At 64.2% G+C, this 111004-nt stretch carries 103 protein-coding genes, 3 tRNA genes and 1 riboswitch (2 of these 107 running past the window's edge); of the genes, 52 read left to right on the forward strand and 54 right to left on the reverse strand.

All coding sequences use genetic code 11. From position 1 onward, the window contains the following. The 10 genes from J9885_RS02285 to J9885_RS02330 all read left to right on the forward strand — a co-directional run. On the forward strand, positions 1-133 hold the 3' end of the coding sequence (locus tag J9885_RS02285; protein WP_210547962.1) for an NAD(P)H-hydrate dehydratase. The gene continues 1370 nt to the left of window position 1, outside the view; 133 of the gene's 1503 nt are visible here — the last part of the coding sequence; the start codon falls outside the window, past its left edge; the stop codon is at positions 131-133. Positions 134-150: 17 nt separating this feature from the next. Continuing rightward, positions 151-624 (forward strand): tRNA (adenosine(37)-N6)-threonylcarbamoyltransferase complex ATPase subunit type 1 TsaE, encoded by a 474-nt coding sequence (gene tsaE, locus J9885_RS02290; RefSeq protein WP_043758231.1) that lies wholly within the window; start codon positions 151-153, stop codon positions 622-624. Further along, positions 615-2174 carry an N-acetylmuramoyl-L-alanine amidase gene (locus J9885_RS02295; protein WP_210547963.1) on the forward strand — a complete coding sequence of 520 codons (1560 nt, stop codon included), beginning with the start codon at positions 615-617 and terminating at the stop codon, positions 2172-2174. The genes tsaE and J9885_RS02295 overlap by 10 nt, the downstream gene beginning before the upstream one ends. A gap of 208 nt (positions 2175-2382) precedes the next feature. Continuing rightward, complete coding sequence (gene mutL / locus J9885_RS02300; RefSeq protein WP_210547964.1) at positions 2383-4287, forward strand: DNA mismatch repair endonuclease MutL; 1905 nt, start codon at positions 2383-2385, stop codon at positions 4285-4287. 93 nt (positions 4288-4380) lie between these two features. Further along, positions 4381-5298 (forward strand): tRNA (adenosine(37)-N6)-dimethylallyltransferase MiaA, encoded by a 918-nt coding sequence (gene miaA, locus J9885_RS02305; protein ID WP_210548884.1) that lies wholly within the window; start codon positions 4381-4383, stop codon positions 5296-5298. 72 nt (positions 5299-5370) lie between these two features. Continuing rightward, positions 5371-5634: an RNA chaperone Hfq gene (hfq, locus tag J9885_RS02310; protein WP_005304228.1), complete on the forward strand. Its 264-nt coding sequence runs from the start codon at positions 5371-5373 to the stop codon at positions 5632-5634. A gap of 63 nt (positions 5635-5697) precedes the next feature. Continuing rightward, positions 5698-6984: a ribosome rescue GTPase HflX gene (gene hflX, locus J9885_RS02315; protein ID WP_043758245.1), complete on the forward strand. Its 1287-nt coding sequence runs from the start codon at positions 5698-5700 to the stop codon at positions 6982-6984. Positions 6985-7076: 92 nt separating this feature from the next. Continuing rightward, complete coding sequence (hflK, locus tag J9885_RS02320) at positions 7077-8228, forward strand: FtsH protease activity modulator HflK (protein WP_043758246.1); 1152 nt, start codon at positions 7077-7079, stop codon at positions 8226-8228. Positions 8229-8231: 3 nt separating this feature from the next. Continuing rightward, positions 8232-9116: a protease modulator HflC gene (gene hflC / locus J9885_RS02325; protein ID WP_043758249.1), complete on the forward strand. Its 885-nt coding sequence runs from the start codon at positions 8232-8234 to the stop codon at positions 9114-9116. A gap of 77 nt (positions 9117-9193) precedes the next feature. Further along, entirely contained in the window at positions 9194-9382 is a 189-nt protein-coding gene (locus tag J9885_RS02330) for a DUF2065 family protein (RefSeq protein ID WP_134696409.1), read from the forward strand. Between the two features lie 67 nt (positions 9383-9449). Here the strand turns inward: J9885_RS02330 and ispB are convergent, their stop codons facing one another. Further along, entirely contained in the window at positions 9450-10421 is a 972-nt protein-coding gene (gene ispB, locus J9885_RS02335) for an octaprenyl diphosphate synthase (protein WP_210547965.1), read from the reverse strand. 242 nt (positions 10422-10663) lie between these two features. On the opposite strand from ispB, the gene rplU reads away from it, so the two are divergent. From rplU to J9885_RS02355, 4 genes are all read left to right on the forward strand, one after another. Then, a complete protein-coding gene (gene rplU, locus J9885_RS02340; protein WP_005304210.1) occupies positions 10664-10975 on the forward strand; it encodes a 50S ribosomal protein L21 in 312 nt (103 codons plus the stop codon). 17 nt (positions 10976-10992) lie between these two features. Beyond that, a complete protein-coding gene (gene rpmA / locus J9885_RS02345) occupies positions 10993-11250 on the forward strand; it encodes a 50S ribosomal protein L27 (RefSeq protein WP_010673199.1) in 258 nt (85 codons plus the stop codon). Between the two features lie 189 nt (positions 11251-11439). Then, the gene (cgtA, locus tag J9885_RS02350; RefSeq protein WP_210547966.1) at positions 11440-12642 is read left to right on the forward strand and encodes an Obg family GTPase CgtA; all 1203 of its coding nucleotides are present in this window, start codon (positions 11440-11442) and stop codon (positions 12640-12642) included. A 366-nt stretch (positions 12643-13008) separates the two neighbouring features. Beyond that, positions 13009-14379, forward strand: a complete 1371-nt coding sequence (locus J9885_RS02355) for a YjiH family protein (protein ID WP_043758260.1) — start codon at positions 13009-13011, stop codon at positions 14377-14379. Between the two features lie 66 nt (positions 14380-14445). On the opposite strand, the gene J9885_RS02360 is transcribed toward J9885_RS02355, so the two are convergent. Then, positions 14446-17328, reverse strand: a complete 2883-nt coding sequence (locus J9885_RS02360) for an HD domain-containing phosphohydrolase (RefSeq protein WP_210547967.1) — start codon at positions 17326-17328, stop codon at positions 14446-14448. Between the two features lie 253 nt (positions 17329-17581). Between J9885_RS02360 and J9885_RS02365 the strand changes: the two genes are divergently transcribed. Next, positions 17582-18571, forward strand: a complete 990-nt coding sequence (locus J9885_RS02365) for a luciferase-like monooxygenase (protein WP_134695496.1) — start codon at positions 17582-17584, stop codon at positions 18569-18571. Between the two features lie 248 nt (positions 18572-18819). Beyond that, entirely contained in the window at positions 18820-19305 is a 486-nt protein-coding gene (locus J9885_RS02370) for a 2TM domain-containing protein (RefSeq protein WP_134695495.1), read from the forward strand. A gap of 151 nt (positions 19306-19456) precedes the next feature. On the opposite strand, the gene J9885_RS02375 is transcribed toward J9885_RS02370, so the two are convergent. Genes J9885_RS02375 through lptD form a run of 6 tightly spaced genes read right to left on the reverse strand, consistent with a single transcriptional unit; the run spans position 19457 to position 26204 of the window. Then, a complete protein-coding gene (locus J9885_RS02375; protein ID WP_043758281.1) occupies positions 19457-20278 on the reverse strand; it encodes a symmetrical bis(5'-nucleosyl)-tetraphosphatase in 822 nt (273 codons plus the stop codon). 6 nt (positions 20279-20284) lie between these two features. Then, positions 20285-20647 carry a Co2+/Mg2+ efflux protein ApaG gene (apaG, locus tag J9885_RS02380; RefSeq protein ID WP_043758284.1) on the reverse strand — a complete coding sequence of 121 codons (363 nt, stop codon included), beginning with the start codon at positions 20645-20647 and terminating at the stop codon, positions 20285-20287. A gap of 4 nt (positions 20648-20651) precedes the next feature. Next, complete coding sequence (gene rsmA, locus J9885_RS02385; protein WP_210547968.1) at positions 20652-21464, reverse strand: 16S rRNA (adenine(1518)-N(6)/adenine(1519)-N(6))-dimethyltransferase RsmA; 813 nt, start codon at positions 21462-21464, stop codon at positions 20652-20654. Further along, the gene (pdxA, locus tag J9885_RS02390) at positions 21454-22449 is read right to left on the reverse strand and encodes a 4-hydroxythreonine-4-phosphate dehydrogenase PdxA (protein WP_210547969.1); all 996 of its coding nucleotides are present in this window, start codon (positions 22447-22449) and stop codon (positions 21454-21456) included. Before pdxA ends, rsmA begins: the two co-directional genes overlap by 11 nt. Further along, the gene (gene surA, locus J9885_RS02395; protein WP_210547970.1) at positions 22449-23741 is read right to left on the reverse strand and encodes a peptidylprolyl isomerase SurA; all 1293 of its coding nucleotides are present in this window, start codon (positions 23739-23741) and stop codon (positions 22449-22451) included. The genes pdxA and surA overlap by 1 nt, the downstream gene beginning before the upstream one ends. 30 nt (positions 23742-23771) lie before the next feature. After that, positions 23772-26204 carry an LPS assembly protein LptD gene (gene lptD / locus J9885_RS02400; RefSeq protein WP_210547971.1) on the reverse strand — a complete coding sequence of 811 codons (2433 nt, stop codon included), beginning with the start codon at positions 26202-26204 and terminating at the stop codon, positions 23772-23774. 174 nt (positions 26205-26378) lie between these two features. Between lptD and J9885_RS02405 the strand changes: the two genes are divergently transcribed. From J9885_RS02405 to djlA, 3 genes are read left to right on the forward strand one after another with little or no spacing between them, the layout of a single operon-like run. Further along, complete coding sequence (locus tag J9885_RS02405) at positions 26379-27407, forward strand: phosphotransferase (protein WP_210547972.1); 1029 nt, start codon at positions 26379-26381, stop codon at positions 27405-27407. Further along, positions 27404-28072 carry an N-acetylmuramate alpha-1-phosphate uridylyltransferase MurU gene (gene murU, locus J9885_RS02410; protein ID WP_210547973.1) on the forward strand — a complete coding sequence of 223 codons (669 nt, stop codon included), beginning with the start codon at positions 27404-27406 and terminating at the stop codon, positions 28070-28072. Before J9885_RS02405 ends, murU begins: the two co-directional genes overlap by 4 nt. A gap of 19 nt (positions 28073-28091) precedes the next feature. Continuing rightward, positions 28092-28907, forward strand: coding sequence for a co-chaperone DjlA (djlA, locus tag J9885_RS02415; RefSeq protein ID WP_043758302.1), 816 nt, complete (start codon positions 28092-28094; stop codon positions 28905-28907). A gap of 64 nt (positions 28908-28971) precedes the next feature. Here djlA and J9885_RS02420 read toward each other — a convergent pair whose 3' ends face one another. The 5 genes from J9885_RS02420 to J9885_RS02440 form a co-directional block, all read right to left on the reverse strand. Beyond that, positions 28972-30327 (reverse strand): NCS2 family permease, encoded by a 1356-nt coding sequence (locus tag J9885_RS02420; RefSeq protein WP_043758306.1) that lies wholly within the window; start codon positions 30325-30327, stop codon positions 28972-28974. Positions 30328-30582: 255 nt separating this feature from the next. Continuing rightward, positions 30583-30912, reverse strand: coding sequence for a hypothetical protein (locus J9885_RS02425; RefSeq protein ID WP_210547974.1), 330 nt, complete (start codon positions 30910-30912; stop codon positions 30583-30585). 209 nt (positions 30913-31121) lie between these two features. After that, the gene (gene ettA / locus J9885_RS02430) at positions 31122-32789 is read right to left on the reverse strand and encodes an energy-dependent translational throttle protein EttA (RefSeq protein ID WP_043758312.1); all 1668 of its coding nucleotides are present in this window, start codon (positions 32787-32789) and stop codon (positions 31122-31124) included. A 277-nt stretch (positions 32790-33066) separates the two neighbouring features. Beyond that, positions 33067-33909, reverse strand: coding sequence for a lytic transglycosylase domain-containing protein (locus J9885_RS02435; RefSeq protein ID WP_210547975.1), 843 nt, complete (start codon positions 33907-33909; stop codon positions 33067-33069). 38 nt (positions 33910-33947) lie between these two features. Next, complete coding sequence (locus J9885_RS02440; protein ID WP_210547976.1) at positions 33948-34148, reverse strand: hypothetical protein; 201 nt, start codon at positions 34146-34148, stop codon at positions 33948-33950. 106 nt (positions 34149-34254) lie between these two features. Between J9885_RS02440 and J9885_RS02445 the strand changes: the two genes are divergently transcribed. Genes J9885_RS02445 through J9885_RS02455 form a run of 3 tightly spaced genes read left to right on the forward strand, consistent with a single transcriptional unit; the run spans position 34255 to position 37038 of the window. Further along, positions 34255-34995: a glycosyltransferase family 2 protein gene (locus J9885_RS02445; protein WP_210547977.1), complete on the forward strand. Its 741-nt coding sequence runs from the start codon at positions 34255-34257 to the stop codon at positions 34993-34995. Continuing rightward, on the forward strand, positions 34995-35360 hold the full coding sequence (locus tag J9885_RS02450; RefSeq protein ID WP_043758321.1) for a lipid-A-disaccharide synthase N-terminal domain-containing protein: 366 nt from the start codon (positions 34995-34997) through the stop codon (positions 35358-35360). The genes J9885_RS02445 and J9885_RS02450 overlap by 1 nt, the downstream gene beginning before the upstream one ends. Next, on the forward strand, positions 35347-37038 hold the full coding sequence (locus J9885_RS02455; RefSeq protein ID WP_210547978.1) for a glycosyltransferase family 39 protein: 1692 nt from the start codon (positions 35347-35349) through the stop codon (positions 37036-37038). Before J9885_RS02450 ends, J9885_RS02455 begins: the two co-directional genes overlap by 14 nt. A 187-nt stretch (positions 37039-37225) precedes the next feature. On the opposite strand, the gene J9885_RS02460 is transcribed toward J9885_RS02455, so the two are convergent. Both J9885_RS02460 and J9885_RS02465 read right to left on the reverse strand, forming a co-directional pair. Further along, positions 37226-38236, reverse strand: a complete 1011-nt coding sequence (locus J9885_RS02460) for an NAD-dependent epimerase (RefSeq protein WP_210547979.1) — start codon at positions 38234-38236, stop codon at positions 37226-37228. Continuing rightward, positions 38233-39594 (reverse strand): UDP-glucose/GDP-mannose dehydrogenase family protein, encoded by a 1362-nt coding sequence (locus J9885_RS02465; RefSeq protein ID WP_210547980.1) that lies wholly within the window; start codon positions 39592-39594, stop codon positions 38233-38235. The genes J9885_RS02460 and J9885_RS02465 overlap by 4 nt, the downstream gene beginning before the upstream one ends. A gap of 317 nt (positions 39595-39911) precedes the next feature. Here J9885_RS02465 and J9885_RS02470 point away from each other — a divergent pair, with 317 nt between their 5' ends. Beyond that, positions 39912-40520 carry a YitT family protein gene (locus J9885_RS02470; RefSeq protein WP_134695483.1) on the forward strand — a complete coding sequence of 203 codons (609 nt, stop codon included), beginning with the start codon at positions 39912-39914 and terminating at the stop codon, positions 40518-40520. Between the two features lie 140 nt (positions 40521-40660). Here the strand turns inward: J9885_RS02470 and J9885_RS02475 are convergent, their stop codons facing one another. Genes J9885_RS02475 through J9885_RS02485 form a run of 3 tightly spaced genes read right to left on the reverse strand, consistent with a single transcriptional unit; the run spans position 40661 to position 43341 of the window. Further along, on the reverse strand, positions 40661-41452 hold the full coding sequence (locus J9885_RS02475) for a heme ABC transporter ATP-binding protein (RefSeq protein ID WP_210547981.1): 792 nt from the start codon (positions 41450-41452) through the stop codon (positions 40661-40663). A gap of 15 nt (positions 41453-41467) precedes the next feature. Next, positions 41468-42499, reverse strand: a complete 1032-nt coding sequence (locus J9885_RS02480) for an iron ABC transporter permease (protein ID WP_043758335.1) — start codon at positions 42497-42499, stop codon at positions 41468-41470. Then, entirely contained in the window at positions 42496-43341 is an 846-nt protein-coding gene (locus J9885_RS02485; protein ID WP_210547982.1) for an ABC transporter substrate-binding protein, read from the reverse strand. Before J9885_RS02485 ends, J9885_RS02480 begins: the two co-directional genes overlap by 4 nt. Positions 43342-43509: 168 nt before the next feature. On the opposite strand from J9885_RS02485, the gene hutX reads away from it, so the two are divergent. Continuing rightward, positions 43510-44022 (forward strand): heme utilization cystosolic carrier protein HutX, encoded by a 513-nt coding sequence (gene hutX / locus J9885_RS02490; protein WP_210547983.1) that lies wholly within the window; start codon positions 43510-43512, stop codon positions 44020-44022. Next, positions 44019-44576, forward strand: coding sequence for a heme utilization protein HutZ (gene hutZ, locus J9885_RS02495; RefSeq protein WP_210547984.1), 558 nt, complete (start codon positions 44019-44021; stop codon positions 44574-44576). Before hutX ends, hutZ begins: the two co-directional genes overlap by 4 nt. 66 nt (positions 44577-44642) lie before the next feature. On the opposite strand, the gene J9885_RS02500 is transcribed toward hutZ, so the two are convergent. From J9885_RS02500 to J9885_RS02510, 3 genes are read right to left on the reverse strand one after another with little or no spacing between them, the layout of a single operon-like run. Further along, positions 44643-45050 carry a hypothetical protein gene (locus J9885_RS02500; RefSeq protein WP_210547985.1) on the reverse strand — a complete coding sequence of 136 codons (408 nt, stop codon included), beginning with the start codon at positions 45048-45050 and terminating at the stop codon, positions 44643-44645. A gap of 42 nt (positions 45051-45092) precedes the next feature. Continuing rightward, positions 45093-45641: a cysteine hydrolase family protein gene (locus J9885_RS02505; RefSeq protein ID WP_210547986.1), complete on the reverse strand. Its 549-nt coding sequence runs from the start codon at positions 45639-45641 to the stop codon at positions 45093-45095. Between the two features lie 21 nt (positions 45642-45662). Further along, on the reverse strand, positions 45663-46628 hold the full coding sequence (locus J9885_RS02510) for a ChaN family lipoprotein (protein WP_210547987.1): 966 nt from the start codon (positions 46626-46628) through the stop codon (positions 45663-45665). A 187-nt stretch (positions 46629-46815) separates the two neighbouring features. On the opposite strand from J9885_RS02510, the gene J9885_RS02515 reads away from it, so the two are divergent. The 4 genes from J9885_RS02515 to J9885_RS02530 all read left to right on the forward strand — a co-directional run bounded on the left by J9885_RS02515 (position 46816) and on the right by J9885_RS02530 (position 56841). Beyond that, positions 46816-48909 (forward strand): TonB-dependent hemoglobin/transferrin/lactoferrin family receptor, encoded by a 2094-nt coding sequence (locus J9885_RS02515; RefSeq protein WP_210547988.1) that lies wholly within the window; start codon positions 46816-46818, stop codon positions 48907-48909. Between the two features lie 260 nt (positions 48910-49169). Next, positions 49170-50324, forward strand: a complete 1155-nt coding sequence (locus tag J9885_RS02520; RefSeq protein WP_210547989.1) for a 3-phenylpropionate MFS transporter — start codon at positions 49170-49172, stop codon at positions 50322-50324. 54 nt (positions 50325-50378) lie between these two features. After that, positions 50379-53840 carry a PAS domain-containing hybrid sensor histidine kinase/response regulator gene (locus J9885_RS02525; RefSeq protein ID WP_210547990.1) on the forward strand — a complete coding sequence of 1154 codons (3462 nt, stop codon included), beginning with the start codon at positions 50379-50381 and terminating at the stop codon, positions 53838-53840. Positions 53841-54042: 202 nt separating this feature from the next. After that, positions 54043-54130: riboswitch (cyclic di-GMP riboswitch) on the forward strand. Between the two features lie 110 nt (positions 54131-54240). Further along, on the forward strand, positions 54241-56841 hold the full coding sequence (locus J9885_RS02530) for a glycosyl hydrolase family 18 protein (RefSeq protein ID WP_210547991.1): 2601 nt from the start codon (positions 54241-54243) through the stop codon (positions 56839-56841). A gap of 145 nt (positions 56842-56986) precedes the next feature. Here the strand turns inward: J9885_RS02530 and J9885_RS02535 are convergent, their stop codons facing one another. Next, complete coding sequence (locus J9885_RS02535; RefSeq protein ID WP_210547992.1) at positions 56987-57787, reverse strand: putative RNA methyltransferase; 801 nt, start codon at positions 57785-57787, stop codon at positions 56987-56989. 126 nt (positions 57788-57913) lie between these two features. Further along, positions 57914-58552 (reverse strand): cAMP-activated global transcriptional regulator CRP, encoded by a 639-nt coding sequence (gene crp / locus J9885_RS02540; protein ID WP_042074976.1) that lies wholly within the window; start codon positions 58550-58552, stop codon positions 57914-57916. A 371-nt stretch (positions 58553-58923) separates the two neighbouring features. Here crp and J9885_RS02545 point away from each other — a divergent pair, with 371 nt between their 5' ends. Then, entirely contained in the window at positions 58924-59328 is a 405-nt protein-coding gene (locus tag J9885_RS02545) for an OsmC family protein (protein ID WP_210547993.1), read from the forward strand. Between the two features lie 48 nt (positions 59329-59376). Continuing rightward, complete coding sequence (locus tag J9885_RS02550) at positions 59377-59676, forward strand: hypothetical protein (protein WP_043758367.1); 300 nt, start codon at positions 59377-59379, stop codon at positions 59674-59676. A gap of 69 nt (positions 59677-59745) precedes the next feature. Here the strand turns inward: J9885_RS02550 and J9885_RS02555 are convergent, their stop codons facing one another. The 3 genes from J9885_RS02555 to J9885_RS02565 form a co-directional block, all read right to left on the reverse strand. Next, positions 59746-60279: a DUF4136 domain-containing protein gene (locus J9885_RS02555; RefSeq protein WP_134695470.1), complete on the reverse strand. Its 534-nt coding sequence runs from the start codon at positions 60277-60279 to the stop codon at positions 59746-59748. 15 nt (positions 60280-60294) lie between these two features. Then, positions 60295-61164: a phosphoribulokinase gene (locus J9885_RS02560; RefSeq protein ID WP_043758373.1), complete on the reverse strand. Its 870-nt coding sequence runs from the start codon at positions 61162-61164 to the stop codon at positions 60295-60297. A 236-nt stretch (positions 61165-61400) separates the two neighbouring features. Further along, on the reverse strand, positions 61401-61646 hold the full coding sequence (locus tag J9885_RS02565; protein WP_134695469.1) for a YheU family protein: 246 nt from the start codon (positions 61644-61646) through the stop codon (positions 61401-61403). Positions 61647-61735: 89 nt separating this feature from the next. Between J9885_RS02565 and J9885_RS02570 the strand changes: the two genes are divergently transcribed. After that, positions 61736-62887 carry a GGDEF domain-containing protein gene (locus J9885_RS02570; RefSeq protein ID WP_210547994.1) on the forward strand — a complete coding sequence of 384 codons (1152 nt, stop codon included), beginning with the start codon at positions 61736-61738 and terminating at the stop codon, positions 62885-62887. On the opposite strand, the gene J9885_RS02575 is transcribed toward J9885_RS02570, so the two are convergent. From J9885_RS02575 to J9885_RS02585, 3 genes are all read right to left on the reverse strand, one after another. Continuing rightward, the gene (locus J9885_RS02575; protein ID WP_210547995.1) at positions 62869-63852 is read right to left on the reverse strand and encodes a hydrolase; all 984 of its coding nucleotides are present in this window, start codon (positions 63850-63852) and stop codon (positions 62869-62871) included. The genes J9885_RS02570 and J9885_RS02575 overlap by 19 nt on opposite strands. 60 nt (positions 63853-63912) lie before the next feature. Continuing rightward, positions 63913-64812 (reverse strand): chemotaxis protein CheV, encoded by a 900-nt coding sequence (locus tag J9885_RS02580; protein ID WP_210547996.1) that lies wholly within the window; start codon positions 64810-64812, stop codon positions 63913-63915. Positions 64813-64951: 139 nt separating this feature from the next. After that, complete coding sequence (locus J9885_RS02585; RefSeq protein WP_210547997.1) at positions 64952-65638, reverse strand: hypothetical protein; 687 nt, start codon at positions 65636-65638, stop codon at positions 64952-64954. 39 nt (positions 65639-65677) lie between these two features. On the opposite strand from J9885_RS02585, the gene J9885_RS02590 reads away from it, so the two are divergent. Next, a complete protein-coding gene (locus tag J9885_RS02590) occupies positions 65678-65884 on the forward strand; it encodes a YheV family putative zinc ribbon protein (RefSeq protein WP_033130616.1) in 207 nt (68 codons plus the stop codon). Between the two features lie 206 nt (positions 65885-66090). Then, on the forward strand, positions 66091-66723 hold the full coding sequence (locus J9885_RS02595) for a peptidylprolyl isomerase (RefSeq protein WP_043758389.1): 633 nt from the start codon (positions 66091-66093) through the stop codon (positions 66721-66723). A gap of 60 nt (positions 66724-66783) precedes the next feature. Here the strand turns inward: J9885_RS02595 and J9885_RS02600 are convergent, their stop codons facing one another. Together J9885_RS02600 and J9885_RS02605 are read right to left on the reverse strand one after the other, a co-directional pair. Then, positions 66784-66999, reverse strand: a complete 216-nt coding sequence (locus J9885_RS02600; protein ID WP_043758392.1) for a SlyX family protein — start codon at positions 66997-66999, stop codon at positions 66784-66786. Between the two features lie 14 nt (positions 67000-67013). After that, entirely contained in the window at positions 67014-67982 is a 969-nt protein-coding gene (locus tag J9885_RS02605) for a PQQ-binding-like beta-propeller repeat protein (protein ID WP_210547998.1), read from the reverse strand. 119 nt (positions 67983-68101) lie between these two features. Here J9885_RS02605 and fkpA point away from each other — a divergent pair, with 119 nt between their 5' ends. Beyond that, complete coding sequence (fkpA, locus tag J9885_RS02610) at positions 68102-68905, forward strand: FKBP-type peptidyl-prolyl cis-trans isomerase (protein ID WP_043758586.1); 804 nt, start codon at positions 68102-68104, stop codon at positions 68903-68905. Positions 68906-69052: 147 nt separating this feature from the next. Continuing rightward, positions 69053-70468, forward strand: coding sequence for a sigma-54 dependent transcriptional regulator (locus tag J9885_RS02615; protein WP_043758396.1), 1416 nt, complete (start codon positions 69053-69055; stop codon positions 70466-70468). Positions 70469-70558: 90 nt separating this feature from the next. On the opposite strand, the gene J9885_RS02620 is transcribed toward J9885_RS02615, so the two are convergent. The 3 genes from J9885_RS02620 to J9885_RS02630 all read right to left on the reverse strand — a co-directional run bounded on the left by J9885_RS02620 (position 70559) and on the right by J9885_RS02630 (position 72325). Further along, positions 70559-71425 carry a tetratricopeptide repeat protein gene (locus J9885_RS02620; protein ID WP_210547999.1) on the reverse strand — a complete coding sequence of 289 codons (867 nt, stop codon included), beginning with the start codon at positions 71423-71425 and terminating at the stop codon, positions 70559-70561. A gap of 108 nt (positions 71426-71533) precedes the next feature. Beyond that, the gene (locus tag J9885_RS02625; RefSeq protein ID WP_043758401.1) at positions 71534-71869 is read right to left on the reverse strand and encodes a hypothetical protein; all 336 of its coding nucleotides are present in this window, start codon (positions 71867-71869) and stop codon (positions 71534-71536) included. Positions 71870-71986: 117 nt separating this feature from the next. Further along, positions 71987-72325, reverse strand: a complete 339-nt coding sequence (locus J9885_RS02630) for a DUF2956 domain-containing protein (protein WP_210548000.1) — start codon at positions 72323-72325, stop codon at positions 71987-71989. 248 nt (positions 72326-72573) lie between these two features. Between J9885_RS02630 and ushA the strand changes: the two genes are divergently transcribed. Continuing rightward, positions 72574-74304, forward strand: coding sequence for a bifunctional UDP-sugar hydrolase/5'-nucleotidase UshA (gene ushA / locus J9885_RS02635; RefSeq protein WP_210548001.1), 1731 nt, complete (start codon positions 72574-72576; stop codon positions 74302-74304). 330 nt (positions 74305-74634) lie between these two features. Here ushA and J9885_RS02640 read toward each other — a convergent pair whose 3' ends face one another. After that, the gene (locus J9885_RS02640) at positions 74635-75489 is read right to left on the reverse strand and encodes a Tim44-like domain-containing protein (protein ID WP_043758408.1); all 855 of its coding nucleotides are present in this window, start codon (positions 75487-75489) and stop codon (positions 74635-74637) included. A gap of 425 nt (positions 75490-75914) precedes the next feature. Here J9885_RS02640 and dnaB point away from each other — a divergent pair, with 425 nt between their 5' ends. Together dnaB and alr are read left to right on the forward strand one after the other, a co-directional pair. Next, a complete protein-coding gene (dnaB, locus tag J9885_RS02645) occupies positions 75915-77309 on the forward strand; it encodes a replicative DNA helicase (RefSeq protein ID WP_039040054.1) in 1395 nt (464 codons plus the stop codon). A 198-nt stretch (positions 77310-77507) separates the two neighbouring features. Continuing rightward, entirely contained in the window at positions 77508-78581 is a 1074-nt protein-coding gene (gene alr, locus J9885_RS02650) for an alanine racemase (protein WP_210548002.1), read from the forward strand. 152 nt (positions 78582-78733) lie between these two features. Here the strand turns inward: alr and putA are convergent, their stop codons facing one another. After that, positions 78734-82684 carry a trifunctional transcriptional regulator/proline dehydrogenase/L-glutamate gamma-semialdehyde dehydrogenase gene (gene putA, locus J9885_RS02655; RefSeq protein WP_210548003.1) on the reverse strand — a complete coding sequence of 1317 codons (3951 nt, stop codon included), beginning with the start codon at positions 82682-82684 and terminating at the stop codon, positions 78734-78736. 358 nt (positions 82685-83042) lie between these two features. On the opposite strand from putA, the gene J9885_RS02660 reads away from it, so the two are divergent. Continuing rightward, on the forward strand, positions 83043-84365 hold the full coding sequence (locus J9885_RS02660) for an MFS transporter (RefSeq protein ID WP_210548004.1): 1323 nt from the start codon (positions 83043-83045) through the stop codon (positions 84363-84365). Positions 84366-84470: 105 nt separating this feature from the next. Next, entirely contained in the window at positions 84471-84908 is a 438-nt protein-coding gene (locus J9885_RS02665) for a VOC family protein (RefSeq protein WP_043758420.1), read from the forward strand. Positions 84909-84970: 62 nt separating this feature from the next. Here the strand turns inward: J9885_RS02665 and fumC are convergent, their stop codons facing one another. Further along, the gene (gene fumC / locus J9885_RS02670; protein WP_210548005.1) at positions 84971-86374 is read right to left on the reverse strand and encodes a class II fumarate hydratase; all 1404 of its coding nucleotides are present in this window, start codon (positions 86372-86374) and stop codon (positions 84971-84973) included. A gap of 122 nt (positions 86375-86496) precedes the next feature. Between fumC and J9885_RS02675 the strand changes: the two genes are divergently transcribed. From J9885_RS02675 to J9885_RS02685, 3 genes are read left to right on the forward strand one after another with little or no spacing between them, the layout of a single operon-like run. Continuing rightward, positions 86497-86925: a MarR family transcriptional regulator gene (locus J9885_RS02675; RefSeq protein ID WP_043758426.1), complete on the forward strand. Its 429-nt coding sequence runs from the start codon at positions 86497-86499 to the stop codon at positions 86923-86925. Positions 86926-86962: 37 nt separating this feature from the next. Then, positions 86963-88030: an HlyD family secretion protein gene (locus tag J9885_RS02680; RefSeq protein ID WP_210548006.1), complete on the forward strand. Its 1068-nt coding sequence runs from the start codon at positions 86963-86965 to the stop codon at positions 88028-88030. Position 88031: 1 nt separating this feature from the next. Beyond that, positions 88032-89567, forward strand: a complete 1536-nt coding sequence (locus J9885_RS02685) for a DHA2 family efflux MFS transporter permease subunit (protein WP_043758433.1) — start codon at positions 88032-88034, stop codon at positions 89565-89567. Between the two features lie 70 nt (positions 89568-89637). Here the strand turns inward: J9885_RS02685 and pepE are convergent, their stop codons facing one another. The 5 genes from pepE to J9885_RS02710 all read right to left on the reverse strand — a co-directional run bounded on the left by pepE (position 89638) and on the right by J9885_RS02710 (position 96567). Beyond that, complete coding sequence (gene pepE / locus J9885_RS02690; RefSeq protein WP_210548007.1) at positions 89638-90387, reverse strand: dipeptidase PepE; 750 nt, start codon at positions 90385-90387, stop codon at positions 89638-89640. A 223-nt stretch (positions 90388-90610) separates the two neighbouring features. Beyond that, positions 90611-92419, reverse strand: a complete 1809-nt coding sequence (locus J9885_RS02695; protein WP_134695455.1) for a carbon starvation protein A — start codon at positions 92417-92419, stop codon at positions 90611-90613. A gap of 212 nt (positions 92420-92631) precedes the next feature. After that, on the reverse strand, positions 92632-93369 hold the full coding sequence (gene btsR / locus J9885_RS02700) for a two-component system response regulator BtsR (RefSeq protein WP_134695454.1): 738 nt from the start codon (positions 93367-93369) through the stop codon (positions 92632-92634). After that, the gene (locus J9885_RS02705) at positions 93363-95057 is read right to left on the reverse strand and encodes a sensor histidine kinase (protein ID WP_210548008.1); all 1695 of its coding nucleotides are present in this window, start codon (positions 95055-95057) and stop codon (positions 93363-93365) included. Before J9885_RS02705 ends, btsR begins: the two co-directional genes overlap by 7 nt. Positions 95058-95202: 145 nt before the next feature. Further along, the gene (locus J9885_RS02710) at positions 95203-96567 is read right to left on the reverse strand and encodes an endonuclease/exonuclease/phosphatase family protein (RefSeq protein WP_210548009.1); all 1365 of its coding nucleotides are present in this window, start codon (positions 96565-96567) and stop codon (positions 95203-95205) included. Positions 96568-96789: 222 nt separating this feature from the next. Between J9885_RS02710 and J9885_RS02715 the strand changes: the two genes are divergently transcribed. Continuing rightward, entirely contained in the window at positions 96790-97686 is an 897-nt protein-coding gene (locus J9885_RS02715) for a patatin family protein (RefSeq protein WP_210548010.1), read from the forward strand. On the opposite strand, the gene J9885_RS02720 is transcribed toward J9885_RS02715, so the two are convergent. The 5 genes from J9885_RS02720 to J9885_RS02740 form a co-directional block, all read right to left on the reverse strand. After that, entirely contained in the window at positions 97640-97927 is a 288-nt protein-coding gene (locus tag J9885_RS02720) for a hypothetical protein (protein WP_210548011.1), read from the reverse strand. The genes J9885_RS02715 and J9885_RS02720 overlap by 47 nt on opposite strands. Positions 97928-98062: 135 nt before the next feature. Then, a tRNA-Tyr gene (locus tag J9885_RS02725) sits at positions 98063-98147 on the reverse strand. 30 nt (positions 98148-98177) lie between these two features. After that, a tRNA-Tyr gene (locus J9885_RS02730) sits at positions 98178-98262 on the reverse strand. A 32-nt stretch (positions 98263-98294) separates the two neighbouring features. After that, a tRNA-Tyr gene (locus J9885_RS02735) sits at positions 98295-98379 on the reverse strand. 257 nt (positions 98380-98636) lie between these two features. Further along, positions 98637-99725 (reverse strand): ketoacyl-ACP synthase III, encoded by a 1089-nt coding sequence (locus tag J9885_RS02740; RefSeq protein WP_134695450.1) that lies wholly within the window; start codon positions 99723-99725, stop codon positions 98637-98639. A gap of 199 nt (positions 99726-99924) precedes the next feature. Here J9885_RS02740 and J9885_RS02745 point away from each other — a divergent pair, with 199 nt between their 5' ends. The 6 genes from J9885_RS02745 (at position 99925) to J9885_RS02770 (ending at position 105117) form a co-directional block, all read left to right on the forward strand. Continuing rightward, positions 99925-100878, forward strand: a complete 954-nt coding sequence (locus J9885_RS02745; RefSeq protein WP_210548012.1) for a LysR family transcriptional regulator — start codon at positions 99925-99927, stop codon at positions 100876-100878. Positions 100879-101005: 127 nt separating this feature from the next. Next, positions 101006-101617 (forward strand): LysE family translocator, encoded by a 612-nt coding sequence (locus J9885_RS02750; protein ID WP_043758450.1) that lies wholly within the window; start codon positions 101006-101008, stop codon positions 101615-101617. Positions 101618-101746: 129 nt separating this feature from the next. Beyond that, positions 101747-103624: a U32 family peptidase gene (locus J9885_RS02755; RefSeq protein ID WP_210548013.1), complete on the forward strand. Its 1878-nt coding sequence runs from the start codon at positions 101747-101749 to the stop codon at positions 103622-103624. 103 nt (positions 103625-103727) lie between these two features. After that, the gene (locus J9885_RS02760) at positions 103728-104057 is read left to right on the forward strand and encodes a DHCW motif cupin fold protein (RefSeq protein WP_210548014.1); all 330 of its coding nucleotides are present in this window, start codon (positions 103728-103730) and stop codon (positions 104055-104057) included. Between the two features lie 30 nt (positions 104058-104087). After that, a complete protein-coding gene (locus J9885_RS02765) occupies positions 104088-104345 on the forward strand; it encodes a DUF1272 domain-containing protein (RefSeq protein ID WP_210548015.1) in 258 nt (85 codons plus the stop codon). Positions 104346-104451: 106 nt separating this feature from the next. Next, a complete protein-coding gene (locus J9885_RS02770) occupies positions 104452-105117 on the forward strand; it encodes a class I SAM-dependent methyltransferase (protein ID WP_210548016.1) in 666 nt (221 codons plus the stop codon). Here J9885_RS02770 and J9885_RS02775 read toward each other — a convergent pair. Further along, entirely contained in the window at positions 105114-105605 is a 492-nt protein-coding gene (locus J9885_RS02775) for a DUF2938 domain-containing protein (protein WP_210548017.1), read from the reverse strand. The two genes, J9885_RS02770 and J9885_RS02775, sit on opposite strands and share 4 nt — an antisense overlap. Positions 105606-105678: 73 nt before the next feature. Between J9885_RS02775 and J9885_RS02780 the strand changes: the two genes are divergently transcribed. Beyond that, a complete protein-coding gene (locus tag J9885_RS02780; RefSeq protein ID WP_210548018.1) occupies positions 105679-106092 on the forward strand; it encodes a helix-turn-helix domain-containing protein in 414 nt (137 codons plus the stop codon). 29 nt (positions 106093-106121) lie between these two features. Here J9885_RS02780 and J9885_RS02785 read toward each other — a convergent pair whose 3' ends face one another. From J9885_RS02785 to J9885_RS02810, 6 genes are all read right to left on the reverse strand, one after another. Then, positions 106122-106598, reverse strand: coding sequence for a methylated-DNA--[protein]-cysteine S-methyltransferase (locus tag J9885_RS02785; protein ID WP_210548019.1), 477 nt, complete (start codon positions 106596-106598; stop codon positions 106122-106124). Continuing rightward, the gene (locus tag J9885_RS02790) at positions 106595-108103 is read right to left on the reverse strand and encodes an AlkA N-terminal domain-containing protein (RefSeq protein ID WP_210548020.1); all 1509 of its coding nucleotides are present in this window, start codon (positions 108101-108103) and stop codon (positions 106595-106597) included. Before J9885_RS02790 ends, J9885_RS02785 begins: the two co-directional genes overlap by 4 nt. Before the next feature lie 139 nt (positions 108104-108242). Next, positions 108243-109721: a carboxypeptidase M32 gene (locus J9885_RS02795; protein WP_210548021.1), complete on the reverse strand. Its 1479-nt coding sequence runs from the start codon at positions 109719-109721 to the stop codon at positions 108243-108245. Between the two features lie 106 nt (positions 109722-109827). Beyond that, entirely contained in the window at positions 109828-110409 is a 582-nt protein-coding gene (smrA, locus tag J9885_RS02800) for a DNA endonuclease SmrA (RefSeq protein ID WP_043758470.1), read from the reverse strand. A 151-nt stretch (positions 110410-110560) separates the two neighbouring features. Then, positions 110561-110710, reverse strand: coding sequence for a DUF3149 domain-containing protein (locus J9885_RS02805; RefSeq protein WP_010673287.1), 150 nt, complete (start codon positions 110708-110710; stop codon positions 110561-110563). 156 nt (positions 110711-110866) lie between these two features. Continuing rightward, positions 110867-111004, reverse strand: partial view of a TraB/GumN family protein gene (locus tag J9885_RS02810; protein WP_210548022.1) — the end only. Its footprint extends 750 nt past the window's final position; 138 of the gene's 888 nt are visible here — the last part of the coding sequence; its start codon lies beyond the right edge, outside the window; its stop codon occupies positions 110867-110869.

Consider the following 111004-nt stretch of genomic DNA (forward strand, 5'->3'; position numbering starts at 1 on the left):
CGGGACAGCCGCCCGACTGGGGGCCGTCATCCACGGGGAGGCTGCCGATCTGGCCGCCGCCGAGGGAGAGAGGGGCATGCTGGCATCGGATCTGCTGCCCTGGATCCGTCGTCTGGTCAATCCGACACAGTAACTAGTAACAAGAAGAACATGGCAAAAACGTTGATGATGACACTGCCGGACGAGGCAGCAACCGTGGCTCTGGGTGGCCGTCTGGCGCAGGCGTGCCAGCAGGCGACCACCGTCTTTCTGCACGGTGCCCTCGGGGCCGGCAAAACCACCCTGACCCGCGGCTGGGTGCAAGGGCTCGGCCATCAAGGCAAGGTTAAGAGTCCGACCTATACCCTGGTCGAGCCTTATGAACTGGCACAGTGGCAGGTCTATCACTTCGATCTCTATCGACTGGCTGACCCGGAAGAGCTGGAGTTCATGGGTATCCGCGACTATTTCGGCGCCGATACCCTCTGCCTGGTGGAGTGGCCGGAGAAAGGGGAAGGCTGGTTGCCCGCCCCGGATCTCGAGATCACCCTGACATATGTAAACGAGCAGCGCGAGGCCCTGATCGCGGCCCGCACTGCTATCGGCGAAGCCATTCTGGAACGGTTATCATCTCAGTGCGCGTGATCCTTGTCTTTCTTCTCTCCCTGATGGCCCTGCCTGCCTGGGCGAATCAGCTCAAGAGTGTGCGGGTGTGGCCATCCCCGGACAACACCCGGGTGGTGCTCGACATGAGCAGCGCCCCCAATTTCAATTACTTCACCCTGACCGGCCCGAATCGCCTGGTGATCGATCTCAAGGGGGCCAGCAATGCCGCTAACTTGACGCGTATCGAGAACAAGAGCGAGCTGGTGCGCAAGATCCGCGAGAGCACACCGCTGGAGAAGGGCAGCCTGCGCCTGGTGCTGGATCTCGACTCCGCCATCAAGCCTGTGGTCTTCCCGCTGGCGCCGGCGGGCCCCTACGGTCACCGGTTGGTGATCGATCTGCCCTATGAAGAGAAGGGGAGCGCCTCGGCCCAGCCCGCGCCCGTCGGGGGACAGGGCAAGGCCGTTGTCATCGCCATCGATCCGGGCCACGGGGGGGAAGACCCCGGTTCCATCGGCCCGCGCCGTACCTATGAGAAGCGGGTGACCCTGTCGGTGTCGCAGAAGCTGGCCGCCCTCATCGACCGCGAGCCCGGCATGCGTGCCGTGCTGACCCGTCGTGGCGACTACTTCGTCGACCTGAACAAGCGATCCGAGATTGCCCGCAAGGCCAAGGCGGATCTGTTGGTATCGGTCCACGCCGACAGCTTCCACAACTCGACACCCCGGGGCGCGTCCGTCTGGGTGCTGTCGACCAACCGCGCCAACCGCGAGATGGGCAGCTGGCTCGAGAAGCAGGAGAAGCAGGGGGAGCTGCTGGGCGGGGTCGGCAAGGTATTGGCCGAATCCGATCCCAACCCCTATCTGGCGCAGACCTTCCTCGATCTCTCCATGGACAAGTCCAGGGCCGAAGGCTATGAGGTGAGCCGCCAGATCCTGCGCTCCATGGGCCGGGTGGCCCGGTTGCACAAGAAGGCCCCCGAGCACGCCAGCCTGGCAGTGCTGAAGGCGCCGGACATCCCCTCCGTGCTGGTGGAGACGGGCTTTATCTCCAACCATGCGGAAGAGAAGCTGCTGGCCACTGCCAGCTATCAGGATCAGCTGGCCCGCGCCATCTTCGAGGGGATCCGCACCTATTACCGCAGCCACCCGACCAAGGGGCCCGTGCTGACCGGCAAGGGGCAGGTCGCCTCCACACAGGCGACTAGCCGCCCGGCGCCCGCGAGCAAGCCGGTGGCCGCCAGCAAACCGGCCGCGCAGCCAGCACAGCAGGTTGTCACCAACCGGATGCCAGCGACCGAGCCGTATCGCGTCGGCGATAGCGGTGCCCCGGTCAGCAGCGTGGGCAGCGCCTCCGGCGCCGGGGTGATCAAACCCTACAAGGTGGCGGCCAAGGAGCCGAGCGCGCCGGCCGCCAGCAGCCAGAGCAACGACAAGAGCAAGATGATCCGCCACGTGGTCACCCGGGGCCAGAGCCTCTCCCGCCTCGCGGAGAAGCACGGCGTGAGCCAGGCGCGGCTGGTGGAGATCAACAAGCTCAAGTCACGGGACATCCAGATAGGGCAGGTGCTCTACATCCCGCAGAAATAGCGCTGGATGAGCGCCGCGCCCGTCAGTGCCAGCAGCATGAGGGCGCGGCACCTCTTAAGTCATGAACGCCACGGGTTTCCCCAGGCTTCATCTCGGGAGCGGGTAATGCCGCTCCCCATAGTGCCGCCGAACCTGGTCCACCAGCTTGTTGCGGGAGATGGCCGGACAAAGGAACCCGCTTCCCCAGATCCACGCTCAGGAGTCAGCGATGCCGATCCGTATATTGCCTCCTATCCTGGCCAACCAGATCGCCGCCGGCGAGGTGGTGGAGCGGCCTTCGTCCGTGGTGAAGGAGCTGGTGGAAAACAGCCTGGATGCGGGCGCCGACCGGGTGGAAATCGACATCGACAAGGGCGGGGCCAAGCTCATCCGCATCCGTGACAACGGCTGCGGCGTCGCCAGGGATGAACTGGTGCTGGCGCTGTCGCGCCATGCCACCTCCAAGGTCGCGACCCTGGACGATCTGGAGGGGATCAACAGCCTCGGCTTTCGCGGGGAGGCGCTTGCCTCCATCAGCTCGGTCTCCCGACTGACCTTCACCTCCCGCACGGCGGAGCAGGCCGAAGCCTGGCAGGCCCAGGCCGAGGGGCGCGAGATGAGCGTCACCATCAAGCCGGCGGCCCACCCGGTGGGCACGACGGTGGAGGTGGTGGACCTCTTCTTCAATACCCCGGCGCGGCGCAAGTTCATGCGCAGCGAAAAGACCGAGTTTGCCCACATCGACGAGCTGGTGCGGCGCATCGCGCTCTCCCGCTTCGATGCCACCCTGATCCTGCGCCACAACGGCAAGGTGGTGCGCCAATACAAGGCCGCCAACACGGTGGCCGAGCAGGAGCGTCGCCTCGCCGCCGTCTGTGGCTCCCCCTTCATGCACCACGCCCTGGCGGTATCGAGCGAGCACAGCGACGTGCGGCTGTGGGGCTGGCTGGCAACCCCGGAAGGAGCCAGGCCGCAGAACGATCTGCAATACACTTATGTGAATGGCCGCATGATGCGCGACAAGCTCATCAATCACGCCATCCGCCAGGCCTATGACGAGCTGCTGCCCGCCGATCGCTTCGCGGCCTATGTACTCTACATCGAGCTGGATCCGCGCCAGGTGGATGTGAATGTCCACCCGGCCAAGCACGAAGTGCGTTTCCATCAGGCGCGCCTCATCCACGACTTCATCTTCCAGGCGCTCTTTACCGCCCTGCGCCGGGAAGGCGTTACCCGGGAGGCGCCGCTGGCCGAGACCCTGGTCGAGCTGCCGGGCAGCCCGGAGGTCACTTACCCCGGTCAGGCGCCGCGTACCGAGTGGTACGGTGCCGAACATAGTTATCGGGCCCCCGCCCAGACGAGAGAGGGGGGCGCCGTACGAGAAGGGGCCGGGCGCGGGGGCAACTACCAGCCCCCCGAGTCCCCGAGCCGGGCAGCGATGCGTGGCATGGGCGCCCTGCTCACCACCTTGCCCGAAGTGACGCCGGCAGCGTCGCTGGCCGAGGCGCCAGAGCGCTTCGCGAGCACCGCGCCAGGCACCACGCCGAGCACCGCCCCGAGCGGGCGAATCGGGGAGTGGCGTGCCCTGACCCTGGTGGAGCAGGCCTATCTGGTGCTGGAGCGCAGCGGCCAGCTGGCGCTGCTCTCCCTGGTGCGGGCGGAGCGCCTGCTGCTGCGCCGCTGGCTGCTGGACGCCTGGGGCCAGGGGCTGGCGGCCCAGCCCTTGCTGCTGCCGGTCTCTTTCAAGCTGCCGAAAAACCTGGTCGCCCTGGTGGAAGAGCGGGAGCGCCTGCTCAAACGCATGGGGCTGGAGTTGAAAAGCGGCGGGCGCGACACCATGATCCTGACTCGGGTACCGGCCCTGCTGCGCCAGACCGATCTGGCCCGCCTCTTACCCGAATTGCTGCAGCTGGTCGAGAGCGGATCTGACAGTGATGTGGATGCGCAGGCTGGGATACTATGCCAATGGCTGGTGGAACAGGGCATAAGTGCCGATAAAATATACGATTTTGCCACGGCAAACCGATTGCTGACGGAACTAGTTGCCGATTTCAGTGACCAACTGGCAGACGCGCGCCTGGTGCGCCCGCTGCCGCTGGCCAGCGTGCTGGCCGAGTTCGCCGATGGCAAGTGAGGGGGATGCCCCCTCTTGAACCCATAAACCAGTTTTTTGCAGGTGCGCCGCCAGGGTGGCGACCATGCAAGGGGAGTTTTTCACGTGGCTGACTTGCCGACTGCAATTTTTCTGATGGGGCCCACGGCCTCCGGCAAGACGGATCTCGCCATCGAACTGTGCCAGGCACTGACCTGCGACATCATCAGCGTGGATTCCGCGCTCATCTATCGCGGCATGGACATCGGCACCGCCAAGCCGACGCCGGCCGAGCTGGCGCAGGCGCCGCACCGGTTGATCGACATCCTGGATCCCGCCATGAGCTATTCGGCGGCGGATTTTTGCAAGGATGCGCTGCGCGAGATGAAGGAGATCGCCGACCGTGGCCGTATTCCGCTGCTGGTGGGCGGCACCATGCTCTATTTCAAGGCGCTGCTGGAGGGGCTCTCCCCGCTGCCTTCCGCCGACCCCGCCATTCGTGCCGGCATTGAAGAGGAGGCGGCGCGCCTTGGCTGGCAGGCGTTGCACGACGAGCTGGTGCGCATCGACCCGGTAGCCGGCGCCCGCATACACCCCAATGACCCGCAGCGGCTCAGCCGGGCGCTCGAGGTCTACCGCATCAGCGGCAAGACCCTCACCGAGCTGACCCGGGTGCAGGGGGAGGGGCTGCCCTACCGTGTGCTGCAGTTTGCCATCGCCCCTCAGGATCGCGCCGTGCTGCACCAGCGTATCGAGCAGCGCTTCGACAAGATGCTGGGAAGCGGCTTCGAGCAGGAGGTCAGGGCGCTTTACGAGCGGGGGGATCTCACCCCGGAACTTCCTTCCATTCGCTGCGTGGGATACCGCCAAATGTGGGACTACCTGGCGGGGGAAGTGGAGTATGATGAGATGCGTTATCGTGGAATTGTTGCCACCCGCCAGTTGGCCAAGCGTCAGATGACCTGGTTGCGCGGTTGGTCTGATGTGACCTGGTTGGAATCTGGTGAGTCTGGCAATCTGGCCAGGGTCGTCGCCCGAGCCGGTGCGGCTTGACACTCCTGTATAATCAGGTTGTTATATTGAATATCCGGTGTTTAAAAACAACAAACTATAAGGAAAAGAAAGATGGCTAAGGGGCAATCTCTCCAAGACCCGTTTTTGAATGCGCTGCGCCGTGAGCGGATTCCTGTTTCTATCTATTTGGTGAACGGCATCAAACTGCAGGGTCAGATCGAATCGTTTGACCAGTTTGTCATTCTGCTGAAGAACACCGTGAGCCAGATGGTCTACAAGCACGCCATTTCCACCGTGGTGCCGGCCCGTGCCGTCAACCATCATCAGCACGCCCAGGGTGCTGCCGGTGAAGAGCAGGGTGAAGCCGAGGCGTGATATCCCGCGGCGAGCCCACTCGCCAACACAGATCCATCATGATACCTGTCAAGGAGCAAGCGCTTGTTTGACCGTTACGAAGCTGGTGAACAGGCCGTTCTGGTACATGTCAACTTCAGCGATGAGGGTGAGCGGGAGGATCTGGACGAGCTCAAGATGTTGGTGAGCTCGGCCGGGGTCAATGCACTGGGGGTGATCACCACCAGTCGCAGCGCGCCCAGCGCCAAGTTTTTTGTCGGTAGCGGCAAGGCGGAAGAGATCGCGTCCCAGGTCCAGATGCTGGATGCGGACGTGGTCATCTTCAACCATGCCCTGACCCCCGCCCAGGAGCGCAACCTGGAGCGTCTGTTCCAGTGCCGGGTGGTGGACAGGACTGGCCTCATCCTCGATATCTTCGCCCAGCGCGCCCGTACTCACGAAGGCAAGTTGCAGGTCGAACTGGCCCAGTTGCGCCATCTTTCCACTCGCCTGGTGCGAGGCTGGACCCACCTTGAACGTCAGAAGGGGGGGATCGGCCTGCGCGGCCCGGGTGAAACCCAGCTTGAAACCGACCGACGTTTGCTACGTGAACGCATCAAGGCGATTCTGCGCCGGCTCGACAAGGTGGCCAAGCAGCGGGAGCAGGGGCGCCGTGCCCGCAACCGCAACGAGGTGCCGACCGTTTCCCTGGTGGGTTACACCAACGCCGGAAAATCCACTTTGTTCAACCAACTTACAGATGCCAGCGTGTATGCTGCCGACCAGTTGTTCGCAACCCTGGACCCTACCCTGCGAAAATTGGTGATCCAGGATGTGGGTGATGTGATCCTGGCGGACACAGTTGGATTTATTCGGCACTTGCCCCATGATCTGGTCGCGGCCTTCAAGGCGACGCTGCAGGAGACCCGCGAAGCGGATCTGCTGCTGCACGTAGTGGACTGTGCCGATGAACAGATGCAGGAGAATATCGACTCGGTCCAGCAAGTCCTGGCCGAGATCGAGGCGGACGACCGCCCCCAGCTGATGATCTGCAACAAGATCGACAAGCTGAGCGATCGTCCTGCCGGCCTGGAGCGTGACGAGGCGGGTCGCCCGGTGCGAGTCTGGCTGTCGGCCCAGACCGGCGAAGGCAGCGAATACCTTTTCCTGGCCCTGACCGAACTGCTGGCCGGTTCCATGGTCCATCACACCCTGCAGTTGCCGCCGTCGGCCGCCAGATTGCGCAGTGCGCTCTATCGGCTGAAGGGCATCGAGCAGGAAGGTTTCAGCGAGGAGGGGGATTTCGTCCTGGAAGTCCGCCTGCAACTGGCCGACTGGAACCGCCTCATGAAACAAGAAGGTGAGAGTTTACAACGCTTTATCAGGCATTGATTCGTCGATGACGATGAATGTTTACAGGTTTCATCGACGAGAGATGGCCCGATAGAGATGATATCCATCCGCATGTATTAATGGAGACGCTGATGGCTTGGAATGAGCCTGGTAACAATGGCAAAGACCGTGACCCCTGGGGGAACAACGGCAAGAATCAGGGCCCCCCTGATCTGGACGAGATGCTGCGCAAGGTGAGCCGTCGTTTCGGCGGTCTGCTCGGTGGTGGCAAATCCGGTGGTGGTGACGTGGGCAAGTTTGGCCTCTCCATCGCCCTGGTGGTGGCCGTGGTGGTGTGGGTCGTCAGTGGCTTCTACACCATTCGCGAAGCCGAGCGGGGCGTGGTGCTGCGCTTTGGCGAGTACTCCCACAACGTGGATCCGGGCCTGCGCTGGAAGCCGACCTTCATCGATCGGGTGATCCCGGTGGATGTGGAGTCCGTGCGCTCCCTGCCGGCCTCCGGTTTCATGCTGACCCAGGACGAGAACGTGGTACGGGTCGAGATGGACGTGCAGTATCGCGTGGTCGATCCCGAGCAGTACCTGTTCAGCGTGACCAATGCCGACGAGAGCCTGAGCCAGGCGACCGACAGCGCCCTGCGCTATGTGGTGGGTCACACCAAGATGGACGACGTGCTGACCACGGGTCGTGAGAAGGTGCGCCAGGAGACCTGGCAGGTGATCGACAGCATCATCGAGCCCTACCACATGGGTCTGCAGATCGTGGACGTCAACTTCCTGCCGGCTCGTCCGCCGGAAGAGGTGAAGGACGCCTTCGATGACGCCATCTCCGCTCAGGAAGATGAACAGCGCTTCATTCGTGAGGCGGAAGCCTATGCCCGTGAAGTGGAGCCCAAGGCCCGCGGCCAGGTCAAGCGCCTGGAGCAGGAAGCCGAAGCCTACAAGTCCCAGATCGTGCTGAAGGCCAAGGGTGAGGTCGCCCGCTTCAACGAGCTGCTGCCCCAGTATCAGGCTGCCCCGGAGCTGACCCGCGATCGTATCTACCTGGAAACCATGGAAGAGCTCTATCAGCAGGCCAACAAGGTCCTGGTGGACATGCCGGCTGGCAACAACAGCATGATCTACCTGCCGCTGGACAAGCTCTCCGGCAAGGCGAATGCCGTGCAACCGGCGCGTCCTGCGAGCACCCCTGCCGTCGAGCCGGCCCAGCCGTCCAACGAAGGGGCCAATTCCACACCGACCCCGCTGCGTGGCGGTGATCGTTTCAGCACAGGGAGAAACTGATAGATGAAGAAGATAGCTATTGGTGTCATCGCTGTGGCCGCCATGGTCTGCTTCTCTTCCGTCTTCATCGTCGATGAAGGCCAGAAGGGGATCGTGGTGCAGTTTGGCAAGGTGAAGCGGGTGGATTCCGGTGAGCCGCGTCTGTATGAGCCGGGCCTGCACTTCAAGGTGCCGCTCATCGACCAGGTGCGCAAGATGGATGCCCGTATCCAGACCCTGGAAGGCCAGGCGGATCGTTTCGTCACCTCCGAGAAGAAAGACCTCATCATCGACTCCTACGTGAAGTGGAAGATCGAGGACTTCTCCAAGTACTACCTGGCGACCGGTGGTGGCAACAAGATCCAGGCCGAAGACCTGCTCAAGCGCAAGATCAACAACGGCCTGCGTTCCGAGATCGGTAACCGCACCATCAAGGACATCGTCTCCGGCGAGCGCAGCACCGTGATGGAAGATGCCCTGATGAAGATGGCGCGCTCCTCCGAGCTCGGCATCAAGGTGGTGGATGTGCGGATCAAGCAGATCAACCTGCCGGTGGAAGTCTCCAGCTCCATCTATCAGCGGATGCGTGCCGAGCGGACCGCTGTGGCCCGTGAGCACCGCTCCCAGGGTCGCGAGCAGGCCGAAATCCTGCGCGCCGACATCGACCGCAAGGTGACCGTCATGATCGCCGATGCCGAGAGTAACGCCCGCCAGCTGCGCGGTGAAGGGGATGCCGAAGCCGCCAGGATCTACGCCGACAGCTACAAGAAGGACCCCGAGTTCTTCAGCTTCGTGCGCAGCATGGAGGCCTACCGCAAGAGCTTCGCCAGTGGCAATGACCTCATGGTCCTGAAGCCGGACAGCGAGTTCTTCCGCTACCTCAAGTCTCCTAACGGGGACAAGCAGTAAACACCGAATGGTGATAGCAAAGGGCCTGAGCATTCAGGCCCTTTTCCATTGTGAGGCATTTCTTGTGAGGAGAGGGGATGCTGACATCCATCCTGATGGGGTTGGGGTTGCTGCTGCTATTCGAGGGACTGGGTCCCTTGCTGGCCCCCAAGGCCTGGCAGCAGATGCTGCGGATGCTGAGCGATCAGCCACCTGAACAGCTGCGCCGCATCGGCGGCTGCCTGGTGGTGGCGGGGGCTGTCATCCTCTGGGCACTCGGCCACTAGCCACCCCGGCGATAGAGAATGAAAAAAGAGGCCAATGGCCTCTTTTTAGTGGATTCGGAAATTCGACTCAGGCGCTACGCTGTACTGCCATGTGGGCCAGGGTTTCCAGTGCCTGCTTGTGCTGGGAGTCCGGCAGGATGGCGAGGGCGGCAATGGCCTTGTCGGCCTCTTCCCGGGCCCGCTGGCGAGAGTATTCGAGGGCACCGGTACGGTCGAGGATGGCCAGGATGCGTTCCAGGTGATCCATGCCGTTGCGGTGCTCGATGGCGTCGCGTACCAGCTGGCGCTCTTCCGGTGTACCCACTTCCATGGCGCGCAAGAGCGGCAGGGTGGGCTTGCCCTCGGCCAGATCGTCGCCCACGTTCTTGCCCATCTCGTCGCTCTGGGAGCAGTAGTCCATGACGTCGTCGATGATCTGGAAGGCGGTGCCGAGATACTTGCCGTAGTCGGTCATGGCCTGTTCGACGGGGGGGGGCTGATGGGTCAGCACGGCGGCGAGGCGAGTCGCGGCTTCGAACAGCTTGGCGGTCTTGCAGTAGATGACCGTCATGTAGCTCTCTTCCGTGGTATCCGGGTCGTTGCAGTTCATCAGCTGCAACACTTCCCCTTCTGCGATGGTGTTGGTGGCATCGGAGAGGATCTCCATCACCTTCAGGTTGGAGAGCTCGCTCATCATCTGGAAGGAGCGGCTGTAGAGGTAGTCACCCACCAGAACGCTGGCAGCGTTGCCGAACAGGGCGTTGGCGGTTTCCCGGCCACGACGCAGGTCAGATTCATCGACCACGTCGTCGTGCAGCAGGGTGGAGGTGTGAATGAATTCGATGATGGCGGCCAGCTTCAGGTGATCTTCACCCTCGTAGCCCAGGGCGCGCGCCGCCATCACGGTCAGCATGGGGCGCATCCGTTTGCCACCGGCACTGACAATATAGAAACCCAGCTGGTTGATCAGGCTGACATCGGACTGGAGTCTTGCCAGGATCAGTTCATTGACCGCCGTCATGTCGGCGGCACAGAGCGCACGGATAGTCTGTTGGTCCATAAGTCTCGTAACGTGACGGCAGCATTTACTGCGTTTTTAGCAATGGCGGGGATTCTACACGATTTCACAATGGGTTACAGTTAAGCGTTTATTCACGGCGAGGGATATGCGCACAAAATAAACTTTTTGCTAAATTGGCCTTGCCTCGGCAAATCGTTCTGCGTAGAATGCCCGCCCATTGTTATAGGTTTTTGCGCGTGTCTGGCCTTGAGCAAAAGACACGCCTTTACGGAGTTAATCAAATGTACGCGGTATTCCAAAGCGGCGGAAAACAACACCGTGTGGCCGAAGGTCAAATCGTTCGTCTGGAAAAGCTGAACGTTGAGACTGGCGCTACCATCGACTTCAACGAAGTACTGATGGTTGCTGCAGGCGACACTTTCAAAGTAGGTGCTCCTTTCGTTGAAGGTGGCAAGGTTGTGGCTGAAGTTGTGGCTCACGGCCGTGGCGAGAAAGTGACTATCGTCAAGTTCCGTCGTCGTAAGCACCACCGTAAGCAAGCGGGCCACCGTCAGTGGTTCACTGAAGTCAAAATCACTGGCATCAGCGCTTAATTAGAGGAGTCCGATAGATGGCACACAAAAAAGCTGGCGGTTCATCCCGCAACGGTCGCGATTCTGAAGCTAAACGCCTGGGCGTGAAGCGTTTCGGCGGCGAAACAGTTCTGGCTGGCAGCATCATCGTTCGTCAGCGCGGCACCAAGTTCCACGCTGGTGAGAACGTTGGTCTGGGCAAGGACCACACTCTGTTCGCTACCGCGAACGGTAAAGTGCAGTTCGAAGTTAAAGGTCCGCAGAATCGTAAGTACGTCAGCATCGTTGCTGAGTAATTACGGACCGCAAGGATCCGAAGCCCCGCCCACCTGGCGGGGCTTTTGTTTTTCTGATGAGTTTGACGAAAAAACGGCACGCGGATGAGCTGGCGCAGGCAGGCTCAATCGGCCAGATGCGTCTCGCCCGAAGGGGCCCGTATCACTATAATTGCGTATCGGTTTTTCGAATTAAGGTGACGGTTACCTATGAAGTTTGTTGATGAAGTCCAGATTCGAGTCGATGCCGGTGACGGTGGTAACGGTTGTGTGAGCTTCCGCCGCGAGAAGTACATCCCGAACGGTGGCCCGGACGGCGGTGACGGCGGCGACGGCGGCGACGTGTATCTGGTTGCCGATGAAAACCTGAACACCCTGATCGACTACCGCTTCGAGCGTTTCCATGCCGCCGAACGTGGCGAGAATGGCCAGAGCGCCAACTGTACCGGCCGCCGTGGCAAGGACAAGATCCTGCGCGTGCCAGTCGGTACCCGTGCCAGCGACGAAGACACCGGCGAGCTGCTGGGGGATCTGACCAGCCACGATCAGAAGCTGCTGGTCGCCAAGGGCGGCTTCCACGGCCTTGGCAACACCCGCTTCAAGAGCTCCGTCAACCGGGCCCCACGCCAGAAGAGCAACGGTACCCCGGGTGAGGTGCGAACCCTGAAGCTGGAGCTGCTGCTGCTGGCGGACGTCGGCATGCTGGGTCTGCCCAACGCGGGCAAGTCCACCTTCATCCGCGCCGTCTCCGCCGCCCGTCCCAAGGTCGCCGACTACCCCTTCACTACCCTGGTGCCGAACCTCGGCGTGGTGCGTGGCGAGAACTCCCGTTCCTTCGTCATTGCCGACATCCCGGGTCTGATCGAAGGGGCTGCCGAGGGGGCCGGTCTGGGGATCCGCTTCCTCAAGCACCTGGAGCGTTGCCGCGTTCTGATCCACCTGGTGGACATCTGCCCGGTAGATGGCTCCGATCCGGCTGAAAATGCCGTGACTATAGTCCGGGAGCTGGAGAAATACAGCCCGGAGCTCGCGAGCAAGCCGCGCTGGCTGGTGTTCAACAAGATGGACCTGATCCTGGAAGAGGAAGCGGACGAGGTGATGGAGCGCGTCAAGGCCGCCCTGAACCACGAGGGCCCGGTCTACGCCATCACCGCCATCAGCAAGGAAGGCACCAAGAAGGTGTGCTACGACATCCTGGATCTGCTGGACACCATGCCCCGTCAGCTGGATGCCGATGCCAAGGCCGCCATCGAGAAGGTGGAGTTCAAGTGGGACGACTACCACAAGAACCAGCTGGCCCAGGCCGAGGCGGAGGCCCTGGCGGCGTCCAAGGCTTTCGACGATGGCCTGGACGATGATGACTGGGACGACGAGGATGACGACGGCGTCGAAGTCATCTACGTCCGCGATTGAGTATCGCCTCAGTGACGAAACCGGAGCCCCGAGAGGCTCCGGTTTTTTTATGGGAGGATCGACGGGATCACCCTATAGATATATTTTTCATCTCTCTTATTGCCTGCCTGCGGCTGCAGATTATACTGCGCTCCTGAACTTAACCTCCTTGAAACATTATGCTAACCAATAAAAATGAATTGATATGCATGACTGTTTTGGTTTGTTCTTATGGATGGTTTGCCTGATAAAATATTTATGCTTGAGATAATGTATAAAAAGCTTGTTTGTGCACTTTTTTACGTTATTCTTGCGCCCGCTTGCCGGGTGAGAGCATGGATATGCAGGTGGCCTGGCTGAAGGAAAAGTCACATTTAAGGTTTTATCATGTTGGAAAAGACCCTGGAGGCACCGGCGATCCGTACTCGCCGCAACGTGCTGATGTTTTTGATCCCGTCGCTGATCGGGATCCTGCTGTTCATGACCCCGGTCCTCTACGACGGCAATGTCACCATCCCAGTCGCCGTGCTGGCGAAGCTGGTGCAGACGGTGTTTGCCGATCATCTGGTTGCCATGGTCAGCGCCATCATCACCACCACCATGCTGATGACCCTGGTCGCCTGGCTGTTCAAGCCGGCCATCCTGGTGCGTCGCCCCTTCCTGAACAGCCTGTTCAACGTCTCCCCCTTCTGGGCCTGCGTGCGGGTGTTGGGCGGGATCTTCGTGCTGCTGACCTTCTTCGAGGTTGGCCCCGAGGTGCTGCGTTCCGGCGCGACCGGCGGCCTGGTGCTGCACGATCTGCTGCCGGTGCTGTTCTCGGTATTCATCTTCGCCGGCTTGCTGCTGCCGCTGTTGCTCGACTTCGGTCTGCTGGAGTTTGTCGGCACCATGATGACCCGCATCATGCGCCCCGTGTTCCGCCTGCCGGGCCGTTCTGCGGTGGACTGCTTCGCCTCCTGGCTCGGGGATGGTAGCGTTGGTATTCTGCTCACCAGCAAACAGTACGAAGGCAAGTTCTATACCCAGCGGGAAGCCGCCGTCATCGGTACCACCTTCTCCGCGGTCTCCATCACCTTCTGTCTGGTGGTGATCTCCCAGGTGAAGCTGGAACACATGTTCGTGCCCTTCTACCTGACCGTCTGCCTGGCTGGCGTGGTGGCCGCTATCGTGGTGCCGCGCCTGCCGCCGCTCTCCTGGAAGAAGGATGTCTACAGCGACGGTACGCCCCTGTGCCGCAAGCAGGAGGCGATCCCCCATGAGCACAGCGTGCTGAGCTATGGCTATCAGCGAGCCCTGGCCAAGGCCGACGGCATGACCGACATGGGCGCCGTGGCGCGGGAAGGGGTGAAGAACGCCCTGGACATGATTTTCGGGGTACTGCCCGTTGTGATGGCCATCGGCACCTGTGCCCTGATGCTGGCCGAACACACCCCGGTGTTCAACTGGTTGGGGGCGCCTTTCGTTCCCCTGCTGGAGCTGCTGCAACTGCCGGAGGCGGAAGCCGCATCCAAGACCATCATGGTGGGTTTCGCCGATATGTTCATCCCGGCGGTGCTGGCCTCGACCATAGAGAGCGATATCACCCGCTTCGTGATCGCCGCCATGTCGGTGACCCAGCTTATCTACATGTCGGAAGTGGGCGCCTTGCTGCTGGGCAGCAAGATCCCGGTCAAGCTGTGGGAGCTGTTCATCATCTTCCTGCTGCGCACCCTGATCACCTTGCCGGTGATCGCCGGTGTGGCCCATCTGCTGTTCTAAGAGGCAGTACTTTAAGAAAAAACGGTCAACCCAGGTTGACCGTTTTTTTATGGGCGGCGGTGAAGGCTAGTGCGCCTCTGCCAGCAGGGACTGGCAGGCCGTCTCGTCGAGCTGCTCGGGGGCGAGGAAACGCCTGGCATAGTCGCGCCAGACGCCGCTTTCGATGAAGAGGGCGAACAGGGTCGGGTCTATGTGCTGCTCCTCTACCATTTTCTGCATGATGCCCAGGGACTGGGAGACAGTCTTGCCCGACTTGTAGGGGCGATCGCTCGCGGTCAGCGCCTCGAAGATGTCGGCGATGGCCATGATGCGGGCGGGAATGCTCATCTGCCCCCCCTGCAGCTGGCGTGGATAGCCGGTGCCATCCATCCGCTCGTGATGACCCCCGGCTATTTCGGGCACCTTGCTAAGGTGGCGGGGGAAGGGGAGGCGCTCCAGCATGCGGATGGTCTGGATGATGTGCTCGTTGATCTTGTAGCGCTCCTCCTCGGTAAGGGTGCCGCGGCCGATGGCGAGGTTGTAGTGCTCCCCCCGGTTGTAGAGGTGGGTGGGCACCCTGACCTTGAAGCCCCAGGGGTTGTTGCGGGCGAGGTTGTCCTGGTCCGGGCGGGGAATGAGGTGAACCGGCTTGTCGGCGAGCAGCTGCTCGCGGCAGGGCAGGGGGGAGGGGCCTGGATGGCGCTTTCTCTCCTCCTGGCTGATGCCGAGGCGATCGTCCAGGGTGCGTAGCCAGCTACGTTTGGCGATGGCATCCAGCCTGGCCAGCTTCTCCGGCGCCATCCACTCGCCTCCCAGGTTGCACTCGGCCACGAAGGCAAACTCCTCATCCAGGGTTTGCCAGTGGGATGCCAGCGCCTCCTCGGCCGCCTGCCGCTCCGAGGCCGGCAGTCTGGCCGCCAGCGCCTCGATGTGGGCATCGCGCTTGAGCACCTCGAAACGGGTGCGGATCTCGTGGATCCGGTCGTAGATGGTCTCCAGCTTGGTGGCCTTGTCGACCACGAACTCCGGGGTGGTCACCTTGCCGCAGTCGTGCAGCCAGCTCGCGATGTGAATGGCCTCCCACTCCTCGTCGTTGAGGTTAAAGTCCCTGAAGGGCCCCTGCTGCTGTGCACAGGCCGCCTCCGTCAACATTTTGGTCAGTTCGGGGACGCGCTGGCAGTGGCCGCCGGTGTAAGGGCTCTTGGCGTCGATGGCGCCTGCGATGAGCTCGATGAAGGCCTCCAGCAGCTGTTTCTGCTCTTCCAGCAGGCGCTGGTTTTCGATGGCGGAGGCGGACATGCCCGCCAGCGCCTCGATGAGGCTGATGCGTGAAACCAGCTCCCGGGGGGAGCAGTCCGGCAACACCAGCAGCAGGCTGCCGATCAGCTCCTGGCGGTGGTTGTGCAGGGGTTCGACCAGCAGCTGGCAAGGGCCGGGGAAGGGGCCCCAGCCCACGAGGCAGCGGTTCCACTGCTCCTCATCGAGGCGGAGGCTGAGACGCTCCGTGTGATAGAGGCCGGCGAGCAGGGTATCCTGCCAGATCACCTGTTCGCAGGGCAGCGGTTGCCCCTGCCAGATGGCCTGAACGGCCTGCATCTGCTTCTTCTGCGCCAGGTAGAGGGCGCCTCCTTCCGCCTGGGCCGCGGACACGGTTTCATGGAGGATGCGGCTCAGCAGAGAATCGAAGCGGTGTTCGGCCGTCAGTGCCCGTCCCATGCTCATGAGGTTGCCCAGGGTCAGCCGCATGCTGGACATGGCGCGGGCGAGATCGTCTATCTCCCGGATGGCCGAGCCGGGCTCCTTGCTCTGGCCAAAGTCGAATTGCTGGATCCGCTCGGCCTCTGCGGTCAGAGCCAGCAAGGGGGTGGCCGTCCGTCTGGCCACCAGCCAGATGACGGGCAGCAGCAGGAGCAGGCCGGCGAATGCCCAGGCCAGGTTGTGCAGGGCATCCTGGCGAGCCGGGGCGGTGAGCACCTTCGCCGGAACCAGCAGGGCGAGATAGAAGGGGGAGCCTTCCCCGAGGGAGGAGAGGTTGATCAGCCAGTCCTCCCCCTTGTCGGTGCTCAGGGTCAGCTCGGAGGGGTTGTGCAGCAGAGTGGGCTGGCTCGCCATCTCTTGCTGCAGCAGGGCCAGGACGGGATGCCTGAGGGCTGTCAGCATGGGCAGGCGGCTCAGCTGGTCGAAGCTCGGCAACTGTTTCGGGTCCGTGGCCAACAGGGTGCCGGCCTCGTCGAACAGCACCAGCTGGCTGTGGCTGGGAAGGGGCAGCTCGCCGATGAGGGAGGAGAGCCCCTCTACACCGGCATCCAGCCCGATCACTGCCCGGCGGTCATCGCTCTCCACCGCCAGGGTCATGCCAGGCTCCCGGGTGGTGAAGAAGAGGTAGGGGTGGGTCACTATGATGCCGGTATTCCAGCGTGCCTGCTTGTACCAGCCGCGATCGCGGGGATCGAAGCGGTACTCCGGCATGGGGCGTCGCTCCAGCAGCCGCTGGCGCTGATCAAAATAGAGAAATTCCCCCCGACCCTGACTCAGGCTCTGGACCAGCAAACGGCTCTCGGCGGGCGGATTGTCCAGCGCCCCTTTCGCCCGTTCGGTCAGCTTGCGCACCAGGAAGAAATCACCATTGTCATAACCCACATAGATGGCGCCATAGCTGCTGCTGTTGGCCAGCACTTCAGCCAGCTGGGGCAGAAAGGCGAGTCGTGCCTCCAGGTCCGGCATGGCAGAGAGCTGACCGCTTCGCAAGAGGCTCAGTGACATGCGCGCGGGGCGCTGGTTCAGCGTGATGGCCAGCGCCAGCTGCTCCCGATAGTGCTGGAAACTCTGTCGTTCGTGCGCCAGCCCCTGTTGCATGCCCTGCTGGAACTGCAGGAGGATGAGGGCCCCTCCCAACACGGAGAAGAGCAGGATGAAGAGGGTGGCAATGTGTACGTAGAAGGGTTTGCGGCTGAGTTGTGTGCTTGTCATGGACGGGTCCTTGTCCTCCGGCGATCGCGGTCATGATCGCCTATCAGTGTGCTCGCTTAATGACAAAAAGCATAGGGCCTGACGGGATGGAATGAGGCCTTAGTGACCTCTTTCGCAGCGCATAGTGAATGCGTACCGACGAGTGGACCGCTCGGGAACGTCTTGCCAGCCTGCTCCGGTCACGTGATTCATTCAGATATCTCGTGCTACATTGCTGCACTGGCAAATGCCCTGTGAATCAAAGGAGTGTCCCATGTCTGTCGTTCCCTATTCCGTACTGGATCTGGTGCCCGTTCCCGAGGGCTCATGGCCGGCCGAGTCGTTTCGCCGCTCTCTGGACCTGGCCCGGCATGCGGAACGCTGGGGGTACCACCGCTACTGGCTGGCGGAACATCACAACATGCCGGGGATCGCCAGTGCCGCCACCTCGGTGCTCATCGGCCATCTGGCGGGGGGCACCTCCACCCTGCGGATCGGTGCCGGTGGCATCATGTTGCCGAACCATTCGCCGCTGGTGATTGCCGAGCAGTTCGGCACGCTAAGCTCCCTTTACCCGGATCGCATCGATCTCGGCCTCGGCCGCGCTCCCGGGAGCGATCAGCGCACCATGCAGGCGCTGCGCCGGCAGCGCAGTGGCGAGGTGGACGATTTCCCGGCGGATGTGCGCGAGCTGATGGGCTACTTCGGGGACGAGATCGGCGCCGTCCAGGCGGTACCTGGCCAGGGGCTGCACGTCCCCATCTGGCTGCTGGGCTCCAGTCTCTACAGTGCCCAGCTGGCGGCAGCCATGGGGCTGCCGTTCGGCTTTGCCTCCCATTTTGCCCCCGGTCTGTTGCTCCAGGCGCTGGAGCTTTACCGCACCCAGTATCGCCCCTCGGTTCGCTGGCCCAAGCCCTATGCAGTGGTCTGCGTCAACCTGATCGCCGCCGACAGCGAACGGGAGGCCCGCTTCCAGTTCACCACGGTACAGCAGCAGTTCCTACGCCTCTACCGAGGGGATGCCGGCAAGCTGCCGCTGCCGGTGCAGGCGCTGGGGGAGGAGTGGTCCCCCCGGGAACTGATGGCGATGGAGCAGACCCTGGCCCGCTCCCTGGTGGGGGATCCGGAGCGGGTACGCCACGGTCTCAAGGCACTGCTGGCGGAAACCGGGGCTGACGAACTGATGTTCAACGGGCCCATCGTGGATCATCAGGCCAGGCTGCGCTCCTTCGAGATCGGCGCCGAGCTGATGCAGGGGCTGTAGACCAGCCCTTTGGACCAGTTTCGTTCCCATGCCGGGTCGCCCGGCTGGATGCTCGGCCGGATCCGCTTTGCGGCGAGACCCCGCATGGCGGGCCTGGCCCTGTCTGGTTTCATGGACGAAAGATCGGCTGTGCACAATCCTAATTGTCTGATTTTAAAAGTAAGTCAGGTAAGTGTCGGCCCTCTGTCGTGTCTCTCGTTCGGCTCTGTCCCTATGCTGGTCCTGTCAATCACCACAAGGAGCACAAGATGATCGTCAGGAAGTTGAGATTGCAACGGGGATGGTCCCAGGAACAGCTGGCGACCCTGACTGGCCTGAGCGTTCGCACCATCCAGCGGATAGAGCAGGGACAGTCACCCGGACTGGAATCCCTCAAGGCCCTGGCCGCCGTCTTCGAGCTCGATGTGACCCAACTGCAGGAGAGCGAGATGAGAGGAAACGAAGTGGACGGTCGGGAAGCTGTGTCAGTGGCGCGGGATGAGCGGGAGGCGATGAAGTTCGTGGAGGGGTTGCGGGGCTTCTATGGCCACCTCATCAGCTATGTGCTGGTGATAGGGGGGCTGTTCGTCATCAACTACCTGAGCAATCCGGACTACATCTGGGCCTGGTGGCCCATGCTGGGGTGGGGGCTGGGACTGGCTTCCCACGCCATCAATCTGTTCCAGCCGTTCAGGCTGTTCGGCCCGGAGTGGGAGCGGCGCCAGATTGAGAAGCGGCTGGGGCGCAGGCTATAGCCTTGTGGGGTGTGATAACAAGACGGGCCCGGTGATGCCGGGCCCGTCTTGTTTTTTTCTCCCCTGACTGGTGTTTGCTGCCTGGCAAAGGCTAGGCGGGAGTCCTCTGACTGTGCCGGAGCGTCAGGCCCAGCAAACTGGACCCAGATCCTTACTTGGCATAGACAGGGCAGGGCGTCGCTATCAGGGCGTCGTCCTCGTAGCGCCACAGGGTGAGGCTGTTGCCCCAGACGCAGCCGGTATCCAGCCCTTTGATGTCGTCCTTGCCGGTCTTGCCCATCAGTGCCGCCCAGTGGCCAAACACCAGGATGGGGTCATCCACATGGTGCTCGCGCTGCTCGAACCAGGGGCGCAGGCCCGGGGTCGATTCGGTGGGGCCCTTCTTGCATTTGAAGTCGAGCCGGCCATCGAAGTAGCAAAAGCGCATGCGGGTGAAGCTGTTGATGATGTAGCGGTAGCGCTCTATCCCCAGCAGACCCTCGTCCCAGCTGTCTGGCTGGTCCCCGTACATGTTGTGCAGCAGCCAGCTGTACTGATCCCCGCGCAGCAGGGTCTCCACTTCCCGCGCACAGCTGCGAGCGGTGTGGGCATCCCAGGCGGGGGAGAGACCGGCGTGGATCATCATGATGGGGAGATCGGGGTGCTCAGCCAGCAGCGGCCGGTGACGCAGCCACTCCAGCAGCTCGTCCCGATCCGGTGCTTCCATCAGCTCCTGCAGCTTGTCCTTCTTCTTGAGGGGCGCGACCCCGTGGGCCACGGCTAACAGGTGCAGGTCGTGGTTGCCGAGCACGGTCACGGCCTGTTGTCCCAGTGACTTGACGAAGCGCAGGGTGTTGAGAGAGTCCGGGCCGCGGGCGACGAGATCACCGCACAGCCAGAGCACGTCGTTATCGAAGTCGAACTCGGCAAGATCCAGCAGGCGGCGCAAGTCGTCGTAGCAGCCCTGGATATCGCCGACGAAACAGTTCGCCATGAAACCTCAGTTGATAATGTTTGGAATGGCCAGTGTGAAGGGGGCGATGGGCGCCTCGAATTGCTGGCCAGATTCATCTTGCAGGATGTAGCTGCCTTCCATCACGCCGAGCGGCGTGGCGAGCGGCACGCCGCTCTGGTAGGTGAAGGTCTCGCCTGGGGCGATCAGGGGTTGTTCACCGACGACCCCGGGCCCTTCCACTTCCTGCATCTTGCCATTGGCGTCCGTGATGAGCCAGCGTCGATGCAGCAGCTGCACCGTGCCCGGACCCAGGTTCTCTATCTCGATGCGATAGAGAAAATGGTAAGGGTCTGCGGTCCCTGCCACATAGCTGGGGTGGGGGCGGACCAGGATCCGGGCTTTCGTCATGGGATCAGGCCTGCTGCTGATCGGCCAGCCAGTTGGCGATCGTGACGAACTGCTCGAGGGAGAGGTTCTCCGGTCGCAGGTTGCCATCGATGCCAAGCTCGGTCAGCTGGGCGTCTGTGATGAAGTTGGCGAAGCTGTTGCGGATGGTCTTGCGACGCTGGCCGAAGCCCTCGGTGCAGACCCGGTTCAGGCAGCGGATATCCTTCGCGACTATGGTCGGGTTCTTGTGCGGCACCAGCCGCACCACGGCGGAGTCCACCTTGGGTGCCGGCTTGAAGGCGCCAGGGCCCACTTCCAGCACCGGGATCACCTGGCAGTAGTACTGGGTCATCACGCTCAGGCGGCCATAGGCCTTGCTGCCCGGACCGGCGGCCAGACGCAGTACCACCTCTTTTTGCAGCATGAAGTGCATGTCTTCGACCCGATCGGCGAACTCGCACAGGTGGAAGATGAGCGGGGTGGAGATGTTGTAGGGCAGGTTGCCGAAGATACGAAGCGGCCCCTTGCCTTCCCCCATCAGGGTGCTGAAGTCGAAGCGCATGGCATCGGCCTCGATGACGGTCAGCTTGTCTTTAAGAGTGGGGTGATCGCGCAGGCGTGCGGCGAGATCCCGGTCCAGCTCGACCACGGTCATCTTGTCCATCTGGGCGGCGACCGGTTCGGTCAGCGCCGCCAGACCCGGCCCGATCTCCACCAGGTTCTGACCTGGCTGGGGGTTGATGGCGGCCACTATCTGGTCGATCACATAACGGTCGTGCAAGAAGTTCTGACCGAAACGCTTACGGGCCGTGTGGCCCATGTGCACCTTACTGCTCATATCTTTTTTTCTCTACCATCTGGATGGCGTGGTTGATCGCGGTGATCAGGCTGCCGGGATCGGCCAGGCCCTTGCCTGCCAGATCCAGCGCGGTGCCGTGATCCACCGAAGTACGGATGAATGGAAGTCCGAGGGTGATGTTGACCGAGTTGCCAAAGCCCTTGTACTTGAGCACGGGCAGCCCCTGGTCGTGGTACATGGCGAGTACCGCATCCGCATCCTTGAGGTATTTGTCCTGGAACAGGGTATCGGCCGGCAGGGGGCCGACGAGATCGATCCCCTCCTGGCGCAGAGCGGCCAGAGCGGGTTCGATCACCTCGATCTCTTCACGACCGAGGTGCCCCCCTTCCCCGGCGTGGGGGTTGAGGCCGCAGACGTAAATCCGGGGCTGTTCGATGCCGAACTTGCGCTTGAGATCCGCATCCAGGATGCGGATCACCTTGCCAAGGCGCTCCTCTGTGATGGCCTTGGCCACATAGGCCAGCGGGATGTGGGTGGTCGCAAGCGCCACCCGCAGCCCTTCGGTGGCCAGCAGCATCACCACGTCGGCGGTGTCGGACTGCTGGGCGAAGAACTCGGTGTGGCCGCTGAACGACACGCCCGCCTGGTTGATGATCCCCTTGTGCACCGGCCCGGTCACCACGGCGGCAAACTCGCCGCTCAGGTTGCCGTCGCAGGCGCGCTGCAGGGTGGCCAGCACATAGGCGCCGTTGCCTTCGTCGAGCATGCCCGGCACAGCAGGGGCGCCAAGGGGCACGGTGCAGATGCTCAGGGTCCCCGCCCGCTGGGGGCGGGCAGGGGCCGTGGCGTCGTAGGGTTCCAGCTCGACAGACAGCCCCAGCAGGGCTGCCCGCTCTTGCAACAGGGCGGGATCGGCGATCACCACCAGTTGATGGGGCCAGTCCCGCTGGGCGATGTGCAGCACCAGATCCGGACCTATGCCCGCCGGCTCACCCGGGGTGATGGCAAGACGATGACAGCTCATCAGTTCGGTTCGATCTGGATGTAGGCTTCGTCGCGCAGCTCATCCAGCCAGGACTGGGACTCTTCGGCGAAGCGGCGGTTGAAGATGAGCTGGTAGGCTCGCTGCTCCTGGGCCTTGCCGGTGGCATCCTGGCTGCGGCGATCCTCCAGCTGGACGATGTGCCAGCCGTGAGTGGTGCGGAAGGGTTCGCTGATCTGGCCAGGTTGCAGGCGGCCCACCATGTCGCGGAACTCCGGCACGTAGACGTTAGGATCAGACCAGCCCAGCTCGCCGCCCTGTACCGCGGAGCCCGGATCCTCGGAGTACTTCTCCGCCATGCTGGCGAAGCTCGCCTTGCCGCTCTTGATCTCGTGCAGGATGCCGTCCAGGGTGCTCTTGGCCTTCTCCTCGCTCAGGATGATGGAGGGCTTGATCAGGATGTGACGGGCCTTCACCTCGGTCTGCATCACCTGCTGCTGACCCTTGGTGTCGAAGATCTTGACGATGTGCAGGCCGGCGCCGGAGCGCAGCGGGCCGACGATGTCGCCTTTCTTGGCGCCCTGTACCGCTTCGGCCATCAGGGTGGGCATCTCCTGCGGGCTCATCCAGCCCCAGTCACCCCCTTCCAGGGCCTTGGGACCGTTACTCTCGGCGATGGCCAGCTTGCGGAAATCCGCCCCCTCTTTCAGGGCGGCGAGGATGCGTTCGATCTTGGCCTTGGCGGCGTTGAGCTGTTCGGCATTCGGGTTGTCCGGCAGGGCAACCTGGATGTGGCCGATATGGAACTCAGTCTGCTGCTGGCCCTGCTTGCTCAGCGCCTCGACCACCTGCTTGACCTCCTGATCGGAGATGTTGATGCGGCGACGCACCTGGCTGCGGCGGACTTCGTTCATCAGGATCTCGCGACGCACCTCTTCCCGGTACTGGGCATAGGTCAGCCCTTCCCGATCCAGCTGGGCACGCAGCTGCTCCAGGGTCATCTTGTTGTCAGCGGCGATGCTCTGGATGGCCTGCTCCAGCTGGGTGTCACTGATCTTGAGCCCCTGGCGCTCCGCCAGTTGCAGCTGCAGGCTCTCCTGGATCAGGCGGTCCAGCGCCTGCTTGCGCAGGGTGACGTCATCGGGCAGGGATTGGCCACTCTCCTGGGCGGATGCCTTCACCTTCTGTACCAGGGCTTCCTGCTGACTGGCCAGCACCACGTCCTTGTTGACCACGGCCAGCACCTTGTCCATCAGCTCGGGGGCGGCGAAGGCGCCCTGGCTCATGACACCGAACAGGCCTGCGGTCAGCAGGGAAATCAACGTCTTCTTCATATCCATCTCTCAAGGCGTTTGCCAGACCGGTTATTGGTCTCGCAGGTTAAACGGACGAATGTAAGGCAGTGCTTCGGTGTCCAGGGAGGTGCCCTTGGCGCCGGTACCCACGCTACCCAATCCTTTCATTTCAAATTGAATGCCGAAACTGCGCTCCGAAGTCGGCTCCAGATTCACGTTATCCGGTGTGTTGACCCACTCCAGGTTGAAGTTGATGCTCCAGCAGCAGGAGTCGTACTTCAGGCCCACCTTGCGGTCCACTTTGACGTTCTGGTTGAGCTCCTGATAGTAACCCCCGTAGAGGTGCCACTGGTCGTTCAGGGGCGTGGTCAGCAGCAGGCCGATCTGGTTGAGATCCGTGACCTGTCCCTTATTGTCGAGGTCGTAGTTGGCATCCCGCACGAAGCGGTGGTTCAGCTGGCTGATCAGTTTCTCGTGGCGGTACTCCAGGGCGCTATTGGCTGAGCTTATCTGGCGTTGTTCCACGTCATACTGTGCCCCGGCATGGGCGTACCACTGCTCGTTGATCTTGGCGTCCCCCTCGAACGACAGGGGCGAGCGGGTATTGGTGCTCAGCTCGTCGCTGCTGTAGAGCTTGACCCTGGGGGCCACGAAGTCGAAGGCTTGGGCAACGGCCAGCCGGATTCGTTCATCCCCGGCCGGATCATAAATGCGGGTCGTGACGCCCAGGGAGAGGCGATTGGAGTCGCTGATCCGGTCCAGACCGGCGTAGCGGCGATCGCTGAACAGGCTGTAGTAGTCCTGGCGCATGGTGGTGGAGTCGTAGACCCCGATGTTGTCCTGATCCTTGTAGGGGATGTAGAGGTACTGGAACTCCGGCTCCAGGGTCTGGTTGGCGCCCTCGCCAAACCACTGCTGATCACGCTCGAAGGTCATGCCCCCCTTGAGACGGAAAGAGGGCAGCACCCGGGTGATGGTGCCTTCTTCCAGCGTGACATCCCCCCCGCCTACCGGGGTGAAGCGGCTGGTGAAGGTGCTGCTCATGTTGTCCGGTACCGTCTGATCGTAACGGGTGTACATCAGCTTGTACTGGCTGTCGAGGAAGTAACCGGCTTCGTCGATGAGCGGGATGGTCAGGGTGGGCGCCGTGTGGAAGCGGGTCCCGGTGTAGGCCTCCCCCTTGTTCTGCGCGATGGCCTGATCGTTGTTGTAGCCGAAGTTGGTCAGTTCGGTGTTCCAGGCCAGATCGTACCAGCTCCCCTGCTGGTAGTAGTTGTGGTTGATGCGCGGCATCAGCTCGTGGGGCTGCTGGGCGCTGGCCAGCAGGATCTGGTAGGTGCGCACCTCGGCATCGAGGTTCCAGTTCTGCTGGTAGTAGCCGGCCTTGAGGGACTGTTGCAGCTGGTTGTCGACCTGGGTCCCCACCTTGGGGGAGAAGTCGTTGAAGTAGTTGTAGTCCTGATCCCGCACCTTGGTGTAGTCCACCGACACTCGCAAGGCATTGTCCTGGAACATGGAAGTATGGCGGGCGCTCAGCAGGTAGCGGTGGCCGTCGGAGAGGTGGTCGTTGAGGCTGTCCGTCTCGTCGTACTGCTTGTCGTTCGCCAGGTTCTCGAAGTAGAGGCTCCCCACGTGGGCCGGATCCGGCATGTAGCGGAACTCGACCTGCTCCATCAGGCCCCGTCTGTCCATGAAACGGGAGGTGATGGTGGCATCGTAGTTGGGCGCTATGTTCCAGTAGAAGGGCTGGGTGATGTCCATGCCGTTCTTGGAGCTCTGGGTATAACCCGGGTAGAGCAGGCCCGTCTTGCGCTCGTCCTTGATGGGGAAGTTGATGTAGGGGAAATAGAAGACCGGATAGTCATAGAGCCAGAGGCTGGCGTTCCAGGCTTCCCCGAACACCTCGGACTGGTCGATGTCGATGCTGCCGGCCTTCAGGGTCCAGACCTCCTGACCCGGCGGGCAGGTGGTGTACTGGGCCCCTTCCAGGGTGATGTTCTGGTTGTTGTTGGTCATGGTCACCTTCTCGGCAAAGCCGCGCACCGGTGAGCCGTGAACCTGATACTTGCCCTCTTCCAGCTCGGAGTTCTTGGTGTCCAGGTTGGACTTGAGGGTCTTGTCGCTGGTGACCGTGATCTGGCCATCGTTGTAGTAGATGTTGCCGATGGCGATGACGTCCCGGCTCTTCTGATCGAGCTGGGCGTAGTCGGAGTCGAACTTGCGCACCCCCTGACGAACCTTGACGTCGCCCTCGTAGACGGCGGTGCCGCCCTGCTTGGCCTCCAGGCGATCGGCATCCACCTCGACGGGCAGGGCATTGGCATCCTGGCCCGAGCTGGGTTTCTCTATCTTGGGCACATAGTCATAGCAGAGGCTGTCGAGGATCCCGGTGGCGGGCGGTGCGTTGAGTGGCGCAGCCTGAACCATGAGCGGACTCACGGCAGGAACAAGGCTGATGGTCAGGGCGATGGGACAGGAGTATCCCAGTGTCCATTTTGTCATGTGAAAGGCTCGCGCAATCCGTAGTAAAAACGGTTAGTTCAGGGCATGCATTTTATGTCAGGATCCATCGAGTTGACATTGCATGTCATTGCTTTATGTTAGCCGGCAATGATAAAGCATTATTGCGGCCAGGGCTAACAGCCAAGTGCTGCTTTCCAATTTGGTTCCCGACTCATGCACGATCGCGCTTCCCTGCTTTTGCAATGGGCACGCCGGATTTCCGGTGATGCCAACCTTCCGTTGACCCTCATTTCCGGTGACGCCAGTTTCCGCCGTTACTTCCGCGGTGGCGGTCTGGTGTGGGTGGATGCTAATCCTAAAACCGAAAAAAATCATGAGTTCGTTCGCAATGCGGCGGCACTGCATGGGGTGGGGTTGAAGGCGCCCGAGGTCAGGGGGGTGGACTACGATCACGGACTGCTGGCGGTGACCGATCTGGGGGATACCCAACTTATTAGCTGCCTGAACGCAGACAATGTGCTGGCCTGGTATGGCAAGGCCATCGCCCTGTTGCCCCGTCTCGGCGCTGTTGAACTGGAGCTTGAGCCTTTTGATGCCGCCTTCATGGCCAGGGAAAACGCCATCTTCCCCGAGTGGCTGCTGGGGCAGCACCTGCAGCTGACCCTGAGCGCCGAGGAAGAGCAACTGCTGGCGGAGACCTTCGCCTGCCTCACCGCGAACAACCTGGCCCAGCCCCAGGGGGTGATGCACCGGGACTTCCATAGCCGCAACCTCATGGTGTGCGGTGGGCAGACCCCGGGCGAGAGCGAGCTCGCCATCATCGACTTCCAGGATATGGTCATCGGCCCTCTGAGCTATGACCTGGTCTCCCTCCTGAAAGACTGTTACGTGCGCTGGCCCGACGAGGTGATCGAGCAGGGCATGCGCCAGGGCTTCGAGACCCTGCACCAGGCGGGGCTGCTCGGCGGGCTCGACTATGCCGCGTTTCGTCGCGCAGCAGACCTCACCGGCATGCAGCGTCACCTCAAGGCGGCGGGGATCTTCACCCGCCTCTGGCATCGGGACGGCAAGTCCGGCTACCTCAAAGACATTCCACGCACCCTCGACTATGTGGTCGATGTCTGTCGCACCCATGGCGAGAGCTATCCCGTGCTGGTCCGCTTCGGTGCCTGGCTGGAGCAGGTGGTGCTGCCGGGTCTGACCCGGGTGGCCGAGGCTCGTGCCGACGGAGCGGCATCATGAAGGCGATGATCCTGGCCGCCGGCCGCGGCGAGCGGATGCGCCCTCTTACCGACAGTCTGCCCAAGCCGCTGCTGGCGGTGGGAGGCAAACCCCTCATCGTGCACCATATCGAGAAGCTCAAACGCGCCGGCATAAGCGAGCTGGTCATCAACCATGCCTGGCTTGGCCACAAGCTGGTGGAGGCCCTCGGCGATGGCAGCGCGTTCGGGGTGTCTATCCGCTGGTCGGCAGAGGAGAGCGCGCTGGAGACCGCAGGCGGCATCGTGCAGGCGCTGCCCCTGCTCGGCAGCGACCCCTTCCTGGTGATCAACGGCGACACCTGGATCGATGCTGACTATGCCTCCCTGGTAAGTCAGCCCCTGGGGGGGGATCTGGTCCACCTCTGGCTGGTGCCCAATCCCCCCCAGCATCCCAATGGGGACTTCTCCTTGCAAGCCGGCCGGGTGCAGGATGCCCCGGCCCTGACCTTCAGCGGCGTAGGTCTCTACCACCCCGCCGCCTTTGCCGATCTGCCCTCGGGCGCCCGCAAACTGGCGCCCCTGCTGCGGGACTGGATGGCGCAGGGCAGAGTCGGCGGCAGCCTGCTCGCCGGCGAATGGCGGGACATCGGCACCGTGGAGCGGCTGCACGCGCTGGACGAGCAGCTGCTCGCCGGCACTCATTAACATCACGAGGTCTTGAACCATGCGTATTTGGGGTAAGGTGCTTGGCGCCTTCTTCGGTTTTCTGCTCGGCAACATCTTCGGGGCCCTGCTGGGTCTGTGGATAGGTCACCGCTTCGATCGGGGCATGGGCATGTCCTTCCGCCGTGCCCCCAGCCAGCAGCAACAGGCGGTCTTTTTCCACGCCACCTTCGCCGTCATGGGCCACATCGCCAAGGCGAGCGGGCAGGTCACCGAACACGAGATCCGGGTGGCGTCCAACCTGATGGACAGGATGCGCCTCTCCGGTGAGCAGCGCGTGCGCGCCCAGGAGTCGTTCCGTCAGGGCAAGGAGAGCGACTTCCCGCTGCGCGAAACCCTGGCGGAGTTTCGCCAGGCCAGCCAGGGGCAGCGGGACATTCTGCGCTTCTTCCTGGAGGTCCAGCTACAGGCCGCCTTTGCCGATGGCAAGGTGGAGGCCAACGAGCGCGCCATCCTGCAGACCATCGCCGACGAGCTGGGGTTCAGCCGTATCGAGCTGGCGCGGATCCTGGCGATGGCCGAGGCCCAGATGAACTTCTTCCACCGCCAGCAGCAGGGCGGTGGGCAGGGGCAGCAATACCGGCAGGAGCCGCCCTCCCGGGATCGTCTCAAGGATGCCTATCAGCTGCTCGGGGTGAGCGAGAGCGACAGCGATCAGGAGATCAAGCGCGCCTATCGCAAGGAGATGAGCAAGCATCACCCGGACAAGCTGGCCGCCAAGGGGTTGCCGCCGGAGATGATGGAGATGGCCAAGGAGAAGGCCCAGGAGATCCAGCAGGCCTGGGAGTGGATCCGCGAGGCTCGCGGCATCCGCTGAGCGGCGATGCCAGACATGAAAAAAGCCCGTCGATGACGGGCTTTTTTGTGGGTGCAAGCGAGGGTTAGTGGCTGTCGACCCAGACAAACTTGAGCACGAACAGCAGGGCCACCACCAGCACGCAGGGGTTGATCTCGCGCCAGCGGCCGGTGCCCGCCTTCATCACGCAGTAGGAGATGAAGCCCACGGCGATCCCCTCGGTGATGGAGAAGCTGAACGGCATCATGACGGCGGTCATGAAGGCCGGCACCGCCTCGGTCAGGTCTTCCCACTTCACCCGGGTCAGCTCGGAGCACATCAGCACGCCCACGTAGATAAGGGCGCCCGCGGCGGCGTAGGCCGGCACCATGGCGGCGACCGGGGAGAAGAAGATGGCCAGCAGGAACAGCACGCCGACCACGATGGCGGTCAGGCCGGTGCGACCGCCCACGGCGACGCCGGAGCTGCTCTCGATATACGCCGTCACGGAGGAGGTGCCCATAAAGGCACCGCCGACGGAGCTTACGCTGTCAACCACCAGGGCCTGTTTCATGCGCGGGAAGTGACCCCTGTCATCGGCCAGCTTGGCGCGGTTGGTGACCCCGATCAGGGTGCCGGAAGAGTCGAACAGGTTGACAAGCATAAAGGAGAAGATGATCCCCGCCAGGCTGATGTCGAGCGACCCCATCAGATCCAACTGGCCGAATACCGGCTCGACGCTGGGGGGCATGGAGACGAAGCCCTTGAAGGTGACATCCCCGAACAGGAAGCCCAGCCCTGTGGTGACCACCATGGAGATGAGCACGGCGGAGTGCACCCCACGGGCGGAGAAGATGCAGATCAGGAAGAAGCCCAGCAGCCCCAGCAGGCAGGGCAGGGAGGTGAGGTTGCCCACGGTCACCATGGTCGCGGGGCTCGCGACGACGATGCCGGCGTTGTGCAGGCCGAGCAGGGCGATGAGCAGGCCGATGCCGGCGGTGATGCCGACCCGCAGGGTGAGCGGGATGTTGGCGATGAGCCAGTAGCGCACCCGCAGCAGGGTGAGGATCAGCAGGCCCAGGGCGCCCCAGAAGATGGTGCCCATGCCGACCTGCCAGGAGTAGCCCATGCCAGCCACCACCACGAAGGCGAAGAAGGCGTTGAGGCCCATGGCGGGCGCCAGGGCGATGGGCAGGTTGGCCAGGAGACCCATCAGGATGCTGCCGATGCCAGCGATGAGGCAGGTGGTGACGAACACGGCCTGGGTGTCCATGCCCGCAGCAGAGAGGATCTGCGGGTTGACGAACACGATGTAGACCATGGTCAGGAAGGTGGTGATACCGGCGATCACCTCGGTGCGTGCCGTGGTGCCATGACCGCGCAGGGCAAACAGGCGCTCGAGCAGTCCATGCCCGGCAGCCGGGCTGGCGGTCTGCCCGGTAGCGTGATGTGGTTGATTCATGTTGGATTCCAATGGGTAACGTGAAATAAGCAGCAGGGGGGCCGCACCCATCCATGCGGGGTGAAGGGCCCTGTTTCTGGCGGTGAAATGACCAGACTCGTCCTGATACCGTGACAGCGCGCACATTTTTACACAGGCGGCCAGGTTTACAAACCCCGGATCTGCGAGGCGGATCAATGAATAGAGCAAAAATTCAAACGTTTGCTCCGGGAGGCGTTAAAACGGGGCTCGATAGAACCTTATCTGTGGGGGCCATCAACGGCTCTTCAGGTAGCGCTCGATAAGCTGGCTCAGCACGGCGTCGCTCTGTTCCAGCAAGGGGTCGAGTGCCAGCCCCAGGCGCTGCAGCAGCAGGCCGGCCTGGGCCTCGCTCAATTTGCGCCCCTCGATGAGGAACTCCTGCTCCGGCAACTGCTTGTCATGGCGGGGGATCAGCACCCAGTTGACCCGTTCGGGCTCGATGACGGCAAAGACCCGACTGGCTGCCGTGCAGAAGGCGTCGATATGGTGCTTGCCATCCGGCCCCAGGCAACCGGGTTCAAGCCGGATCTGGATGGTGAGTCTGGGGGCGGTGGGCTGGGTCATGGCTCATTGTCACTGGGTGAAGGAGGGGATGATTGTAATCCGGAAGGGGATAAAAAGGGGAGCTGTGCTCCCCTTGTCATCACGGCGTTTGCCATGCCGTCCCCGGTCGGTGTGGTCAGGCAGGACGCACCGAACCGGCATGATTTGGCGATCCGCTTGCGTATCCGGAGCGGTGCGGTTGGGCCGCCTTGATCCATCGCCAGGCTCAATTACTTGGCGATACGCTTGTATTTCGCGCGATGCGGCTGGACGGCCTCGGCGCCATAGGTCTTCTTCTTCCACTCTTCGTATTCGGTGAAGTTGCCCTCGAAGAACGCGATCTTGCCCTCGTCCTGATAGTCCAGGATGTGGGTGGCGATGCGGTCGAGGAACCAGCGGTCGTGGGAGATGACCATGGCACAACCCGGGAACTCCAGCAGGGCGTTTTCCAGGGCGCGCAGGGTTTCGATGTCCAGGTCGTTGGTCGGTTCATCGAGGAGCAGCACGTTGCCGCCGGTCTGCAGCAGCTTGGCCAGGTGCAGACGGCCACGCTCGCCACCGGAGAGCTCGCCGACGCGCTTCTGCTGGTCAGAGCCCTTGAAGTTGAAGCGGCCGATGTAGGCACGGCTCGGGAACTCGTAGTTGCCGATGCGCAGGATGTCCTGACCGTCGGCGACCTCTTCGAATACAGTCTTCTTGTCATCCATGCTGTCGCGGAACTGATCCACCGAGGCCAGCACCACGGTTTCGCCCAGGGTGATGGCGCCGGAGTCCGGCTGCTCCTGGCCCGACATCATGCGGAACAGGGTCGACTTACCGGCACCGTTCGGGCCGATGATGCCGACGATGGCACCCTTGGGAATGGCGAACGACAGGTCATCGATCAGCACCCGATCACCGTAGGATTTGCGCAGGTTGGCCACTTCCACCACCTTGTCGCCGAGGCGCGGTCCGGGCGGAATGAACAGCTCGTTGGTCTCGTTGCGCTTCTGGTAGTCGTTGGTGTTGAGCTCCTCGAAGCGAGCCATACGAGCCTTGGATTTGGCCTGACGACCTTTCGGATTCTGACGAACCCACTCCAGCTCCTTCTCGATGGACTTGCGACGGGCTGCTTCGGAACTCGCTTCCTGGGCCAGACGCGCGTCTTTCTGCTCCAGCCAGGAGGAGTAGTTGCCTTCCCAGGGGATGCCCTCGCCGCGGTCCAGCTCCAGGATCCAGCCCGCCACGTTGTCGAGGAAGTAGCGGTCGTGGGTGATGGCCACCACGGTGCCCTCGTAGTCGTGCAGGAAGCGCTCCAGCCAGGCCACGGACTCCGCATCCAGGTGGTTGGTCGGTTCGTCCAGCAGCAGCATGTCCGGCTTTTCCAGCAGCAGGCGGCACAGGGCCACGCGGCGGCGCTCACCACCGGAGAGGTGCTTGATCTGGGCATCCCAGGCCGGCAGGCGCAGGGCGTCGGCCGCGCGCTCCAGCTGGTTTTCCATGTTGTGGCCGCCCTGGGCGGCGATGATGGCTTCCAGCTCGCCCTGCTCGCGGGCCAGCTTGTCGAAGTCGGCGTCCGGATCGGCATAGGCCGCATAGACCTCGTCCAGACGAGCCATGGCGCGTTTCACCTCGCCCACGGCCTCTTCCACCGCCTCGCGCACTGTCTGCTCCGGATCCAGCTTGGGCTCCTGGGGCAGGTAGCCGATCTTGATGCCGGGCTGCGGGCGGGCTTCCCCTTCGATCTCGGTGTCGAGCCCGGCCATGATGCGCAGCAGGGTGGACTTACCGGCGCCGTTCAGACCCAGCACGCCTATCTTGGCGCCCGGGAAGAAGGAGAGGGAGATGTTCTTGAGAATATGACGCTTGGGCGGCACGACCTTGCCGACCCTGTTCATGGTGTAAATAAATTGAGCCATTGGCTAATTCTCTTCCTTTCAGCAGTTTAATGTCTTGGCATTAACAGACTGATGTCGTGGTGGGGCCGGGTCGGCGGGGCCGACACGGTTCCAAAAAACCCGTCGATTGTAAACCAATGGGAGGAGGGCGGCAAAGCCGCCACCGGGGGGCTGGCGCTGGCGAGGCTGGGGAGCGGGAGGGCCGCATCAGGCCACCCGCCGGGGCTCATGCTTAAGACTTCCTTAACTCTGGCCCGATAGGATACCCACTGAACGGCGGTGTGGGCCCGGATGGTGGTCAGCGTGGCCGTTTCTGCCCCTTGTCCGCATCGTGTCCCGAGTAGTAGAGCACCCGCTGCACATACTCCTGGGTCTCCTGATAGGGAGGCACGCCACCGTGGCGCATCACGGCCTGCTCCCCGGCATTGTAGGCCGCGCTGATCCTGACCCAGTCAGGGCCAAACTGCTTCTCCAGCCACTTCAGGTAGATCATGGCGCCACGGATGTTCTGCTGCGCATCGAACGGGCGGGTCACGCCGAAGCGGGCCTGGGTCTCGGGGATAAGTTGCATGACCCCCTGCGCCTGTTTGGGGGAGACGGCCTGGCTGTTCAGATTGGATTCGGCGATGGCGATGGCCAGCGCCAGCCTGGGATCGACCTTGTGGCGCAGGGCCGCCTTGCGGATCTGGCTGGCCAGCTGCTGCTTGGCGACCGGTTGGCGGGCGATGTAGTGCTCCAGATCGAACGGCGTGCCCGGTTGCACCCAGGGGGCGCCGCCGCCTCCCTCGACGCCGCAGTTACCCAGGGGGGCATTGCCGACCCGTGCGTTGTAGTAGCGGGCGCCCTGCTGGTTGCCGAGGCGCATGGCCATGGCCAGGTAGGCGTTGGCGCTGCGGGCGTTGCGGATCCCCTGGGGGCCGCGAGCCAGCAGACGGCCGATGCGGAAATAGGCCTCGGGGTTGCCGAGGCGAGCCGCAGAGCAGTAGTGGGCGATGGCCTGCCTCGGGTTGCTGCGCTCCAGGGTGGCGCCCTGACGCAGGGCGCTCATCGCCTTGGGGGCCTGGCGAAAGGCTTCGGCGTGGGCGGGGGCCGTGGCCAGGAGAAGGAGGATCCCCCAGCCCCAGATGCAGAGTCTCTGCATGATGGATACCTCGTTTTCGTATCTGCAAGATATAGGTTCTAGGTGGGCTGGCTGCCAGCCAGATGATGGAACATGTGGTTATGTCTCAGTTCATCAGAGACGAAAATGGTATGGAACTTTTGACCAGGAGATGCACCTGCGGGTTGCGGTGCCCGGAAGAGCGGCAGGACAAAATGACTGCGTAATGCACCGTAGATGATGCCGTCGTTAATTGCAGAGTGGTAGACTGCGAACGTCATGATGCAATACCTTGTATTTTAGTGGGTTATGGCGTTAAGGCCCTCTCCCGATCTCATGATGTGAGCAACAGGATTCGTTGCGTTCTTCTATTGTTGGGAAGCTCTTATGGGTTATTCAGTGGATGTATCAGTCGTAGTGCCAGCCAAGGATGAGCGGGACAATCTGGCCCCCCTCATCACTGAAATCGATACCGCTTTGGGGGGCAGTTACGACTACGAATTGATCTATGTGGATGATGGCAGTGAAGACGACAGCTACGCACTCCTGTGCGAGCTGAAGGCCCGCTTTGCCAGGCTGCGGGTGGTGCGACACGTCAGGGCCGTCGGCCAGAGCATGGCGGTGCTGAGCGGCGTGCGCCAGGGGCGAGGTGACTGGCTGGTGGTCCTCGATGGGGATGGCCAGAACGATCCGGCCGACATTCCCGCCATGCTCGAGGAAGCCAAGCGCCGCTTCGAGGCGGACAAGAATCAGGTGGGACTCATCGGCCATCGCGTCACGCGCCGCGACGACTGGGTCAAGCGCCTCTCGTCGAAACTGGCCAACGGTTTTCGCGATCTGCTGCTCAAGGACGGTATCCCGGATACCGGTTGCGGGCTCAAGGTGGTGCGCCGTGAATGGTATCTGCGCCTGCCCTCCTTCAATCACATGCACCGCTACATTCCCGCCCTGATCCAGGCGCAAGGGGGTACCATGTCTCCCTGGCCGGTCAATCACAGGCCGCGGCAGGCGGGCGTCTCCAAGTACGGTGTCTGGAACCGGCTCTGGGTCGGGCTGGTGGACGTGGTCGGCGTCTGGTGGTTGCAGCGCCGCTCCAAGGTGGTCGAGATCCGGGAGATGCTGGAGTGATGGATACCCTGCTCTCCATGCCACTGGACTGGCTGGACTGGACCGGTCTGCATGTCACCGGCTGGAAGATCATCGGTTACACCGGGGCGCTCATGTTCGGCGGCCGCTGGCTGGTGCAATTCATTGCCTCGAAGCGGGCCGGGCGGCCCGTCATTCCCCGCCTGTTCTGGTACATGAGCGTGCTCGGCAGCCTGATGACGCTGAGCTACTTCGTCTTCTCCCCCAAGCAGGACTCCGTCGGCGTGCTGCAGAATCTCTTCCCCACCTTCACCGCCCTCTACAGCCTCTATTTGGACATCCAGCATCGCGGCTGGAACCGGGACAAGCTGGCCACCAACCGGGAGGTGCGCGATGGTGGCGAGTGATCGCTTCTTGCTCGACCAGCGCTCCCTGGGCTGGCTGCTGCTGATCGCCCTGGTTGTGCTGGGAGCGGGTCTGGGCTTGCGGGATCCCTGGCCGGCCGATGAGCCCCGTTTCGCCCTGGTGGCCAAGGAGATGGTGGAGAGCGGCCAGTGGCTGTTCCCCATGCGCGGTGGCGAGATCTACCCGGACAAGCCCCCCATGTTTATGTGGGGGATAGCGATAGGGTATCTGCTGACCGGCTCCATCAAGGTGGCCTTCCTGCTGCCCTCCCTGCTGGCGGGTCTGCTGACCATAGCGCTGGTGTGGGATCTGGGCCGCCGGCTGTGGAGCGCGCAAGTGGGCTTCATGGCCGGCCTGCTGCTGCTGTTCACCGTCCAGTTCACCCTGCAGGCCAAGACGGCGCAGATCGACGCCCTGGTGACCTTCTTCATCACCCTCGGCGTCTACGGTTTCATCCGTTTCCTGCTCTGTGGGGGGGGCTGGCGCTGGTACTGGCTCGGCTGGTTCGCCGCCGGCCTTGGCATCATCACCAAGGGGGTGGGGATCCTGGCCGTGCTGATCCTGATCCCGGCTGTCTGGACCCATAGGGAGCAGATCCGTGCCGCCTCCCGGGCCGCCTGGCTGAAAGGGCTGGCGGGGCCCCTGTTCATGCTGCTGGCCATCGGCCTGTGGCTGGTGCCCATGTTGCTCGCCGTGGCCCAGAGTGGGGATCCCGTGCTGCAGGCCTACCGGGACAACATACTGCTGCGCCAGACGGTGACCCGCTATGCCAACTCCTGGCACCACGTCAAACCCTTCTGGTATTACCTCACCTCGGTGATCCCGCCATTCTGGCTGCCCCTCTCCCTGTTGCTGCCCTGGCTGGTGGTGGCGTGGCGCAAGGCCGTTCAGGGGCGGGACAAGCGCATCATACTGCTGCTCGGTTACCTGGTGCTGGTGATCGTGTTCTTCTCGGTGTCGCCGGGCAAGCGCGGCGTCTATGTCACGCCGGGCACGCCGGCCCTGGCCCTGCTGACGGCCCCCTTCATCGCCGAGCTGCTGGCCCGGCGCTGGCCCGGCCGCCTGCTGTCGGGCCTTGGCTGGTTGCTGGGGATCGTCGGCGTGGGCGGTGCCGCGGCGCTGGTCTTCAGTGCCAGGCTGGCGAGCAAGGCCGGAGAGCTGGGGCCGGCCCCCTGGCTGCCCTTGCTGGTGCTGGGGGTTGCGCTGCTGCTCCTTAATGCCGGGCTGCGCCGGGCGCCCCTCACCGCCATCCTCAGTTCGCTGGCGGTGGGCTGGCTGATCTACTCCTGCTGGATCTGCGTGAAGCTCAATGACCTGCGCACCCCTGAGGGGGTGATGGCGCTGGCGGTGGAGCGGGTGCCTGCGGAGAACGCGCTGCTGCTGGCCGGCTTCAAGGAGCAGCACCTGCTGTTCACCCGTCAGCCGCTCTGGCACTACTCCTATCGGATGCCGGACGAAGAGCAGGCTCGCGAGGCGGCGGCCTGGGTGGCGGCGGCCCCCGGCCGCCAGGTGCTGGGGGCAGCCGATCTCATGGCGCGCTGCTTCGAGCCCTCCCTCATGGAGAATCTCGGCAATCGCCACCGCACCGACTGGATGCTGGCCGACAGCTCGGCCCTCAAGCCCCAGTGCCGCGGGCTTACCCCCGGGATCGAGCCGTTCCACTATGCCCCCGGCCCCTGAGGCTGGAGACCCGGATCGGATAAGCAGAAGGGCTGCCAGTGGCAGCCCTTCTTGTTGTCGGATCCCCTGGTGCGATCAGGCCTTGTAATATGCCTTGTACCAGTGGACGAAGCTCTCTACCCCTTCCCTCAACCCGACTCTGGGTCTATAGCCGGTTGCTTCGGTACGAACAGGGCCCGTTGGGGGCTCAGGCTTGGTAGTAGGATCTGTACCAGTTGACGAAACTCTCGACCCCCTCTTTCAACCCGACTCTGGGTCTATAACTCGTCGCCTCGAACAGCGCCTCGGTGTCGGCCCAGGTGGCGAGCACATCGCCGGGCTGCATGGGCATCATGTTGCGGATGGCCTGCTTGCCGAGGGCGGCCTCGATGGCCTCCACAAAGTCCAGCAGCCGCACCGGGCTGCCGTTGCCGATGTTGAAGAGGCGATAGGGGGCCGGGCTCGACTCGGTCTGCCCATGCCAGTTCGCCTCGCCGACCGGCGGGCGGTCCGCGATGCGCACTATGCCTTCCACTATGTCGTCGATGTGGGTGAAGTCCCGGCTGAGCTGGCCCTGATTGTAGATGTCGATGGGCTCGCCATTCAGGATGGCGCGCACGAACTTGAACAGCGCCATGTCGGGGCGTCCCCAGGGGCCGTAGACGGTGAAAAAGCGCAGTCCCGTGGTCGGCAATCCATATAGGTGGGAGTAGGAGTGGGCCATCAGCTCGTTGGCCTTCTTGCTCGCCGCATACAGGGAGACGGGGTGATCCACCCCGTCCGAGGTCTTGAACGGCATCTGCTGGTTGAGGCCGTACACCGAGCTGGAGGAGGCGTAGACCAGGTGCCCGACCCCGTGATGGCGGCACCCCTCCAGTACCGTTAGAGTACCGGTGAGGTTGCTGTCTGCGTAGGCAAAGGGGTTGTCCAGGGAGTAGCGCACCCCGGCCTGGGCACCGAGGTGGATCACCCGTTCGAACCGCTCCCGGGCACTCTCGCGGGCAAAGAATGCCGCCATGGCTTGCCTGTCCGCGAGATCGCAACGCTCGAAGCGGAACCCGGGCAGCGGCAGGAGCCGGGCCAGGCGCGCCTCCTTCAGGCTCACCTCGTAGTAGTCGTTGAGATTGTCGAGACCGACCACCTCGTGGCCCTCCTGGATGAGCCGCTGCGCCAGGTGAAACCCGATGAAGCCGGCGGCGCCGGTGACGAGATACTTCATTGTGCCTTCTCCAGAACGCGTGCCTGTTCCAGGCTGTTGCCGCGGCCAATGGCGTAATAGGTGAAGCCGCGCTGGTGCAGGCGGGCCGGATCATAGAGGTTGCGGCCATCGAGGATGACGGGCTGCTTCAGGGTGCGTTTGATGAGCTCGAAGTCGGGGGCGCGGAACTGTTGCCACTCGGTGCAGATGAGCAGGGCATCGGCGCCCTTGAGGGCGGCTTCCTGGGTGCCGCACAGGGCCAGATCGTCGCGCAGGCCGTAAAGGTGCTGGGCCTCTTTCATCGCCTCGGGATCGAACGCCTGCACCTTGCCGCCAGCGGCCCAGATGGCCTCCATCAGCACACGGCTCGGGGATTCGCGCATGTCGTCGGTGTTGGGCTTGAAGGCCAGCCCCCAGAGCGCGAAGGTGAGACCGCTCAAGTCTGCACCGAAGTGCTGGTGGAGGCGCTCGGCGAGCCTGTGCTTCTGTCTGTCATTCACCTGTTCCACCGAGCGCAGCAGGGGCACGTCACAGCCGTTTTCGCTCGCGGTATGGATCAGCGCCTTCACATCCTTGGGGAAGCAGGAGCCGCCGTAGCCGCAGCCCGGGTAGATGAAGTGATAGCCGATGCGCGGATCGGCGCCTATCCCCTTGCGCACCTCCTCGATATCGGCCCCGAGGCGCTCCGCCAGCCCGGCCATCTCGTTCATGAAGGAGATCTTGGTGGCCAGCATGGCGTTGGCGGCGTACTTGGTCAGCTCGGCGCTGCGTTCGTCCATCTGGATGATGCGATCGTGCTGGCGGTTGAAGGGGGCGTAGAGCTCCTCCAGCAGGGCGAAGGCATGGGACGAGCCGGTGCCGATGATGATGCGATCCGGCCGCAGGCAGTCATTGACGGCGGCCCCCTCCTTGAGGAACTCGGGGTTGGAGACCACCTCCAGGGGCAGCTCGACGCCGCGATCGCGCAGGATGGCCTCGATATGGTGGCGTACCCTGCCGGCGGTGCCGACCGGCACAGTGCTCTTGTTGATCACCACCTTGCCTGCCTGCATCAGCTGACCTATGGTGCCCGCCACTGCCAGCACGTGCTTGAGATCGGCGGAGCCGTCCTCGTCCGGCGGGGTACCGACCGCGATGAAGATGAGCTCGGCGAAGGCTACCCCTTCGGTCACGTCCGTGGTGAAGTGCAGGCGGCCGGCCTGATGGTTGGCCTGCACCATGGGGGCGAGGCCGGGTTCGAAGATGGGGATGATCCCCTCCTTGAGGCGCGCCACCTTGGCGGCATCCACATCCACGCAGGTCACCAGGTGGCCCATCTCCGCCAGCACGGCGGCCTGGACCAGACCGACATACCCTATCCCGAATACGGTGACTCTCATCTGCGATAGCTCCTTGAGGCAGACTTGTTGCAAGACAGCCATTCTAGAGCGATTCAACCCCGTGAACAGCGGGCTCTGCCGGGTTTTCAGCGTTTCTTCAGGTTCTCTTCAGCCTGGCGCAAGAGGGAGTGGCAGATCTTGGTGCAGGGGCTGTAACGCTGGGCTGACGAGCACCATTTTGGTGCGTGTGGCCGCGGACTTGTGATCCGGCTCACTCAAACCGGACACTGTGGCCATAAACGAAGTCCCGGCCCACGGGGCTCATTCCCGCCAGAGATGGCGGCAGACACTCTTTCACTTCGCATGGACACCCGGTTATGGACAACACCCCCCGCTCTGCGCACCCGCTCTATGAGGATGTGCTCGCCCTGCTGACCGCGGCAGGTTTCGTTTCACTCGGCATCTTCCTGTTTCATCAGGTCGGGCTGCTCACCGGTGGCACCGCCGGGTTGGCCCTGCTGTTGCAGCAGGTGACCGGCATCAGCTTCGGCCTGCTGTTCTTCACCATGAACCTGCCCTTCTATGCCCTGGCCTGGCTCAGGATGGGGCCGCGCTTCACCCTCAATACCTTCGCCGCCGTGGCCACCGTCTCCTTCATGACGGATCACCTCAACGCCGTGTTGCAGATAGGCAAGATTGAGCCCGTCTATGCGGCCCTGATCGGGGGCACCCTGATCGGCATGGGGCTGCTCATCATGTTCCGCCACAAGGCGAGCCTGGGGGGCTTCAACATCCTGGCGCTGTTTATTCAGGATCGGTTCGGCATCCGGGCGGGCAAGCTGCAAATGGGGCTGGATTGTGCCATCGTCATCGCCTCTTTCTTCGTGGTTTCCCCCTGGTTGCTGGCCCTCTCCGTGGTGGCCGCCATCATCTGTAACCTGGTGTTGACACTCAATCACAAGCCGGGCCGCTATCAGATTGCCTGAGCCGCCGGCTCGCCCCGACACAAAAAGAGCGCCTGATGGCGCTCTTTTTGTCTCTGCAGTCTGGTGCCCGACCCCGGCTCTCTGGGCAGTCCGTTTCCGGGGCCTGGGGGTTATCGCGATGGACGGCGGCGGGCCCGAGATCAGATCACCATGGGCAGGCCGCTTTGGGGGTGGTGGATCACCTGGGCCGGGTAGCCGTAGAGCCGCTCGATGAGCGCCGGCGTCAGCACCTCAGCCGGGGCGCCGTCCGCCATCAGGCGGCCCTGCGCCAGCATCACCAGCCGGTCGGCGTAGCGGGCCGCGAGGTTGAGATCGTGCAGCACCACCAGCACGGCGGTGTGGCGGCCGGCCAGGGCGCGGGCCATGGCGAGTAGCTGGTGCTGGTACTTGAGGTCGAGGGCCGAGGTGGGTTCGTCGAGCAGCAGCAGCCTCGGCTGTTGGGGCTCGTCGGGCGCCTGCCAGATCTGGGCCAGTACCCGGGCAAACTGCACGCGCTGGCGCTCCCCACCGGAGAGACCCGGATAGAGGCGGCCGGCCAGGTGATCCACCCCGGCGTGGGCCATGGCGGCCTGCACTATGTGGTCGCGTCGGCTGGCGGGCTCGCTGTGGGGCAACCGGCCCATGGCCACCACCTCCTCGCACAGGAAGGGGAAGCTCAGGGAGGAGCTCTGGGGCAAGACGCCGACCCGGTGCGCCAGCGCGTTGCCGGCCCACTCCCGCCGCTCCCGGCCAAACAGCTCTATCTGCCCCTGATGTTCCAGCTCGCCGGTCAGGCACTTGAGCAGCGAACTCTTGCCCGCGCCATTGGGGCCGAGCAAGGCGGTCAGGCTGCCCGCCTGCAGGCTGAGATCCAGGCTGTCAAGGATGAGGCGGTTGCCCCGGGTGAGGCTGATCTCCCGGCAAGCAAGCAGGGGGGAGGGGGATCCGGGCAAGGGGACTGTCTCCTGTTACAGGGTCCGGCGGCTCTTGACCAAGAGCCAGATGAAGAAGGGTGCCCCCATCAGGGCGGTGATGATGCCGACCGGCATCTCGGCCGGCGCCAGCAGGGTGCGCGCCAGCATGTCGGCGCCCAGCAGCAGGGCGGCCCCGAGCAGGGCCGACAGAGGCAGCAGCCGGACGTGGTTGGGGCCGGCCAGCAGCCGCACCAGGTGGGGCACCACTAGGCCGACGAAGCCGATCATGCCCGCCACCGCCACCGCCACGCCGACTCCGGCGGCGGTGAGCAGGATGAGCCGTCGCTTGAGGGCCTGCACGTTCACCCCCAGGTGGCGGGCCTCCCCTTCGCCCAGCAGCAGGGCGTTGAGGGGATTAGCATCGCGCGCGAACAGCAGCAGCAGGGCGGCCAGGGTCAGCAGCGCCAGCGCCACGTCCACCGGCTTGCCCGCCGCCAGCGATCCCATCTGCCACAGGCTCAGGTTGCGCAGCATCTGATCGTCGGCGAGATAGGTGAGCAGGCCGATCACGGCGCCGGAGAGCGCCGTGATGGCGACGCCGGCCAGCAGCATGACGGTGACCGAGGTGCCTCCCTCCCGGGTGCCGAGCAGATAGACGAGGGTGGTGGTCAGCGCCCCGCCGAGGAAGGCGAGCAGGGGCAGCAGGCCGAGGCCGAGCAACGCCTGCAGCTGCTGGCCCAGGGGAGCCAGCAGCACGATGGCCAGGGCGGCGCCGAGCGCCGCGCCGCCGGAGACGCCGATGATGCCGGGATCGGCCAGGGGGTTGCGAAACAGCCCCTGCATCACGGCGCCGCAGAGGCCGAGGATGCCCCCCACCGCGATGCAGAGCAGGGTGCGGGGCAGGCGGATCTCTTTCACGACGAGGAGCTTGTGGGCCTCCATCCCGCTCGCCTGCCCGGCGAACAGGGCGCGCAGGCTCTCGCCAAACGACAGGGACATGGGGCCGGTCGCCAGGGAGCCGACCAGCAGCAGCGCCAGCGCACCGCCGGTGAGGGCCAGCAGCCAGGGCAGTGGCAGGCGCATCATGATCCTTGCTTGATCCACTGGGCGATCTGGTTCGCCTGCTGCAAGGATCTCAGGCTCAGCCCCCCCTGCAGGGCGTGGCCGTCGATGGCGTGGATGGCCCCGCGCTTGCCGGCGGGGGTGGCTTCCAGCGCCGGCACCTGGCCCAGCACGGAGGCGGGATCCTGAAACTGCTGCCAGTCGCGGCCGCTCACCAGCACCAGGTCCGGTTGCAGTTCGATGAGGGATTCGGTGGAAACGGGTTTGTAGTCGTGCAGCCGGGCCACCGGGTTGACGCCACCGGCCAGGGTGATGAGGGCGCTGGCGGTGGTGTTGCCACCGGCGACGCTGGTGGGCTGCCCCTTGTGCAGCAGCAGGAAGAGCACCTTGAGCGGCTTGTTCTGCTTCGCCTGGGCGGCCAGGGCATCGCTCTGGACCCGGATCTCCGCCTTCAGGCGCGCGCCGGCGGCCGGATCCTTGAGCAGGGCGGCCAGGGTGTCGATGCGCTCGTCGAGGTTGGCGAGGGTGGGGGCGGTGGGCAGCACGTCCACCTCGACCCCGGCCCGGCGCAGCTGTGCCAGGGCGGGTGGCGGCCCCATCTCGTCGCTGCCGACCACCCGGGTCGGGGCCAGGCTCAGGATCCCCTCGGCGGCCAGGGCGCGGTGGTAGCCGACCCTGGGCAGGTTCTTGGGTTCAGGGCTGCTCACATCGGTGGCAATAATGCTCGACTCACCCCCCAGCGCCAGGATGAGTTCCGTGGTGGCCGGGCCTATGCTGACGATACGCTCCTTCGCCGCGGCGGGCAGGGAAGAGAGGGAAAGGGCGCAGCCTAACAGGCTGAGAGCGAGGGCAAAACGACGGCCCATGCGAACCTCCGAGGGGTGAGTGAGAGTGGGATTGCCGCCGAGAATATCAAGCCCGCAATAAAAATGCACTGAGAATGAAAGCGATTATCAATTGCGTTAAGTGGGGCGCTTCATTACAGTATCCGCCGCGACACCGAGCACCATTGCAGATCATCCAGGGGAGAACCGATGAGCATTGCACAACGCATTCAGACATTGCTGGAGCAGGACCCCAGCGCCCATCCGTCCAGCATCGCCACCCAGCTGGCCGTCAGCGAGTGGGAGGTGGTGCGCCACCTGCCCGCCGACTTGATGACGCAAGTGCCGAGCGATCAGGCCGAAGCCCTGCTGGCGGATCTGGCCGGCTGGGGCCCGGTGACCACCATCGTCGAGTCCGACGGCTCCATCTTCGAGGTGAAAGCCCCCTTCCCCAAGGGCAAGACGGCACGTGGCTACTACAACCTGATGGGACGGGACGGCGAGATGCACGGTCATCTCAGGCTCGACAACGTGGTGGGCATCGCTCTGGTCAGCAAGCTGTTCATGGGCAAGGAGGGGCACTCCTTCCAGTTCTTCGGCCACAGCGGTCGCTGCATTTTCAAGATCTACCTGGGCCGCGACGAGCAGCGCCAGCTGCTGCCTGATCAGGTAGAGCGTTTCATGGCCCTGCGCCACCAGTATCAAGAGGAAGTGAAAGCATGAGTGAACGTCAGGAGCGTCTGCAAAATCGCCTGCAACCGGAGATCCGCGAGTTTCGCGACGGTTGCCGCACCCTGCAGCTGGCGACCGTGGACAGTGAAGGCAACCCCAATGCCAGCTATGCCCCCTTCGTGCTGCAGGAGGATGGTTACTATGTGCTCATCTCCGAGATCGCCCGCCATGCCCGCAACCTGCAACAGGTGCCCAGGGTCTCCCTGATGCTGATCGAGGACGAGAGCGGTGCCCGCGAGCTGTTTGCCCGCAAGCGCCTCACCTTCGATGCGGTGGCCGAGGTGGTGTCCCGGGACGACGTGCGCTGGGAGAAGGCCGTTTCGGCGCTGGAAGGGCGCTTCGGCGAGATAGTCCGGGGGCTTTCCAACCTCAAGGACTTCGTGCTGTTTCGCCTCAAGCCCGAGCAGGGGCTCTTCGTCAAGGGCTTCGGCCAGGCGTTCCGGGTCTCCGGCGACGAGCTGGTGGACTTCGTCCATCTGGTGGAGGGGCACAAGCGCATCGACAACGGCGCAGAGCTGACCAGCCCGGCGGACGAACCTGTCTGACGGACGCGAGTCTGGCATGAAAAACGGGCAGCCCAGGCTGCCCGTTTTGTTGTCTGCACGCCCAGGTCACTCCTGCCAGGAGGCCTGGTTGGGGAAGGCATCGCGATCGGCCTGGGAGGCGGTCTCGTTGCACTCTCCCCGGATCTTCCAGGAGGTCTGGCTGAGGACGATGTAGCCACTGCGGCAATACTTGTTCGTCGCCAGCATCTGGGTCAGCTGATCGTCCTGCAGCGCCTCCCGGCGCTCCAGCAGGCTCTTGCTGCGGCGGGTCAGACGACTGTCATCGTCCTCCTGCAAGCGGCCCGGCAGGGCGTCTAGGGGCGCGGCCTCGAAGGTGAAGCGCTTGCTCCCCTCCTCGTTGATGTGGGTGTGGAACAGGGGGGCCGGGCCATCGGGCGCTATCCCCGGCAAACCGGAGCAGGCGGTGATCGCCGGTAACAGCAGCGTGAAGGCAACGGCAGAGAGTAGACGCACACAAGACTCCAATCAGGTGATCGCTTCAGGGCGGGCAGCTTATCACGCCTGCACGCCTTGAGGGTTGGTGAGCAGTTGATCCGTGGTGAGCAGGGTCACGCTTCTGCCCTGTGGCAGGCTCAGGTGCCGCCACATCCAGTGGTGATGCTCGATGATCTGTTCGGCACTCAGGTGTGGCCTGTCCGCCGTGGTGTGGGCATCGGTCACCGCGAAGACGTCGAACCCCTGGGCCGCGGCGCTGCGCAGCGTGGTGTCGACGCAAAAGTCGGTGGCGCAGCCGCACAGCAGCAGCCGGTCCACCGGTTGTTCCGCCAGCAGGAAGCCGAGCTCGGTGTCGAGGAAGCTGTCGCAGGCGGTCTTGCGTACCCGGCTGTCATGTGCGCCCGGCGTCAGATCGGCGTGCAGTTGCCAGCCCGCGCTGTGGGGTTCGAGCTCGGAGCCCGGCTCGTCGTGCTGCACATAGATGACGCGCCCTTGCCGGGCCCGCACGGCGTCGGCCAGACGATTGACGTTGGCGATGACCCGGGCGTCCTGATGGCGGGGTTGCTCGAAAAGCCCTTGTTGCATGTCGATGACCAGTAACACATCCATATGAAATCCTTGGGCTATTTGTCAGGGTTGCAGCCACTGGCTGCAGTCACGGCTGCGGGATTGATGCAGTGCGCCCATATCTTGCTTCATTTCCTCCGCATTTAGCCAGCGCTCCGGCAAGGGGGTGATCTGCACCCTGACGTCTGGGGTACTCCCCGGGGCGGCCCTGGCATCCGTCTGCGGCACGATCAGCGCCACCTTGAGGGCCGGGTTGCGGCTGGCGATGCGGCTGGCGATGCCGAGCCCCCCCTCCACGTGGAAGTTGCCGGCGATGTGCAGGATGCGCCGGCCGGGGTGCTTGCCGAGGTAGTCGACCATGCTCTCGGCCATGGTGTCGTCCCAGCTGGTCTGGGCGGCGAAGCGGCGGGCATTGCCATCCGCATCCCCATGGTGCATGGAGGCCATGAACTTCTGGCGATAGGGATCATCGCCGAGGGTGAGTTCGCGGGCGAGCTGGCTGCGGCGGCTTGCGGGCAGCCTGTCGAGCCAGGTCGCGCCCTCCTGGCCGACACAGCTCACCAGCGGCTTGGGGGCATTGGCGGCGATCACCGGCAGTTGATGGCTCTTGGCAAATTCCACCAGGGGGCGGTAGTCGCTCGGGTAGTTGGGCCAGGCATGGCCGTCTCGGATCAGCGCCGACTCGCCGATGCGCCCGGCGAGGTAGGCGTCCAGCACCGGCTGATCGGCGCGGCTGAACTGCTCCATGGAGAGCACCAGGGCGCGGCCATCCCCCTGGGCGATCCCGGCCAGCCCCGCCAGCATTCTGGCCTGCAGCAGGTGAACGGCCGGGTGGGTGTGAAGCTCCCCCACCAGCACGATGTCGGCATCCTTCACCCTCTCCAGCGCCTGGGGCAGGGTTAGCGAGCGATCGCCATCCCCTTCTGCCAGGCGGTAGTCATAGAGGGTGCGGGGCGGCTCGCCCTGGGGCGGTGCGGCGCAGGCAGCCAGCAGCAGAGGCAGGGCGATCAGGGGGAGTCGTCGGGTCATGGCATCTCACAATGTCGGGGGCGCTGCGCCACACGATGGCAGCATGGCAAGCGGAAAAAAAGTGGCGCCAGTGTAAAAGGGAATAGGTGAAAAAGGAAATGAGAATGATTCACTTTATTATTGATCTTTGTCCGTGTCGGGGTAAGATGCCTCCCGCTTGATAATAATTCTCAATAAGGACTTTGCAGTGGCGCACAACTACACCCCCTCACTGATTGCCCTCGCCGTGGCGGCAGGGCTGGTTTCCCCCGCCTTCGCCGCAGACACCCAGACCGATGAGGTCATGGTGGTCAGCGGCTCCCGAATGGAGCAGAAGCTGGAAGATGTCTCCGGCCCCATCGCCGTCATCACCTCGGAGCAGATAGAAGAGCAGGTCGTCAGCAACGTGGCCGATCTGTTCCGCTACGAGCCGGGCGTGAGCGTGCAGGGGGGGGCGGGGGATGCCCAGACCTTCACCATCCGTGGCATGAGCGAGAACCGGGTCAAGGTGGTGCAGGACGGCGTGCGCCAGAACGATGCCTACAAGAATGGCGGAGTGGGCCAGACCTACTTCGACACCGACATGATCAAGCAGGTGGAAGTGGCCAAGGGACCGGCGTCCGCCGCCTACGGCTCCGATGCCCTGGGGGGCGTCATCGCCATCACCACCAAGGATGCCGGCGACTTCCTGAAGGGCCGCGACAGCTACCTGGACGCGACCACGGGCTACGCCTCCAGCAGCCACCAGAAGATGGCGGGCATCACGGGGGCGCTGCGCGCCGGGGAGTTCGAGAACCTGTTGCGCTACACCTGGCGGGACGGCGGGGTGACCCAGAATTACGACGGCGACAAGGACGAGTTCGACATCGTCAGCCAGGCCGTGCTGTTCAAGAGCAAGTGGAATCTCAGCGACGATCAGTTCCTGAAGCTGACGGTCGACTACTTCACCGAAGGGCAGGATCCGGATGCCGTCGATCTGACCAAGACCGGCTCCGTCTTCAACCAGCCGATCACCGACAAGGAGACCGACAATCTCTCTTTGGTACTGGATCACGGTCTCGCCCTGAACGCCCCCTGGGCGGATCGGGTGGACAGCAAGGTATATTACACCCGCACCAAGCAGACCCTGGATCAGTACGCCTCCTCCAAGTATCCGGTCATGCCGGGCAACCCCTATGTGACCAAGAACTCCCTGGATCACAACGGTTTCGAGCAGGAGAGCCTGGGGGCTCAGGTGAAGTTCAGCAAGGCCCTCGCCAGCCAGCGTCTGGCCTGGGGCCTGGAATACGAGCACACCGACAACGAGCGCACCCGCTTCAAGGGGCCGACCGTGCCGGGAGACTTCGTCGGCTACAGCGAGCTGAGCTTTCCGTCCACCACCAGCGAGCGCAGCGCGCTCTGGGCCTTCGACGAGATCAAGTTCGGCGATCGCTGGGTGCTGACCCCGGGCATGCGTTACGACTACTACAAGATGACTCCGGACGAGGATCCCGCCTACACGGGCGAGAACATGAAGAAGATCTCCGAGGGGGAGTTCTCGCCCAAGCTGGGGCTGGTGTTCAAGGCTCACGAGGCGGCGAACCTGTTCGCCCAGTACAGCCACGGCTTCAAGGTGCCCATGTATGACAACGCCTTCTCCACCCTGAACCACCAGGCGTATGGTTACCGCATCGAGCCGAACCCGAACCTCAAGCCCGAGAGCAGCGACGGCATCGATCTCGGCGTGCGCGGCAGCAGCGGCGGTTTCAGCTACGAGGTGGCCACCTTCTACAACAAGTTCGACGACTTCATCGAGCTGACCGGGGTGGGGACGGAAGGACGCACCGCCGTCTACCAGTACCAGAACCTGGACAAGGCGACCACCAAGGGGGTCGAGGCCAAGGCGGACTACTGGCTGAACGCCCTGGTCAACGTCTGGGGCAACCTGGCCTACATCGAAGGCAAGGATGGCGATGGCAACTATATCAACAGCCTGAGCCCCCTGAACGGCAGCCTGGGCGTGCGGCTGGAGCAGCCGAACTGGAACATCAACACCGCCCTGCGCTTTGCCGACGACATGGACAAGGTGGGCAAGGATGCCCGCGGCAACGACAACATCAAGAGCGCCGGTTGGGGCGTGGTGGATCTCTATGCCCAGTTCAAGCCGATGCAGGATCTGCAGCTCAACGTCGGCGTTTTCAACCTGTTTGACAAGGAGTACGTGAGCTACGAGAGCATCACCGGCCTCGCCGCCAGCGCGGACACCAGCGGTCAGACCGAGCCGGGTCGCAACCTGAGCGCACGGGTGAAGTACGTGTTCTGACAGGACGGTAGATGTCATGAAGAGGGGGCCACTGGCCCCCTTTTTCTATGGGAAGGGGAACGGCGCCAAAAAGAAACCCGCCGGCGGCGGGTGGAAGGATTGCAACACTCATCAGGAAGCGGTGTTATTCAAATAGACAGGGGGATGTGACAAAGGTTCAACTTTATTGATATTTCTGGTTTTTATCCTGGCTGCCGCCTGGGGATCCCCGCCCCGAAATCGGTTATCATTTGTGCCCCTTGTCTCGCAGTCGAGCCCCTATGCCCGCGTTCTCCTGGTTAGCCCTGTTCTTTGGAGCCTTCTACTTCGTCTATGGCGCCTATCTGCCGTTCTGGTCCCTCTGGCTGGAAGGCATAGGGGTGAGCGCCGAGCAGATAGGCCTCTTGCTGGGGGTCGGCATGGCCATTCGCTTCGCCGGCAACCTGGTGGTGATGGGACGGGTCAAGGGGGCGGGGCAGCTGCTGCCCGTCACCCGGCTGCTCTGCCTGCTGAGCCTGCTGGCCTTCCTCGGCTTCTATGTCAGCCACGGCATCTGGTGGCTGGTGGCGCTGACCCTGGCGGCCAACTTCATCTACCCGACCCTGATGCCCATGGGGGAGGCGCTCGCCACCCGTATGGTGGTGCAGACCCACCTGGACTACGGCAAGGTACGGCTGTGCGGATCCTTCGCCTTTATCGTCGCCTCGACCCTGGTCGGCGCCCTGGTGGGCAACTTTGGCAGCGACTGGGTGCTGCACACCATGGTGGTCGGGCTGCTGATCATGCTGGGGCTGAGCCTGCTGCCGCTGCACCCGGCCCCCCGGGAGCTGCAGGGGGAGCGGGCCAAGGCCTCCTTGAAGGAGACGCTCAAGTCCCCCTCGGTGCGCCGCTTCCTGCTCATCACCGCCCTGCTGCAGGGGAGCCATGCGGCCTACTACGGGTTCAGCGCCATCTACTGGAAGGCCGAGGGCTACAGCGGCACCCTCATCGGTTATCTGTGGGCCCTGGGGGTGGTGGCGGAGATCGCCATGTTCGCCGCGGACAAGCGCTTCCTCCAGCGCTTCGGGGCCCAGACCCTGTTCCTGGTGGGGGCCGTCGGTTGCGTGGCGCGCTGGGTGCTGCTCGGCAGCTCCACCGAGCTGGCGGTGCTGGTGATCGGCCAGCTGCTGCACGGCGTCACCTTCTGCATCAGTCACCTGGGGGCCATCCGCTTCATGACTCGCCAGCTGCCTGCGGAGCAGCAGATCCCCACCCAGGCGCTCTACGCGGCGCTCGGCCTCGGCATGACGGTGGCCGCCCTGATGACGGTGAGCGGCCTCCTGTTCGAGTCTCTCGGTGGGGGCATCTTCTTCATCATGGTACTGGTGGTGCTGCCGGTCTTCGTGCTGCGACTGCGTGAAGAGCGCGGCGACGCGCGGCCTGCACCGGGCCACTGAGACGGGCCCGCCTCTGGCGGGCCATCGACCAATCTGGACAAGGGAAATACGTAGATGCACCAAGGATGGCTGCTGATCGGGCTGTCGCTCGCCTATCTGGGACTGCTGTTCCTCATCGCCTTCGTGGCGGACAAGAACAAGCGCCGCCGCCCCAAGGGGCAGCCCCTGCTCTACAGCCTGTCGCTGGCGGTCTACTGCACCTCCTGGACCTTCTTCGGGACCGTGGGCCAGGCCAGCGAATCCCCCTGGTCGCCGGTGCCCATCTACCTGGGCCCCATGCTGGTCTTCCTGTTCGGCTGGCGCCTGCTGGCCCGCCTCATCCTGGTGGCCAAGCGCGAGCACATCACCTCCATTGCCGACTTCATCGCCGCCCGTTACGGCAAGTCCCAGCGCCTGGCCATGGTGATCAGCCTCATCGCCATCATGGGGATACTTCCCTACCTGGTGTTGCAGCTCAAGGCGATCGTCACCGGGCTGGATCTGCTGATGGCCAACAGTGCCGGAGCCAGCCCCACCAGCAACATGGCCGAACTGGCCCTCGGCGTCACCCTGCTGCTGGCTCTCTTCAGCATCCTGTTCGGCACCCGCAACCTGGACGCCACCGAGCACCACCGCGGCATGGTGGTCGCCATCGCGTTCGAATCCGTGGTCAAGCTGCTCGCCTTCATGGCGGTGGGGGGCTTCGCGCTCTGGCTCATCGTCAGCAAGCCGAGCGAGGCCCGCACCCTGGTGGCTGGCGACTTCCTGGAGGCGGTGGTGGCGGTGACGCCGGGGGGCCTGCTGGAGCTTGCCATCTATACCCTGATCGCCATGTGCGCCGTCATCTGCCTGCCGCGCCAGTTCCACGTGACCGTGGTGGAGAACAACCAGGGGCAGGATCTGCACTGGGCGCGCTGGATCTTCCCCCTCTATCTCTTCCTGATGGGGCTCTTCATCTGGCCGCTGGCCCTGGCGGGCAAGCAGTGGGTGGGGGCCGGCATGGCCTCGGACACCTATGTGATCAGCCTCCCCATGTCCCTCGGCTACGACGGCATGGCGATGCTGGCGTTTCTCGGCGGCACCTCGGCGGCCACCGGCATGGTGATCGTCTGCACCATAGCGCTGGCCATCATGGTGAGCAACGATCTGGTGCTGCCGGTGCTGCTGCGCCGGGTCTGGCAGCAAGGGCGGGACGAGCGCCTGATGCGGCTGCTGCTGCAGGTGCGCCGTGGCGCCATCCTGCTGATCCTGCTGGCCGCCTGGGCGCTCTACCTCTGGCTCGGGGATCTCACCAGTCTGTCGCGCATCGGCTATTTGTCGTTCGGCGCCGTGGCCCAGTTCGCGCCGGCCCTGCTGCTTGGTCTCTACTGGCGGCACGGCAACCGCAAGGGGGTCTACCTGGGTCTTGCCCTCGGGGTCAGCCTCTGGTGCCTGACCCTGCTCGCCGAGAGCGGCCTGTTGGCGGGATCTCCCCTGGAGGCCCTGCTGGCCCCCCCCGACTGGCCCGCGTTTCGCGAGCTGAGCCTGGGGGCCTGGTGCCTCTTCCTGAGCCTCTTGCTCAACCTCGTGGGTTATGTGGCGGGCTCGCTCCTGTCCCGGGCGGCGGTGAGCGAGCGGCTGCAGGCGGCCAACTTCGTCGGCAAGCAGAGCCGGGACACGGCGGCGCTCTACCAGGCGCGGGTCTCGGTCAAGGAGCTGGAGATGCTGGCGGCCCGCTTCGTGGGGTCGAGCCGGGTCAAGCGCGCCTTCGGCCGTTTCGCCGGCGAGCGGGGTGGCACCCTGGCGCCCCAGATGCAGGCCTCGGCGGAGCTCATTGCCCACACCGAGCGGCTGCTGGCGGGGGTGTTCGGCACCTCGTCCGCCCGGCTGGTGCTGGCCTCGGCCCTGCAGGGGCGCAACATGCAGCTCGAGGAGATCGCCACCATAGTGGACGAGGCCTCCGACGTGTTCCGCTTCAACCGCGGCCTGCTGCAGGGGGCCATCGAACACATGGGGCAGGGGATCTCCGTGGTGGACAGGGAACTCAGGCTGGTGGCCTGGAACCGGCGCTACATCGAGCTGTTCTCCTATCCCCCCGGTCTCATTCAGGTGGGGCGCTCCATCGAGGAGATCATCCGCTACAACGCCGGGCAGGGGCTGTGCGGCCCCGGCGAGGTCGAGGCCCAGGTGGCGCGCCGGGTTGCCTTCATGCAGCGCGGCAGTCCCCACATCTCGGCCAGGGAGCGGCCGGATGGCCGGGTGATCGAGATGCAGGGAAACCCCATGCCCGCCGGCGGTTTCGTGATGACCTTCACCGACATCACCCCGTTTCGTGACGCCGAGCGGGTGCTGCGCGAAGCCAACGAACATCTGGAGGCGCGGGTGGCCGAGCGCACCCACGAGCTCTCCGAGCTCAACCGCCAGCTGCTGCTGGTGAACCAGCAGGTGGAGCGGGCCAACCACTCCAAGAGCCGCTTCCTCGCGGCGGTGAGCCACGACCTCACCCAGCCGCTCAATGCGGCCAAGCTGTTCACCTCCTCCCTGCTGGAGATGCTGCCCCCGGCGGACGAGCCCGCCCGCATCGCCCGCCACATCGACGATGCCCTGGGGGCGACCGAGGATCTCATCATGGACCTGCTGGATATCTCGCGCCTCGAGGCCGGCAAGTTCAAGGCCAAGAAGCTCGACTTCGCCCTGAGGGACGTGCTCGACAACCTCAAGGCGGAGTTCGGGGTGCTGGCCCAGGCCGGGGGGATCCAGTTCTCCGTGGTGGAGAGCAGCCTCGCGGTCTACAGCGACGTGCGCCTGCTGCGGCGTGTGCTGCAAAACTTCCTCACCAACGCGTTTCGCTACAACCCGGGGGGCCGGGTGCTGCTCGGTTGCCGCCGGCTGGGGGACAAGGTGCGCATCGAGGTGTGGGATAACGGCCCCGGCATCCCGGAGGGCAAGCAGGAGGCGATCTTCGACGAGTTCTCCCGCCTCGATCACTCCCGCACCGCCAAGGAGCAGGGGCTCGGCCTCGGGCTTGCCATCGCTCGCGGCATCTCCCTGGTACTGGGTCACCAGCTCTCCCTGCGCAGCTGGCCCGGAGCGGGATCCGTGTTTGCCATCACCCTGAACCTCGCGACCCGGCCCGTGACGGCGAGCCAGGTGACGGCGCCAGCCCAGCGGGACAGCCAGCTGGAAGGGGTCAGGATCCTCTGCATCGACAACGAGGAGGACATCCTCATTGCCATGGCCTCCCTGCTGGAGCGCTGGGGATGCGAGGTGCGCTGTGCCCAGAGCCTGGAACAGGCAGAGGAGATCATCGGGGCTGGCTTCCTGCCCCGGCTGGTGCTCTCTGATTACCACCTGGACGACGGCAAGACGGGGCTGCAGGCGCTGCACATGATCAGGCTGGCCCATGGCAACGGCATCGGCGGCATCATCATCAGCGCGGATCGCAAGAGCGAGCTGCAGACGCAGATCCGCGAGCATGGCTTCGGTTATGTGAGCAAGCCGGTCAAGCCGCTCAAGCTGAGGGCCCTGATGAACAGCCTGCTGCTGCCGGTTCAGTGACGGGAATCACAGAATCCATCATTGATTGACGTGGCTGATAATGGTTCTCATGCAGCATCATCGGCGACGTTGTTGCCGACTTGTATGCATTTTCGTGGCCAACTGGCAATGGTGAGTCCCTCTCACTGTTATTTTTACTAGGTGGCGGGCCGACGACTCTCCTCTATAGTCATTCGGCGATTATTTTCATCGCAAATCAAGTTGTGCAAAAAGGCAAACCGGACGAAAGTCCGGGACGCAAAGCTTCCGGTCTAAGGGTCAGCGGTACCTAGGATAGCGGGGCCACCACAGGTTGTTTCGTCCATGGGCCAAGCCATGGTGCGATGTCGTCTGCATTCCCTGTCAGGTTGCGTTGCCTTTTTCGTTGTTTACTCCAATAACGAAATAAGGAAGTTCAACTATGTTCAGTCCAAAACATACCCTGCTGGCGCTGCTGGTCGGGGGGATCTGTTCCACCTCCGCCCTCGCCGCCGCCCCCGGCAAACCCACCATAGGCTGGGGCGAAACCAAGTTCGCCATCATCCAGATCGATCAGGCCGCCACCTCCTACAACAAGCTGGTGACTGTCCACAAGGATGGTGCCCCCGTCAGCGTGAGCTGGAACCTCTGGTCCGGCGACGTGGGCCAGACCGCCAAGGTGCTGCTCGATGGCAAGGAGGTGTGGTCGGGGGCCGCCGCGGCATCCGGCACCGCCAACTTCAAGGTCACCCAGGGGGGCCGCTACCAGATGCAGGTCGCCCTGTGCAACGCCGATGGCTGCACCCTCTCCGACAAGAAGGAGATAGTGGTCGCGGACACGGACGGCAGCCACCTGGCGCCGCTCGATGCGCCGCTGCAGGAGAACAACAAGCCCTACGCCAACAAGTCCGGCAAGGTGGTGGGGGCCTACTACGTTGAGTGGGGCGTCTATGGCCGCAAGTTCACCGTGGACAAGATCCCGGCCAAGAACCTGACCCACATCCTCTACGGCTTCACCCCCATCTGCGGTGGCAATGGCATCAATGACAGCCTCAAAGAGATCTCTGGCAGCTTCGAGGCGCTGCAGCGCTCCTGCGCCGGTCGCGAGGACTTCAAGGTCTCCATTCACGATCCCTGGGCCGCCGTGCAGATGGGGCAGGGCAAGCTCACCGCCTTCGATGAGCCCTACAAGGGCAACTTTGGCAACCTGATGGCCCTCAAGCAGGCCAACCCCGACCTCAAGATCCTCCCCTCGGTCGGCGGCTGGACCCTCTCCGACCCCTTCTACTTCTTCAGCGACAAGACCAAGCGCGACACCTTCGTCGCCTCCATGAAGGAGTACCTGCAGACCTGGAAATTCTTCGACGGCGTGGACATCGACTGGGAGTTCCCGGGCGGTCAGGGGGCCAACCCCAACCTGGGCGGGCCGCAGGATGGCGCCACCTATGTGGCGTTGATGAAAGAGCTGCGCGCCATGCTCGACGAGCTGGAAGCCGAGACCGGTCGCCAGTACGAGCTCACCTCGGCCATCAGCGCCGGCGGAGACAAGATTGCCAAGGTGGATTATCAGGCGGCCCAGCAGTACATGGACCACATCTTCCTGATGAGTTACGACTTCAACGGCGCCTGGAGCAACACCGAGCTGGGCCACCAGACCAACCTCCATGCCGCGAGCTGGGATCCGGCCACCAAGTACACCACCGACAAGGGCGTCAGGGCGCTGCTCGGCCAGGGGGTCACACCGGGCAAGATCGTGGTCGGTGCGGCCATGTATGGTCGCGGCTGGACCGGGGTCAGCGGTTATCAGGCCGGCAACCCCTTCACCGGCACCGCAACCGGCCCCGTCAAGGGCACCTGGGAGAACGGGGTGGTGGATTACCGCGACATCGTCAACAACCGCATGGGCGCAGGCTGGGAGCAGGGCTATGACGAGGTGGCCGAGGCCCCCTACGTCTTCAACGCCGGCACCGGGGATCTCATCAGCTTCGACAACGACCGTTCGGTCAAGGCCAAGGGGCAATACGTGCTGGCGAACCAGCTCGGCGGCCTGTTCGCCTGGGAGATCGATGCAGACAACGGCGACATCCTCAACGCCATACACGAGGGGCTCGGCCATGGGGACGGCGGCACCACGCCACCGGTCAACAAGCCGCCGGTGGCCAATGCCGGCAGCGATCTGAACGCCACCGGCCCGGCGGAGGTGACGCTCAATGGCAGCGCCTCCCACGATCCGGAAAACGGGGCCCTGACCTACAGCTGGAAGCAGGTGTCCGGCCCGCAGGCCAGCCTGCTGGATGCCACCTCGGCCAAGGCCCGCGTGGTGCTGGATGCCGTCAGCAGCGACATCAACCTGGTGTTCGAGCTGACCGTGACCGACGATCAGGGGCTCTCGGCCAAGGATCAGGTGGTGGTGACCAACAAGGCACCGCAGCCGAACCTGCCGCCCGTGGTGAACGTGTCTGCCACCGCCAGCGTCGAGTCCGGCAAGCAGGTGACCATCCAGGCCACGGCCTCCGATCCCAATGGTGACGCCCTGAGTTATCAGTGGACGGTGCCGGCGGGTCTCAGCGCGACTGGCCAGGACAGCGCTAGCCTGGTGGTCACGGGCCCGAGCGTCACCAGCGACACCGCCTATGATCTGACCCTGGTGGTCACCGACGGTGCGCTGGATGCCACGGCGACGACGCGTCTGACCGTCAAACCGGCCAGCACGGGGGGCGGCTGCAGTGCGACCGATCCCGATGCGGCCAACCATCCGGCGTGGAGCGCCAGCACCGTCTACAACACCAATGACAAGGTGAGCCACAAGCAACTGGTGTGGCAGGCCAAGTACTGGACCCAGGGCAACGAGCCGAGTCGCACCGCCGATCAGTGGAAGCTGGTGAGCCAGGTGCAGCTGGGTTGGGATGCCGGCGTGGCCTACAACGCAGGTGACCTGACCACCCACAACGGTCACAAGTGGAAGGCCCAGTACTGGACCAAGGGCGACGAGCCGGGCAAGGCCGCCGTCTGGGTCGATCAGGGCGCCGCGAGCTGCAACTGATCGTCCGTGATACGACAATGGGGCCTGGGGCCCCATTTCTTTTGCAAGCGGATGATGACACCGGGTTGTGCCCCTCAGCGCAGGGGGGCAGGAGCACTCCCGGCTCAAAGCAAAAAGGCCCGTCAGGGCCTTTTTTTATTGCGGGTCAGAGCGGCTTCTGCCACAGGGTCAGCAGCAGATCCTGTTCAAGCTGATCCGGCCCCTGGTGGGTGAAGGCGTGGCGCTGCTCGCCGCTGGCACGCCAGCCGAGGCGACTGGTCTCCAGGATGTGCTCGCGCAAGCCCTGATCCAGCGCCGTGGTGAACTGGACGCGCTGCTGCTGGGCGAGGGTGAGCCCGGCGAGGCTAGGCCAGCTCAGGGGGTGTTCCATGCTCACCGGGTTGAGGCTGACGCGCAGTTGCCACTGGTGACGGGGGCCTGGCTGCACATAAAGCAGGTAGCCGCCCGGTGCCAGCCAGCTGACCAGCTGCTCGGTCTTGACCTTGAGATCGTTGACCAGCAGCACCTGGGCCTTGCCCGGCTGCAGCGGGGCGCGCGCCGGATCGGCGATGATGAACTGGCCTTCCGGCTGGGCCTTGTTGGCGGCGAAGATGGCGTTCTTGGCGAGATCGAAACCGCCGACCTGCCAGCCTGGCAGGCGCTCTGCCAGGGCCCGGCAGTAGTAGCCCTCGCCACAACCCAGATGGATCAGCTCATGTTCTCCGAGGGGAACCAACAGGGCTGCCATGGCCTCCACCAGGGGCAGCTGGTGGCCCTGCTCCAGGAATCGGCGCTTGGCACGCAGCAGGGCCCGGCTGTCGCTGTCCTTGGGGTTCTTGGTACCGGGGATGAGATCGAGATAGCCTTCCGGGGCAGGGTCGAAATGGTGCTTGTTGGCGCAGTAGCGGCCCTTGGAGGCCTCATGCAGCTGGAGTGGGCTGCGGCAAAGGGGGCATTGAAGGTGCATAGGCATTCTCTTGGGGACGGCCATGACGGCGGGGGCGTTCGGGATTATAGGAAAGCGGATCAGAAAAGGCTGCCGTGGCAGCCTTTTTATCCAACGGCTCTGTGCGGGAGCCGTCAGGGAACCCTGTCAGCGGGTGCCAAACACCACTATGGTCTTGCCGTGGGCGGAGATGAGCTCCTGCTCTTCCAGCATCTTGAGGATGCGGCCGACGGTCTCGCGGGAGCAGCCGACGATCTGGCCTATCTCCTGACGGGTGATCTTGATCTGCATGCCATCCGGGTGGGTCATGGCATCCGGCTGTCTGGCCAGGTTGAGCAAGGTCTGGGCAATCCGGCCGGTCACGTCCAGGAAGGCGAGGTTGCCGACCTTCTGGCTGGTGTGCTGCAGGCGCTTGGCCATCTGGCCGGAGAGGCGCATCAGGATGTCCGGGTTGACCTGGATCAGCTGGCGGAACTTCTTGTAGGAGATCTCGGCGACTTCACAGGCGCCTTTGGCACGTACCCAGGCGGAACGTTCCGGATTCTCGTTCTCTTCGAACATCCCCATCTCGCCCAGGAAATCCCCCTGATTCAGGTAGGAGAGGATCATCTCCTTGCCTTCGTCATCCTTGATCAGGACGGCGACGGTACCCTTGACGATGTAGTAGAGGGTTTCCGCTTTCTCACCGGCGTGGATCAGGGTGCTCTTGGCGGGATACTTATGAATGTGGCAATGCGACAAGAACCACTCCAGGGTGGGATCGCTTTGCGGTTTGCCAATGATCATGAGACTTCCTCGTAGTGTCTTTTTTATGGACTGTGCGTCCAGGCAAGTTGCCAAGCTTGCCATTCCTTACTCTTTGGTCGCAGTAGAATAAGAGCCTTTGCCTGTGCTGACAAGGCTTTGGGGTGTCGCGCTCCCTCGGGGAGCCGCGATCTGCTGCGCGATCCGGGCCATTCTAGGCAAGAAGGGGGGGGCAGATGTTGATTTCGATCTATTTCCCTCGGGGTCGCAGACGTTTCGATTGTCCCGTCCCGGTCGGTGGAAACGGGACGGGATCCTCCCCTGGCTGCAAGATGACGAGTCATGTGCCACTCGACCCCTGCTTGAGGTATGCTATGGGCGTCAGAATCGTCGTCATTGAGAGGAAGTGTGAGATGAAAGCCAAGGTCAGCTGGGTCGAAGGCATGAAGTTTGTGGGCGAGAGCGAGTCCGGTCATCAGGTGACCCTGGATGGCGCGAACCCGGGTGAAGGTGCCAGCCCGATGGAGATGATCCTGCTGGCGGTCGGCGGGTGCAGTTCCATCGACGTGGTTTCCATCCTGGAGAAGGCCCGCCAGTCCGTGACCGCCTGCCACGTCGAGCTGGAAGGGGTCCGTGCCGATTCCGTGCCCCGGGTGTTTGAGAAAATCCACCTCAAGTTCGTCGTGACCGGCAAGGGGCTGGCCGAGAAGCACGTCTCCCGCGCGGTCGATCTGTCCATGGAAAAGTATTGTTCCGTTTCCCTGATGTTGGAAAAAGCGGTAGAAATTACCCATAGTTATCAAATTCTTGAGGCTTGATCGTTGTAATTTGTCCCGTCGATAACGCCATGACATAAGGAAAGTGCGATGAAAAAAATGATGATGTTGCTTCCCCTGTTCGGGCTCGCTGCCTGCAGTGCGCCGCAGCCGACCCAGTATCAATACAGCCAGTATCAGTGCGGGGAAGAGATGCTGGGGATCACCTATGATGCCCAGGCCGACATGGTGCAGTTCCCTTATGCCGGCGTGTATCACAAGCTGGGCCGCATCGAATCGCCCAAGGAGGTCGCCAGCTATTCCGACGGGGTGACCACCTTCTCCCAGCAGGACAAGCAGGCCACTCTGGTCAAAAGCGGGGTGACCCAGCTGACCTGTGAACTGAAGTGATCTTCATGCCGACATGGCGTGTACGAAAAACGGCCTGCTTCAAGCAGGCCGTTTTTGTTGAAAGAGAAATCAGTTTGAGGGTAGCGAGCCCAGCAACTGTCCGGCCAGTTCCTGGCTGAGCTGGCTGCGGGCCTCCTCGGCGATGGGCACGTCGCTGGCGAGCTGGATGGCGCTGCTCCATACCGTCTGCTGGGTTCGCCGGTCGAGCAGCAGTATGGCCAGGGTACCTTTGCGGGCATCGGCGGCGGCATTCAGGCCCGGGGTCATGCCGAGGCGAGAGAAGATCTCCCCGTCGCTCATGTCCTGGCTGCCGGCGACGCCGATGGCAACCCAGACGTCCGCCTCATCCAGAGGCACGCTGCGCCAGCCCTTGCCGTCAAGCTGCCGGGTCACCGCCTGCTGGACCGGCTCCAGCCAGGGGGCGGCGCTGTTGCCCGCATACTGGAACTGCTCGGCGAGCGCGTAGCGTGGTGTCGCCCCATAGGTCCAGTTGTCTGCGGGACGCACCACCATGGTCCCCGTCTCGACGGTGGGGGCGGCGGGGCCCGTGCTGCAGCCGCCCAGCAGGGCAGCGAGTGTGAATGAGAGAAGTGCACCGCGCATCGTAAGCTCCTTGGCTCAGGTGATCTTGCCCGTTTCGATCAGTTGCTGGATCAGGGGGCGCAGGATCAGCTCCATGGCGAAACCCATCTTGCCACCCGGCACGACTATGGTGTTCATCCTGGACATGAAGGCGCCGTCTATCATCGACAGCAGGTAGGGGAAGTCCACCTGCTTGATGCCCCGAAACCGTATCACCAGCATACTCTCGTCCAGGCTGGGTATCACCTTGGCGCTGAAGGGGTTGGAGGTGTCGACGGTGGGTACCCGCTGGAAGTTGATGTGGGTGCGGGAGAACTGCGGCGTGATGAAGTTGATGTAGTCGTCCATAGAGCGCACGATGGAGTCGGTCACCGCCTCCCGGGAGTGGCCGCGCTCGGACGTGTCGCGAATGAGTTTCTGGATCCACTCCAGGTTGACGATGGGGACCACGCCGATGAGAAAGTCCACGTGCCGCGCCACGTTGTGCTCGTCCGTGACCACGCCCCCATGGAGCCCTTCATAGAACAGCAGATCCGTCTCCCCCGGCAGATCCTGCCAGGGGGTGAAGGTGCCCGGCATCTGGTTGAAGGGCACCGCCTCGTCGAAGCTGTGCAGGTAGCGGCGATACTGGCCGGTGCCGCTCTGGCCGTATTCCTGGAAGAAGGACTCCAGCAGACCGAAGTCGTTGGCCTCCGGGCCGAAGTAGCTGATGTGCCGCCCCTGCTCCCGCGCCTTGCGGATCGCCACGTCCATCTCGGGCCTTGTATAACGGTGGAAACTGTCCCCCTCGACCACGGCCGCCTTGTACCCGAGCTGATGGAACATGGAGCGAAACGCGTTGGTGGAGGTGGAGGTGCCGGCACCGGACGAACCGGTGACCGCGATGATGGGATGCTTGGCCGACATAGAATTCTCTCTTCCTTGGGAGTTCCGTTATAAGGGCTGGCCCAAAGTACGGTCAAGCCCCTGCAACATCTTCCGCCCCGGCCCTCGTCCGTCGGCCTGGCTGGGCGCGGGATCCCTCGGGAAGGGCAACCGGGCGTCGCGCTGCGGCCGGGAGAGAGGCCCGGGGAAGGGGCGGCTAGCCCGGGCATCGGGCGGAAGATCCCCCGCTCGTTCAGCCCGGGTTTCCGTTGCCGGTGTCATTCTGGTTGATAATCGTCCGTAGAGGCCTTGCTTAAATGAGTCTTGTGCACGACATTGACGCTCTCGTGCAACTCGCTGTAGACCAGCACGGCGATGCCTTGCTGTAATTGCTGACGGACCGCTTCGACCTTGTCGGCCAGGCTGACATCCTGTTCGCCGTATTCGGTGCCTTCTTGCAGGACAAAGTGCTCGAGCAGGTTGGTGAGGGTCTCGGGATCCAGTTCTTGCCAGGGGATAATCATGGTTTCATCTTCAATCAGTGGGGTGTGGGTATTGTCGATGCCAGTCCGGCAAGTGCAAGGAGTTTGTCTTGTGCCGTTCGAGGGGTTACATGAATTCAACTGATGCTCGTCGCCCTTCCGGGCAGCTCACCCAGCACCTGCTCGATGCCCGTCGGCAGGCCCTGGACTCCGGACTTCGCTGGTTCTGGGCCATCAATCTGATCGCTATCCTGTTCCTGCTGGCACGCTTCTATATCTATCAGGATGCGCACCTGGTGCTCAATGACCTCTTGCCTTGGTCCTACAAGTGGCAGCTCATCGCCATGGCTGGCGTTTGTCTGCTGCTGCCTATCGGATGGCGCTGGCTCTCCCGTCAGCCCCGTGCCCTCTGGCAGATCTCCCTGCTGGTTTGCGGCCTCTTCTGGGGACTGGCTTGGGCCTTGGTAGGCTATACCATCTCGATCGTCGATCTGAAGGGCGGTTTCAGCTTCATTTTCAACATGGTCAGCCTGTTGTTACTGACCGGTCTCATCGCGACTTATTCCGATGTACGGCTGTTCTATGCCCTGGTGTGTGCCCCTCTGCTGTTCTTGCTGTTAAGGGCTTGCTGGAGCCCTTCTCCATTTGTCATGGTCAATATCATGGTGGTCGGGGTTCTGCTGGTCGTGCTGGAGACGGGGCGACGCATGCTCAACGGCTGGTTCGAGCTGGCCGTGTCGAGGGAGTATGACAACCTGATGCTGGCGCACAAGATGAATGCCATGGCCCATCGGGATCCCCTGACCGGCCTGGCCAACCGTCGCCATTTCGATCAGGCGTGCAAGCGAGCCATCGCGCAGGGCACGACCCTGGAACTGCCGCTCACTGTGATCCTGCTCGATGTGGACTTCTTCAAACGCTACAACGATCGCTATGGCCATCAGGCCGGGGACGAGTGTCTGATCCTGGTGGCCGAGTGCCTGGAGGAGAGCGTGCGCGAACCCGGTGATCTGGTGGCCCGCTACGGCGGGGAGGAGTTCGTGGTGCTGCTGCAGGAGACGGATCTGGCGGGGGGGAAGGAGGTGGCCGAGCGCATTCGCGCCACCCTGGCCGCCCGGGCCCTGCCCCATGAAGACTCCGATGTCGCCCCCCACCTCACCCTGAGCCAGGGGATTGCCCAGTGGCGTCCGGGAGAGAGCCTGGTGATGCTGCTCGAACGGGTGGATGGCGCTCTTTATCAGACCAAGGAAGAGGGGCGCGACGGCTACCGGGTCGCGTCCTGAGCTTGCTCCTGCAGCCACTGGCTGATGCGCTCATCCAGCCAGAAGCGGGGACGCCAGGGGGAACCGTGCAGGAAGCCCACGTGGCCCCCCCGCCGGCTCAACTCGTAGCGCACTTGGGGTGAGAGCTGCTCCGGCGTCGGGATCACGGATCCGGTCATGAAGGGGTCGTCGGCGGCGTGAATGACCAGGGTCGGGATGGGGATGCGAGCCAGCATGCCCAGGCCGGAGCAGGTCTGGTAGTAGTGATCGGCGCTGTCGAAACCATGGAGCGGGGCCGTTACCTGCTCGTCGAAGTCGCGCAGGGTGGCGATGCGTGCTACCTGCGCTGGTTGCCAGCGTGCCCGGGCGGCCTCCTGATGCCGGATCTTGCTCTGCAGATTGGCCCGCATGGTGCGCAGCAGATAGCTCTGATAGACCCGTGAGAACCCCTGGTTGACCCGATCGGCACAGCTCGCCAGCTGCAGCGGTGCCGAAATCACCACAGCCGCTTTCAGCTCGGTTGGGCAGGCCCGTGCCAGCAGGTTGACCAGCATGTTGCCCCCCAGGGAATAACCGATGGCGATGAGGGGCTTGCCGGGGAAGCGCCGACCCAGCTCGGCAATCACGGCCTGGGCATCGTCGATGGCGCCGGAGTGATAGGCCCGCAGCAGCCGGTTCGGCTCGCCGCTGCACCCCCGAAAATGCATCAGCACCGCCTCCTGCCCCTGCTGCTGCAGATGGGCGAACAGCCCCTTGGCATAGTGGGAGTGAATGCTCCCCTCCAGCCCGTGGAACAATACGATAAGCGGTTGCTCGTCCCGGTGTGACCCTGTGCTCCAGGCGAGATCGACGAAGTCGCCATCCGGCAGCTCGAAGCGCTCCTGGGTGAAGCGGGCCGGGGCGCGGCGCAGCCACTTGGGCAGTATGGTTTGCAGATGGGGATTGCGGGCCCACCAGGGGGCGTGGAAGTGGCTTTCTGTCAGCATGCAACGGCTCGGGGCAGCAGGGAAGGGGAAGCGGCGGCGAGCCAGGGGCTCGCCGCGGTGTCAGGCGGGCAGGTGATCGTGGTGCTCGGCACCGCGCAGCATCGCCTGGATCAGTTCGTTGGCCTCAAACTTGGTGAGGGCCTCATGGGCCCCGACCTGATGGGCCCGCTCCACGCTGATCTCGCTGGAGAGGGAGGTGTGCAGGATGATGTAAGCCTCCGCCAGCCTGGGGTCACTCTGTACCTCGAAGGCCAGCTCGTACCCGTCCAGCCCCGGCATCTCGATATCGCTCACCAGGATGTCGATCCGCCTGCCCTGGGCGACGTTGGCCTGCATCAGGGCCAGGGCGTCCCGTCCGTTGGTGCAGACCTCGTAGGGGATGTTGATGTAATCCAGCGCCGCCATCAGCTGGCGGCGGGCGACGGAGGAGTCGTCCACCAGCAGGATCCGCATCGGCTTGAGCCGCTCGCGCTGCACATCGGTCAGCACGGGATAGAGGTGGCTGGGATCGTCCGGATAGACCCGCGACAGGATGAGTTCCACGTCCAGCAGCTGGATCAGCTGCTCTCCCACCCGGGTCACGCCGGTGACGAACACGTTCTGTCCGAGGGAGGGGGGCGGCGGCTCGATGTCACGCCAGTTGCACTCGGTGATCTTGTCGATGCCCCGCACCAGGAAACCCACCAGGGTGCGGCGGCAATCGGTGATGATGATGAAGCAGTTGGGCATCTCCTCCCTGGTGATGGGGCGATAGCCCACCGCCATCGCCATGTCGATCACGGGGATGGTGGTGCCCCGCATGCTGGCCGCTCCGAGCACGGTCGGATGAGACTGCGGCAGGGCGGTGAGCTGGGTGTAGGGCACTATCTCCTTCACCTTGAGCGTGCCGATGGCGAAGGATTGTCTGGCAGAGAGGTGGAACAGCAACATGCCCTGGGATTGGTTGGCCTTGCTCGTCATGGCGGATGTCCTGTTGATCTAGTCGGTGACGGTCAATCTGGTGTTCAGCATAGAGGATGGTGACATGGATGACTTCTCTGTTATTAACGGCGGCGCACCGTAAAACTGGATCCCTTTTCCCATCATTTTGTCGCCCCGTTTATCGGGAGGCGGACTGCTGTGCGTCCTGGTCGTGCCCCAGCCAGCGCCGGGAGGCATCGGCCAGCGCCGCCTCGTCCCGGTAACCCAGCCTGGCCACGACCTGGGCCGGGGTGCTGCCGCTTCTGAGCAGGCGAATCCCCTGCAACAACTGCCACTGGGCGAGCAGGCTCTCTGCATCCAGGTTATCCGGTTGCCGCTCGGCCAGCAGGGCCTGCCAGGCGGCCAGACTGCCCGGTTGCCGGGTCGCCAGCGCCTGCCAGGCGTCTTGCAACAGCTGATCCCCTTGCGGCGTGATGGTGCAACCCTGCAACTCGTCCCCCAGGATCTGCAGCCGCTGGCCATAGGGGCCTTGCCACTCTCTGGGCCGCGACCAGTGGGCCAGGTTCTCCAGCAGCGCATCCATCAGCGGACTTGCCTGCAGCCAGCCGGCCTGAGCCGGTTGGGGCACCCGCACCGAGCAGGCCAGCAGATCGTACTGGCAGCCCGCCAGGGGGGTGAAGGCGGCGAGGGCATCGGCACAGAGCCAGAAGTAATTCCCCTCCGTCAACAACAGCTCATTGGCGCCCAGCCTCAGCAGTGCCGCTCCCCGGGTGACGCGCAGCAGCTGGCCCATGGGAGAGCGCTTGCGGGGGCCGACCTGGAGGGTGGGAGTGGAAAAATGCTGATATTCGATGGCGTGATGCATGTAAAAACCCTGATATGATGCTGCCTGGAGGTAACAAAAATGGAAACCAGGCGTAAAAAACGCTTCATTGCCGGTGCGGTGTGCCCGGCGTGCGGCAAGATGGACACCATGATGCTGTATATGGAGCATGGAGTCGAGAAGGTGACCTGCGTCGACTGCGGGGACACTCAGGTGCAGACCCAGGCCGAGGTGGACAAGGCGACCCGGGAGGCTGAACAGGTCATAGGGGTGTTTCGTCCCGAGTGAGAACGAGCGGCCCGGTGAAGGGGCAGGGGAGGTTCCGGTGACAGCCGGGGCCATCTCTCGCTCCCGCAGCCGTTTTTGTCCGGTGCGGGACAGGCGTCTCTCCGGATTGCCGACTTTTTCAGCATGAGGGGGTTGGGCTGATCATATGCTTGGCCACCTTTTTGAGGTATTCTGGGGCCGTTTTTTCTATCCGCAGGATCCCTGACATGAAAGTAGCTCCCCTGAGCGTGGTTACGCTGGAATACACGGTCACCGACGAACACGGTGAAGTCATCGACACCACAGTCGGCAAAGAGCCGCTGGTGTATCTGCACGGTACCCGTTACCTGGTCTCCGGCCTCGAAGCCGAGCTGGAAGGTCGCAGCGTGGGCGAGGCCTTCGACGTCACCCTGACGCCGAACCAGGCCTACGGCGAGTACGACGAGAACCTGGTGCAGGAAGTGCCCGGCGAGTTGTTCGATGGCATGGAAGTGTCTGAAGGGGATACTTTTGTGGCCGAGACCGACGATGGCCACCGTCCGGTGACCGTCATCGAGGTGTCCGAAGAGTTCGTCAAGGTGGATGGCAACCATCCCCTGGCCGGCGTGACCCTGGGCTTCAAGGTCGAGATCAAGGACGTGCGTGCCGCGACCGCCGAAGAGCTGGCCCACGGCCATGTGCACGGTGCCGGTGGCTGCGGTCACGATCATGGCCATGATCACGGTCACGACCACGATCACGACCATGGCGGTTGCTGTGGTGGTCACGGTCACGCCCATGCTCACGATCACGGCGACGACCATGGTCACGGCGGCTGCTGCGGTGGTGGCGGTTGCGGTGGCAAGGGCCATCAGCACTGATCACGGCATGCCCGATGATGAAAAAACCCGCCTGGTGCGGGTTTTTTCATGGCCGTTCGCTCAGTAGTGCGGGGGCGGGGTCTCTTCGGCCATGCTGGCGATCTGGCTCGGCTGCACGCTCTGCAGCTTCTCCACCAGCAGATGGATCTGGTGCTTGAGCCGATCCAGCTCGCGGCCCTGGGTGGTGACTTCGTCGTTGAGCTGCTCCACCGTGTATTCGGCATAGGCGAGGCGGCTTTCCAGGGTTTCGAGGCGATCGTTTAATGACTGACTCATGGGCCTTTTGGTCCTTACTTGATTGTCCAGGTTTCGGCCAGGCCGCTTGAACTGGCGCTGACGAGGTGGCCATTGTCGCGCAAAGCCACGCCATAGACCACAGCACTCGGCGGTTTCACCTTGGGATGGGGCGAGACGCGCCAGCTCTGCAGCTGGCTGCCGTCGCTCACCTGCCACAGGGCGAGCTGGCGGGAAGGGGAGCCGGTGACGAGCCATTTGTCGTCATTGACGAAGCGGGCACTGGTGTAGACCTCGAAGCGATGGTCGAACTGCAGCCGGCTCTGCTCCTTGCCGGTTTTGAGATCCCAGATGCTGGCCTGGCGGCTGTCGGCGGTGAAGGCGAAACGCCCAGCCGGATCCAGCCTGGCCATCACCACCCGCCCGGCGTGATTGAAGCGCCACACCACCTGGCCCGTGCGGGTATCCCACAGGTAGGCGCTGTAGTCGTTGCCGCCGGTGAGGGCGTAGCGGCCGTTGGCGGAGAGATCCACCGTATTGACCTGTTCGGTGTGGCCGAGGAACTGCAGCCGGCGACCGGTCCGGGTGTCCACCAGCTCCGCCTTGCCGTCTTCCCGGCCGATCAGCACCATGCGCCCGTCGGCGGAGATGGCCGCGTCGCGCAGGCTGGATTCGGGCAGGGAGTAGTAGCCCTGGGAGCGGCCATCCTGCAGGCGCCAGATGGCAAAGGTGTGCTGGGTGGCGGTGATGGCGTGGCTGTCGTCGGGGGAGAAACGGGTCAGGGTGACGAACTCCGCCTGGTCGTCGCTCTGGCGCCAGCGCCAGCGCTCCTTGCCCTGTTCCAGATCCCACACCACAGTGCCCTGACCCAGGCTGGAGACGATGGCCTGCTTGCCGGAGCTCGCGAGATCCGCGCTCAGCAGACCCTGTTCGGCGAGGCGGATCTGCTGGCCGGGAAGGGCGCTCTGTTCGCACCCCGTCAGCATCAGGCAAATACCGATGAGATAAATGGCACTTTTGATCATTTTTCCTGTCTCATGCTTTCGTTACCCGCGATCACGGCGTTAGTATAAGGCGCTTATCACGATAAACCTCTCATTTCACGAAGGAACCGAGAGCGGTATTTAGCGTTTTGGAGAAACTGATGAACAATTTTCTGAAGGTGTCCCTGTTGGCTGCGGCAGTTGCCGTCGGCCTGACTGCTTGCCAAAAAGATGAGAAACCTGCTGCCAACACCGAAGTGAAGGCAGAAGCCAGCAAGCCGGCAGAGGCCACCAAGGCAGAGGCCAAGAGCTTTGAAGAGCAATCCGGCTATGCGATCGGCCTCTCCATGGGTCGTTATATCGCCAATACCCTGGAGCGCCAGCAAGAACTCGGCATCAAGCTGGACAACACCGTCATCCTGCAAGGGGTGACCGACGGTCTGGGCAAGAAGGCCAGCATGACCGACGAAGAGATCCAGAAGGTTCTGCAGGAATACGATGCCAAGATCAACGAGCTGACCAAGGCCAAGGCCGACAAGGATGCAGTTGACAACCTGAAGAAGGGCGAGACCTTCCTGGCTGACAACGCCAAGAAAGAGGGCGTGAAGAGCACCGAATCCGGCCTGCAATACCAGGTCGAGAAGATGGGTGACGGCGCCAAACCGAAGGCCACCGACATCGTCAAGGTTCACTACACCGGTACCCTGATCGACGGCACCAAGTTCGACAGCTCCGTCGATCGCGGCGAGCCGGCCACCTTCCCGCTGAACCAGGTTATCCCGGGCTGGACCGAAGGCGTGCAACTGATGCCGGTCGGTTCCAAGTTCAAGTTCTTCCTGCCGTCCAAGCTGGCCTATGGCGAGCACGGTGCAGGCACCATCCCGGCCAACGCCGTGCTGGTATTTGACGTTGAGCTGCTGGCCATCGAGAAGCCCGCTGCCAACGGCGACGACGCAAAGAAATAAGCTGCGATACGATGAAAACGGCTCCTCTGGGAGCCGTTTTTGCTTGTGGGTCAACACGGGCGATGGGAGAAAGCCGTTAGTCCGTCTTGAGTCTGTGACGGCTAGACCCCAGAATAGATAACAAAATCAAGCGCAAGGATGGATCTCGTGGCTGAAAGCAAACCCCGCGTTCTGCTGGTGGAAGATACCCGCAGTCTGGCTGTCGTCTATGAGCAGTACCTGACCCAGGATGGTTATGAGGTACAGCTGGCTGATTGTGGCCAGCAGGCACTGGCGCACCTGCTGGCCAGCCCGCCCCCCGTGGTGCTGCTCGATCTCGAGCTGCCCGACATGTCGGGCATGGCGATCCTGCAGCAGATCACGGAGCAGCAATTGCCTTGTTCCGTGGTGGTGATCACCGCCCACGGTTCGGTGGACGTGGCGGTGGAGGCGATGCGCCTCGGCGCCTTCGATTTCCTGACCAAGCCGTTCGACGGCAAGCGGCTGTGTGCCACGGCGCGCAACGCCCTCAAGCACCAGCAGCTCAGCTCCCTGGTGGCCCAGTATCGGGAGAACTTCGAGCGCAGCTCGTTTGCCGGCTTTATCGGTGCCTCCATGGCGATGCAGGCGGTCTATCGCATCATCGAGAGTGCGGCGCCGAGCAAGGCGACCGTTTTCATCACCGGCGAGAGCGGCACCGGCAAGGAGGTATGTGCCGAGGCCATCCACCAGTGCAGCCCGCGCCGGGATCAGCCCTTCATCGCGCTCAACTGCGCCGCCATTCCCCACGATCTGATGGAGAGCGAGATCTTCGGTCATGTGAAGGGTGCCTTTACCGGTGCCCAGGGGGAGCGCAAGGGGGCGGCCAGCCTGGCGGATGGCGGCACCCTGTTCCTCGACGAGATCTGCGAGATGGATCTGGACCTGCAGAGCAAGCTGCTGCGCTTCATCCAGACCGGCACCCTGCAGCGGGTCGGCAGCGGCAAGCTGGAGACGGTGGACGTGCGTTTCGTCTGCGCCACCAACCGGGATCCCCTGGCGGAGGTGAAGGCGGGGCGTTTTCGCGAGGATCTCTACTACCGGCTGCACGTCATCCCCCTCTACCTGCCGCCCCTGCGGGAGCGGGGCGAGGACATACTGCTGCTGGCGCGCGACCTCCTGCTGCGCTATGCCAAGGAGGAGAACAAGCACTTCCGGGACTTCGATGCCAATGCGGTGCGGGTGCTGCTCGATTACCCCTGGCCCGGCAACGTGCGGGAGCTGCAGAACGTGGTGCGCAACATAGTGGTGCTCAACGACCGCGAGCTGGTGAGCCCGGAGATACTGCCGCCGCCGCTCAACGGCGGCCGTGTGCTCACCACCGCGGTGGCGGCCCCTGTGTCCGAGGTGATCATGGATACGCCGGCCACCCCCATGCTGGCCCGTCCTCTCGTTCGTCCGCTCTGGCAGGTGGAGAAGGAGGCCATCGAGCAGGCCATCGCCAGTTGTGACGGCAACATCCCCAAGGCGGCGGCGCTGCTTGAAATAAGCCCCTCCACCATTTATCGCAAGAAACAGAGTTGGGAAGAGGCGAGTCTGGTCTGAGGCTGTAGATGACTTCTGTCATCCCTGACAGATAACCTGGTGAGCGGGGCGGCCCATTGGCCGCCCCGCTGCTTTGCTGGAAGGGTGGTGTCAGAGCTTGGCGAGCCGCTTGAGCCTGGCCAGCCGCTCCCCCTCATTGGCCCGGAGCCAGCCATCCTGCGACAGCAGGAACCAGGCCCGGGCGAAGTATTCCGGCGCGGCCGGGTCATCCAGCGCCAGCGCATTCTCCCCCAGCTCCTCGAACACATAGCCATCCTCGGGGGCCCTGGCCGCGTTCATGTCGGCCTGCAGTTGCTTCAGATCCGCCATGGCCTGCTCATGCTGATCCTTGGCCCGGCAGAGGCGCGCTAGGCTCCAGCGGGCGATAAAGGCCTTGGCCCTGTTGTTGTGCTGCTCGTGCCAGGCCAGGCATTTTTGCTGGCAGACGATGGCTTCGTCGAGGCGGCCCAGTTCGAACAGGGTCCAGCCCTGATTGTTGTAGAGGGTGGCGAGCCAGCCGCGCACCCGCTTGTCCTGGCTACGCTCGGCCAGCTCCATCGCGAGCTGGTGCCAGTGGCTCTGCTCTTCCAGGGGGGCGGCGATGGCCACCATGTGGGCCGCATCGATGGCCAGATAGCGCTCCTCGTGCTTGAGCCCGTGTTGCCAGGCCTGCTCGAACAGGGCTCTGGCACTGGCCTTGTCACCGGCGGAGTTGAAGGTGCGGCCGCGCTCCAGCAGGGCGCGCAGGCGGGCTCTCGGGGTCGCCTCGGTGAGGCGGGGTTCTATCTCGTCGAGCAGGCGGTGCGCCTGTGCAAACTGGCGGCGCAGCGAATGGGTGCGGGCTATCTGGGTGAGCAGTTCCAGTTCATATTGCAGATCCTGGTTGTCTGCCTCTGCGAGCAGCTGCTGAAAACGCAGGGCGCTGGCGGTGGGATCCTGATAGTCCCACAGCGCCATGAAATCGGGCGGATTGTCCATTTGGCCTCCTTGCTGGCTATCCGCTCACCAAGATGCCCGCAGGCCACTATTTGCACAAGGGGCGCCCGTCACGGAGCGCCCCTGGGGTCATGTCAACATGTCAGCCGGTCAATAGACCATGGCGAGGCTCATCAGCATCAGGCCGAGGGCGGCGAAGGCTCCTTCCTTGATGGCCAGACGCGGCACCAGCGCCTTGGGCAGGGCCGGGAACAGGCTGAGCGCAAAGCCCAGGCCTGGCATCAACCAGTGGAAGCCCGGGCTGCGGGTGCCGGGATCGGCCGCACCATTGATGATGATGAGCAGGATGAAGAGGGTGAACGCAGGCAGGATAAACCAGCGGGCGTGACCGGCGGCAACCGCCCGCAGCGGCGAGATGCGATAGAGCACCAGGGTCACGACAAACAGGACAAGGGGCGCCAGCAGATAGAGCGGGGCTGGATTCATGATGAGGGGTCTCCTGACAAGGGGGGCAGAGTGTACGCATGCCGGGCGCGGGATGACCAGCACCCCGCGCCCGGGCTGTGAAGCCGATCCCAGGGCAAAGGTTTGCCCAGGACGGGATCAGCGCAACCAGAACCAGAGGCCGGCAAACGCCAACCAGCTCAGCCCCAGCAAGATCCAGGGCAGCGGGTGCTGGCGGCTGATCTCGATCACCTCGACCTCGGGCTCTTCCTCCTGATGTGCCTGGGACGACAGCTTCGCCTTGATCTGCATCTTCTTCTGGCGGCTCGCCTCGCGGGCCTTGGCTTTCATCTGTTTCTTGTATTCGTCTATGCCCTTCTGGATCCCCTGGGCGATCAGCTGGGTCTGCTCCTTGGTCTGCCCCGGCTTCTGGTTGGCGCGGGCGATCTTCATCGCCTCCTGCTGGGTTTCGGGGGAAATCTTGTCGTACTTGGCCATGCAAGGCGCTCCTTGGCATCGAATGGCGGGAAGTATGCCATAACTGTTTCCGGCGGGCTGCCACCTTGCGCCGAAATGCGCGGAGACCTTGGTGCAGTCTTATCCGAATTAAGAAACAGGTTGCGCCAATGATCACATTTGGCGGAATTTGTGAGTCGCCGATGAAAAACCGTCACATGTTGTTTGTTATATTACCGGCCGACCCAAGAAGGGGTCATCCAATAACAAAATAACAAGGTGATATGGAAATGAATTATAAATTTGTCAAAGGAAGTATCGCACTGGCAGTGCTCGCCGCCCTGGGTGGCTGTAATACCTCGCAAAATGAAAGTGTCGCCCCCTGTACCGAAAATGTCTGCAAGCTGACCGTCCTCCATACCAACGATACCCACGGCCGTTTCTGGCACAATACCGACGGTGAATATGGCATGGCCGCCCAGAAGACCCTGGTCGAGCGTCTGCGCGCCGAGGCCAAGGCGGCGGGCAGCGAGGTGCTGGTGCTCTCCGGTGGCGACGTGAACACCGGGGTCCCCGAGTCCGATCTGCAGGACGCCGAGCCCGACTTCGTCGGCATGAACAGCATCCGTTACGATGCCATGGCGGTGGGCAACCACGAGTTCGACAACCCGCTGACCGTGCTGGAGAAACAGCGTGAGTGGGCCCAGTTCCCCATGCTCTCCGCCAACATCTATGACAAGGCCAGCGGCAAGCGCTACTTCGACCCCTACAAGGTGTTCAAGCTGGAGAACGGCCTCAAGGTGGCCGTCCTCGGCCTGACCACGGAAGACACCGCCCAGCTGGTTGACCCCAACAACGTCAAGACCCTGGAGTTCCGCGATCCGACCACGGAAGCGGCCAAGCTCGGCCAGGAGATCCGCAGCAACAAGGAGGCGAACCTGGTCTTCGCCATCACCCACATGGGCCACTATGCAGATGGCCAGCACGGCAGCAATGCGCCGGGTGACGTGGAGATGGCCCGTGCGCTGCCGGCAGGCACCCTGGACGCCATCATCGGTGGTCACTCCCAGAATCCGGTCTGCATGGAGCCGGGCACTCCGGACACCTATGCCGACTTCCAGCCCGGCGACGATTGCCAGCCGGATCAACAGAACGGCACCTGGATCATGCAGGCTCACGAGTGGGGCAAATATGTGGGTCGCGCCCAGTTCGACTACCAGAATGGCAAGCTGACCCTGACCGGATATGAACTTATTCCCGTCAATCTGGTGAAGCGTGATGCCAAAAATAATGCCATCAAGGATGACAGCGGCAATGTCCAGTTTATTCAGGATGAAATTATCAAGGATCCCGAGCTGAATGCCGCCTTGCAAGTATTCCAGGAGAAAGGAGAGGCTGAGCTCGGTGTAAGAATTGCCTCTACCGATGATCTGCTGTTGGGTGAACGCAAAAACGTTCGCTATATGCAAACCAATTTGGGACGCCTTATTACCACGGCGACCGCCGAGAAGCTGAATGCCGACTTTGGCATCGTGAACTCGGGTGGGGTGCGTGCCTCCATCCAGACGGGGGATATTGCCTATCGTGACGTACTGACCGTGCATCCGTTCGGCAATACCGTCAACAAGGCCACCATGAAGGGCAGTGAGCTGGTCGATTATCTCGGCCAGGTCGCCACCCTGACCGGGGGCGGTTATCCCCAGTTCGGCGGCATCAGCATGGAGGTCAACTGCAGTGCCAAGAGCGTCTCCATCAGCGCCATCGGCGGCAAGGCCTTCGATGCCAGCGCCACCTACAGCTTTGCCATTCCGAGCTTCAGTGCGGCTGGCGGGGACAAGTATCCCGTCATCAACACCATCAACGCCGGTCTGGTCGATGCGGGCGTGCTGAAGGAGTATCTGGAGTCCAAGCAGACCATCCATGCGGCCGACTACCAGCCTGCCGGCGAAGTGACCTTCATCAACAACAGCCTGAACCCGGCCAATACCAACAACTGCGGTCAGGATGCGATAGGCAACTGATCCCCTTGGTATCATCGTCCCTTGCGGGGGGCGCGCCAGTCAAAGGCAGTCATAGAAGGAGGGAGGCGCCATGCCTCCCTCGCTATTTGTTACCCACCCACACCCGCACTCAAGCCTCTTCAGGGCCAGGCTCCCGGGCCATCCTCCTCTCTTCACGGACTTGATGCCCAGACGGTCGCAAGGCGATTTTCCCTTGATCAAGCCAAGCGTCATGGGCAGGGTTGAGGCTGCCGCTGTGAGGACGTGGATGACACCAGGGGTGTGGAGCAATAAGCGGAGCAATAAAAAGGCGACCCTGAGGTCGCCTTGATGAGATGGGTCGGGAAGCGCTTAGAGCTGCTCGATGCCGACGATGTGCCAGGGGGCATTGTCCTTGGCCAGGTTGCGCTCGAGGTGCCACACCTCCTTGATGTCCTCCTCGACCTGCTCCTGGCGATCCATGTAGCGGCCGCTGAAGCGCACGCTCACCTGGGCCCAGTCGCTGCCGTAGTCGGCGCGCACCAGCTGGGTGTCCACGTACATCACCTCGGTGTGCTGGTCGCCAGTCAGCTCGGCGCGCTCGGCCTTGAGGCTGTCGAACAGTTCCGGGCTCACGTACTCGCGGATCTTCTCCAGATCGTTCTTGTTCCAGGCCTCTTGCAGGGTGCGGTAGTGATCGCGGGCACCGGACAGGAAGCCGTTCATGTCAAAGCCCGGGGGCAGGCGGAAGGGCACGTCGCTGTCGGCAAAGCCGGTGGCCTGCGGGGCGCTGTGGCTCTGCTCGAACTGCTGCGGGGCGGCCGCAGGCGGCTGGTATCCCGCATAGGCGGCCTGTGGCTGGGTCGCCGCCGCCTTGTTCTTGCGCAGGGCGCGGATCAGGAAGACGGCACCCAGTGCCAGCAGGGCGATCAGCAGGAAGTCCATTCCTTGCATGCCTTCGAAGGCGCCGCTGCCCAGCAGGTAGGCGAACAGGCCGCCGGCCAGCAGGCCACCCAGCAGGCCACCCATCATGCCGCTCTTCTTGGGCGCCGCGGCCAGGGTCGGGTTCTTGCCATTCACGGGAGCCGCAGTCGGAGCCGGCTGGGCTGGCGCCGTCTTGTAGCTCTTGCCAAAGGATTTGCCGCCACCAAGTTTCTTGGCCTCGGCGATGGGTGCCCCAAGGCCAATGGCCAGGATCACGGCAAACAGGGTCAGCATCTTTTTCATTTTGACTCTTTCACTCTCATGTAGGTGGGGGCATGCTCTGCTTGTGCAAGCTCAGCGAGGCGCATGGCAGGCTGCCAGTCCCTTTTTGTGTTGCAGCTTGCGCCTAAGGTAAACATGTCTGGCATGAATTATTCATGAACGGATTGAACCCTGAACAGGCAGTGGAGGCAGCGATGAAAAACAGACGACCGAGCCGCTCTGTGCGCAGGCTGCGCAACAAGCAGAGAGCCAAACAGAAAGACCAGACCCTGGTCTGGCCCTTCCTCGTCCTCTGAACGGCAGGAGGAGCCGAGAGACCCATCAACAGACCCGCACCTGCGTCCGGGCTTGTCACCGGATGAGGTGAATGGCGCGTATTAGCGCTCGCGATGACGGGGTTTCTTTTGTAAAATTCCCGTCCCCTTCCCGCTGCGGTTTTTATGTGTATGGCAGAGCAAGTGACGGCGAAAAAAGACGCCAAGACACAACAGCTGAAAGTCCCTCCCCACTCTTTTGAGGCCGAACAGTCCGTACTGGGCGGCCTGATGCTGGACAACGAGGCCTGGGATCGGGTCGCCGAACGGGTGATCGACAAGGATTTCTACAGCCGTCCGCACCGTCTGATCTTCCAGGCCATGACCCGCCTCTCCAACGCGGGCAACCCCATCGACCTCATCACCCTGCAGGAAGAGCTGGAACGCTCCGAGCAGCTCGAAGAGGCCGGTGGCTTCGCCTATCTGGTGGAGATCGCCAAGAACACCCCGAGTGCCGCCAACATCAGCGCCTACGCCGAGATTGTGCGTGAGCGGGCGGTGGTGCGGGAGATGATCTCGGTCGCCAACGAGATAGTCGAAGCGGGCTACGAGCCCCAGGGGCGTACCTCCAACGATCTGCTGGACTTGGCCGAGAGCAAGGTATTCCAGATCGCCGAGCAGCGCACCAGCGCCAACGAAGGGCCCCAGCCCTTGAAGCTCATCCTCGAGCAGACCGTCGACAAGATTGAGGAGCTGTTCAAGACCCCCCACAACGGGGTGACCGGGGTCTCCTCGGGTTACAACGATCTGGACAAGATGACCGCCGGTCTGCAGCGCTCGGATCTGGTTATCGTCGCGGCCCGTCCCTCCATGGGCAAGACCACCTTTGCCATGAACCTGTGCGAGCACGCGGCCCTCACCGCCGACAAGCCGGTGCTCATCTTCTCCCTCGAGATGCCCTCGGAGCAGATCATCATGCGTATGCTCGCTTCCGTGGGGCGCATCGACCAGACCAAGGTGCGGACCGGCCAGCTCGATGACGAGGACTGGGCGCGGCTCTCCTCCACCATGGGGCTGTTGCTCGAGAAGGGGAAGATGTATATCGACGACTCCTCCGGCCTGACCCCGACCGAAGTGCGCTCGCGCGCGCGCCGGGTGGCGCGGGACAACGGCGGCATCAGCATGATCATGGTGGACTACCTGCAGCTGATGCGGGTGCCGGCACTGTCTGACAACCGGACCCTGGAGATCGGTGAAATCTCCCGCTCTCTCAAGGCGCTGGCGAAAGAGCTGCAGTGCCCCGTGGTGGCGCTCTCCCAGCTGAACCGAAGCCTGGAGCAGCGGGCCGACAAGCGCCCGGTCAACTCGGATCTGCGGGAATCCGGCTCCATCGAGCAGGATGCGGACTTGATCATGTTCATCTACCGCGACGAGGTCTATCACGACGACAGCCCCGACAAGGGGATCGCCGAGATCATCATCGGCAAGCAGCGTAACGGCCCGATAGGAAGAGTGCGGCTTACCTTCCAGGGGCAGTTCTCGCGGTTTGACAACTACGCCGGTCCTGCGTTTGACGATGATTACTGATGAACAATCCGCAGGGTGACGCCAGCTCAGGTGTCACTATTGCGATCCTGACGGGGAGGGCGCTCGCAAGAAGGCCGACCCCGCCTCCATACACAGTTTTCCCGGTTCGACAATTCTGCCGGTCCGGCCCAAGACGATGAGATTTGAGGGCTGACACCACCCGGTGCCTGAATATCATGCCCTCGTAAGGGAAAACAGATGAAAGCGGCTATCGCCCAGATCAATACAGCGGCCCTGCGCCACAACCTCGCCGTGGTCAAGCGCCACGCCCCCCAATGCAAGATCATTGCCGTGGTCAAGGCCAACGCCTACGGCCACGGCCTGCTGCCGGTCGCCCGCACCCTGGTGGATGCGGACGCCTACGCGGTGGCCCGCATCGAGGAGGCGCTGATGCTGCGCTCCTGCGCCGTGGTCAAACCCATCGTCCTGCTGGAGGGTTTCTTCAGCGCTGCCGACCTGCCGGTGCTGGCGGCCAACAACCTGCAGACCGCGGTGCACACCTGGGAGCAGCTCGAGGCGCTGGAGCAGGCGGACTTGCCCGCTCCCGTGGTGGCCTGGCTCAAGCTCGACACCGGCATGCACCGCCTCGGGGTACGGGCCGAGGAGATGCCCGCCTTTATCGAGCGCCTCGGCAAGTGCAAGAACGTGGTGCAGCCGTTCAACGTCATGACCCACTTCAGCCGCTCCGACGAGCTGGACCAGCCCGCCACCCGCGAGCAGATCGACCTCTTCAGCCGGCTCACCGCGCCGCTGTTGGGTGAGCGCGCCATGGCGAACTCGGCAGGCATCCTGGCGTGGCCGGATGCCCACTGCGACTGGATCCGCCCCGGCGTCATCCTCTACGGCGTGTCCCCTTTCCCCAATACGGTGGCGGCGGATTACGATCTGCAGCCGGTGATGACCCTCAAGACCCAGCTCATCGCGGTGCGGGAGCACAAGGCGGGCGAGCCGGTGGGTTATGGTGCCAACTGGGTGTCGGATCGCGATACCCGGCTCGGGGTCATTGCCATCGGTTACGGCGACGGCTATCCGCGCATGGCCCCCAACGGCACACCTGTGCTGGTCAACGGCCGCATAGTGCCGCTGGTGGGCCGCGTCTCCATGGACATGACCACGGTGGATCTCGGCCCAGGCGCCACCGACAAGGCGGGCGACGAGGCGGTGCTCTGGGGCGAGGGGCTGCCGGTGGAGCAGGTGGCAGACCAGATTGGCACCATCCCCTACGAGCTCATCACCAAGCTCACCTCCCGCGTCTTTATGGAGTATGTGTAGGCGAGTCGCCCCCTCATCTCCGACCCTTCTCCCGCAAGGGGAGAACAAAAAGGCCGCCCCGATAAGGGCGGCCTTTTTTATGCCGCTTGCTCCATGGCAGAAAGAACAAGCCCCGCATTGGCGGGGCTTGGGGTTCTGTCACTGCGTGGCGCTTAGCCTATGGTCATCAGGCTGGCGTTGCCACCGGCGGCGGCGGTGTTGACCGAGAGGGCGTGCTCGATGAGCAGACGCTCCAGCGGGATATCGGTCTCGCCGCGGTGCAGGCCGTGCACGCCTATGATGGCGCCGCCCCGGGCCGCCTGACGGGCGGCGGCGAGCTTGCTCACCTCCCGCAGCTGATCGGAGTCGCCGTGGTGCAGCAGGGCATCGAAGTCAGCCTCGCCCGTAGCCCAGTCTGCCACCAGTGCGATGCGATCCCGCACCTCGGTCGGCAGGGAGGAGAGCAGGGTGCGGGTCTGGGCATCATCCTGCCACAGCACCCGGCTGCCCACTGCCAGCGCGGCGGCCAGCTGGGCCAGCAGATCTGCCTTCTCCTGTGCCAGGCACAGCACCGTCTCACGGGGCAGCAGGCTGTAGCTGTTGCGCTCGCCGGTGGGGCCGGCCAGCAGCTGGGTACGGCCGCTCTGGGAGAGCGCGGCGTAACGATCGCACAGGGCGGCGAGGGCCGGATCCTGCTTGCTCGCCCAGTTGCGCAGAGCCGCGAGGGGCGCCTTCGCTTCTGCTTGCGCCGTGGCGCCGGACTCCTGGCGCAGCTGGTTGGCCACCGCGTCCTGGGGACGGGCGCCCAGCAGGCGGTACATGTAGAGCGGGCCGCCCGCCTTGGGACCGGTGCCGGAGAGGCCTTCGCCGCCGAAGGGTTGCACCCCGACCACGGCGCCCACGATATTGCGGTTGACGTAGAGGTTGCCGACCTTGGCCACGTTCACCACCTGGGCGATGGTCTCGTCGATGCGGGTGTGTACCCCCAGGGTCAGGCCGTAGCCGCTGCCGTTGATCTGCTCGAGCAACTCGCCGAGCTTGGCGCGCGGGTAGCGAACCAGGTGCAGCACGGGACCGAACACCTCGCGACCCAGCTCGTCCAGGCTGTCCAGCTCGATCAGGGTCGGCAGCACGAAGGTGCCGCGGCTGCAGGCATCCCCCTGGGCGCGGGCGATCTGGTGCACCTTGCGGCCCTTGTCGCCCATCGCCTTGATGTGGCGCTCGATGTTGGCTTTGGCCTCGGCGTCGATGACGGGGCCGATGTCGGTGGCGAGGTGCTCGGGGCTGCCGACCTTGTACTCGGCCATGGCGCCCTTGAGCATCCGGATCACCCGCTCCGCCACGTCGTCCTGCACGCACAGCACCCGCAGGGCGGAGCAGCGCTGACCGGCGCTGTCGAACGCCGAGGAGATGACGTCCATCACCACCTGTTCGGTCAAGGCGGAAGAGTCGACGATCATGGCGTTCTGGCCGCCGGTCTCGGCGATCAGCGGAATGGTGCGTCCCTGGGCGTCGAGGCGACCGGCCAGGTTGCGGGAGATGATGCCCGCCACCTCGGTGGAGCCGGTGAACATGACGCCGCGGATCCGCTCGTCACCAATCAGGGCCGCACCCACGGTTTCACCGCGGCCCGGCAGCAGTTGCACCGCGCCCTCGGGCACGCCGGCTTCGCGCAGGATGCGCACCGCCTGGGCGGCGACGAGAGGGGTCTGCTCGGCCGGTTTCGCGAGCACTGTGTTGCCGGCGGCCAGGGCTGCACAGACCTGGCCGGTGAAGATGGCCAGCGGGAAGTTCCAGGGGCTGATGCAGACCACGGGGCCGAGCGGCCGGTGGGTGTCGTTCGCGAAGTGATCGCGGGCCTGGGCGGCGTAGTAGCGCAGGAAGTCCACCGCCTCGCGCACCTCGGCGATGGCGTTGGCGAAGGTCTTGCCGGACTCGCGCACCAGCAGGCCCATCAGGGGCTGCAGCTCGGATTCCATCAGATCGGCGGCACGCTCCAGCACGGCGGCCCGTTCGGCAGGCTGGGTGGCCTGCCAGATCTGGCCGCTCGCCAGGGCGCAGGCGAGGGCCTGATCCACCATCTCGACGGAGGCTTCGCTCACCTGACCGACGATGTCGCGGTGATCCGCCGGGTTGATCACGGGCTGGAAGGCACCTGGGGCGTCGAGTTCGCAGCCCAGCATGGGCAGGGCCTGGTAGGCGGTGTTGGTGCTGGCGAGCAGGGCGGCGGAGAGCGATCCCAGACGATGCTCGTTCGCGAGATCCAGGCCGGCGGAGTTCGGGCGGGCCTCGCCGTAGAGATCCCGGGGCAGGGGGATGCGCGGGTGCGGCAGGCCCAGGCTGCCTTCGCGAGCGGCCATCTGTTCGATCTGCTGCACCGGATCCTGCACCAGATCCGAGAGGGAGATGTTGTTGTCCGCGATGCGGTTGACGAAGGAGGTGTTGGCTCCGTTCTCCAGCAGGCGGCGTACCAGGTAGGCGAGCAGGGTCTCATGGCTGCCGACGGGGGCATAGATGCGGCAGGGGCGACCCAGCTTGCCGTCCGCTACCTTGCCGACCACCTGTTCGTACAGGGGTTCACCCATGCCGTGCAGGCACTGGAACTCGTACTGGCCCGGGTAGTAGTTCTGGCCTGCCAGCTGATAGATGGCCGACAGGGAGTGGGCGTTGTGGGTGGCGAACTGGGGATAGATGGCCTCAGGCACCGCCAGCAGCTTGCGGGCGCAGGCGAGATAGGAGACATCCGTGTAGGGCTTGCGGGTGTAGACCGGATAGCCTTCCAGCCCTTCCTGCTGGGCGCGCTTGATCTCGCTGTCCCAGTAGGCGCCCTTCACCAGGCGGATCATCAGGCGGTGACGGCTGCGCTTGGCGAGATCGATGACGTAGTCGATCACATAGGGGCAGCGCTTCTGGTAGGCCTGGATGACGAAGCCGATACCGTTCCAGTCGGCGAGGCTGGGGTCGAAGCAGAGCTTCTCCAGCAGATCCAGGGAGATCTCCAGGCGATCGGCTTCCTCGGCGTCGATGTTGATGCCGATGTCATACTGCCTAGCGAGCTGGGTCAGACCGAGCAGGGTGGGGTAGAGCTCTTCCATGACGCGATCGTACTGGGCGCGGCTGTAGCGCGGATGCAGGGCGGAGAGCTTGATGGAGATGCCCGGCCCCTCGTAGATGCCGCGACCGTGGGAGGCCTTGCCGATGGCGTGGATGGCCTGCTCGTAGGAGGCGAGGTAGCGCTTGGCATCCTCTTCGGTCAGGGCCGCTTCCCCCAGCATGTCGTAGGAGTAGCGGAAGCCCTTGGTCTCCATGGAGCCTGCGTTCGCCAGCGCCTCGGCGATGGTCTCGCCGGTGACGAACTGCTCGCCCATCAGGCGCATCGCCATGTCCACGCCCTTGCGGATGAGCGGCTCACCGCCCTTGCCGATCAGACCCTTGAGGGAGCTGTTGAGGCCCGCCTCGTTGTGGGTGGCCACCAGCTTGCCGGTGATGAGCAGGCCCCAGGAGGCGGCGTTGACGAACAGCGAGGTGCTCTGGCCCAGGTGCTGGCTCCAGTTGCCGCCGCTGATCTTGTCGCGGATGAGGGCGTCGCGGGTCGCCTTGTCGGGGATGCGCAGCAGCGCCTCCGCCAGGCACATCAGGGCCACCCCTTCCTGGGAGGAGAGGGAAAACTCCTGCAGCAGCCCCTGCACCAGGCCCTGGCGGCCGCTGGCGCTCTTCTGGTTGCGCAGTTTCTCGGCGATGCTCATGGCGAGTTTCTGGGTGGCGTCGGCCTTGTCCTTGGGCAGGCGCGCCTGCTCCAGCAGCATGGGGACGGCCTCGGTCTCGGGGCGGCGATAGGCCCCTGTGATGGCGGCCCGCAGGACGGACTGGGGCAGGATGCTCTCGGCAAACTCGAGGAAGACCTGGATGCCCTGCTCGGTCAGGGTCTCGACGGCCTCTTCCCCGGCGGCGGCGGCCAGTCCGGAGTGCTCGGGCGGGGTCAGACCGCGCTCCAGTTGCTCCAGATAGGTGAAGATCGCCTGCTTGATCAGCCAGTGGGGGGTGCGATCCAGGGTCTGGGCGGCCTGCTTGAGCCGGTCGCGGGTCGCTTCGTCGAGTTTAACGCCAAGGGTGGTGGTAGCCATGGGACTTCCTGTGTCTAGAAGGTAACAATATTACCGGACGGTTAAATTTTGACGATAATGGTGCAACTAGGTGCAACCTTCAAGCAAGAATTTTTAATGGTTGCGCTACATGGTTTCGTTTGAGTTGAAGCCGTGCCAGGGCAGTGCTGGTGGAAAAAACTGCCCCGGTAGTGATTTTTGCTGCTGGATCAGTTTGTTAACAATTTATATTGTGAATGTTGTTAATGGTGCAACCTGTAGATGGATCTCGGTTGCATCTTTTTTTTGCCGCTGTCTAAGATGTGCCGCGTGGGTGCAACCGAAGCATGGATGTGGTGCCCCACCACTAGCTGACAACAACCTTCAAGGAATGAAGACAATGATGACTACACCCCTGGTGCAGCCACAGACGGCTGCGACCCGAAAACGGGCGCTGATCGCCAGCCTGACCGGCAGCTCCATCGAATGGTTCGACTACTTCCTCTACGGCACGGCCGCGGCCCTGGTGTTCAACAAGCTGTTCTTCCCGAACTTCGACCCCGTGGTCGGCTTGATGCTCTCCTACCTCTCCTTCTCCCTCACCTTCTTCATCCGGCCCATCGGCGGCGTGCTGTTCGCCCACATCGGCGATCGCATCGGCCGCAAGAAGACGCTGGTGATCACCCTCTCCCTGATGGGGGGCGCCACCGTGTTGATCGGCTGCCTGCCGACCTATGAGCAGATCGGCATATGGGCCCCCATCTTGCTCATCTCCCTGCGGGTGGTGCAGGGCATGGGCATCGGCGGCGAGTGGGGCGGAGCCCTGCTGCTGGCCTATGAGTATGCGCCACCCAGGCGCAAGGGGCTGTTTGGCAGCGTGCCCCAGGTGGGCGTCACCATCGGCATGCTGCTGGCGACCCTGGCGGTGAGCCTGATGGCCATGCTGCCGGAGGCGCAATTCCTCTCCTGGGGCTGGCGGGTGCCCTTCCTGTTGAGCGCGGGCCTGGTGTTCCTCGGCCTCTGGATCCGGCACGGGCTGGACGAGACCCCCGAGTTCAAGCAGGCCAAGGCCAGCGGCAATGTGGCCAAGATGCCGCTGCAGGAGACTCTGCGCCACCACTGGCGGGAGGTGTTGATCGCCGCCGGCCTCAAGGTGGTGGAGACGGCCCCCTTCTACATCTTCTCCACCTTCGTGGTGAGCTACGCGGTCAACTCCCTGGCCTATGAGAAGGGGGTAGCGCTCCATGCGGTCATGCTGGGGGCCCTGGTGGCGACCGGCATGATCCCCCTGATGGGGGCGCTGTCGGACAGGGTGGGGCGCAAGGCGGTCTACATCGGCGGCATCCTGGGGCTGGCGCTCTTCATCGTCCCCTACTTCATGCTGCTCGACACCCGCGCCGACTGGGGCATCACCCTGGCGACCGTGATCGGCTTCGGCGTGCTCTGGGCTCCGATCACCGCCGTACTGGGCACCCTCTCCTCGGAGATCTTCGCCACCCGGGTGCGCTACACCGGCATCACCCTGGGCTACCAGCTGGGGGCCGCCCTGGCCGGCGGCACGGCGCCCCTCATTGCCACCTGGCTGCTGAGCCGCTATCAGGGGGACTGGCAGCCGGTCGCCCTCTACATGCTGGTGACCGTCGGCATCTCCCTGGCGGCCATACTGGCCATCGGCAGGGGGCGGGACGCCGAGCTGCCCGCCGGGGAAGTGGAGGCCGGGTAAGCCAGGCCTCCGGGCGACCCCCCGTCTGGGCGGAGCGGGGGGGCTGGCCTCTTCTATGCTGTTAGCTGGCCAGCGGGGCCAGCGACTGGTGACAAGGAGAAACCCATGGCGCGTGTGAGTACCTATCTCAATTTTGCCCGGGAGACTGAGGCCGCCTTCCTCTTCTACCGCACTGTGTTCGGCGGGGAGTTTGACGGCCCCATCCACAGGTTCAAGGAGTCCCCCGGTTGCCCGGGCCAGCCGCCTCTGTCCGAGGAGGACGGGGAGCTGGTGATGCACGTGGCGCTGCCCATCCTCGGCGGTCACGTGCTGATGGGCACGGATGCGCCCGCCAGCATGGGGTTCACCCTGGTGCAGGGCAACAACAGCTACCTCAACCTGGAGCCGGACAGCCGGGCCGAGACGGATCGCCTGTTCGCGGCCCTGGCCGAGGGGGGCAAGGTGGAGATGGCGCTGCAGGAGATGTTCTGGGGCGACTACTTCGGATCCCTGGTGGACAAGTTCGGTACCCACTGGATGTTCAACTGCCAGAGCAAGACGTGAGAACAGACTGCAAGCACGGAAGGAGAAGCAGGGGCGCCACGGCGCCCCTGCTTTTTTACGGGTCAGGCGCCTCCTTGTTCGCCGCGACCCACCATGTCGGCGGGGATCACCCAGGCATCGAACTGCTCCGCGCTGAGGTGGCCGGAGGCGATGGCCGCCTCCTTCAGGCTGAGCCCCTGGCGGTGCGCCAGCTTGGCGATCTCGGCGGCCTTGTCGTAGCCGATGTGGGGGTTGAGCGCCGTGACCAGCATCAGGGAGCGGGCCAGCAGATCGTCGATCCTGGCCTGGTTCGGGGCGATGCCGACGGCGCAGTGATCGTGGAAGCTTTGCATGCCGTCTGCCAGCAGCCGCACGCTCTGCAGGAAGTTGTAGGCGATCATGGGCCGGAACACGTTCAGCTCGAAGTTGCCGCTGGCGCCGCCGACATTGATGGCCACGTCGTTGCCCATCACCTGGGCGCAGAGCATGGTGAGCGCCTCGCACTGGGTCGGGTTGACCTTGCCCGGCATGATGGAGGAACCGGGCTCGTTCTCCGGGATGATGAGCTCGCCGAGCCCGCTGCGGGGGCCGCTCGCCAGCCAGCGCACGTCGTTGGCGATCTTCATGAGGGAGGCCGCCAGCGTCTTGAGGGCGCCGTGGGCGAAGACCTGGGCATCGCTCGCCGCCAGGGCCTCGAACTTGTTGGGGGCGCTGACGAGCGTGAGTCCCGTCTGCTCCGCCAGGGTCCTGGCCACCGCCTCGGCAAAGCCCGGAGGGCAGTTGAGGCCGGTGCCGACAGCGGTGCCGCCGAGCGCCAGCTCGCACAGATGGGGCAGGGCGGCGTGCAGGTGGCGCTCCCCCTGCTCCAGCTGGGCGACCCAGCCGGAGATCTCCTGCCCCAGGGTGAGGGGGGTGGCGTCCTGCAGGTGGGTGCGGCCAATCTTGACGATGTGGTCGAAGGCGGCGGCCTTGCCGGCCAGGGTCTGCTTCAGGGCGGCGAGGGCCGGCTGCAGGTGGCCCGTGATGGCGGTGACGGCCGCCAGGTTCATGGCGCTCGGGAAGACATCGTTGCTGGACTGACTCCGGTTCACCTCGTCGTTGGGGTGCACCAGACGCGCCTCCCCGCGGGGGCCGCCGAGCAGTTCGCTGGCCCGGTTGGCCAGCACCTCGTTGAGGTTCATGTTGGTCTGGGTGCCGGAGCCGGTCTGCCAGACCATCAGGGGGAATTCAGCGTCGTGCAGGCCGCGCAGGATCTCGTCGGCGGCGGCCATGATGGCCTGGGCCTTGCGGGCGGGCAGCAGCCCCAGGGCGTGGTTGACCCTGGCACAGGCGGACTTGATGCGGGCCAGGGCATGGATGATCTCCATGGGCTGGCGCTCCCCCGAGATGTTGAAGTGGTGCAGGGAGCGCTGGGTCTGGGCCCCCCACAGCCTGTCCGCCGGGACGGCTATCTCCCCCAGGCTGTCCCTCTCCATCCTGATGTTCATCGCGTTTCTCCTGCCGTTGGGGTGGTGATCCCCAGCATGAACTCAAACGGCGGGCGGGGCCAGCTTGCACATATCATCTCTTCGCTTATAATAAGTAAAGCTTATTATATAGGTTGCATGCCATGAACAAACAGCCCGACACCCTCGGCTTCCTGATAGGGGACGTCCAGCGCCTGATGCGCCGCCAGTTCCAGCAGCAGCTGGAGGGCAGCGGCCTCACCCTGGCCCAGGCCAGGGCCCTGGTGCATATCGCGCGCAGCCAGGGGATCCGCCAGGTGGATCTGGCTGATAGGCTCGACATCCAGCCCATCACCCTGGCCCGCCAGCTCGATCAGCTGGCGGAGAGCGGCCTGGTGGAGCGGCGCAGTGATCCCCATGACAGGCGGGCCTATCAGCTGTTTCTGACCGAGGCGGCCACCCCCCACCTGGCGATGATCAAGCGGGCCGCCGACCTGGTGCATCAGCGGGCCATCGGCGAGCTGGGGGAGGAGGCGACAGAGGCCCTGTGCCACTCCCTCAAGATCCTGCGTGCCAACCTCTGCCACTCCTGATTCTTTTTGTTTGACGCAACCAATGCGGAGCGATCTCATGACCCATGACTCACCCTCTTCCCCCCGTCCTGCGGCCAATCGGCGCCGCACCCGCCTGCTGTTGCTGGTGGTGGTGCCGGCCCTGGTGCTGCTCGGGGCGGGGGCCATCTACCTGCAGGGCGGACGCTATGTCGAGACGGACAACGCCTATGTGAAAGCGGACAAGGTGCCCATCAGTACCGAGGTACTGGGCCGGGTGGCCAAGGTGTTCGTCGACGAGAACCAGCAGGTCAAGGCCGGCCAGCCGCTGTTCGAGCTGGATCCCGAATCCTTCCGGGTCGCCGTGACCAAGGCCGAGGCAGAACTCGCCAAGGTGCGCACCGATCTGGTGGCGCTGCAGACCAGCTATCGGGGCCAGCAGGCCGAAATCGCCGTGGCCCGCACCCGCCATGCCTATGCCGTGAAGGAGGAACACCGCCAGGCGGATCTGGTGGCCAAGCACTTCACCTCTACCGCCAATTACGACGATGCGCGCCAGCTCACCATACAGACAGCCCAGCAGCAGGTGGCGCTGGAGGAGGGGCTCAAGAAGATTGAGGCCTCCCTCAGCGGGGACGTGAACCTGCCGGTGGAGCAGCAGCCCGCCTATCGGGAAGCCGCCGCCGGACTGGCCAAGGCCAGGCTGGATCTGGCTCGCACCACCGTTTATGCCCCCGCCAACGGCGTCGCCAGCCAGCTGCCCAAGCCGGGCCAGTACATGATCGCGGGCATGACCGCCATGATGCTGGTGGAGACCGACACCCCCTGGGTGGAGGCGAACTTCACCGAGACGGAGCTGACCCATGTGCAGCCTGGCCAGCGGGTCGACATCAGCGTGGACACCTACCCGGATGCCCATTGGACCGGGGTGGTGGAGAGTCTGAGCCCGGCCACCGGCTCCGAGTTCTCGGTGATCCCGGCCCAGAACGCCACCGGCAACTGGGTCAAGATCGCCCAGCGCGTGGCGGTGCGGATCAAGCTGGACACGGGGGCGGATCTGCCCACCCTGCGGGCGGGGCTGAGCGCCATCGCCGAGATCGACACCGGTCACCAGCGCTCCCTGCTCGGCTGGTCGAGCCGAGGTTGATATGACGAGCGCAGCCACAGAGGAGGCCGACCAGGTCTCCCGTCGCACCTTCATCACCCTGTCGGTGATGGTGGCGACCATCATGCAGGCGCTGGACACCACCATCGCCAACGTGGCCCTGCCCCACATGCAGGGGGCCATGGGGGCGACCCAGGACCAGATCTCCTGGGTGCTCACCTCCTACATAGTGGCGGCCGCCATCTTCATGCCGCTGACCGGTTTCATCTCGGCAAGAATTGGCCGCAAGCGGCTGTTCATGTGGTCGGTGGCGGGCTTTACGGTCGCCTCCATGCTGTGTGGCGCGGCCCAGAGCCTGGAGCAGATAGTGCTGTTCCGCCTGCTGCAGGGGATCTTCGGCGCCAGCCTGGTGCCCCTCTCCCAGGCGGTGCTGCTGGACACCTACCCGCCGGAGAAACACGGCTCCGCCATGGCGCTCTGGGGCATTGGGGTCATGGTGGGCCCCATCCTGGGGCCGTCGCTGGGGGGCTGGCTCACCGAGTACTACAACTGGCGCTGGGTCTTCTACATCAACCTGCCGTTCGGTCTGCTGGCCTGGTTCGGGCTCGCCGCCTTCATCGAGGAGACGAAGATCGATGCCAGCCGTCGCTTCGATCTGCTGGGCTTCGCCCTGCTGAGCCTCGGCATCGGTGCGCTGCAGATGGCGCTGGATCGGGGGGAATCCCAGAACTGGTTCGCGAGCCGGGAGATCATCATCGAGACCGCCCTGATGGTGATGGCGTTCTACCTCTTCGTGGTGCACATCTTTACCCACCCGCACCCTTACATCGAGCCGGCCCTGTTCCGGGATCGCAACTTCAGCGTCGGCCTGGTGTTCATCTTCATCGTCGGCATCATACTGCTCGCGACCATGACCCTGCTGCCCCCCTTCATGCAGGGGCTGATGGGGTACCCGGTGATCGACGTGGGCTATCTGCTCGCCCCGCGCGGGGTCGGCACCATGTTCGCCATGATGCTGGTGGGGCGCCTGTCCGGTCGGGTGGATGCCCGCTATCTCATCCTCTCGGGGCTGCTGCTCACCAGCTTCTCCATGTGGGAAATGACCCTGTTCAACACGGACATCGGCAGCTGGGACATAGTGCGCACCGGCATCATCCAGGGGCTGGGGCTCGGCTTCATCTTCGTGCCGCTCTCCACCGTCACCTTCGCGACCCTGGCGCCGCGCTATCGCAACGAGGGGACGGCGCTGTTCAGCCTGGTGCGCAACATCGGCAGCAGCATCGGCATCTCGGTGGTGATCACCTACCTGGCCCAGCGCACCCAGATGAACCACGAGGTGTTCGCCGCCTACATCACCCCCTTCAACACCGGCCTGCACCAGGGGACGGGCATGGCGGAGCTGATGACGGCCAAGGGGCTCGCCACCCTCAATGGGGAGGTGACCCGGCAGGCCAGCCTGCTCGCCTACCTGCAGGATTTTCGCCTGATGATGTGGGTCAGCCTGTGCGCCGTGCCTCTGGTGCTGTTGCTCAAGGCGCCAGGGCGGGGTGGCAAGGAGGAGCTGGCGATCCTGGAGTAGGGCGCCGGCGTCACCCGCAAAGAGGGATGGCCTTGGCCATCCCTCTTTTCATTTGTGCGTGCGCGCGGAATCAGCCCCTGAGGGTGAAGGGAATGAAGGGGGTCAGCGCGGCCAGCGGCGCGGCGTCCTGGTACTCCCGGGGCGTCTCGCCGTGCCGGAAGATCTTGAACTCCTCGCCGCGGGCGCTCCAGTACTCGACGGTCTCGTGGCCGTTCTCGCCGCTGACCTGCAGCAGGCTCGCCTCGCGCAGGGCCACCACGTGCTCGCTCGGGTTGATGGCGCAGAACTCGGCCAGGCGCTCGTCCCGGGTCTCCCCCATGTGACCACTGATGCTGGCGTCCAGGTAGTGGGGGTTGATCTGCACGGGGAAGAGGCCCAGCGCCGGCAGCACGGCGACGCTGCACACCGGCATGTCGTTGGTGGTGCGGATGCTGGGGGTGGCCACGTTGCAGCCGGCGCTCCAGCCCACGTAGGGCACGCCCCGCTCGCGCACCGCCCTCTGGATGGGGACCACCAGACCGTACTCGTGCAGCCGCTGGTTCAGGCGCCAGGTGTTGCCGCCGCTGATGAAGATGGCGTCGGCCCGGTGGATGGCGTCCACGGGGTCGTCGAACTGGTGGATGCTGATGGTCTCGACCCCCAGGCTCTCGGTGAGCTCGCGGGCGCGGGCATCCCAGTCGCTGCGGATCACCGCGTAGGGGATGAGCAGGATGCGCTTGACCTGTTTGCGGGCGAGCAGGGTCTGCACCCGGTTGCGGGCCCAGCCGAGCAGGCCGGGGTGTTCGGTGGTTTTGCCGTTGCTGAGCAGAAGCAGTTCCATGAAAGCTGTCCTCAAAGAGTGAAAGCGGAGGAGGGAGGGCCACTAGGGCCAGGTTGGCCGATGCGGCCAAGTGGCCGTCTGGGCATGCTAGCATCCCGGGCCGGGCGGTTCTGTGATCCGGGGAGTCATTCAACCACAGCGAAAGGGCGGGTCAATGCCAATGGATGAATGTGCAGCGCCAATGAAAGACCCCGCCGAGGCGGGGTCTGGGGAGGGGGGCGGATCAGGAGGCGGTCGCCTCGGCCACCCGGAACTCGGGCTGCTGGCGCCGCTTCCACAGCTCGCTCCACTTGCGCAGGGCGGAGATCAGGATCAGCGCACCCAGCACCAGCATGATGAGGGAGATGGCGCCGTTCATCGGGTTGTAGCCCTTGGCGGCCGAGTTGAAGTAGACGTTTCGCATCATCCAGTAACCGGCGTAGTTGACGGTGACGAACAGGTAGGCCAGCGGGATCAGGCAGGTCAGCATGTAGCGGCGTTTGGTGGCGAGACGCAGGATGATGGTGGCTCCTATGATGAGGCCCACCGAGGCCATCAGCTGGTTTGATACCCCGAACAGCGCCCACACCGAACCGATATCACCGGACATCAGCAGATACCCCCACATCACGCAGGCGAGCACGCTGGCCCCGATGGCACCCGGCATCCAGTCGATGCGCTTGAGGGGCGGGTAGAACTCGCCGAAGAAATCCTGAATGAGGTAGCGGGAGACCCGGGTGCCGGAGTCGACGGCCGTCAGGATGAAGACCGCCTCGAACATCACCACGAACTGGAAGAAGTAGGAGGCGAGGTTACTGAACCAGGGTACCTTGGTGAAGATGTAGGACATGCCCACCGCCAGGGTGACGGCGCCGCCGGTGCGGCCGTTCAAGTCCATGCCGATCTCCTGGGAGAGGAAGGGCAGGTCCACCACCTGCATCCCCAGCTTGGCGAAGGCTTCCGGGGTGGCGTTGATGGCGAAATAGTCGGCCGGGTGCAGGGCAGTGGCGGCGATCAGCGCCATCACGCCCACCACGCATTCTGCCAGCATGGCACCGAAGGCGACCGGCAGGATGTCGTTCCACTTGTCCACCAGTTTCGGGGTGGTGCCTGAGCCGATGAAGGCATGGAAACCGGAGATGGCGCCACAGGCGATGGTGATGGAGATGAAGGGCCAGACCGGGCCACCCAGTACCGGGCCGCCGCCGTGGACGAACTGGGTCATGGCGGGGAACTGGATCTCGGGGTTGATGCAGATGACGCCGATGACCAAAGCGCCGAACACGCCGATCTTCATGAAGCTGGAGATGTAGCCGCGCGGGGTGAGCAGCAGCCAGACCGGCAGGGCAGTGGCGAAGAAGGCGTAGACCGGCAGCGCCAGGCTGATGGTCTCGGCGCGCAGGGTCAGCCAGGCACCGAAGGCGCTCTCCTGCACGTAGGGGCCGAAGAAGACGCAGGCCAGCACGGCGATGAAGCCCACCCAGGAGGCGGCTTGCAGGTTGCCGGTCAGCTTGTGCCAGATCCCCACCACCATGGAGATGGGGATGGTCATGAACACTGCAAACACGCCCCAGGCGTTACGCTCCAGCGCGTGCACCACCACCATGGAGAGACCCGCCATGGTGATGGTGATGATGAACAGCATCGCAAGGCCCGTGCACCAGCCGGCGATGGGGCCGAGCTCGGCCTTGGCCACCTCGGAGAGGGACTTGCCCTGATGCTTCATGGAGGCGAACAGCACGACAGTGTCGTGCACCGCGCCGCCGATGACGCAGCCGATCAGCAGCCAGAGGAAGCTCGGCAGGTAGCCATACTGGGCCGCCAGGACCGGGCCCACCAGGGGGCCGGCGGCGGCGATGGCCGCGAAGTGCTGGCCGAAGTTGACCCACTTGTTGGTCGGCACATAGTTCTTGCCATCTTCCAGCTCGTGGGAGGGAGTGACCAGCTTGTCGTCGGCCCGCAGCACCTTGCGCACAAAGAACACGCCGTAGAGGCGATACGCGATGGCGAGGATGCAGAGGGCCGCAATGACGAAGGTGATTGCGTGTTGCATGACGGAGTTTCCTTTTCCTGCGGCCAATCTGGCCGGGCTCAGGCTGCACTCTACGCAGGCGGTGGGGAAAGGGGAGCGCAGAAAGGGTCAGTGGCAGAGGGCCGCCCGCGAGCGGCAGAAAAGCGACCCCGAGCGGTTTGAGGGATGAGCCGGCGGGCGCGGCAAGCGGGTGAGCGGTAACGGGCAGGGGAGCGGGGGGAGTGGCCCGCTCCTCAGGGGATCTCCAGCAGCTCCTTGAGGGGCTTGAGGTAGCGGCGGCTCACCGGCACCTTGTGGCCGCCCTGGGTCACCACCTCCGCCAGGCCGCCGTCCAGCAGCAGGATCTCGCGGATCTGGCCCGGGTTGAGCAGGTACTGGCGGTGACAGCGCACGAAGCCGGTCTTCTCCTCCAGGGTGCGCAGGGTCAGCTCTGTGGTGCCCTGCTGCTGGGCGCTCACCACCTTGTTGCCGGCCAGATCGCTGTGGACGAACTCCACCTCGCCAAGGGGCAGCAGCAGGATGCGGTTGTGGCCGCTGCAGGGGATGCTGCGCAGGGGCTGGGCGATGCGGGTCGGGTCCGGCAGCGGTTGGCCCGCCAGCTCCCCCTTTGGCGAGAGCAGCCGGTGGATGCGCTCCAGCGCCTTGTTCATCCGCTGTGCGGTGACCGGCTTGAGCAGGTAGTCGAGGGCGTTCTCCTCGAACGCGCGCAGGGCAAACTCGTCATAGGCGGTGATGAAGACGATGTGAGGGCGCAAGTCCGGGTCCAGCATGCTCACCAGCTCCAGTCCGCTGATGCGCGGCATCTGGATGTCGAGAAACAGCAGGTCGGGCTTGAGGCGATGGATGGCGGGCAGCGCCTCCATGGCGTGGCCACACTCCCCCAGCAGGCGGATGTTGCCCGCCTGCTCCAGCAGCAGCCGCAGCTCCTCGCGGGCGAGGGGTTCATCGTCGACGATCAGGGCGGTCAGCATGGGCTCTCCTGCAGGGGAAGGGTGATCCTCACCCGGGTGGATTGATGGGGCTCGCAGTGAATGGTGACCCCGTACTCGGCGCCGTAACGGGCCTTGATGCGTCGGTCCACTATGTTCATGCCAAGGCCGCTCTCCTCCCGCCTGGCCTGATAGAGGCCGGCGTTGTCCTCCACCTCCAGCACCAGTTGTTCGCCCTCCTGCCGCGCCGTCAGGGTAAGTCGGCCGGGCTCGAACATCTGGGAGATGCCGTGCTTGATGGCGTTCTCGACGATGGGCTGCAGGGAGAAGGTGGGCAGCCGGTACTCCAGCAGCGGCTCGGGAATATGGGTCTGCACGCTCAGGTGCTCGGCGAAGCGAGCCTGTTCGATGTGCAGATAAGCGTTCACGTGCTCCAGCTCGTCGGCCAGGGTCACTTCGTCCCCTTGCCGCTTGAGGTTCTTGCGAAAGAAGGTGGAGAGGTGGTGCACCAGGGTGCGGGCATCCTCGGGGTCGCGCCGGATCACCGCCGCCAGGGTGTTGAGGGCGTTGAACAGGAAGTGCGGGTTGATCTGCGCCTGCAAGAGCTTGATCTCTGACTGGGCCAGCAGTCGCTTCTGCTCGTTGTACTTGCTGGCCAGGATCTGGCCGGAGAGCAGCCGGGCGATCCCTTCCCCCAGGGTGCGATTGATGGAGGAGAAGAACTTGCGCTTGGGCTCGTAGAGCTTGATGGTGCCCACCACCGACCCCTCTTCCCCCCGCAGCGGAATGACCAGGGAGGAGCCGAGCCGGCACTGGGGATGCAGGTTGCAGCTGTAGGGGATGAGGTTGCCGTCGGCATAGACCACCTCGTTGTGCTGGATCGCCTTGAAGGTGTGGGCCGAGTTGATGGCAGTGCCCGGCAGGTGGTGATCCTCGCCGATGCCGATGAAGGCGAGCAGCTTCTCCCGATCCGTGATGGCCACCGCGCCCACCCCGGTCTCCTCGTAGAGGATGCGTGCCATCTGTTGGCACGCCTCCTGGGTGAAGCCCTTGTCCAGCACCCGCATCGCCCGCTCGGCGATCTTGAGGGCGCGGGCGGAGAAGGCGACCGAATACTTCTCCAGCATGGCGCGGTGATCGAGGATCATCCGCATGAACATGGCGGCTCCTAGCGTATTGGCCACCAGCATGGGGGCGATGATGCTCTCGATGAGGTGGACGGCGTCGTCATACGGGCGGGCCACCAGCAATATGATGCCCATCTGCATCAGCTCGGCGATGAGGGCCACCGAGCCCACCACCCAGGGGCTGAACAGCAGGTCGAGCCGATGGCGGGCGACGAAGTGGCGGTGCACCAAGCCGCCGAGCAGCCCCTCGGCGATGGTGGAGAAGGTACAGGCGAGCGCGGTAAAGCCCCCCAGCGAGTAGCGGTGGATGCCGCCGGTGAGCCCCACCAGCAGGCCCACCACAGGGCCGCCGACGATGCCCCCCAGCACGGCGCCGATGGCACGGGTATTGGCGATGGAGTCCTCTACCCTGAGGCCAAAGTAGGTGCCCATGACGCAGAAGCCGGAGAAGATGAGGTAGCAGAGGATCTTGTGGGGCCAGCTCAGGGTCACCTGAGTCAGCGGCATGAACAGCGGCGTCTTGGAGAGCAGCCAGGCGATCACCAGATAGACGCAGAGCTGCTGGAAGAGAGATATCACGAGCGCGAATTGTTCGAAAGCCACGGCACACTATCTCGAAAGGGATGCTCATCCGATGGACGCGGAGTATTAGCAAACCCCGATTTTCGCCGCAAGCCGCAGGCGCCGGAATAGCGCGCCTGCGCACAGATTTGCCGGCCCCCTGAGCCAAAGGCATCCCTGCTGTCAGTCAATCGAGCTCGACGTCGACCCACACCAGGCGGTGATCCGAGCTGACGCCCTTGGCGATGCCGAGCTTGGCGTCGTACACCAGGTGATGGCCAGGCTCGAAGCTGGCCGGCCAGAACACGCCGGAGGCGACGGCGTTCAGGTTGGCGGAGGGCAGCACGTGGTCAAGCTGCAGGCCGCTGCTGCTGGTGATGCGCTCCGGGGTGGGGCGGTTGTTGTTGCGCTTGCACAGATCCGGCTGGCTGGCGAGGCACTCGGGGCCGCCCTGGCTGACCGGGATCAGGGCGCCGTTGGTGACGGCCTGGTTGACCAGCACATGGTTGTGCAGATCCTGAATGGCGGTGAGATCCCCATCGCCAATCTGGGGATCGGCGTTGAGATCGCCGGCGATGACGAACCTGGCACCCGCGGGCAGGCCACCGGCCTTGCCCGCGTCGTCCACCATGTAGCCGGCGCTCTCCACGTAATCCTGCCAGAAGGCGACCTCGGCCCGGTTGTGCCTGACGTTGTGGCGCGCCGCGTTGGCGAAGATGGGTGGGGTCGGGTGTGAGATGAGGAAGTGGATCACCTCCTCCTTGTTGCCGCGCTTGATGCGCACCGGCACGTCGGCGTGGTTCTTGGACGAGAGCGGGAAGGCCTGCCAGGCGGCGTCGTCATACCAGGCATCGCCACACTGGCGGCCGACCGGGATCGGCGCCCTGGCATTGTTGCAGTCGTCGATGACGGGGTTCGCTTCGCCCGGCATGTCCTTCCACTTGAAGTGCTGGAAGGTGCGGATCCCCTTGGTATCGATGGGGTACTGGGACATCACGGCGAAGGCGTACTGGCCGTGATAGTTGCCAAAGCCCCAGGCGTCGTCGGGCCCGTTGTTGCGCTTGCCGTCCAGGTTGAGGTCATGGCCGCTCATCAGGCCGGTGTTGGTGGCAAAGTTCTGCATCACCGGGTAGCGGATGGCGGTTACCTCGTCGTGCTGGGGGTGGGCCAGGTAGTTGTCGTTGAAGGCTTTGAGGTCCGTGGTATCGGCTCCCTTGCCGTCATTGTCGAATTCGTTGAGCAGGAAGACGTCGGGCCGGGTGCGCTGCACAATCTCGGCGATGTTGCGGATCTGCTGCACGTCGAGGGCCCTGGTCTTCTCGACGCCGCTCAGGGTGCCGTCGGCGAGGCGGGCCAGCAGGGCATCCTGCTCGGCGCGGCTCAGGGCCAGTTCACCGGCGAGCATGCCGGCGGCGGTGCGATCGAAGGAGAGGTTGAAGGTGGCGAAGCGAACCATGGGCGTCGGGGTCTCGGAGTCGTTCTGGCTGTTGCAGCCTGCCATCAATCCGAGGGAAATGGCAGCCGCGAGCAGGGTTTTATGGATGTTTTTCATTGTAATATTCCGTAGCATCAAGATGTTATGCCTCGATAGGGTCAGGCGAGGCGCGGTCATTATAGGGAGCCTGTCCGGAAACTGGGCTCTGAATGAACCAAAGTGCGGGGTCATTCACAGAGTCATCCGGAATCTGGTCATGGACGGGGCAGGCTTCGAGCACATTCACACGGCCAGGCTGGGCCGGAACCAGCGTCATGGACGGCACGAACGGGAGGCGGGATGAGTCGGCAACAAACGGCCCTGGTGGTCGAGGGGGGCGCCATGCGCGGCATCTTTGCCGCCGGCGTGCTGGACGCCTTCCTGGCGAAGGGAAAGGCGCAGTTCGATCACTGCATCGGGGTCTCGGCGGGGGCGGTCAACCTGGCGGCCTATCTGGCGGGGCAGCAGGGACGCAACCACAGGGTCATTACCGACTACTCCTGCCGCCCCGAGTTCATCAACTTCGGCAAGTTCCTGCGGGGCGGCCACTGGCTCGATCTCGACTGGCTGTGGGGGATCACCATCCGGGAGATCAGGCTGGATCTCGCGCACTTCGCCGCCAATCCGGTGCCGCTGACCGTGGTGACCACCCGAGTGGCGGACGGTCAGGCGGCCTACCTCAGGGCCACTGCCGCCGAGCTGGAGCAGCAGATCAAGGCCTCCTGCTCGGTGCCGCTCGCCTACCGGCACTTCGTGCGCATCGGAGGGGAGGCCATGACGGACGGCGGGGTGGCGGACTCCATCCCGGTGCGCCACGCCTACGAGCAGGGGGCGCGGGACATCACTGTGGTGCTCTCCCGGCCGCTGGGCTATCGCAAGCGGGCGCCCAGGCTGCCCGCTCTGCACCGCTATCTGCTGCGCCAGACCCCGGCCCTGGCCCGGGCGAGCCTCTCGCGCCATCAAAGCTACAACGACGCCATCGACTTCATCCGCCAGCCGCCCCGGGATTGCCGCGTCCGGGTCATAGTGCCGCCCGCGGGCTTTCGGGTCGGGCGCATGACCACGGACAAGGATCGGCTGGAGCAGGGGTATCAGATGGGGTGGCAGGCGGGGCTGGCCTATCTGGCGCAGGAGGACGCGAATGCAGGCCCTAGTTTGCCGCCTGGAGGGGCGCCTTGCCGAGCGGGGGCGCGCTGACCTTGGGGGTATGCGCCATCTGGATAGCCTGGGCCAGCCAGTCCCAGTCGAGCTGGGGGCTGCCAGCCTTGAAGCGCTGGTAGGCGCATCCCTGGCGGACGGTGAGGAAGAGGGTGCTCGGCAGGCCGAGGCGGTTGAAGTAGCGCACCATGACATCCCCCTGGTACTGGCGCAGGCGCTGTTGCAGCTCGGGCAGTGTCAGCCCCAGCTCGCGGCCCGTCTCATCCCAGATTTCAAACATAGTGTGCTCCTTTAACAACTGGAATCACTACTGTTTCGAAAACGTGGGGGAAGGGCAATTGTCAGATCTGACAGTGCCAAATGGAATCTGACCGGAAAAGCGAAAACCCGGCGCCAGGCCGGGTTTTCTGAAGGATGGTGGAGGGAGAAGGATTCGAACCTTCGAAGGCAGAGCCGTCAGATTTACAGTCTGATCCCTTTGGCCGCTCGGGAACCCCTCCACAGGGGCATTGCATATTGTGTCAGGAAGATGGTGGAGGGAGAAGGATTCGAACCTTCGAAGGCAGAGCCGTCAGATTTACAGTCTGATCCCTTTGGCCGCTCGGGAACCCCTCCACGGGGTATTTTCCTGATTTTTCGCACTTGAATGGTGGAGGGAGAAGGATTCGAACCTTCGAAGGCAGAGCCGTCAGATTTACAGTCTGATCCCTTTGGCCGCTCGGGAACCCCTCCCCAAGTGCGAGGCCGCATACTACCAGATCCGGCAAGGTTGTGAACCCCTTGGCCTCATTCTGACGACAAAAAAGTGTCAAGTGGTTATTTTTTGATATGTTTCGCTCAAAATTCACGCTTTTCAATGACTTTTATACCGCCCCCGATGTCCAGCCGGGAGAGGTCAGAGGGCGGGAAAGAGTAGGCGGGAAATAAAAAGAGGAGCCGCGCGGGCTCCTCTTTTTATCGGTGACGGGGTGGTAGCCCCGACGGGGAGGTCAGGCGTCCTGAGTGCGGGCCTGTTGGCAACCCTGCACCGCATGGGCGATGAGTTCCAGGGCGCTGTGATCGCAGGGGGGCAGCTCGTCCTCACACAGGGCGAGGGGGGTGACGCGATCCCCCCACTTGATGAGGGCGGCCCCCCAGGTGAGACCGGCCCCGAAGGCGGCGGTCAGCAGGTAGCTGTTCGGCTTGACCCGGCCCTGCTCCAGCGCCTCGCACAGGGCGATGGGCACGGTGGCGGCGGAGGTATTGCCGTACTGCTCGATGTTGACCATCACCTTCTCCATGGGGGCGTTCATGCGCTTGGCCAGGGTCTCGATGATGCGCACGTTCGCCTGGTGCGGCACGATGAGATCGACCTGCTCGGGGGCGATGCCGGCCTGGGCCAACACGGTGCCGGTGGCCTCGCCCATGCCGCGCACGGCGCGCTTGAAGATCTCCTGCCCCTCGAAGTTGAACGTGAAGAGGCCGTCGATGTCGGCGAAACGCACCCGATCCGTCCCGAAGTTCGGCACGTGCAGGATCTCCCGCGCCTCGCTGTCGCAGCCGAGTTTGTTCGCAATCAGGCCGCTCTCCTGCTCGCTCGCCTCGATGACCACGGCGCCAGCACCGTCACCAAACAGCACGGCGGTGTCGCGTTTGGCCCAGTCCAGCAGCTGGGTCAGGCGCTCGGCGCCGATCACCAGCACTCGCTGCATCATGCCGGTCTGCACCAGGGAGGTGGCGACCGAGAGCGCATAGACGAAGCCGGTGCAGGCGGCGTTGAGGTCGAATACCGCAGCCTTGTGGGCACCGAGGGCCTGCTGTACGGCGGAGGCACCATTGGGCACCAGGGTGCCCGGGGTGGCGGTGGCCAGGATGATGCCATCGAGGGCGGCGGCGTCCAGGCCGGCGCAGGCCAGGGCGCGGCGGGCGGCCAGGGTGGCGAGCGCCGTGGTGCTGACGTGGGAGACCCGACGGGCCTTGATGCCGGTGCGCGGGTAGATCCACTCGTCCGAGGTGTCCATGATGGTGCTGAGGTCATCATTGGTCAGCGCTGCGGGGGGCAGGCACTTTCCCCAACCGGTGATATTGGCGTATTTCATCTTGTCGTCGCTTATCGTGATGGCCGCCCGGGGCGGAAAATTGCGCAATTATGACGCACGGGGCCGCCACTGTCATCCAGCGGCCGGTGGCGTGCAGGGGAGAGGGGAGGGGCAAGACCGTGATTTTGCTTAAATTCCCGCTCTCCCTTGTCTTAAGATGAAGGCCCGACCCAGCCTGCCGCCACCCGAGGTGATCCCAGTGCACAAAGCGAATCTCAACCTCCTGCCCACCCTCAAGGTGCTGCTGGAGACCCGCAACATCAGCCGGGCGGCGGAGCTGCTGCACCTGAGTCAGCCCTCCATCAGCAAGCAGCTCGGCCAGCTGCGCAGCGAGTTTGGCGACGAGCTGCTGGTGCGGGAGGGGCAGCGCTGGCTGCTGACCCCGAGGGCGGAGGCGCTGGCGGCCCAGCTTGCCGATTCCCTCGGCGCCCTGGAGCGGCTCTACGAGGCGCCGGAGTTTGCCCCGGAGCGCTGCGAGCGGGTATTCCGGCTCGCCTCCTCCGACTACGTGGCCCAGCACATCCTGCCGGACATCTGCGCGGCGCTGGCGAAGGCCGCGCCCCAAGCTGCGCTGGAATACAGCCTGTGGGACAAGCGCCTGCTGCCCCAGCTCTGGCAGTCGGAGCTGGACATGGTCTCCACCATCACCGAGCTGGTGCCGGATCAGATCCGGGGCCTGCACCAGGGGGAGGACAGGCTGGTGGTGCTGATGGGGCGCCACCACCCGCTCGCGGGCACGGCCCCCACCCTGGAGGAGTACCTCGCCTGGCCCCACCTGCAGGTGAGCGGCGGCGGCGACAAGGACAGCCCGGTGGAGCAGGTGCTGGCTCCCCTCGGGCTCTCCCGCCGCTGGTTTGCCCGGGTGCCCTTCTTCCAGGCGGCGGTGGAGGTGCTGCTGCGCACCGACTGCCTGATGACCACCCCGGCCCACATCGCCTGGCAGCTCTCCCGGGAGCATGCCCTGAGCTTCTGCGATCTGCCCTTCACCACCCGGGTCCAGCAGTACCATCTGCTGTGGCACCAGCGCCACCACCTGGATCCGGCCCACCGCTGGTTCCGCGAGCTGGCCTATCCCTTCCTGCGGGATCACTTGCAGTTCACCCTGGGGGAGAGCCGCAAGCAGCTGGCCTCGGGGGGAGGCCAGCCCGGCTAGCACCGGCAGCGGGTGCCAGACCATAGCCAATGGCTATGAAATCTATTCATAACTTTCACTTCTGGCATAGCTGGCCGCCCCCTACTCTGATCGCCTGAACCGACATTCGACAGAGGAAGGAAAGGGTATGGAATTGACGAGTTGGCTGGCGCTGGCCGCCATCTGCGTGATGGGGGCCATCGCCCCGGGGCCGAGCCTGGCATTGATTATCCGCAACACCGTACAGGGGGGCCAGGGCCATGGGGTGGTGACGGCGCTCGGCCACGGCCTGGGGGTGGGGATCTACGCCCTGATCACGGCGCTCGGCCTCGCCATCTTGATCACCCAGACCCCGCTGCTGTTCGATCTCATCCGTTACGGTGGCGCCGCCTTCCTCGCCTGGCTCGGGGTCAAGGCGCTGCTGGCCAAGCCGGCAGGCGGCGAGACCGGTAGCGAGGAGGGGCATCCGCCACGGGGCCGTCAGGGGGCGTTCGAGGGCTTTATGGTGGCCTTCTTGAACCCCCAGCTCGCCATCTTCTTTATCGCCCTGTTCAGCCAGTTCGTACACGCCGATACCGGCTGGCGGGAGGGGGGGATCATGATGCTGACCGCAGGCGGCATAGACGCGCTCTGGTATGCGCTGGTAGCCCTGGTGCTCTCCCGGGGGCCCGTGCTTGCCTGGCTCAAGGCCAAGTCCTTTATCATCGACAAGATAAGCGGCCTGGTGTTGCTGGGATTGGCGCTCAAGGTGGTCATTTGATCCGCTTCTCAAGGGGGATCAGGGACTGATCCAATCCTGCATTCTGCGGTGATCTTAAGCGGGATCAAGGCGAGGGGAGCCGGGGCTCGCTAGAGTGGCGGCCATTTGTCGCTCCTCTGGGACCAGACCATGCACGATCAGACCCCGCGCCTCGCGCCCCCCGAACAGAACCGACTAGAGCTGCTGGCCCCGGCCAAGAACCTCGCCTATGGCATCGAGGCCATCAACCACGGCGCCGATGCCGTCTACATGGGGGGGCCCGCCTTCGGTGCCCGCAGCGCCGCGGGCAACAGCATCGAGGATATCGAGGCGCTCGCCCGCCACGCCCACCGCTTCGGCGCCCAGGTCTTCGTCGCCTTCAACACCCTGCTGCACGACCACGAGCTGGAGCAGGCCCGGCGCCTGACGCACCAGATTTATGAAGCCGGGGCCGACGCCCTCATCGTGCAGGACATGGGGCTCTTGGCGCTCGACCTCCCCCCCATCGCGCTGCACGCCAGCACCCAGACCGACAACCGCACGCCGGAGAAGGTGAAGTTTCTGCAGGACGTGGGCTTCTCCCAGGTGGTGCTGGCACGGGAACTGTCTTTGGCGCAGATCCGCGAGATCAGCGCGGCCACCAGCGTGCAGCTGGAGTTTTTCATCCACGGGGCGCTGTGCGTCTCTTACAGCGGTCAGTGCAACATCAGCCACGCCCGCACCGGCCGCAGCGCGAATCGGGGCGAGTGCGCCCAGCTCTGCCGGCTGCCCTGCTCCCTGCAGACCCCGGGTGGCGAGGTGCTGGTGGAGAACAGCCACCTGCTCTCCTTGAAAGACATGGATCAGAGCGCGAACCTGGAGGCGCTGATCGCCGCAGGGATCCGCTCCTTCAAGATAGAGGGGCGCCTCAAGGGGCTCGACTACGTCAAGAACGTCACCGCCTGGTATCGCCAGAAGCTGGACGCCATCCTGGAGAGCCGCACCGATCTGGTGGCCTCCTCCGCCGGCCGTTGCACCTACGGCTTCACGCCGGATCCCAAAAAGAGCTTCAACCGCGGCAGCACCGACTACTTCCTCCATGGCCGACAGCCGGGGATCGACTCCCCGCGCAGCCCGAAATACGTGGGGGAGCCGCTCGGGCGCGTCACCAGGGTGAACAAGGACGGGATAGAGATCGACGGCCAGCCCGTGACCCTCAATAACGGCGACGGCCTTGGCTTCTTCAAGCCGGGGGGCGAGCTGGTGGGGATGCGCCTCAATAAAGTGGAGGAGAAGGCACAGAGCAAGCGGTTACTGCTGTCGGAACCCATGCCCGGCCTCAAGGTGGGCACCGAGATCTTCCGCAATCACGATCAGGCCTTCAGCAAGCTGCTCGAAAAGTCGAGCGCGGATCGCCGCATCCGGGTCGACATGCGGCTCGGTGAGTGGGGCGAGGGATTGAGTCTCACCCTGACCGACGAGCAGGGCATTGGCGCCACCGTCACGCTCCCCTGCGACAAGCGGCCGGCTGACAACCCGGCGCGGGCGCTGCAACAGGCGCGCGACCAGCTCGGTAAACTCGGCAACACCCTGTTTGTGGCGCGCCAGATTGAGCTGGCATTCACCACTCCCCTCTTTATTGCCGCTTCACAGCTTAACGGTCTGCGCCGGGATGGCATCGCTGCCCTGGAGACGGCGCGACTGGCCGCCTACCGGCGACCCGAGCGGCGCATCCCCTTGCGCGATGCCGTCTACCCCCAGCACCGCCTCTCCTACCTCGGCAACGTGCTGAACAGTGCGGCGGAGCAGTTCTTTCGCGACCACGGGGTAGAGCGCATCGCCCCCGCGTATGAGGCAAACAAGGAGGAGCGGGAGGTGGTGCTGATGATCACCAAGCACTGCATCCGCTACAGCCAGCACCTCTGCCCCAAGGAGGTGCCCGGCCTCAAGGCCGAGCCCCTGGAGCTCAAGATGGGCAAGGATAGCTTCCGCCTGCGCTTTGACTGCCACCGCTGCGAGATGCAGGTGATGGGCAGCCTCAAGCGCTGACGGCTGCCCGTGTGGGGATGGGGCGGGTGGGGATTAGATGGCAGTATGGGGCGGGCTTGTCTCTCAAAGCAGCCCCATATCCTCAACTGACAAAGGATCCGTCATGAACATCAATGCACTGCCGTTTTGTACGACCCGTTGGGCCGAGGTCCCGCCGAGCGAGCACCAGGGGGAGCGCGGCGTCGCCCGCTGGCACACCCAGCAGTTCGGGGAGCTGCGGGTGCGGATGGTGGAGTACTCCCCCGGGTATCTGGCGGACCACTGGTGCAGCAAGGGGCACGTGCTGCTCTGCCTCGAGGGGGAGCTGCACACCGAACTGGAGGATGGCCGCGTCTTCACCCTGACGCCGGGCATGAGCTACCAGGTGGCGGACAACGCCGAGCCCCATCGCTCCTACACCGAACTGGGCGCCCGCCTCTTTATCGTCGACTGAGCCGTTCTTCCCGTTTTACCGGAGCTTGCCATGCTGGAACTCAGACCGAACTGTGAATGCTGCGACAAGGATCTGCCCGCCGACACGGCGACGGCCTACATCTGCTCCTTCGAGTGCACCTTCTGCGCCGAGTGCAACGAGCAGTATCTGCACCTGACCTGCCCGAACTGCGGCGGCGAGCTGGTCAGGCGCCCCCGCCGCCCGGCGGCCAAGCTGGTGAACAACCCCGCCTCCCTCCAGCGCGTCTTCAATCCGGATCTGAAAGCGGCGCTGGACAAGGGGCGCTAGGGCCCTCCCTTCATGGGAAGGGCTGGCAACTGGCTTGCCCCTGTGGCTCTTGACCTTCTCCCGGCGGCAGCCCCTATCAAGGGGGCTCAAACCAAAGGAGCAAAAGATGACGGAGCGATTCGACGGAGAAGGGGCGAGGGCCTATGACAGCCGCATCCCCCTGCTGGTGCCAGGCTACGAGCTGCTGCACCAGCTTTGTGCCTCACGGCTGATGGCCGCGCTGGGCCAGCAGGCCCGGGTGCTGCTGGTGGGGGTGGGCACGGGCAGCGAGTTGCTGCTGCTTGGCCGCCTCTGCCCCCGCTGGACCTTTGTGGCCCAGGATATCTCGGCAGACATGCTGGCCCAGGCCAGGATGCGGGCCGAGCAGGCGGGCATGGGGGAGAGGGTGTGCTGGCACCTGGGCCCGTTGCCTGTGGCGGATATGCCATGTGATGGAGCCCTCTGCCTGTTGGTGCTGCATTTTCTGCCCCTGTCGCAGAAAGCTGCGCTGCTTGGAGAAATCGCCCGCCAACTCGTGCCCGGTGCCCCCCTGCTGCTGGCGGACCTGATGGCGCCAACTGACCCGCTTGAGCGCAAGGCCATGGGGTTGCAGGCCGCCCTCGCCGGTCTGCCGCCTCCTGCCTGCGAGCAGATGGTGCGCCGCCTCGGGGAGGATTTCGTCACGCTGGACGAGGGGCAGACCCGGCACCTGCTGCAAGGGGCCGGTTTCGCCGCGGCGCACCGCTTCTTTCAGGCGCTGGGCTTTCACGGCTGGCTGGCGCAGCGGCGTTAGCCCCCTAACAGGGTGTGCAGCGCCCAGCCAGAGAGATACAGCCCCAGGCCGAACACGGCATGGTTGATCAGGCTGTGAACCCGGGCCGAGGCGGGGTGGGGCGTGCGGGAGGCGGCGATGCCAGCCCCCATGCAGGGCTGCATGACAAGAAACGGGGCTGCCACTGTGACCAGGCCCAGGGCGAGGGCCGGGCCCGGCGTGGGCGCCAGCAGCCAGTCTTGGCCCTGGGTGGCGATCAGCAGGGCGGCGAAGGCGATACCGATGAGGTAGTGGGCGCTCCAGCCGATGAGGCTTTCCCCCGGGATGGGGCTGGCCGCGCCAATGGCCTCATGACGGAATCGGCCCTGGCCCATGTGACCGATCCAGCGACCCATCATGGCGTAGCTCGGCAGCGGCATGCCCAGCAGCGGCTTGCGCACCACGCCCCACAGATCCATCAAGGCCGTTGCACCGACCCCGATCAACAGCACGGAAAACACAGTGTTCATGATTTTCTCTTCCCTTGTGATGACACGGACGCTAGCGTACGACTTCAAGTCGACTTGAGGTCAAGGGGGGCGTGTGGATATATCCGAGGTGGTGAAGCGGTCCGGGGTGCCTGCCTCGACCTTGCGTTTCTACGAGGAGAAGGGGCTGATCCAGGCTCTTGGCCGTCAGGGCATCAGGCGCCAGTTTGCGGCCAGCGTGCTGGAGCGCCTGGCGCTCATCGCCCTGGGGCGGGCGGCGGGTTTCTCGCTGGACGAGATCGCACGTATGTTCGGGGACGACGGGCGTCCCGAGATAGACAGGGAGCAGCTGCTGCACAAGGCCGAAGAGCTGGATCGCACCATAGTGAAGCTGACCGCCATGCGCGACGGTCTGCGCCATGCCGCCATCTGCCCGGCGCCGAGCCACATGAGCTGTCCCACCTTTCGCCGCCTGCTGGGGGCCGCCGCCCGTGGCGTCATCCAGAGACGCAAACCGCCGCGCCCCTGAGACGAGGCTGGGGCGAGCAGGCCGCTTTCTCAGGCGTCACTTCCCTCCAGCGCCAGCAGCGCCTGCTTGATGGGCAGGCCCCCCGCATAGCCGGTGAGGCTGCCGTTCTGGCCGATCACGCGGTGGCAGGGGACTATGATGGAGAGCGGATTGCGCCCGTTTGCGGCCCCCACCGCCCGCACCGCGCTCGGCTTGCCGATGGCGCGGGCGATGTCGCCATAGCTGCGGGTCTCCCCGTAGGGGATGTCGCACAGCGCCCGCCACACCGCCTGTTGAAACGCCGTCCCCCGCGCCGCGAGCGGCAGGGTGAAGCGCTGCAAGCGCCCTGCGAAGTAGGCCTCAAACTCGGCGAGGAAGGGGGCGAGCGCCTCGCCGTCCTGCAGCCAGTCCCGCATGTCGGGCAGTGGCCGCAGGCCGGCCACGAAGTCCACGTGGACCAGACCGCGCCCGTCGATGGCGACCAGCAGATCGCCGCAGCGGGTGGGCAAAATATCGTAGCGGATCATGATGTTTTCTCCTCGTCTCGTTCAGCTCGAGGCTGCGTGAGCAGCGCCGGTTGTTCGCTCATGGCGTGCCACAGCCAGCTTGCGGCATAGGCGCGCCACGGCTGCCAGGGGGCGCTTCGCGCCTCTGCCTCCTTCACCGGCAGCTTGTTCCCGTTCCCGAGCGCCTTTTGCAGCACGAGATCCGAGGCGGGGAAGGCGTCCGTGTCCAGCCCGCAGCGCAGCCGCCAGTAGGCGACCGTCCAGGGCCCTATGCCCGGCAGTGCGAGCAGCTGCTCATCGCTTGCTGTGCCCAGGGTGAGCGCGCCGCTCGCGAGCGCCGAGGCCAGCCCTTGCAGCGTGCGGATGCGGCTGCCCGGCATGCCGATGCCGTCCAGATTGAGCTCGCACAGCTGGGCCGGCGTGGGCAGCTGCGCCGTGCCGAACTGCGCCAGGGTGCGCGCCACCAGACGCCCCATGATGGTGATGGCGCCCTTGACCGACACCTGCTGGCCGACAATGGCGCGCAGCATCACCTCGTATTCATCCCACCCCCCCGGCAGCCGCACCCCGGGCCAGCGCTCCTGGATGCCGGCGAGCAGCGGATCCTGCCCCAGGTGTTCGCCGATACGGCCCATGTCGGCGTCGAGATCCCACATGCGGCGCACGCGGTACAGGATGTCCGGCAGCGCGCCCGGCGGCAGATCCCGCACCGTCAGCCTGAGCCTCTCCCCCTCGACGGGTTCGATGCGGATGAACCCCTCCTGATCGCCGACCCGGTGACGGCGCTCGTAACCGTGCTCATCCACCCGCTCCAGCCCCGGAATCGCGCGCAGCCGGTAGAACGCGAGCATGGCCTGGGCATCGAACGGCGGGCGATACAGCAGGTGCAGTTGCAGGTTCGATTGCGGCGCCGCCTCGCCAGTCCCCCCTTCCTGCTTGCGCAGGGTGCCCGGCGCCATGCCATACGCCTGAAGCCAGGCGTCGTTGAAGCGACGAATGCTCGCAAAGCCTGCGGCAAACGCCACGTCCGTGATCGGCAGGCGCGTCTCCGTCAGCAGCCGTTTCGCGAGCAGCAGGCGACGCGTCTGCTCCACCTGCTTCGGCGACGCGCCGAGGTGTTGCTCGAACTGGCGCCTCAGCGTGCGCTCCGTGATCCCGGCCTGCGCCGCGAGCGTGCCCAGGCTGTGCTCCGCGAGCTCGCCGCGCTCGATGCGCGCCAGCACCTGGGCGACGAGCGGCGGCAGATCGCCGCTCTGCGCCGGTGCGAGTTCGGGGCGACAGCGCAGGCAGGGGCGCAGTCCGTGCTGCTCCGCCGCCGCCGCGAAGCGAAAATAGTGCACGTTGTGCTCGTGCGGTGCCCGCGCCGGACACACGGGGCGGCAATAGATGCCGGTGGACAGCACGCCGGTAAAGAAGCGGCCATCGAAGCGCGCATCGCGTGCGAGCCGCGCGGCGTGGCACTGCTCCCGGGTGAGGCCCGGGATGATCTCGTCCCTGGGGGATGGGGGTGGGCTGACAGTGGTCATGGCATGACTCGGATTTCTGTGGGCATGTGCCTGAGACTAAGCGGGTGCGAGGGGGGTGACTAGCCAAAAACGGACAGGGATAGCAAAAATAGTCGGGCAGGGGGAAAGCGGGCGCGAGATGAGTCGCGCCCGGGAGCGGTTATTTCAGGTAGCGCTGTTCGAGGTGCTTGCGCAGCCACTGGGGATTGAGCGCCTCGCCGGTCGCGCGGCGAATCAGCTCGTCCGTGCCGTGCAGGCTGCCCTGGGACCAGATGTGGCGGCCGAGCCAGCCGAAGATCTCCGGCAGGCGGCCAGACGCCACGAGCGTGCCCATGTCGCCGAGCTCACGTTCGAGCGCGAAGCGCAGCTGCGCCGCATACATGGCGCCGAGCGTGTAGCTCGGGAAGTAGCCGAACGAGCCGTCTGTCCAGTGGATGTCCTGCATGCAGCCGTTCTGGTAGTTGCCCTTTGTGGACAGGCCGAGCCACTGCTGCATCTTCGCGTCCCACAGCTCGGGTATGTCCGCGACCTCGATACGCCCTTCCATCAAGTCGCGCTCCAGCTCGTAGCGCAGGATGACGTGCGCAGGGTACGTCACCTCGTCCGCATCGACGCGGATAAAGCCGGGCTCGACCCTGTTGTACAGCTTCTCGAGGTTCGCGGGCGCGAGCGCATCCTGTGCCCCGAAGTGCGCGCGAATGCGCGGCGCTATCAGCGACAGGAACGCGGGGTGATGGCCGAGCTGCATCTCGCAGAACAGGCTCTGGCTCTCGTGAATGCCCATGGAGCGTGCCTCGGCCACCGGCTGGCCGAGCAGTGCGCGCGGCAAGCCCTGTTCGTAACGCGCGTGGCCCGTCTCGTGGACGATGCCCATCAGGCTGGAGACGAACTCCTGCTCGTTGTAGCGCGTGGTGATGCGCACGTCCGTCGGCACGCCGCCGCAGAACGGGTGGCTGCTCACGTCGAGCCGGCCGTGCGCGAAATCAAAGCCGAGCAGCCCCATCACCTCCTGGCCGAGCGCCTGCTGCGTCGGGATCGGGAACGGGCCTTGCGGCGTCAGGATCATGTCGCTCTTCTGCCGTTCACTCACGCGCTGGATAAGATCCGGCAGCCAGCTCGTCAGATCGCCGAAGATCTGATCCAGCCTCGCGCTCGTCATACCGGGTTCGTACAGCGCCAGCATGGCGTCATAGGGGCGCACCCCGAGCGCCTCAGCGCGCAGGCGAGCCACCTCCCGCGACAGGCGTACCACCTCCTCGAGGTTCGGGGCAAAGCCTGCCCAGTCGTTCTCCTTGCGCTGGCGACGCCAGGCGTGCTCGCACTTGCTGCCGGCGAGGGACAGCGCCTCCACGAGCTCCCCCGGCAGCAGGCTCGCATCCTGCCACTGGCGCTTGATCTCGTGCAGGTTCGCGCGCTGGGTCGCGTCCAGGGCTTCCCCCTCGGCCGCCGCAATCCAGTCGCCGAGTTCCGGTGCTGTGCGCTTGCCGTGGATCAGCACGCCGAGTTCCGCCATCGCCTCGGCACGGGCCTCGTTGCCCCCCTCCGGCATCATGGCGGCCTGATCCCAGCCGCAGATGGCGGACAGGTGGGAGAGGCGGTGCAGTTGTTGCTGATGTTGTTCGAGTTTTTGGTATGACATGGGATTGTCCTTGTTATCGTCCCTGATGGTATGCACCCCGTACCTGGCATGATCGGGGCCGCCCGATGCTAGCACTGCCATCCACCGTGGTGCCACCCTCAGGCAGTCAGCCGAGGCGCTTCTGGTGACGTTCGCGGTTTTCCGCCTTCTTGCGCTCGCTCTTGCGCAGCAGCACATAGAGTGCACCGCTGCCGCCGTGGCGCCGCTCGGCGCTGTGCATGGCCATCACCGCCGGCAGTTGCGGCAACCAGGCGCTGACGTGACTCTTGAGCAGCGCGCGCGGCGTGCTGCGCTCCCCCTTGCCGTGCAGGATCAGCAGGCAGCGGATGTCCCGCGCCTCGCACTCCTGGACGAACTGCACCAGGGCGGTTCGCGCCTCGTTGAGCGTCTTCTGGTGCAGATCGAGGGAGCCCTGCAACTCGTACTTGCCGAGGCGCAGCTTCTTGTAGACCCCCTCCTGCACACCGTCGCGCTTGAAGCCGACGATGGCGTGGGGATCCAGCATCTCGATCCCCTCCATACCGAGGTGATCCAGGGTGAGTTGTTCGGCGGTGGCGGCCTGGCGGCGCGCGAGTTGCGCCTCGGTCGGCTGGCTGTTGCCCGCGGTGGGGGCGATGTGGTCGCTGCGCAGCGGCCGCACGTCGGCCACTTCCTGCAGGAACAGTGAGAGTTCGTCGTTATGAGACACGGCAGGCTCCCCGCATGAGAATGAGGGGGCCATTATAGCGGGGCTGGCCTGTGCTTAGAATGGCGGGGTGGGCGAGGGGGCACCCGCACGGGCTGGGCGTCTTGCCCGGTGGGACGCTGCGTGCACCTCCCTTTATGGCTGGCCCCTGGGGTTATTGTCCTTCCTTCGGCGGCTCTGCGTGCATCACCTTGTAGATGAAATAGACCGCGTAGGCGCTGATGAGCAGGAAGGTGCCGAAGATCACCAGCATGGACATCAGCCCCACGCTGTTGCCGAACATCAGGTTCATCCAGAATTCCATTTCGTTCACTCCTGTCACTGGGCGATGACAGGCATGATAGATACCTCTTTGGGAGGGTGGGGATGATCTCGATCAAGTCCCCTTCTGGTTGTTTAATCGGCAACCCATTCTGTGAGCCGCCTCCCATCGCCGGCCGCCGTCCCGGGGGAGACGGCGCTATTTCGCCCCCTCGGGGGTGGGCTCGGTGAGCGGCGTGATGCGCCAGCCCTGCTGCTCCAGCAGGGCGAGCAGCCCGTGCTCGCCGTAAAGATGCAGGGCCCCTACCACGATGAAACTCTCGTTCGGCAGGCCGGG

This window comes from Aeromonas sp. SrichE-2G, assembly GCF_017939565.1.
Classification (GTDB): Bacteria; Pseudomonadota; Gammaproteobacteria; order Enterobacterales; family Aeromonadaceae; genus Aeromonas; species Aeromonas taiwanensis.

Excerpts from the sequence above, each read along its gene's own strand:
- ettA (WP_043758312.1), bottom strand. The coding sequence starts at position 32,789 with ATGGCTCAATTTATTTACACCATGAACAGGGTCGGCAAGGTCGTGCCG.
- hflC (WP_043758249.1), top strand. The coding sequence starts at position 8,232 with ATGAAGAAGATAGCTATTGGTGTCATCGCTGTGGCCGCCATGGTCTGC.
- J9885_RS02600 (WP_043758392.1), bottom strand. The coding sequence starts at position 66,999 with ATGAGTCAGTCATTAAACGATCGCCTCGAAACCCTGGAAAGCCGCCTC.
- J9885_RS02750 (WP_043758450.1), top strand. The coding sequence starts at position 101,006 with ATGGAATTGACGAGTTGGCTGGCGCTGGCCGCCATCTGCGTGATGGGG.
- J9885_RS02770 (WP_210548016.1), top strand. The coding sequence starts at position 104,452 with ATGACGGAGCGATTCGACGGAGAAGGGGCGAGGGCCTATGACAGCCGC.
- hflK (WP_043758246.1), top strand. The coding sequence starts at position 7,077 with ATGGCTTGGAATGAGCCTGGTAACAATGGCAAAGACCGTGACCCCTGG.
- murU (WP_210547973.1), top strand. The coding sequence starts at position 27,404 with ATGAAGGCGATGATCCTGGCCGCCGGCCGCGGCGAGCGGATGCGCCCT.
- J9885_RS02695 (WP_134695455.1), bottom strand. The coding sequence starts at position 92,419 with ATGCAACACGCAATCACCTTCGTCATTGCGGCCCTCTGCATCCTCGCC.
- ispB (WP_210547965.1), bottom strand. The coding sequence starts at position 10,421 with ATGGACCAACAGACTATCCGTGCGCTCTGTGCCGCCGACATGACGGCG.
- J9885_RS02520 (WP_210547989.1), top strand. The coding sequence starts at position 49,170 with ATGCCCGCGTTCTCCTGGTTAGCCCTGTTCTTTGGAGCCTTCTACTTC.
- J9885_RS02680 (WP_210548006.1), top strand. The coding sequence starts at position 86,963 with ATGACCCATGACTCACCCTCTTCCCCCCGTCCTGCGGCCAATCGGCGC.
- J9885_RS02440 (WP_210547976.1), bottom strand. The coding sequence starts at position 34,148 with ATGACGTTCGCAGTCTACCACTCTGCAATTAACGACGGCATCATCTAC.
- tsaE (WP_043758231.1), top strand. The coding sequence starts at position 151 with ATGGCAAAAACGTTGATGATGACACTGCCGGACGAGGCAGCAACCGTG.
- rpmA (WP_010673199.1), top strand. The coding sequence starts at position 10,993 with ATGGCACACAAAAAAGCTGGCGGTTCATCCCGCAACGGTCGCGATTCT.
- pepE (WP_210548007.1), bottom strand. The coding sequence starts at position 90,387 with ATGGAACTGCTTCTGCTCAGCAACGGCAAAACCACCGAACACCCCGGC.
- J9885_RS02605 (WP_210547998.1), bottom strand. The coding sequence starts at position 67,982 with ATGATCAAAAGTGCCATTTATCTCATCGGTATTTGCCTGATGCTGACG.
- J9885_RS02570 (WP_210547994.1), top strand. The coding sequence starts at position 61,736 with ATGAATTCAACTGATGCTCGTCGCCCTTCCGGGCAGCTCACCCAGCAC.
- J9885_RS02355 (WP_043758260.1), top strand. The coding sequence starts at position 13,009 with ATGTTGGAAAAGACCCTGGAGGCACCGGCGATCCGTACTCGCCGCAAC.
- alr (WP_210548002.1), top strand. The coding sequence starts at position 77,508 with ATGAAAGCGGCTATCGCCCAGATCAATACAGCGGCCCTGCGCCACAAC.
- J9885_RS02450 (WP_043758321.1), top strand. The coding sequence starts at position 34,995 with ATGGATACCCTGCTCTCCATGCCACTGGACTGGCTGGACTGGACCGGT.
- hfq (WP_005304228.1), top strand. The coding sequence starts at position 5,371 with ATGGCTAAGGGGCAATCTCTCCAAGACCCGTTTTTGAATGCGCTGCGC.
- J9885_RS02760 (WP_210548014.1), top strand. The coding sequence starts at position 103,728 with ATGAACATCAATGCACTGCCGTTTTGTACGACCCGTTGGGCCGAGGTC.
- fkpA (WP_043758586.1), top strand. The coding sequence starts at position 68,102 with ATGAACAATTTTCTGAAGGTGTCCCTGTTGGCTGCGGCAGTTGCCGTC.
- J9885_RS02375 (WP_043758281.1), bottom strand. The coding sequence starts at position 20,278 with ATGGCGAACTGTTTCGTCGGCGATATCCAGGGCTGCTACGACGACTTG.
- cgtA (WP_210547966.1), top strand. The coding sequence starts at position 11,440 with ATGAAGTTTGTTGATGAAGTCCAGATTCGAGTCGATGCCGGTGACGGT.
- J9885_RS02630 (WP_210548000.1), bottom strand. The coding sequence starts at position 72,325 with ATGGCCAAGTACGACAAGATTTCCCCCGAAACCCAGCAGGAGGCGATG.
- J9885_RS02480 (WP_043758335.1), bottom strand. The coding sequence starts at position 42,499 with ATGATGCGCCTGCCACTGCCCTGGCTGCTGGCCCTCACCGGCGGTGCG.
- J9885_RS02675 (WP_043758426.1), top strand. The coding sequence starts at position 86,497 with ATGAACAAACAGCCCGACACCCTCGGCTTCCTGATAGGGGACGTCCAG.
- J9885_RS02805 (WP_010673287.1), bottom strand. The coding sequence starts at position 110,710 with ATGGAATTCTGGATGAACCTGATGTTCGGCAACAGCGTGGGGCTGATG.
- J9885_RS02555 (WP_134695470.1), bottom strand. The coding sequence starts at position 60,279 with ATGCGCGGTGCACTTCTCTCATTCACACTCGCTGCCCTGCTGGGCGGC.
- J9885_RS02640 (WP_043758408.1), bottom strand. The coding sequence starts at position 75,489 with ATGAAAAAGATGCTGACCCTGTTTGCCGTGATCCTGGCCATTGGCCTT.
- djlA (WP_043758302.1), top strand. The coding sequence starts at position 28,092 with ATGCGTATTTGGGGTAAGGTGCTTGGCGCCTTCTTCGGTTTTCTGCTC.
- J9885_RS02665 (WP_043758420.1), top strand. The coding sequence starts at position 84,471 with ATGGCGCGTGTGAGTACCTATCTCAATTTTGCCCGGGAGACTGAGGCC.
- J9885_RS02525 (WP_210547990.1), top strand. The coding sequence starts at position 50,379 with ATGCACCAAGGATGGCTGCTGATCGGGCTGTCGCTCGCCTATCTGGGA.
- putA (WP_210548003.1), bottom strand. The coding sequence starts at position 82,684 with ATGGCTACCACCACCCTTGGCGTTAAACTCGACGAAGCGACCCGCGAC.
- J9885_RS02710 (WP_210548009.1), bottom strand. The coding sequence starts at position 96,567 with ATGAAAAACATCCATAAAACCCTGCTCGCGGCTGCCATTTCCCTCGGA.
- J9885_RS02565 (WP_134695469.1), bottom strand. The coding sequence starts at position 61,646 with ATGATTATCCCCTGGCAAGAACTGGATCCCGAGACCCTCACCAACCTG.
- J9885_RS02460 (WP_210547979.1), bottom strand. The coding sequence starts at position 38,236 with ATGAAGTATCTCGTCACCGGCGCCGCCGGCTTCATCGGGTTTCACCTG.
- J9885_RS02485 (WP_210547982.1), bottom strand. The coding sequence starts at position 43,341 with ATGGGCCGTCGTTTTGCCCTCGCTCTCAGCCTGTTAGGCTGCGCCCTT.
- J9885_RS02535 (WP_210547992.1), bottom strand. The coding sequence starts at position 57,787 with ATGCACCTTCAATGCCCCCTTTGCCGCAGCCCACTCCAGCTGCATGAG.
- fumC (WP_210548005.1), bottom strand. The coding sequence starts at position 86,374 with ATGAACATCAGGATGGAGAGGGACAGCCTGGGGGAGATAGCCGTCCCG.
- dnaB (WP_039040054.1), top strand. The coding sequence starts at position 75,915 with ATGGCAGAGCAAGTGACGGCGAAAAAAGACGCCAAGACACAACAGCTG.
- J9885_RS02765 (WP_210548015.1), top strand. The coding sequence starts at position 104,088 with ATGCTGGAACTCAGACCGAACTGTGAATGCTGCGACAAGGATCTGCCC.
- J9885_RS02545 (WP_210547993.1), top strand. The coding sequence starts at position 58,924 with ATGAAAGCCAAGGTCAGCTGGGTCGAAGGCATGAAGTTTGTGGGCGAG.
- J9885_RS02425 (WP_210547974.1), bottom strand. The coding sequence starts at position 30,912 with ATGACCCAGCCCACCGCCCCCAGACTCACCATCCAGATCCGGCTTGAA.
- J9885_RS02560 (WP_043758373.1), bottom strand. The coding sequence starts at position 61,164 with ATGTCGGCCAAGCATCCCATCATCGCGGTCACCGGTTCGTCCGGTGCC.
- J9885_RS02435 (WP_210547975.1), bottom strand. The coding sequence starts at position 33,909 with ATGCAGAGACTCTGCATCTGGGGCTGGGGGATCCTCCTTCTCCTGGCC.
- J9885_RS02420 (WP_043758306.1), bottom strand. The coding sequence starts at position 30,327 with ATGAATCAACCACATCACGCTACCGGGCAGACCGCCAGCCCGGCTGCC.
- J9885_RS02740 (WP_134695450.1), bottom strand. The coding sequence starts at position 99,725 with ATGAAATACGCCAATATCACCGGTTGGGGAAAGTGCCTGCCCCCCGCA.
- J9885_RS02790 (WP_210548020.1), bottom strand. The coding sequence starts at position 108,103 with ATGACCACTGTCAGCCCACCCCCATCCCCCAGGGACGAGATCATCCCG.
- J9885_RS02720 (WP_210548011.1), bottom strand. The coding sequence starts at position 97,927 with ATGTTTGAAATCTGGGATGAGACGGGCCGCGAGCTGGGGCTGACACTG.
- J9885_RS02550 (WP_043758367.1), top strand. The coding sequence starts at position 59,377 with ATGAAAAAAATGATGATGTTGCTTCCCCTGTTCGGGCTCGCTGCCTGC.
- J9885_RS02510 (WP_210547987.1), bottom strand. The coding sequence starts at position 46,628 with ATGACCCGACGACTCCCCCTGATCGCCCTGCCTCTGCTGCTGGCTGCC.
- J9885_RS02445 (WP_210547977.1), top strand. The coding sequence starts at position 34,255 with ATGGGTTATTCAGTGGATGTATCAGTCGTAGTGCCAGCCAAGGATGAG.
- J9885_RS02405 (WP_210547972.1), top strand. The coding sequence starts at position 26,379 with ATGCACGATCGCGCTTCCCTGCTTTTGCAATGGGCACGCCGGATTTCC.
- J9885_RS02785 (WP_210548019.1), bottom strand. The coding sequence starts at position 106,598 with ATGATCCGCTACGATATTTTGCCCACCCGCTGCGGCGATCTGCTGGTC.
- J9885_RS02530 (WP_210547991.1), top strand. The coding sequence starts at position 54,241 with ATGTTCAGTCCAAAACATACCCTGCTGGCGCTGCTGGTCGGGGGGATC.
- J9885_RS02585 (WP_210547997.1), bottom strand. The coding sequence starts at position 65,638 with ATGCATCACGCCATCGAATATCAGCATTTTTCCACTCCCACCCTCCAG.
- J9885_RS02360 (WP_210547967.1), bottom strand. The coding sequence starts at position 17,328 with ATGACAAGCACACAACTCAGCCGCAAACCCTTCTACGTACACATTGCC.
- ushA (WP_210548001.1), top strand. The coding sequence starts at position 72,574 with ATGAATTATAAATTTGTCAAAGGAAGTATCGCACTGGCAGTGCTCGCC.
- J9885_RS02595 (WP_043758389.1), top strand. The coding sequence starts at position 66,091 with ATGAAAGTAGCTCCCCTGAGCGTGGTTACGCTGGAATACACGGTCACC.
- J9885_RS02575 (WP_210547995.1), bottom strand. The coding sequence starts at position 63,852 with ATGCTGACAGAAAGCCACTTCCACGCCCCCTGGTGGGCCCGCAATCCC.
- J9885_RS02455 (WP_210547978.1), top strand. The coding sequence starts at position 35,347 with ATGGTGGCGAGTGATCGCTTCTTGCTCGACCAGCGCTCCCTGGGCTGG.
- J9885_RS02755 (WP_210548013.1), top strand. The coding sequence starts at position 101,747 with ATGCACGATCAGACCCCGCGCCTCGCGCCCCCCGAACAGAACCGACTA.
- lptD (WP_210547971.1), bottom strand. The coding sequence starts at position 26,204 with ATGACAAAATGGACACTGGGATACTCCTGTCCCATCGCCCTGACCATC.
- J9885_RS02620 (WP_210547999.1), bottom strand. The coding sequence starts at position 71,425 with ATGGACAATCCGCCCGATTTCATGGCGCTGTGGGACTATCAGGATCCC.
- J9885_RS02330 (WP_134696409.1), top strand. The coding sequence starts at position 9,194 with ATGCTGACATCCATCCTGATGGGGTTGGGGTTGCTGCTGCTATTCGAG.
- J9885_RS02580 (WP_210547996.1), bottom strand. The coding sequence starts at position 64,812 with ATGACGAGCAAGGCCAACCAATCCCAGGGCATGTTGCTGTTCCACCTC.
- J9885_RS02795 (WP_210548021.1), bottom strand. The coding sequence starts at position 109,721 with ATGTCATACCAAAAACTCGAACAACATCAGCAACAACTGCACCGCCTC.
- mutL (WP_210547964.1), top strand. The coding sequence starts at position 2,383 with ATGCCGATCCGTATATTGCCTCCTATCCTGGCCAACCAGATCGCCGCC.
- hutX (WP_210547983.1), top strand. The coding sequence starts at position 43,510 with ATGAGCATTGCACAACGCATTCAGACATTGCTGGAGCAGGACCCCAGC.
- J9885_RS02625 (WP_043758401.1), bottom strand. The coding sequence starts at position 71,869 with ATGAATCCAGCCCCGCTCTATCTGCTGGCGCCCCTTGTCCTGTTTGTC.
- J9885_RS02365 (WP_134695496.1), top strand. The coding sequence starts at position 17,582 with ATGTCTGTCGTTCCCTATTCCGTACTGGATCTGGTGCCCGTTCCCGAG.
- hutZ (WP_210547984.1), top strand. The coding sequence starts at position 44,019 with ATGAGTGAACGTCAGGAGCGTCTGCAAAATCGCCTGCAACCGGAGATC.
- J9885_RS02715 (WP_210548010.1), top strand. The coding sequence starts at position 96,790 with ATGAGTCGGCAACAAACGGCCCTGGTGGTCGAGGGGGGCGCCATGCGC.
- surA (WP_210547970.1), bottom strand. The coding sequence starts at position 23,741 with ATGAAGAAGACGTTGATTTCCCTGCTGACCGCAGGCCTGTTCGGTGTC.
- J9885_RS02370 (WP_134695495.1), top strand. The coding sequence starts at position 18,820 with ATGATCGTCAGGAAGTTGAGATTGCAACGGGGATGGTCCCAGGAACAG.
- J9885_RS02660 (WP_210548004.1), top strand. The coding sequence starts at position 83,043 with ATGATGACTACACCCCTGGTGCAGCCACAGACGGCTGCGACCCGAAAA.
- J9885_RS02590 (WP_033130616.1), top strand. The coding sequence starts at position 65,678 with ATGGAAACCAGGCGTAAAAAACGCTTCATTGCCGGTGCGGTGTGCCCG.
- J9885_RS02505 (WP_210547986.1), bottom strand. The coding sequence starts at position 45,641 with ATGGATGTGTTACTGGTCATCGACATGCAACAAGGGCTTTTCGAGCAA.
- crp (WP_042074976.1), bottom strand. The coding sequence starts at position 58,552 with ATGATCATTGGCAAACCGCAAAGCGATCCCACCCTGGAGTGGTTCTTG.
- pdxA (WP_210547969.1), bottom strand. The coding sequence starts at position 22,449 with ATGAGCTGTCATCGTCTTGCCATCACCCCGGGTGAGCCGGCGGGCATA.
- rplU (WP_005304210.1), top strand. The coding sequence starts at position 10,664 with ATGTACGCGGTATTCCAAAGCGGCGGAAAACAACACCGTGTGGCCGAA.
- rsmA (WP_210547968.1), bottom strand. The coding sequence starts at position 21,464 with ATGAGCAGTAAGGTGCACATGGGCCACACGGCCCGTAAGCGTTTCGGT.
- J9885_RS02470 (WP_134695483.1), top strand. The coding sequence starts at position 39,912 with ATGGACAACACCCCCCGCTCTGCGCACCCGCTCTATGAGGATGTGCTC.
- btsR (WP_134695454.1), bottom strand. The coding sequence starts at position 93,369 with ATGCTGACCGCCCTGATCGTCGACGATGAACCCCTCGCCCGCGAGGAG.
- apaG (WP_043758284.1), bottom strand. The coding sequence starts at position 20,647 with ATGACGAAAGCCCGGATCCTGGTCCGCCCCCACCCCAGCTATGTGGCA.
- J9885_RS02465 (WP_210547980.1), bottom strand. The coding sequence starts at position 39,594 with ATGAGAGTCACCGTATTCGGGATAGGGTATGTCGGTCTGGTCCAGGCC.
- J9885_RS02685 (WP_043758433.1), top strand. The coding sequence starts at position 88,032 with ATGACGAGCGCAGCCACAGAGGAGGCCGACCAGGTCTCCCGTCGCACC.
- J9885_RS02775 (WP_210548017.1), bottom strand. The coding sequence starts at position 105,605 with ATGAACACTGTGTTTTCCGTGCTGTTGATCGGGGTCGGTGCAACGGCC.